Origin of the sequence: Sorangium sp. So ce363, from assembly GCF_051520435.1 — a bacterium.
Classification (GTDB): domain Bacteria; phylum Myxococcota_A; class Polyangia; order Polyangiales; family Polyangiaceae; genus Sorangium; species Sorangium cellulosum_B.
The window spans coordinates 4,413,676-4,529,018 of the sequence record NZ_CP150333.1 but is presented as its reverse complement, the minus strand read 5'-3'; the positions used below and the strand labels follow the sequence as shown (position 1 = coordinate 4,529,018).

The 115,343-nt window shown below is 70.7% G+C and carries 80 protein-coding genes (2 of these 80 only partly in view); 36 read left to right on the top strand and 44 right to left on the bottom strand.

The window, feature by feature from the left end; translation table 11 throughout:
• Window positions 1–979, bottom strand: partial view of a nitric-oxide reductase large subunit gene (locus WMF12_RS17220; RefSeq protein WP_437872620.1) — the 5' end (the start) only. 1,340 nt of this gene lie to the left of the window's left edge; only the first 979 of its 2,319 coding nucleotides appear in the window; its start codon is at window positions 977–979; its stop codon lies beyond the left edge, outside the window.
• 206 nt (window positions 980–1,185) lie between these two features.
• On the opposite strand from WMF12_RS17220, the gene norR reads away from it, so the two are divergent.
• From norR to WMF12_RS17205, 3 genes are all read left to right on the top strand, one after another.
• Window positions 1,186–2,745, top strand: coding sequence for a nitric oxide reductase transcriptional regulator NorR (norR, locus tag WMF12_RS17215; protein WP_437872619.1), 1,560 nt, complete (start codon window positions 1,186–1,188; stop codon window positions 2,743–2,745).
• A 109-nt stretch (window positions 2,746–2,854) separates the two neighbouring features.
• Entirely contained in the window at window positions 2,855–3,265 is a 411-nt protein-coding gene (locus WMF12_RS17210; protein ID WP_437872618.1) for a VOC family protein, read from the top strand.
• Between the two features lie 201 nt (window positions 3,266–3,466).
• Window positions 3,467–4,777, top strand: a complete 1,311-nt coding sequence (locus WMF12_RS17205) for a PQQ-dependent sugar dehydrogenase (protein WP_437746733.1) — start codon at window positions 3,467–3,469, stop codon at window positions 4,775–4,777.
• Between the two features lie 38 nt (window positions 4,778–4,815).
• Here WMF12_RS17205 and WMF12_RS17200 read toward each other — a convergent pair whose 3' ends face one another.
• From WMF12_RS17200 to WMF12_RS17190, 3 genes are all read right to left on the bottom strand, one after another.
• On the bottom strand, window positions 4,816–6,180 hold the full coding sequence (locus tag WMF12_RS17200) for an extracellular catalytic domain type 1 short-chain-length polyhydroxyalkanoate depolymerase (RefSeq protein WP_437872616.1): 1,365 nt from the start codon (window positions 6,178–6,180) through the stop codon (window positions 4,816–4,818).
• Between the two features lie 229 nt (window positions 6,181–6,409).
• On the bottom strand, window positions 6,410–7,474 hold the full coding sequence (locus tag WMF12_RS17195) for an alpha/beta hydrolase family esterase (protein ID WP_437872615.1): 1,065 nt from the start codon (window positions 7,472–7,474) through the stop codon (window positions 6,410–6,412).
• A gap of 569 nt (window positions 7,475–8,043) precedes the next feature.
• Entirely contained in the window at window positions 8,044–8,844 is an 801-nt protein-coding gene (locus WMF12_RS17190; RefSeq protein WP_437873863.1) for a glycoside hydrolase family protein, read from the bottom strand.
• Here WMF12_RS17190 and WMF12_RS17185 point away from each other — a divergent pair.
• On the top strand, window positions 8,828–9,133 hold the full coding sequence (locus tag WMF12_RS17185) for a hypothetical protein (RefSeq protein WP_437873991.1): 306 nt from the start codon (window positions 8,828–8,830) through the stop codon (window positions 9,131–9,133). The two genes, WMF12_RS17190 and WMF12_RS17185, sit on opposite strands and share 17 nt — an antisense overlap.
• 37 nt (window positions 9,134–9,170) lie before the next feature.
• Here the strand turns inward: WMF12_RS17185 and WMF12_RS17180 are convergent, their stop codons facing one another.
• From WMF12_RS17180 to WMF12_RS17165, 4 genes are all read right to left on the bottom strand, one after another.
• Window positions 9,171–10,505 (bottom strand): DUF2403 domain-containing lipoprotein, encoded by a 1,335-nt coding sequence (locus WMF12_RS17180; protein ID WP_437872614.1) that lies wholly within the window; start codon window positions 10,503–10,505, stop codon window positions 9,171–9,173.
• Between the two features lie 106 nt (window positions 10,506–10,611).
• Window positions 10,612–11,883, bottom strand: coding sequence for a PEGA domain-containing protein (locus tag WMF12_RS17175; RefSeq protein ID WP_437872613.1), 1,272 nt, complete (start codon window positions 11,881–11,883; stop codon window positions 10,612–10,614).
• A gap of 8 nt (window positions 11,884–11,891) precedes the next feature.
• Window positions 11,892–14,639, bottom strand: coding sequence for an FG-GAP repeat domain-containing protein (locus WMF12_RS17170; RefSeq protein WP_437872612.1), 2,748 nt, complete (start codon window positions 14,637–14,639; stop codon window positions 11,892–11,894).
• 2 nt (window positions 14,640–14,641) lie between these two features.
• Window positions 14,642–16,417, bottom strand: a complete 1,776-nt coding sequence (locus tag WMF12_RS17165) for a serine/threonine-protein kinase (protein ID WP_437872611.1) — start codon at window positions 16,415–16,417, stop codon at window positions 14,642–14,644.
• Window positions 16,418–16,604: 187 nt separating this feature from the next.
• Here WMF12_RS17165 and WMF12_RS17160 point away from each other — a divergent pair, with 187 nt between their 5' ends.
• Entirely contained in the window at window positions 16,605–17,252 is a 648-nt protein-coding gene (locus WMF12_RS17160) for a histidine phosphatase family protein (protein ID WP_437872610.1), read from the top strand.
• Here the strand turns inward: WMF12_RS17160 and WMF12_RS17155 are convergent.
• A complete protein-coding gene (locus WMF12_RS17155; RefSeq protein WP_437872609.1) occupies window positions 17,221–18,231 on the bottom strand; it encodes a phosphotransferase family protein in 1,011 nt (336 codons plus the stop codon). The two genes, WMF12_RS17160 and WMF12_RS17155, sit on opposite strands and share 32 nt — an antisense overlap.
• A gap of 276 nt (window positions 18,232–18,507) precedes the next feature.
• Between WMF12_RS17155 and nhaA the strand changes: the two genes are divergently transcribed.
• Window positions 18,508–19,917 carry a Na+/H+ antiporter NhaA gene (nhaA, locus tag WMF12_RS17150; RefSeq protein WP_437872608.1) on the top strand — a complete coding sequence of 470 codons (1,410 nt, stop codon included), beginning with the start codon at window positions 18,508–18,510 and terminating at the stop codon, window positions 19,915–19,917.
• Window positions 19,918–20,031: 114 nt separating this feature from the next.
• On the opposite strand, the gene WMF12_RS17145 is transcribed toward nhaA, so the two are convergent.
• Window positions 20,032–20,712 (bottom strand): DJ-1/PfpI family protein, encoded by a 681-nt coding sequence (locus WMF12_RS17145; protein WP_437872607.1) that lies wholly within the window; start codon window positions 20,710–20,712, stop codon window positions 20,032–20,034.
• Window positions 20,713–21,004: 292 nt separating this feature from the next.
• On the bottom strand, window positions 21,005–21,940 hold the full coding sequence (locus WMF12_RS17140) for a PAS domain S-box protein (RefSeq protein ID WP_437872606.1): 936 nt from the start codon (window positions 21,938–21,940) through the stop codon (window positions 21,005–21,007).
• A gap of 595 nt (window positions 21,941–22,535) precedes the next feature.
• Between WMF12_RS17140 and WMF12_RS17135 the strand changes: the two genes are divergently transcribed.
• The 3 genes from WMF12_RS17135 (at window position 22,536) to WMF12_RS17125 (ending at window position 26,505) form a co-directional block, all read left to right on the top strand.
• Window positions 22,536–23,396, top strand: a complete 861-nt coding sequence (locus WMF12_RS17135; protein WP_437872605.1) for an alpha/beta fold hydrolase — start codon at window positions 22,536–22,538, stop codon at window positions 23,394–23,396.
• A 566-nt stretch (window positions 23,397–23,962) separates the two neighbouring features.
• Complete coding sequence (locus WMF12_RS17130) at window positions 23,963–25,225, top strand: patatin-like phospholipase family protein (RefSeq protein ID WP_437872604.1); 1,263 nt, start codon at window positions 23,963–23,965, stop codon at window positions 25,223–25,225.
• A gap of 38 nt (window positions 25,226–25,263) precedes the next feature.
• Entirely contained in the window at window positions 25,264–26,505 is a 1,242-nt protein-coding gene (locus WMF12_RS17125) for a patatin-like phospholipase family protein (protein WP_437872603.1), read from the top strand.
• Window positions 26,506–26,557: 52 nt separating this feature from the next.
• Here WMF12_RS17125 and WMF12_RS17120 read toward each other — a convergent pair whose 3' ends face one another.
• Window positions 26,558–27,823, bottom strand: a complete 1,266-nt coding sequence (locus WMF12_RS17120) for a hypothetical protein (RefSeq protein ID WP_437872602.1) — start codon at window positions 27,821–27,823, stop codon at window positions 26,558–26,560.
• A 268-nt stretch (window positions 27,824–28,091) separates the two neighbouring features.
• On the opposite strand from WMF12_RS17120, the gene WMF12_RS17115 reads away from it, so the two are divergent.
• From WMF12_RS17115 to WMF12_RS17085, 7 genes are all read left to right on the top strand, one after another.
• On the top strand, window positions 28,092–29,639 hold the full coding sequence (locus tag WMF12_RS17115) for a CotH kinase family protein (RefSeq protein WP_437872601.1): 1,548 nt from the start codon (window positions 28,092–28,094) through the stop codon (window positions 29,637–29,639).
• Window positions 29,640–29,701: 62 nt separating this feature from the next.
• Window positions 29,702–31,648 (top strand): TrkH family potassium uptake protein, encoded by a 1,947-nt coding sequence (locus WMF12_RS17110; protein ID WP_437872600.1) that lies wholly within the window; start codon window positions 29,702–29,704, stop codon window positions 31,646–31,648.
• Between the two features lie 187 nt (window positions 31,649–31,835).
• Window positions 31,836–32,519, top strand: coding sequence for a potassium channel family protein (locus WMF12_RS17105; RefSeq protein WP_437872599.1), 684 nt, complete (start codon window positions 31,836–31,838; stop codon window positions 32,517–32,519).
• A 139-nt stretch (window positions 32,520–32,658) separates the two neighbouring features.
• A complete protein-coding gene (locus WMF12_RS17100; RefSeq protein WP_437872598.1) occupies window positions 32,659–35,403 on the top strand; it encodes a TonB-dependent receptor domain-containing protein in 2,745 nt (914 codons plus the stop codon).
• Window positions 35,403–36,755 (top strand): hypothetical protein, encoded by a 1,353-nt coding sequence (locus tag WMF12_RS17095; protein ID WP_437872597.1) that lies wholly within the window; start codon window positions 35,403–35,405, stop codon window positions 36,753–36,755. Before WMF12_RS17100 ends, WMF12_RS17095 begins: the two co-directional genes overlap by 1 nt.
• Before the next feature lie 2 nt (window positions 36,756–36,757).
• Window positions 36,758–37,846 carry a hypothetical protein gene (locus WMF12_RS17090; protein WP_437746697.1) on the top strand — a complete coding sequence of 363 codons (1,089 nt, stop codon included), beginning with the start codon at window positions 36,758–36,760 and terminating at the stop codon, window positions 37,844–37,846.
• Between the two features lie 7 nt (window positions 37,847–37,853).
• Entirely contained in the window at window positions 37,854–38,576 is a 723-nt protein-coding gene (locus WMF12_RS17085; protein ID WP_437872596.1) for a hypothetical protein, read from the top strand.
• 137 nt (window positions 38,577–38,713) lie between these two features.
• Here the strand turns inward: WMF12_RS17085 and WMF12_RS17080 are convergent, their stop codons facing one another.
• Entirely contained in the window at window positions 38,714–38,923 is a 210-nt protein-coding gene (locus tag WMF12_RS17080; protein ID WP_437300257.1) for an MbtH family protein, read from the bottom strand.
• A 182-nt stretch (window positions 38,924–39,105) separates the two neighbouring features.
• Between WMF12_RS17080 and WMF12_RS17075 the strand changes: the two genes are divergently transcribed.
• The 3 genes from WMF12_RS17075 (at window position 39,106) to WMF12_RS17065 (ending at window position 42,356) form a co-directional block, all read left to right on the top strand.
• On the top strand, window positions 39,106–39,966 hold the full coding sequence (locus WMF12_RS17075) for an SDR family NAD(P)-dependent oxidoreductase (protein WP_437872595.1): 861 nt from the start codon (window positions 39,106–39,108) through the stop codon (window positions 39,964–39,966).
• A 352-nt stretch (window positions 39,967–40,318) separates the two neighbouring features.
• The gene (locus WMF12_RS17070; RefSeq protein WP_437872594.1) at window positions 40,319–40,663 is read left to right on the top strand and encodes a hypothetical protein; all 345 of its coding nucleotides are present in this window, start codon (window positions 40,319–40,321) and stop codon (window positions 40,661–40,663) included.
• Between the two features lie 355 nt (window positions 40,664–41,018).
• Window positions 41,019–42,356 carry a hypothetical protein gene (locus tag WMF12_RS17065; RefSeq protein ID WP_437872592.1) on the top strand — a complete coding sequence of 446 codons (1,338 nt, stop codon included), beginning with the start codon at window positions 41,019–41,021 and terminating at the stop codon, window positions 42,354–42,356.
• Between the two features lie 28 nt (window positions 42,357–42,384).
• Here the strand turns inward: WMF12_RS17065 and WMF12_RS17060 are convergent, their stop codons facing one another.
• A complete protein-coding gene (locus WMF12_RS17060) occupies window positions 42,385–43,320 on the bottom strand; it encodes a LysR family transcriptional regulator (RefSeq protein ID WP_437872590.1) in 936 nt (311 codons plus the stop codon).
• A 104-nt stretch (window positions 43,321–43,424) separates the two neighbouring features.
• Between WMF12_RS17060 and WMF12_RS17055 the strand changes: the two genes are divergently transcribed.
• On the top strand, window positions 43,425–44,447 hold the full coding sequence (locus tag WMF12_RS17055; RefSeq protein ID WP_437872589.1) for a zinc-dependent alcohol dehydrogenase family protein: 1,023 nt from the start codon (window positions 43,425–43,427) through the stop codon (window positions 44,445–44,447).
• Window positions 44,448–44,625: 178 nt separating this feature from the next.
• Here the strand turns inward: WMF12_RS17055 and WMF12_RS17050 are convergent, their stop codons facing one another.
• The 14 genes from WMF12_RS17050 to brxE form a co-directional block, all read right to left on the bottom strand.
• The gene (locus WMF12_RS17050; RefSeq protein WP_437872588.1) at window positions 44,626–46,212 is read right to left on the bottom strand and encodes a DUF2357 domain-containing protein; all 1,587 of its coding nucleotides are present in this window, start codon (window positions 46,210–46,212) and stop codon (window positions 44,626–44,628) included.
• A complete protein-coding gene (locus WMF12_RS17045; protein WP_437872587.1) occupies window positions 46,209–48,512 on the bottom strand; it encodes an McrB family protein in 2,304 nt (767 codons plus the stop codon). The genes WMF12_RS17050 and WMF12_RS17045 overlap by 4 nt, the downstream gene beginning before the upstream one ends.
• Window positions 48,513–48,598: 86 nt before the next feature.
• Window positions 48,599–49,213: a hypothetical protein gene (locus WMF12_RS17040; RefSeq protein ID WP_437872586.1), complete on the bottom strand. Its 615-nt coding sequence runs from the start codon at window positions 49,211–49,213 to the stop codon at window positions 48,599–48,601.
• On the bottom strand, window positions 49,210–49,980 hold the full coding sequence (locus WMF12_RS17035) for a hypothetical protein (RefSeq protein ID WP_437872585.1): 771 nt from the start codon (window positions 49,978–49,980) through the stop codon (window positions 49,210–49,212). The genes WMF12_RS17040 and WMF12_RS17035 overlap by 4 nt, the downstream gene beginning before the upstream one ends.
• Window positions 49,981–50,373: 393 nt before the next feature.
• The gene (locus WMF12_RS17030; protein ID WP_437872584.1) at window positions 50,374–51,087 is read right to left on the bottom strand and encodes a hypothetical protein; all 714 of its coding nucleotides are present in this window, start codon (window positions 51,085–51,087) and stop codon (window positions 50,374–50,376) included.
• Complete coding sequence (locus WMF12_RS17025; RefSeq protein ID WP_437872583.1) at window positions 51,084–52,319, bottom strand: AAA family ATPase; 1,236 nt, start codon at window positions 52,317–52,319, stop codon at window positions 51,084–51,086. Before WMF12_RS17025 ends, WMF12_RS17030 begins: the two co-directional genes overlap by 4 nt.
• Window positions 52,320–52,650: 331 nt before the next feature.
• Window positions 52,651–54,753 carry a DEAD/DEAH box helicase gene (locus tag WMF12_RS17020; protein ID WP_437872582.1) on the bottom strand — a complete coding sequence of 701 codons (2,103 nt, stop codon included), beginning with the start codon at window positions 54,751–54,753 and terminating at the stop codon, window positions 52,651–52,653.
• Between the two features lie 106 nt (window positions 54,754–54,859).
• Window positions 54,860–56,170 carry a BREX system ATP-binding protein BrxD gene (gene brxD, locus WMF12_RS17015; RefSeq protein ID WP_437872581.1) on the bottom strand — a complete coding sequence of 437 codons (1,311 nt, stop codon included), beginning with the start codon at window positions 56,168–56,170 and terminating at the stop codon, window positions 54,860–54,862.
• A complete protein-coding gene (gene pglZ / locus WMF12_RS17010) occupies window positions 56,167–59,037 on the bottom strand; it encodes a BREX-6 system phosphatase PglZ (protein WP_437872580.1) in 2,871 nt (956 codons plus the stop codon). The genes brxD and pglZ overlap by 4 nt, the downstream gene beginning before the upstream one ends.
• Window positions 59,030–63,025, bottom strand: a complete 3,996-nt coding sequence (gene pglX / locus WMF12_RS17005; protein ID WP_437872579.1) for a BREX-6 system adenine-specific DNA-methyltransferase PglX — start codon at window positions 63,023–63,025, stop codon at window positions 59,030–59,032. Before pglX ends, pglZ begins: the two co-directional genes overlap by 8 nt.
• Before the next feature lie 3 nt (window positions 63,026–63,028).
• Window positions 63,029–66,658, bottom strand: coding sequence for a BREX system P-loop protein BrxC (brxC, locus tag WMF12_RS17000; protein ID WP_437872578.1), 3,630 nt, complete (start codon window positions 66,656–66,658; stop codon window positions 63,029–63,031).
• Between the two features lie 8 nt (window positions 66,659–66,666).
• A complete protein-coding gene (locus tag WMF12_RS16995; protein ID WP_437872577.1) occupies window positions 66,667–67,305 on the bottom strand; it encodes a BREX protein BrxB domain-containing protein in 639 nt (212 codons plus the stop codon).
• Window positions 67,302–68,087, bottom strand: coding sequence for a DUF1819 domain-containing protein (locus WMF12_RS16990; RefSeq protein WP_437872576.1), 786 nt, complete (start codon window positions 68,085–68,087; stop codon window positions 67,302–67,304). The genes WMF12_RS16995 and WMF12_RS16990 overlap by 4 nt, the downstream gene beginning before the upstream one ends.
• Before the next feature lie 17 nt (window positions 68,088–68,104).
• A complete protein-coding gene (brxE, locus tag WMF12_RS16985; protein WP_437872575.1) occupies window positions 68,105–68,728 on the bottom strand; it encodes a BREX-6 system BrxE protein in 624 nt (207 codons plus the stop codon).
• Between the two features lie 8 nt (window positions 68,729–68,736).
• On the opposite strand from brxE, the gene WMF12_RS16980 reads away from it, so the two are divergent.
• Together WMF12_RS16980 and WMF12_RS16975 are read left to right on the top strand one after the other, a co-directional pair.
• The gene (locus tag WMF12_RS16980) at window positions 68,737–68,952 is read left to right on the top strand and encodes a hypothetical protein (protein WP_437872574.1); all 216 of its coding nucleotides are present in this window, start codon (window positions 68,737–68,739) and stop codon (window positions 68,950–68,952) included.
• A 50-nt stretch (window positions 68,953–69,002) separates the two neighbouring features.
• Window positions 69,003–69,851, top strand: a complete 849-nt coding sequence (locus tag WMF12_RS16975; protein WP_437872573.1) for a GIY-YIG nuclease family protein — start codon at window positions 69,003–69,005, stop codon at window positions 69,849–69,851.
• 202 nt (window positions 69,852–70,053) lie between these two features.
• Here WMF12_RS16975 and WMF12_RS16970 read toward each other — a convergent pair whose 3' ends face one another.
• The 6 genes from WMF12_RS16970 to WMF12_RS16945 all read right to left on the bottom strand — a co-directional run bounded on the left by WMF12_RS16970 (window position 70,054) and on the right by WMF12_RS16945 (window position 81,705).
• Window positions 70,054–73,146 (bottom strand): DUF3427 domain-containing protein, encoded by a 3,093-nt coding sequence (locus tag WMF12_RS16970; protein ID WP_437872572.1) that lies wholly within the window; start codon window positions 73,144–73,146, stop codon window positions 70,054–70,056.
• 251 nt (window positions 73,147–73,397) lie between these two features.
• Window positions 73,398–74,267 carry a hypothetical protein gene (locus tag WMF12_RS16965; RefSeq protein WP_437872571.1) on the bottom strand — a complete coding sequence of 290 codons (870 nt, stop codon included), beginning with the start codon at window positions 74,265–74,267 and terminating at the stop codon, window positions 73,398–73,400.
• A gap of 371 nt (window positions 74,268–74,638) precedes the next feature.
• A complete protein-coding gene (locus WMF12_RS16960) occupies window positions 74,639–75,361 on the bottom strand; it encodes a hypothetical protein (protein ID WP_437872570.1) in 723 nt (240 codons plus the stop codon).
• Between the two features lie 224 nt (window positions 75,362–75,585).
• On the bottom strand, window positions 75,586–77,397 hold the full coding sequence (locus tag WMF12_RS16955) for a hypothetical protein (RefSeq protein WP_437872569.1): 1,812 nt from the start codon (window positions 77,395–77,397) through the stop codon (window positions 75,586–75,588).
• Window positions 77,397–81,368, bottom strand: coding sequence for an RHS repeat-associated core domain-containing protein (locus WMF12_RS16950; protein WP_437872568.1), 3,972 nt, complete (start codon window positions 81,366–81,368; stop codon window positions 77,397–77,399). Before WMF12_RS16950 ends, WMF12_RS16955 begins: the two co-directional genes overlap by 1 nt.
• Window positions 81,369–81,378: 10 nt before the next feature.
• Entirely contained in the window at window positions 81,379–81,705 is a 327-nt protein-coding gene (locus WMF12_RS16945; RefSeq protein ID WP_437872567.1) for a hypothetical protein, read from the bottom strand.
• Window positions 81,706–81,937: 232 nt separating this feature from the next.
• Between WMF12_RS16945 and WMF12_RS16940 the strand changes: the two genes are divergently transcribed.
• Window positions 81,938–82,831: a hypothetical protein gene (locus tag WMF12_RS16940; RefSeq protein ID WP_437872566.1), complete on the top strand. Its 894-nt coding sequence runs from the start codon at window positions 81,938–81,940 to the stop codon at window positions 82,829–82,831.
• Between the two features lie 22 nt (window positions 82,832–82,853).
• Here the strand turns inward: WMF12_RS16940 and WMF12_RS16935 are convergent, their stop codons facing one another.
• The gene (locus tag WMF12_RS16935; protein WP_437872565.1) at window positions 82,854–86,243 is read right to left on the bottom strand and encodes a protein kinase domain-containing protein; all 3,390 of its coding nucleotides are present in this window, start codon (window positions 86,241–86,243) and stop codon (window positions 82,854–82,856) included.
• Window positions 86,240–87,691 carry a sigma 54-interacting transcriptional regulator gene (locus tag WMF12_RS16930; protein WP_437872563.1) on the bottom strand — a complete coding sequence of 484 codons (1,452 nt, stop codon included), beginning with the start codon at window positions 87,689–87,691 and terminating at the stop codon, window positions 86,240–86,242. The genes WMF12_RS16935 and WMF12_RS16930 overlap by 4 nt, the downstream gene beginning before the upstream one ends.
• Window positions 87,692–87,990: 299 nt before the next feature.
• Here WMF12_RS16930 and WMF12_RS16925 point away from each other — a divergent pair, with 299 nt between their 5' ends.
• Window positions 87,991–89,898 (top strand): M6 family metalloprotease domain-containing protein, encoded by a 1,908-nt coding sequence (locus WMF12_RS16925; protein WP_437872562.1) that lies wholly within the window; start codon window positions 87,991–87,993, stop codon window positions 89,896–89,898.
• Here the strand turns inward: WMF12_RS16925 and WMF12_RS16920 are convergent.
• Window positions 89,846–90,805 carry a LysR substrate-binding domain-containing protein gene (locus WMF12_RS16920; RefSeq protein ID WP_437872561.1) on the bottom strand — a complete coding sequence of 320 codons (960 nt, stop codon included), beginning with the start codon at window positions 90,803–90,805 and terminating at the stop codon, window positions 89,846–89,848. The genes WMF12_RS16925 and WMF12_RS16920 overlap by 53 nt on opposite strands.
• 124 nt (window positions 90,806–90,929) lie before the next feature.
• Between WMF12_RS16920 and WMF12_RS16915 the strand changes: the two genes are divergently transcribed.
• The 3 genes from WMF12_RS16915 to WMF12_RS16905 all read left to right on the top strand — a co-directional run bounded on the left by WMF12_RS16915 (window position 90,930) and on the right by WMF12_RS16905 (window position 94,032).
• A complete protein-coding gene (locus WMF12_RS16915) occupies window positions 90,930–91,778 on the top strand; it encodes an oxidoreductase (protein ID WP_437872560.1) in 849 nt (282 codons plus the stop codon).
• 223 nt (window positions 91,779–92,001) lie between these two features.
• Entirely contained in the window at window positions 92,002–92,589 is a 588-nt protein-coding gene (locus WMF12_RS16910) for a LysE family translocator (RefSeq protein WP_437872559.1), read from the top strand.
• A 3-nt stretch (window positions 92,590–92,592) separates the two neighbouring features.
• Window positions 92,593–94,032 (top strand): PLP-dependent aminotransferase family protein, encoded by a 1,440-nt coding sequence (locus tag WMF12_RS16905; protein ID WP_437872557.1) that lies wholly within the window; start codon window positions 92,593–92,595, stop codon window positions 94,030–94,032.
• A 100-nt stretch (window positions 94,033–94,132) separates the two neighbouring features.
• Here the strand turns inward: WMF12_RS16905 and WMF12_RS16900 are convergent, their stop codons facing one another.
• On the bottom strand, window positions 94,133–95,161 hold the full coding sequence (locus WMF12_RS16900) for an alpha/beta hydrolase family protein (RefSeq protein ID WP_437872556.1): 1,029 nt from the start codon (window positions 95,159–95,161) through the stop codon (window positions 94,133–94,135).
• A 160-nt stretch (window positions 95,162–95,321) separates the two neighbouring features.
• The gene (locus tag WMF12_RS16895) at window positions 95,322–95,678 is read right to left on the bottom strand and encodes an antibiotic biosynthesis monooxygenase family protein (RefSeq protein WP_437872555.1); all 357 of its coding nucleotides are present in this window, start codon (window positions 95,676–95,678) and stop codon (window positions 95,322–95,324) included.
• Window positions 95,679–95,878: 200 nt separating this feature from the next.
• Here WMF12_RS16895 and WMF12_RS16890 point away from each other — a divergent pair, with 200 nt between their 5' ends.
• Window positions 95,879–97,141, top strand: coding sequence for a Kelch repeat-containing protein (locus WMF12_RS16890; RefSeq protein WP_437872554.1), 1,263 nt, complete (start codon window positions 95,879–95,881; stop codon window positions 97,139–97,141).
• Window positions 97,142–97,197: 56 nt separating this feature from the next.
• Here the strand turns inward: WMF12_RS16890 and WMF12_RS16885 are convergent, their stop codons facing one another.
• Window positions 97,198–97,890, bottom strand: coding sequence for an O-methyltransferase (locus WMF12_RS16885; protein ID WP_437872553.1), 693 nt, complete (start codon window positions 97,888–97,890; stop codon window positions 97,198–97,200).
• Window positions 97,891–98,026: 136 nt separating this feature from the next.
• On the opposite strand from WMF12_RS16885, the gene WMF12_RS16880 reads away from it, so the two are divergent.
• Entirely contained in the window at window positions 98,027–98,938 is a 912-nt protein-coding gene (locus tag WMF12_RS16880; protein ID WP_437872552.1) for a LysR family transcriptional regulator, read from the top strand.
• Between the two features lie 318 nt (window positions 98,939–99,256).
• The gene (locus WMF12_RS16875; RefSeq protein WP_437872550.1) at window positions 99,257–100,810 is read left to right on the top strand and encodes a glycosyl hydrolase family 8; all 1,554 of its coding nucleotides are present in this window, start codon (window positions 99,257–99,259) and stop codon (window positions 100,808–100,810) included.
• A 142-nt stretch (window positions 100,811–100,952) separates the two neighbouring features.
• Here WMF12_RS16875 and WMF12_RS16870 read toward each other — a convergent pair whose 3' ends face one another.
• The 3 genes from WMF12_RS16870 to WMF12_RS16860 form a co-directional block, all read right to left on the bottom strand.
• Window positions 100,953–102,233, bottom strand: coding sequence for a hypothetical protein (locus WMF12_RS16870; protein WP_437872549.1), 1,281 nt, complete (start codon window positions 102,231–102,233; stop codon window positions 100,953–100,955).
• Window positions 102,234–102,294: 61 nt separating this feature from the next.
• Window positions 102,295–107,046 carry a sigma 54-interacting transcriptional regulator gene (locus WMF12_RS16865; protein WP_437872548.1) on the bottom strand — a complete coding sequence of 1,584 codons (4,752 nt, stop codon included), beginning with the start codon at window positions 107,044–107,046 and terminating at the stop codon, window positions 102,295–102,297.
• Between the two features lie 10 nt (window positions 107,047–107,056).
• Window positions 107,057–108,514 carry a hypothetical protein gene (locus WMF12_RS16860; protein WP_437872547.1) on the bottom strand — a complete coding sequence of 486 codons (1,458 nt, stop codon included), beginning with the start codon at window positions 108,512–108,514 and terminating at the stop codon, window positions 107,057–107,059.
• A gap of 422 nt (window positions 108,515–108,936) precedes the next feature.
• Between WMF12_RS16860 and WMF12_RS16855 the strand changes: the two genes are divergently transcribed.
• The 4 genes from WMF12_RS16855 (at window position 108,937) to WMF12_RS16840 (ending at window position 112,615) form a co-directional block, all read left to right on the top strand.
• Window positions 108,937–109,710 carry an MBL fold metallo-hydrolase gene (locus tag WMF12_RS16855; RefSeq protein ID WP_437872546.1) on the top strand — a complete coding sequence of 258 codons (774 nt, stop codon included), beginning with the start codon at window positions 108,937–108,939 and terminating at the stop codon, window positions 109,708–109,710.
• 205 nt (window positions 109,711–109,915) lie between these two features.
• On the top strand, window positions 109,916–110,869 hold the full coding sequence (locus WMF12_RS16850; RefSeq protein ID WP_437872545.1) for a hypothetical protein: 954 nt from the start codon (window positions 109,916–109,918) through the stop codon (window positions 110,867–110,869).
• A gap of 113 nt (window positions 110,870–110,982) precedes the next feature.
• A complete protein-coding gene (locus tag WMF12_RS16845; protein WP_437873862.1) occupies window positions 110,983–111,591 on the top strand; it encodes a TetR family transcriptional regulator C-terminal domain-containing protein in 609 nt (202 codons plus the stop codon).
• 31 nt (window positions 111,592–111,622) lie between these two features.
• Window positions 111,623–112,615 (top strand): alpha/beta fold hydrolase, encoded by a 993-nt coding sequence (locus WMF12_RS16840; RefSeq protein ID WP_437872544.1) that lies wholly within the window; start codon window positions 111,623–111,625, stop codon window positions 112,613–112,615.
• Window positions 112,616–112,739: 124 nt separating this feature from the next.
• Here WMF12_RS16840 and WMF12_RS16835 read toward each other — a convergent pair whose 3' ends face one another.
• Window positions 112,740–114,227 (bottom strand): PLP-dependent aminotransferase family protein, encoded by a 1,488-nt coding sequence (locus WMF12_RS16835; RefSeq protein ID WP_437872543.1) that lies wholly within the window; start codon window positions 114,225–114,227, stop codon window positions 112,740–112,742.
• Between the two features lie 64 nt (window positions 114,228–114,291).
• Here WMF12_RS16835 and WMF12_RS16830 point away from each other — a divergent pair, with 64 nt between their 5' ends.
• A complete protein-coding gene (locus WMF12_RS16830; RefSeq protein ID WP_437872541.1) occupies window positions 114,292–114,786 on the top strand; it encodes a cupin domain-containing protein in 495 nt (164 codons plus the stop codon).
• On the top strand, window positions 114,786–115,343 hold the 5' portion of the coding sequence (locus WMF12_RS16825; RefSeq protein ID WP_437872540.1) for a dihydrodipicolinate synthase family protein. Its footprint extends 336 nt past the window's final position; the window shows 558 of its 894 coding nt (coding positions 1–558); its start codon is at window positions 114,786–114,788; its stop codon lies off the right edge, out of view. The genes WMF12_RS16830 and WMF12_RS16825 overlap by 1 nt, the downstream gene beginning before the upstream one ends.

The following is a 115,343-nucleotide window of genomic DNA, read 5'->3' as shown; positions in this document are numbered from 1 at the left end:
GCGTCACCGCGTACGGAAGGTAGTCCGCGACCGGCAGGCCGAAGACCTCGTGTCCTTCCACCGTGTAATGCGCGGTCAGGGCGCCGAGCGCGACCTGGAGCACGAGCAGCGCGACCACGACGACGCAGTACTTCCCGACGGCCCGCATCGACGGGGTGAGCACCCACCCCGAGAGCGGGTCGCGCGCCGGCGCAGCGACGGCCGGCTCCTCGGTGCGGCGGAACGCGTGGTACCAGACGAGCGCGCCGATCCCGGCGAGCAGCAGCACGACGCTCACGATCGACCAGATCACGTTGGCGGCCGTGGGGACGTTTCCGACGAGCGGCTCATGAGGCCAGTTGTTGGTGTAGCTGGCGCCGGTGCCAGGGCGCTCCGCGGCCGTGGCCCACGAGGTCCAGAAGAAGAACGCCGTCAGCTTGTCGCGCCGCCCGGCGTCGGGGACCGCGCCCGTGTGCAGCGCATAGCTCTCGCGCAGGCCGGTGAGGCTCGGCTCGTCGCCGAAGAGCGCGCGGTAGTGCGCCGCGGTCTGCTCGATCGCCAGCGCGCGATCCTCGGAGACCGTGAGCGCGCCGGTCGCGGCGTCGTAGCCGTTGTGGCGCATCGTCCGCTGGAGCCGCGCCCTGAGCGCGGCCTGCGCCTCGTCCGGGAGCGCCGCGAACGCCGCGCCGTGCTCTCGCTGGCTCCAGAGCGCGAGCTGCGCCTCGGCCTCGCGATGGAGCCAGTCGGCCGACCAGTCCGGCGCCTGGTAAGCGCCGTGCCCCCAGACGCTGCCGACCTGCTGTCCGCCGATGCTCTGATAGACCAGCTGCCCGTCCAGGATATCGTCCTTCGTGAGCAGCACCCGGCCGGACGGCGTCTCGACCCGCTCCGGGATCGGCGGGGCCTTGCGGTACACCTCCCGACCCATGAAGCCGAGTATCAAGAAGCCAGCGGTGATGACGGCGGCGAGCGCCAGCCAGAGTCGTCGTAGGTTATGCATAGCGACCTCGTTGTTCGCGTGAGCCCCGGCGCGCCCGCGCCTCCGCGGCGCGACCTCAAGGGCTCCGGTCGTGACGCCCGGCCATGAAGCAGCCGGCGTGCCGCTCCCGCGCGCCCCTCCGTTTCGTGCCTCCAGGCGGGTGATGTTGCGGTTTTCGCAACATCCGTGCGTTGTCAAATCAACAACCACGTTGTACAATCGACAACATGGCGAAGCCGAACCTGGAGGCGCTGCTGTCGGTCGCGCTCGATCTCACGACGTCGCTGGGCGCCGAGGATCGGTACCGGCGCCTGCTCGAGGCGGTGCGGCACGTGGTGCCGTGTGATGCGGCGTGCCTGATGCGGTATCAGGACGGCGTGCTGGTGCCGCTCGCGGCGCACGGGCTCGCGCCGGAGGCGCTGGGGCGCACGTTTTGCACGAAGGCGCACCCTCGGCTCGACATCCTCTGCCACGCCGAGGCGCCGGTGCGCTTCGCGCCGGACACCGAGCTGCCGGATCCGTTCGACGGGCTGCTCGCGTCGGACGCGACCGCGCTGGCGCACGTGCACGCGTGCCTCGGGTGTCCGCTGCGGGTCGAGGGCACGCTCATCGGGCTCCTGACGGCCGACGCGCGCGACCCGCGCGCCTTCGAGGGGGTCGACGCGGCGACGCTCTCCTGGCTGGGCGCGCTGGCCGGCGCGGCGGTGCGCACGAGCCAGCTCATCGACGCGCTCGAGCACAGCGCCGAGCGGCTCGGCCTGGTCGCCGACGATCTCCGGCGGGCGGCGGAGCGGGAGCGGGGCGCGAGCCTGCTCGGGACGAGCCCGGCGATGCAGCGGCTGCGCGACGAGATCGCGCTCGTGGGGCCGTCGGATCTCACGGTGTTGATCACGGGCGAGACGGGCGTGGGGAAAGAGCTCGTGGCGCGCGCCGTCCACGCGGCGTCGGGGCGGCGGGGCGAGCCGCTGCTCCACGTGAACTGCGCGGCGCTGCCCGAGTCGGTGGCGGAGAGCGAGCTGTTCGGGCACGTGCGCGGCGCGTTCACCGGGGCGGAGCAGAGCCGGCCGGGGAAGCTCGAGGTGGCGGACAAGGGCACGCTGCTCCTCGACGAGATCGGCGAGCTGCCGCTGTCGATCCAGCCGAAGCTGCTGCGGGCGCTGCAGGAGGGCGAGGTGCAGCGGGTCGGCGCCGATCGGTCGCTGCGCGTCGACGTGCGCGTCGTGGCGGCAACGAACCGCGATATCGAGCGGGAGGTGGCCGAGGGGCGCTTCCGGGCCGACCTGTTCCACCGGCTCAACGTCTATCGCCTCGCGGTGCCGCCGCTGCGCGAGCGGAGGAGCGATATCCCGCTGCTCGCCGGCCACTTCTGCGACGAGGCGCGCGCGCGGCTCGGCGTCGGGCCGGTGCGGCTGACGAAGGCGGCGCGCGAGCTGCTCGCGGGCGGCGCCTGGCCGGGGAACGTGCGCGAGCTGGAGAACACGGTGTTCCGGATGGTGCTGCAGGCGTCGCGGGGCGTGCCCCGCGGGGCGCCCGTGGTCGTCAAGCCAGCCCACCTCGGGGTCGACGTCGCCGCGGCGGCGGAGCCCGCGCCGCGCGAGGACGACGCGGAGAAGGCGACGCCCGCCGCGGCGGCGGCGCCGCTGAACGAGCAGGTCGACGCGTTCCAGCGCGGGCTCATCGAGCGGGCCGTGGCGCAGCACGACGGCAACTGGGCCGCCGCGGCGCGATCGCTCGGGATGCACCGCAGCAACCTGCACCACCTCGCGAAGCGGCTCGGGCTGCGCTGAGGCGAACGGGGACGGCGAAGCGCCGCCGTCGCGCCGGGGCCTCCGGGTGAGGTATCCTCGGCCGCACGCGCCGCTCCCCTACCCCGGCGCCGTCGCGGAGGCCCTCCCCATGTTCAAACGCATCGCGCACGTCTGTCTCAACGTGAGGGATCTGCAGCGCTCGGTCGACTTCTACGGCAAGCTCGGGTTCGCCACCAAGTTCAGCTTCACCCGCGAAGGCGCGCCGTTCGGCGCTTACCTCGAGATCGCCGACGGCAACTATATGGAGATGTTCGAGGACCGGAACCTCGGCGAGGTGGTCAATACCGGGATCGCCCACTTCTGCCTGGAGACCGACGACATGGACGCCGTGATGGCGACGCTGAAGAGCCGCGGCGTCCCGTTCACCGAGAAGAAGCTCGGCTGCGACAACACGTACCAGATCTGGCTGGCGGACCCCGACGGCAACAAGTTCGAGGTGCACCAGTACACGCCGGCCAGCACGCAGTACACCGGAGGGGTGATCGAGGCGGACTGGTAGGTAGCCGGCCACCGGGGCGGCAGCCGGAGTTGGATGGAGGGGCGCTCCCCCGTCTGCTCGTGGCGCGAGGCGAGGAGATCGGCGGGCTCATCGGTCCAGAGGAGCGGTGGAGCGGTGGACAGAGGAGCAGCCGAATGGCAACCCGAGTCCATGGACAACCGAATCTCAGGTCGCCCGTGGGCCCGGCGCGGGGCGGCTCAGGTGCTCTTGGTTTTCGCCGGCGCGGGCGCGCTGGCCTCCTGCTCGCCCAAGCGCGCCGAGGTCACACCGCAGCCAGCGCCCACCGACAGGATCCTCACCGGCGCCGACGCGCTGGGCGACTGGACAACGGACGCGCCGGGCGTGAAGCGCAAGATCACCGTCGCCGACCTCCCCGCGCCCAACGAGGGCGAGTCGGTGACCAACAGCCCGAGCAAGGCAGATCGTCCAGCCGGTGCGTTCCCCAAAGTCCCGTCGGGATTCACCGTCACCGAGCTCGCCACGGGTCTGGAGAAGCCGCGCGTCGTGCAGGTGGCGCCGAACGGCGACGTGTTCGTGGCCGAGAGCGCGGCGGACCGGGTGCAGGTGCTCCGGGACACGGACGGCGACGGTAAGGCCGATGTCCGCAGCGTCTACGCCGAGGACCTGAACCGCCCCTTCGGCATCGCCTTCTATCCGAGCGGGACCGAGGCGCCGACGCACGTCTACATCGCGAACACCGACAGCGTGGTGCGGTTCCCTTACAAGGCGGGCGACACCAGGGCCAGCGGCCCGGCCGAGGCGCTGGTCACCAACATCCCCTCGGGCAAGGAGGCGGTGGGCGGCGGCGGCCACTGGACCCGCGATATCGTCTTCAGCAGGGACAACCAGCGAATGTTCGTGTCCGTGGGCTCCCGCTCCAACGTCGATGACGACGACGACGAGATCCGCCGCGCGTGCATCCTGGCCTTCACGCCCGACGGCAAGAACGAGGCGCTCCATGCGTCAGGCATCCGCAACCCGGTCGGCCTGGCCATCGAGCCGGCGACGGGCGCGCTCTGGACCAGCGTGAACGAGCGCGACGAGCTGGGCGACAACCTGGTCCCCGACTACGTGACGCGCGTGCAAGAGGGCGGCTTCTACGGCTGGCCCTGGTACTACCTCGGCGGGCATCAGGATCCGCGGCACGAGGGCAAGCGCCCCGAGCTCCGGGACAAGGTCGTCGTGCCGGACGTGCTGATCCAGTCGCACTCGGCCTCCCTCGACCTCTGCTTCTACACGGGCCAGCAGTTCCCGGCCGACTACCAGGGACACATCTTCGCGGCGGAGCACGGCTCGTGGAACCGCTCGCGGCGCACCGGATACAAGGTGATCCGCATCCCGGTCAAGGACGGCAAGGCGGCGGGATATTACGAAGACTTCATGACCGGCTTCGTCACGAGCACCGGCGACGTGTGGGGTCGTCCGGTCGGCGTCGCGGTGGCCAAGGACGGCGCGCTGCTGGTGACCGACGACCAGAGCAACACCGTGTGGCGGGTGGCCTACCGCAAGTGAGACCACGATGCGGCGCGGCCGGGGGTCTTCCAGCGCGCTCAGCGCGGGCGGCGCTTCGGGCGACCGAGCAGCAACCCCAGCGCCGCGAGGAGGAAGCCCGCCTGGGCGCCAGAGTCGCTCGTGTCGTTGCCCACGGCGCAGCTGCAGCCGGAGCTGGAGCTTTCTCCTCCTGTCGAGTCGCCGGTTCCCGAGCTGGCGTCCTGTCCGTTCGCCCCCCCGGACGCGGTGTCCATCGCGCCGCCGCTGCCTGCGCTGCCGCCTGAGCCACTTACCATGACCCCGCCCGCGCCTCCGGTTCCGGGCTCGCCCCCCGCGCCTCCGGCTCCGGGCTCGCCCCCCGCGCCTCCGGCTCCGGGCTCGCCACCCGCGCCTCCGGCTCCGGCCGCGCCACCTGCGCCTCCGGTGTCGCTGCCGCCGGGGACAGCGCCGGGACAAGCTGCCGTCTCTGGATCCTGACCACCGGCCGTATCGAGGCCGAAATAAGCGGCGACGGCGGGTCCGTCGAACGGCACAGCGTGCCCGACGCCGTCCATCGAAAAGGCCTCATAGACCGTGTAGCCGCAAGAGCTCTTCCAGGACTGGCGCGTGGTTCCGCGCTTTGGCGTGTCGGTCCCATCCGGGGTTTCGCTCAACCCCAGGAGGTTCGTCCACTCTTTGACGTCTTCAGCCATGTTCTTGTAGCTGAGGATCGTGTCGGCGGTGCCATGCCAATGCTGCAGGCGCGGGCGATGGCCGGTGTAGCCGGGATAGTACGAACGAACGAGGTCTCCCCACTGCTGCCCGGTCTTCGTGACGTTGCCGCCCCCGCAGGGCCCGCTCCACTGGGCCGAGCTCCCCGTCCCGGTGACGTCGTTGTAGCCCTCGGCCCAGCAGCCACACGGAACGCCCATGAGCGACACGCCGGCCATGAACACGTCGGGGTACACGCCGAGCAGCGCCTCGGTCATGATGCCGCCCGATGACCCGCCGACCGAGTACACGCGGCCCGCATCGCCGCTGTACTTCGCCAGCGTGTATTTCACCATCTGGACGATGGCCCCCGTGTCGCCGCCGCCGCCGTGGGCGAGCGATCTCGTCGATCCCGCGTCCCAGCAGTTCTGCCCGGTGGCCTCCGGGAAGATCATGATGAAGCCGCTGGTGTTCGCTATGGAAACCAGGCTCGACATCTCGCTGAACGTCCCCTGGCCATTTCCCTGACAATGATGGGGAGCGACGACGATGGGCGGTTTGGTCGCCAGCTTGTCAGGCACGTAAATGTACATGTTGACATAGCTGGGCAGGCCGTCCGCCCCCCATTCGCTCTGGTTGACTTTTTGTAGCGATGCCCCGCGCGCAGGCAGCGCAACGAGCAGCGCCAACGAGAGCGACGCGAGCCCGAGGACGTGACTTTTGAATTGGTCCATCGAACAGAGACTCCATGTCAACGACAACCTGGCACGCGAGCCAGTACCGCTTTGTTTCGCGCACTCTGGAGCGACAAAGTGGTTGAAACCCTGAGAAAAAGCAGAAATTTCACAGGGAGGCGAGGAGGCGGGGAGCGAGAGACGGCGAGAAGGAGAGATTCTTTTTGTCTTCCTCCCCGCCTCCTCGCCTCCCTGTGAAATCTCTCCGGGTTTCAACACGATTGGTGTTCTAGAACTGACTCAGGAACGTCCATACTTCCTGGGGCATCCACGACATCTGCTGCCCGCCGTCGTTCGGCGACGGAGTATGACCGCCGTCGTAGTCACACCAGCGGGTGGGGTGCCCCGCGGAGCAGCCCTTGTAGTCCGAGCAGGCGTGGCCACCTCTGGGCGCCTTGGCCAGGGCCTCCACCATGCATCCATTTTGCTTGGCGAAGAAATCGCTGTTGGAGGTTTGTCCGGCTCCGCCGCTCTCCTGCTGACCCAGCGAAGACATGAAGGCGACCGGCTGACAGCTCGCCGGCCGGGGGAGACCGCCGCCGGAGTGGACCACCGCGGCGCGGTAAACGTCCGGACGCGCGCAGGCCAGCGTCCACGCCATGGCACCCCCCTGGCTGAAGCCTTCGAGCTCGATGCGCGAGGTGTCGATGCAGAGATCACCCGTGACCTGCTCGAGGATGTCGTCGACGAAGGTCACATCGTCGTCGGCTGACCAGAACCCGCCGACAGCGTCGGGCGCGATGAAGATGGTGCTCCCTTCGGAGAGCGACCAGAGCCCGAAATACGAGGGCGCGACTTGGCCGCTGTTGCCCGTGGCCCCGTGGAAGGAGAGAATGAGCCGGTACGGGTGGCCGTTGTCGTAATCGTCGGGGACGTGCAGGGTGTACTTGCGGCTCTTCCCGCCGCTCTGCACGGTGCCGGCGCCGTTCTGAAGCGTGCGCATCTTGCCGCAGCCCGCGGACTTCACCGCATCACCGCCACCTCCGCCCCCGCCCCCGCCGGCCTCACCTGTCCCGGCGCCGCCCGCGCCGCCCGTTCCACCCGAGCCCGCTCCACCGGCGCCGGCGGTCGCTCCGCCGCTACTGGCTGCTTCGCCGCTGCTCGTGCCGCCGGAAGCGCTGCCCGACCCAGCGGTTACGCCGGTCGACGCCCCGCTGGCGGCCGACACGCTCGAGCTGCTCGCGCCCGCAGCTTGTGCCGCGTCGCCGCTCTCTTCGCTGCACGCCAGCATCGCGACGCTCGAGAGCAAACAGAAGACATGGAAGCGACTGACGGCTTTCTTTTCGTAGTGCACGATGCCCCTCTGGTTGCGTTACGTCTGCGCGAAGCGCTCACTCGATGCCGACGACGGCGAACGGCGAGATTGGCGGACAGGTGGTTGCCAGATGTTCCGCGCCTGGAGTGCGCCCTGATGTCACCCCAGCCGAGCCCAACTGCTGCTCCTCCTTTCCCCCGGCATGCGCCTCGTCCGGAGCCACGGCGCGACCGTCAAGGTGAACGCGCAGAAGGACGCAAGACCCGGTGCGCATGGCGGCCCATCCAGGGGAAGGCAAAAGAAGCTTCGGAGCGCCGAATGTGAACGCTCACATGTTCGGCGTCAATCACAAACTGGCGCGGCGAGCGTCGACGATCGTCGGCGAGCGCGAGGCCCGCGCCCGGCGGGGACCGGAGCTGGTGGCGCGGCATGACCGCGCCTTCGAGCCTCACGCTCGCGTCTCCGCCCCCATTCGCACCGACGCGTTGCGGCGCGGGCCTGCCGCGCCGACGCCGCCCGAGGGGCGAGCGGCGGCGGATCCCGGACGCCGCGGCGCGGTGGCCACGGCGGGAGAGCGCGCAGGCGACCGGCCGCCCGCCGCGTCACGCTCACTCCGTCGAGGCTCCGCACGCGTGCTGCGGCGCGCTGACGTAGGCCTGACCGAGCTCGTTGAGCTCGCCGTCGTCGCCGAGCAAGCTCGCGTGCCGGACGTTGTCGGCGCGGCCCGAGAACCACGCGTACTTCGCGATCCGGGGCTCGTTCTCGAGGTACGCCAGCGCGTCGACCAGGAACTCCTTCTGCTCGGCGAGGGAGCCCGCGCTGTCGCAGGCGAACTCCGTGAGCCAGAGGGGCTTGTCGAACCGTGACTTGTACGTCTCGACGTGGTTGATGAGCCACTGGGCCTGGTTGTCGCCTTCTCCCTTGCAGCCGGTGTAGATGTGGATGCCGATGTAATCGACCCGGCACCCGCTGCACGCGGCGAAGAAGTCGTCCAGGTACTTGAAGGGATCGGTCTCCTGGCAATCGCCGCCGCAGAAGTTCACGGCCGGCGACACGAGCGCGAGGCCGCGCGCGTCGGCCACCGCCTCGACGTGCGGCCAGAGCGCCGCGGCTTCGGCCGCGGAAAGGTCAGCCTGCGCCCCGAAGTTCGGCTCGTTGAACCCCAGCAGGAACCTCGCCCCCTCGGGGATCTCGGAGGCGATTCGGCCGGCGGCGGCGCTGTCGAGGTTGCCCCCGCCCCACACCATCGGTACGTACTCGACGCCGAGCGTCCTGTAATGGTCGGGCCGGACCCCCTCGTCCGGCACATGAGTCCAGTTGTACCACCAGGACACAGCCGGGGAGAGGACATCCATGTCCGCCTTCGAGTGATAGCCATACGCGAGGCCGCGCTTGCAGCCCTCCGGCACAGGGCCGCCGCTGCCGCTCGAGCTTGCTGCGCCGCCGCCGCTCGAGCTTGCTGCGCCGCTGCTGCTCGCGCTGCCCGCGCCGGCGCCGCTCGAGCTTGCTGCGCCGCTGCTGCTCCCGCTACCTGCGCCGGCGCCGCTCGAGCTTGCTGCGCCGCTGCTGCTCGCGCTACCTGCGCCGGCGCCGCTCGACCCCGACGACGCCTGTGACTCGTCGTCGCTGCCAGAGCACGCCGGCACGCCGGCGAAGGACGCGATCGCGGCGATGAAGACCCACCGCACCGGAAGCTGACGGAGATTGTGCATCGTGTTCCTCGGTTTCATGGGGCTCATTCGGGCAGGCGCATCGAGAGCATGGCGTCGATCGAGCCGCGCGAGAGCCCGCCCGGCAGATCGGGGAGCATCTCGGCCGCGGCGGAGGGGATCCTCTCGGGGTGGATGACCGCGACCTGGATCGTGCGCTGCGCCTCATCGAGCAGGATCATGAAGTAGCGATCGCCGCTGGGCCGGCGCCACGTGGGGCAGCCGTCCGAGGGCCCGCCGGCCTCGATGACGGGCCCCTTGTCGTAGGCCTTTTGCGCGCACGCATCCACCACCTCGACATCCTCGGCGAACTCGTCACGATCACAGCCGGTCCCGCAGACGCTGCCGCCGATGTGCCCCTCCTGGTACGAGCGGACACCGGTGCTCATGAACTCGCGGTTGCTGTACTCGTTGTTGTCCATCACGACCTCGAACACGTTGATCTCGCCGCAGCCGTCGCCGACGGTGCCCGTCTTCGAGTAGCAGTTGCAGAGCCCGTTCCACTTGCGGCCGCCGTCGCGAATGAGCTCGGACGCGACGAACGCGACCCACGGGCCGGGGTGGCCCTGCCCATCACCGTCGCATTTCTCGACGCCCGCGTCGTCGAACGTCATCGACGCCAGGAAGACAACGAGCTTCGAGCCCGCCCAGCCGAGGTGCATGATGCCCGGATCGTCGGGACAGTAATAATCCTTGCCGTCACCGCACGCGAAGGGCTTGTTCTGCGTGAAGTACGTGACGCAGTCCTTCTTCGTGAGGTCGCCCGTGAAGTCGGCGGAGGTGTTCTGCCCTTCCGTGACGAGCAGATTGGAGCCCGCGCCGACCTTCGCGTCCCACGACGAGACCATCTGCCATGCGGCAGGGTCGCTGCCAGGCTGATAGACGGCGAGCTGCTTCACGCGGATCGCCTTCATGATGAGGGTCATCTCTTCATCGAACGGGGCGAGCTCGTCGCTCGTCGTGTGATGCTCCGTCATGCAGCAGTGCCCGCCCCAGGTGTCGTCGCCGTCCTTGTAGTCGCACGCCGGGTCGCCCGGCTCGCGGTCGATGCGGCGGGGCCACCAGCCGGTCGCGCCGATGTTCGTGAACGTCATCGTCCCGCCGCGCGTCGGCGTGCTCGTCTCAGGGACGTGGGGGCCGAGACCTCCGCCCGCGCCCGCGCCCGTGGTGCTGGCGGACGAGCCTGCGCCGGCGCCCGCCGTGCTGGCGGACGAGCCTGCGCCGGCGCCTGTCGTGCCGGTGGACGGACCTCCGCTCGCCTGGCCCCCCTGGCCGCCCTGGCCGCCGACATCACCTCCGTCACCGCAGGCGCACGCGAGGAGGACGAGAGCAGCCTGCACGATCAACGAGGAGCGCTTCATGCCCGTGACTGTCTCCGGGGCGCGCGCGTTCCGTGATGGAAAACAGAGGGTCAGAGTCGATAGGTCATCGCGAGGCCCACATGCGCGCCGTCGGGCTCCGACTCGACTAGAAGCGCGCTCGCACGCCGGCGGACAGCCACCCCACCGTGAACTCCGCGTCCACCCCGGGATCCCTCGGCGGCGGGGCAGCGGGAGCGGCGGCGCCAAGGCCCTTCGGCTCGTCGAACGCGAAGAGCCCGAACCCCACGGCGGCGGCCAGGAGCGACACCCCGCCGGCGACGGCCGCCGCCGCGCCGAGACTGCCGCGCGCGTCGACCGCGGCGTTGTAGCGATCCCGCTCCGACGGCGTGAGCGAGCCCGCGTCCTTCCTGTCCCGCAGCTCGACCGCCTCGCTCTGGCTCGCGAGAGCGAGGCCCCCGAGCACGCCGGTCGCGACGGCGCCCGCCGCGCCGACGCCGAGCACCGTCCACGCGGCGACGCGGCGGGACGTCATGCGCAGGTTGGCGTCGAGCCCCACGGCCTGCTCGCGCGTCACGCGGAGCTCCCGCCGGAAGAGCTCGTAGCCAGGCAGCGAGACCTCGACCCCATGAACCCCCGGCTCGATCGCGATCGCGCCCGCCGTCGGCACCGTCCCCCTCACCTGCCCGTCCACCGCGATGCGCGCGCCGCCCGTGCCCGTCACCCGCAGCTGCGCCGGCTTCACGCGCAGCACGACGTGCCGCGGCATCAGCTCACCGGCGACCGCGACGACCGTGAGCTCTTCCTCGTCGTGCCCCGCCGCCTGCACCCGCACGCGGTGCGGGCCAGGAGCGACCGGCGCCACGAGCGGCGCCGCGACGAACGGCTGGCCATCCACCGACACCCGGGCCCCCTCGGCCGGCGACGACAGCAGGAGCCGCGTCCCGCCCGCCGCCGGCCTCGCGGCCGCCGCGGCGCCGCCGCCCGGCGCCGTCGCGCCCTCGCCGCCCGCCGCCTCCGCGCCCTCGCCGGGGAGCCGCGCCTCCAGCGGCACGAGCGACCCAAGGGCCGTCACCGCCTCCTCGCGGCGCGTCGCCTTCGGATCCTGGCGCAGGTACTCGCGGTAGAGGGCGATCGCGCGGCGCAGCGCATCCGGCGACGGCTCCGTGAGGTGCTGCCGCCGGAACGCTTGCGCCGCCGAGAACAGGAGCGACGGGCTCGGCACGCGCTCGTGCGCCTCCAGGAACGCCTCCGCGGCGACCTGGTACTGGCCCGCCTCGTAGGCCTGCGCGCCGGCGTTGAAGTAGCTCTCCGCCTGCGCCACCTGCTCGGGCGTCGGGCGCGCGCCCGCCTGGGCCGCGGCGGGCGCCGCGGCGAGGCTCAGCGAGGCCCAGGCGAGCAACGGACCGAAGAAACGCACCGCCGCCCTCATTGCAGCACCGGCTTGCCGCGGAACACCTTCAGGAAGGCGGAGCTCATCCCCACCGCGAGATCGTCGACGCCATCCCCATCGACGTCGCCCGCGACCAGCGCGACGAAATCGCTGCCGGCCTCCGGCGGAGGCCCGGGGAACGCGGTCTCGATGCGGCGCAGCGCCCGCGCGCCGGCGTCGAGATCGTAGAGCTCGAGCCGCCCGGGCCCGGCCACGGCGACCTCGAGCGCGACGTCGGCGTCGGCGTCGAGCAGCGCCACGGCGAGGCCCGCGCAGACCTGGTCGCCCTCGCAAGGCTCCGGCGCGATGAGCGCCGTCTCGTCGAAGCCCCCGCCAGCGCGGCCCCAGAGCGCGACGATCTCGCCGCTCTCCGCGCGGGCGAGGAGATCCTGCCGCCCGTCGCCGTCCAGATCCGCGACGAGCGGGCGCGGCGCGTACTTCGGTGGGTTCACGTCCTCCACGATGGCCTTGAACACGTGCGCCGTCTCCTGCCGGGCCGCCTCGACCAGCTTCTCGCCGTCAGCCGCGTACAGCGCGAGCTCGCCGTCGTTCAGCCACACGAGCTCGTCCCGGCGGTCGCCGTCGGTGTCGATCGGCGCGAGCACGCACGCCTCGCACGGCGGCGCCCCCTCGCCGGGCCGGCCGGACGCCTCGGCGCGCAGGTTGTCCCCCTCCGGTGAGACGGAGATCAGCCAGATCTGCGTGCCTTCGGGCACGGGACCGGGCGCGCCCTCGACGGCGAGCTCCGTGATCGCGGCGAGGCGCTGCTGGGGTTCGCCGTCGGCCCCGACCGCGAACATGCCGCCCGCGACGCCGAGGAGCCGCACGGGCAGGATGGAGCTCGGCGCGCCAGGACCAGGCGGCATGCCCTCCGGCGCTCCGGGAGGCGCGGCGAAGTAGAACGGCGCGCGGATGAGGCGATCGCGGCCCCCCTCGATGAGCGCCAGCCCGGAGCCGGAGCCCACCGGCGCGTCGGGCGGCCGCGGGAGACCGCGCAACGCGAAGAGCTGGGCTCCCGTGGCCTCCTGGAGCACGCGGCCCGCGACGAGGCCGCTGGCGAGATCGAGGCGGCCGTGCCCGGCCGGCGCGGAGGGCGCGGCGAAGGCGTTGCCGTACGCGATGTCGAGCCGGGTCGAGGGCTGCGGCGACGACGGCCGCGCCTGCTGATCGAAGTAGGCGATGTCGTTCACCCGGTCGCCGTCGAAGTCGCCGACGGCGAGGTAGTGGGGCGGGCACTGCGTCGCGACGCGCTGCGTGTAGAACGTGCCGTCCGAGGCGCCGGTGTAGACCGTGATGTCGGGCAGCTGCGTCTCGGTGGCGACGACATCGAGGTGGCCGTCGGCGTTCACGTCGGCGGCGATCGCCTCGCACCCTCCGCCGATCGAGCCGCAGACCGGAGACTGGAACGGCGCGCTGGGGCGGCAGTCGAGCGGCACGAGCTCTGGCCCGGGGCGGTTTGCGTCGAAGTCGCCGGCGACGAAGATCCGGTCCGGATCGGCGAGCGCGGCCTCGAGCTCCACGTCGTCGAGCGAGAGCGCGCCCGTGCGCTGGTCGGGCGAGCCGCTCGACGGAAGGCTCGGCGTCGAGTGGAAGCGCCCGTCGCCGAGGCCGTACGCGACGTGGAGCTCGCCGCGGTCGTCGCGGATGGCGTTCACGACGATGTCGAGGAAGCCGTCGCCGTTCTGATCGTGCACGGCGAGCGACGCGTTGACGTCGCGGATCCTCGCGCCGCCGCCGAGCTGCACCTCGGGCAGCGCCGCGAGCGCGCTCGCGCCCGCGGGGCCGCAGACGGCGTAGATGCGGATCCGATCGTCGCCCCGCTTCGCCACGATCGCCTCGTCGCAGGGCTCCGGGTCCGCGGCGGTGTCTCCGTCCAGATCGGCGGCGACCGCGGCCGCGATGTCGCCGGGGGCCACGACGTCGCCGTCGAGCGTCTGCGGCGTCATGGCCGGGTCCGACATCACCGCGATACGGCCGGGGCCGCCGCTCGCCGGCGGCTCGCCGCCCGTACCGCCGCCGTTCGGGCCCCCCGTCGCGGCGGCTGCTCCGAGGAAGATCAGCGCGGCGTCGCGGCCGCGCAGCCGCGCCGACAGGAGGCGCGCGGCCTCGCTGTCGAGGCGCGTGGTCGCGTAGAGCGTGGGCGCCATGGCCGCGCTCTCCGAGGCGGAGAACACGAAGAGGCCGTTCGCGGCGCCCCCCGGCGCGGAGACCACGTCCCCGCGGCCGGCGACGATGAGCTCGAGCTGGCCGTCGCTCGTGAGGTCGCGCAGGATCGGAGCGGGCGACGTCTCCTCGCTCGACGGCGCCCGGGCGATCGGGAGCGCCTGCTCCGCCTGCGCGCACAGCCCAGGCGCCTGGCTGGGGAGCGCCGTGATCGTGGTGCTCTCGAGCGTCGTGTGCACGAGCTCGTCGCAGCCGTCGGCGTTGATGTCGCCGGCCGAGAGCTCCATCGCCGTGACCATGGTGCGCGCCGAGAGCTCCTCGAACACGCCCGTGGGCCGCCGGCAGACGCCGTCCGCGCCGCACCCGTAGCCGCCGGGGCACACGAACCCTTCGGCGCCCCCGCAGAGGTAGCGGCACTGGTGCGCGCTCCCGGGCGCGCCGCAGCCTTCCTGCCCGTCGCAGGCCTCGTCCGGCGCCTCGACGACGCGGTTGCCGCAGACGTCCTCCTCGAGCAGCGAGAGGTTCGCGCAGCCAGCCGCCGCGATCGCCAGGACGATCGACGCTCCGTGAGATGCCTTCATGGTCAGGGTGCTCCGCGGAGGCTGTCGAACGCCGGCTTCTCCAGATCGGTGTGGTGCTTGCGCGGTCGGGTCGCCCGGACGCCCGACGGCGCCGTGGTGGACGCAGTGCTGGCCGCCCCGGCGACCGGCGCGGTCGGCGCCGGTCCACCCGCGGCTGCTCCCGGAGCCGCCTGGGGACCGAGGGGCGCGGCGCCCGCGACGGGCGGCGCGCCGGAAGGATCCGCGGCGCCGGACGGCACGCCGGTGGCGCCCGCGCCGGCCAGCGGCGCGCCGAGGGGGCCCTGGGTGCTGGACGGCCCGCCGGTGGCGTCTGCAGCGCCGAGCGGCGCGCCCGTGGCCGCTGTCGGGGCGGCATCGCGGGTCGAGGCAGCGTCGCCGCCAGGGCGGAGCCACGCGATCGCCCCGGCCATGGTGCCGCCGAGGAGCAGCACCGCGAGCACCCCGGCGCGGCGGGCGCTGGTCCTCGGCGCCCGAACAGGCTCGGCGAGCGGGGCGAACGCCGCCGTCCGGGCGGGCTCGGCGGGCGGGGCGAACGCCGCCGTCTGGCCGATCTCGGCGGGCGCCACCGGGCCCGGCGGCATGGGCTGCGTGCGCCCCGCCGCGACGGCCCCGCTCCCGCCAGGGCTGCGCAGCGTGCCGGAGGAGCCGCCGTTCCCGGAGGCGCCGCTCCGGGACGCGCCGCCCCCGTCAGCGCCGCTGCCCTCCTCCGGATCGAGCGCCTCGACCACGTCGGTCGCCGCCTCGGAGCTGACGTCCTGCGACCCGACGGACACCACGCGCGCGCTGCCCCTGGGCCGCGAGGCGCCCGCGCTGTCGAGCCCATTGAGGCCGAGCTTGCGCACCTGCTCGACGAACGCCTGGACCGCTTGGCCCGCCGACCGCGGGCGATCCTCGGCGCGCTTCGCCAGCATCGCCGTCACCGGGGCGTCGAGCTCGGGCGGGAGGTCCGCGCAGACCTCCGACGCCCGCGGCGGCGGGTGGAGGAGGTGCATCATCATCACGTCCATCATCGACTCGCCCTGGAAAACGAGCGTTCCCGTGAGCACCTCGTGGGCGATCACGCCGAGGGCGTAGATGTCCGAGCGATGGTCGACGCCCTTGCCGCGGACCTGCTCGGGCGACATGTACGCGGGCGTCCCGACGGCGACCCCCGTGGCCGTCTTGTGGGCGAGCGCCTCGTCGGCGAGCTTCGCCACGCCGAAATCGAGCAGCTTGGGGAAGTAGCGGCCGCCCTTCTCGATCGCCACGAAGATGTTCTCGGGCTTCAGATCGCGGTGCGTGATCCCCGCCGCGTGCGCGGCGTCGAGCGCGTCGGCGATGCCCTCGAGGATGGGGACGGCGCGGCCCGGCGAGAGGCGCCCCTCGCGCCGGATCAGCGCGCCGAGCGTGAGCCCGTCGAGCAGCTCCATGACGAAGTAGTGCCGCCCGTCGACGACGCCGAAGGAGAAGATGTCGATGATGTTGCGGTGCCGGATGCGGTTCACCGCGCGCGCCTCGCCGACGAAGCGCGAGACGACGGTCGGATCGGACGCGAACCGCCGGTTCAGCACCTTGATCGCGACCCGCTTGCCGATGAGGGGGTGCTCTCCCGCGTAGACGTCGCCGAACGTCCCCGCGCCGAGCAGCCGCTCGACGCGGTACTCGCCGAGCATCGTGCCCGGCGCCAGCTGCGCGTCGTCCTCGAAGAACGCCTCGTCCGGCAGCAGCGCGTCCCCGTGCTCCGGACAGGTCGCCACATCCTCCGGATAGACCGAGCGACACGCGGGGCAGGTGGCCATCGACCGTCACGCCAGTCTAGGGGCCATCGCCAATGATGAACAGCGCGGCGAAGCGCGCCCGCGCCGACCCTGCTCGCTCGCACCGCCGGGCGACCACGGCGCTAGGGTGAGCCGTCGCGCGCGGCGCTCGATCCGGCCGCGGCTCACGCTAGCTTCCGGGCCGAGCGCCCCTGCTCCGGTCCGACCCATGCGCCCCTCTCTCCTGGTCCTCGTGCGCCACGGCCACACCGCCGGTAACGGCGCCGGCCCCACGACGCCGATGAGCGGGTGGACCGACACGCCGCTCGACGCGCGAGGGCGTGAGGAGGCCGAGGCGCTGCGCCGCCGCCTCGCCGGAGGCCCGGCGTTCGACGCCGTGTATTCCAGCCCGCTGCGCCGCGCGCTCGAGACGGCGCGGATCGCGGCCGGCGCGTGGGGCCCGGTCCGCCCCCACGACGGGCTGCGCGAGATCGGCTGCGGCGACGTGGACGGCCTCCCGATCGAGGAGGTCAAGGCGCGCCACGCCCCGCTCTGGGAGGCGCACCTGCGCCAGGCCGACGACGATTTCCGCTGGCCAGGCGGGGAGAGCTACCGGGAGCTCCGCGCGCGCTGCCTCGCGACGATCGCGGCGATCGCCGCGGCGCACCCGGGGCAGCGCGTGCTCGTGGTCACGCACGCGGGCGTCATCGGCCAGATCCTCGGGGCGCTGCACGGCGTCCCGCCCGCGCGCTGGGAGCCGTTCCGACCGGGCAACGGCAGCCTCACGTCGCTCTCGTGGCAGGGCGAGCGCGGCGTCCTCTTGCGCTTCGACGACCGCGAGCACCTCAGCTCCAGCACGCGTCGGCCCGGCGGATGACGCGCAGCCAGTCCGCCGCGTTCCGTGCCGCGGCCTCGAGCGCGCCGGGCGCGCTCTCGCGGCAGGCCATCGCGAGGTGGTGCCCGAGCGCGCCCGCGAGCGCGTTGGACGCGGCCGCGAACCAGTACGCGTCGCGCAGCGGCCGGGTCAGCGCGGGGGCGAGCCCGCGCGCCGAGAGGTAGCCGGCGAGCAACGTATCGTGGCGGCGCCGCGCCTCCGGCTCCCAGTAACCGAGGGCCTGGAGCCACGAGCTCACGTCCTCCAGCGGCGAGCCGATCCGCGCGCGCGCCCAGTCGAGCAGCACCGGCTCCACGACGCCGTCGCGCCGGCGGACCATGACGTTGCCTGGGTGCACGTCGCCGTGGATCACCGCGCGGCCGAGCGGCTGGAACGCGAGGAGCTGGCGGCGCATCGCGGGCAGCGCCGAAACGACCCGCCGCAGCGCGGGCAGCGCCCGGGCGAGCGCCGGGACCTCGCCGCGGGGCAGGCGCTCGGCCAACGAGAGGGTATCCCGCGCCATGGCCAGGTTCTCGGCCTCGTAGTCCCAGGCCGGCAGCGCGGCGCCCTGCGCCGTCTCCTCGTGGAGGCGCGCCAACCGCTCGAGCACCCGGGCCGTGTGCCCGCTGTCGGCCCAGGGCCAGGCGTGCGCCGGCTCGATCCGCTCGAGGTAGAGCAGCCAGCGCTCACGCCCGAGCCGTTCCGCGCCGAGCAGCTCGGGCGAGAAGCGCCGGCCGACGGACGTCGAGAGCCGCCGGTAGACGGCCGCCTCGCGCGCGGCCTTGCCGTGCACGAGCTTGGCCACGAGCGTGACCCGGCGCGCCCCCGCGCCGCCGCGCAGCCGCGCGGTGACGAGCGCGACCTCCGAGCAGAGCCCGCCGGGGAGCGGGCGTATCTCGATGGCCGAGTCGCAGACAGCATCGCCGTGGCGGGCGACCAGAAAGGCCGTCACCGCGACGCGATCCAGGGCATCTCGCGTCATCCGTCGCCTCCGGGCCCCACGATGCGCCGAGGCCAGCTCACGATCCACCCTGCGCCTCGAATCCGCTCCATGCGCCTGGCCATGCCGGAGCGGCGGCGCCCGACCGCGCCAGAGCGACGCCCCCGGCCTGGCGCGCCCGTTCGCGCTGGATCCGGTCGCCTGAACGAGTATTCTCCCGTGCGGGTGTCGCGGCGGCAGAGCGCCGCGACAGGTCTTCCTGGGACGGTCGGGCCGCCTTCCCCCCTCGCGCGACGTCGCTCGCGCCTCGGTGGTCCATTGCGTCGATCCCCCTCTCAGGAGCTTGCCCCCGGAACCTGGGCCCCCGCGCGCCGCATCGCCGAGCGCGTCCTCGGCCCGATCGAGCGCTTCTTGCACGTCGAGGCCGCCAGCGGGATCGTCCTGCTGATCGCGTCCGCCGTCGCCCTCGCGTGGGCGAACTCGCCGTGGGGCGACGCCTACGAGCACCTCTGGCACGTCCCGATCACGCTCAGCGCGGGCTCGCTGGCGTTCACGCAGCCGCTCCACTTCTGGATCAACGAAGGGCTGATGACGATCTTCTTCTTCGTCGTCGGCCTGGAGATCCGGCGGGAGATCCACGAGGGGGAGCTCTCGGATCTCAAGCGCGCGGCGCTGCCGGTCGCCGCGGCGGTGGGCGGCATGATCGCGCCCGCGCTCCTCTACCTGTCGCTCAACGCGTCGCCGGCCTCGCGGAACGGCTGGGGCGTCCCCACGGCGACCGACATCGCGTTCGCCGTGGGCGTCCTGGCGTTGCTCGGCAAGCGCGTGCCCCCTGCCCTGCGCGTGCTCCTGCTCGCGCTCGCCATCATCGACGACATCGGCGCCATCATCGTCATCGCGCTGTTCTACTCCTCGGGCGTCGCGTGGAGCGGCCTGCTCGTCGCGGGCGGCGGGGTCCTCGCGGTGCTGGTGCTCCAGCGCTTCGGCGTGCGTTCGCCCGCCGCCTACGTGGCCCCCGGCGCTGTCGTCTGGTGGGGCATGCTCCGCGCCGGCGTCCACCCCACGATCGCCGGCGTCGTCATCGGGCTCCTGACGCCGGTGCGCTCCTGGTTCGGCAGCCACGGGTTCGTCGCCGCGGCGCGCGACGCGGTGGACAGGGTCGCCGCGCTCACCAAGCGCGACGGCTACCGCACGGACGAGCTGATCAAGCCCCTCGGGCGAATCCGGCAGGCCCAGCGCGAGGCGCTGCCGCCCGTGGTCCGGCTCCAGGCGGCGCTCCACCCGTGGGTCGCTTACGGCATCATGCCGCTGTTCGCCTTCGCCAACGCCGGCGTCCGCGTCGACGGCGCCTCGCTCGGCCACGCGGCCTCGGGGACGATCCTGCTCGGGGTCATGCTCGGCCTGGTCGCCGGCAAGCCGCTCGGCGTCTTCCTCGCGAGCTTCGCGATGGTCCGGCTCGGCGTCTGCGCCCTGCCGCGCGGCGTCGGCTGGCGCGGGATCGCGGTCGTGGGCTGCGTCGCGGGCATCGGCTTCACGATGGCGATCTTCATCGCGGGCCTCGCGTTCGGCGACGCCGCGATGCTGGCCGCGGCGAAGCTGGGCGTCCTGCTCGCCTCGGCCGTGGCGGCCGTGGTGGGGCTCCTCGTCGGCAAGCTCGCGCTGTCCGGGGCCCCGACGCCCGGCGCGGCGCTGACGCTCGAGGAGGCCGAGAGGTCGACGGAGCAATAGCCGCCGCGGGAGACCGACCGCGCGACCAGCTCTACCGCGCCTTCCGGACGAGCTGACGTGCCCTGTCCGGCCAGCGGCGGTTCGGCGGCCCCTCGGGGACGGGCGCGCCGCGCTTCACCAGCGCGCCGCGGCCTGCTCCGCCGCCTGTCTGGCCTGCGCGACCGCCGGCGCGGAGATGCCGCGAAACCGCTCGACCACCGCCGCGGGCGCGGACTCGGGCGTACCCGCCTGGAACGGCGGGTCGGGGGCGTACTCGATGGCGAGCTGCGCCAGCTGTGCGGCCTCCTCACCCTGAAGCTTGGCGGCGATCCGGAGGCCGAAATCGATGCCTGACGTCACGCCGCCTCCCGTGATGCGGTTGCGGTCCTCGACATACCGCGCGTCGACGGGCTCGGCCGCCAGGAGGGGCAGCACCTCGCGCATGGCCCAGTGCGTGGTCGCGCGGTAGCCGCGGAGCAGCCCCGCCGAGCCGAGCACGAGCGACCCCGTGCAAACGCTCGTCACGTAGCTCGCCTGCTCCGCGCGCGCCGCGAGGAAATCGAGGACCTCGCCGTCCTTCATCACGGCGATCGTGCCCTCGACGCCGCCCGGCACGAAGAGGATCTCGAGCTCCTCGGGGCACGTGTCGAAGGTCGCCGTGGGAAGGAGGGTGATCCCCGTATCCGTCGTCACGGGGTCGAGCGTCTTCCACACGAGGTGAATCCGCGCATTGTCAAACGTACTGAACACGGCCTGAGGACCGATGAGGTCAAGCGCGGTGAAGGCCGGGTAAATCAGCATGGCGATGTGCTTCATCGGGGAGCCCTCTCCTCCAGGTGTCGTGGGCGATCGTCCGGGAACGGCGTCGTCTTGCGCGCACCCGCCGAGCGTTTGCAGGGTGGCGAGCGCGGCGCTCACGGCGGCGAGATCCAAGATTTGTCGGCGTCTCATGCGGCCTGTGTACGCGCTGCCATGCGGCGCGACCATGCGACACGTTGTCCTGCGGCGCGATGTCGCATGGGCGGGAGCGCCCGGGGGGAGCAGGCGCGCTCGATGGTCGTGCAGTACGTTGGACGGTGCACGAGCGCGCCGGAGCGCTGGGACGAGCCTATCGGACGGGAGTCGTTCGCGGCCGGCGAGGCTCACGCATCGCATGCGCGATCGCTGCTTTCAGCGTGCCGAAGGTCGTGATCCCCTGAAGATCGACGTCGATCTCCAGGAGCGCGCGGGCCGTGTCGGCGCGCATTCCGGTGAGCAGCACCCTTGCCCCGAGCATGCCGGCGGCGTGCGCGCATCGGACGAGCGCGCCGGCGGCCTCGGCCGTCACGGCGGACATACCTGTGATATCGAGGATAACCATCTCGGCCCCGCTCGTGGCGACGCCGTCGAGGAGCCGCGCCATCATCCGAGCCGCGCGCCGATCATCCATCGCACCGATGATGGGCATGACCACGATCTCGTCGCTGATGGGGATGAGAGGCGTGGAGAGCTCCTCCACGAGCTTCTCTTGCATCCGGATCATCTCGTCCTGGAGGAGCCGCTGGGCCCTCTGCGCGTTGTACCGGCTGGTCACGTCGAGGATCACGCAAAGGATCGCGGGCGCGCCCTTGAAGAGGGTTCGCGCGACGAACACGTCGATATAGAGCTCGGCGCCGTCCTTGCGCCGAGCCCGGAAGGCGCGCTGATTCTCGGGGGAGAGCGCGCCCCGATCCACGCTCGCCGCGCCCTCGTGCAGCGAAAGGAGGAGCGGCCGCTGCTCCTCGTCGATCAGCGCGAAGGGCAAATTCATCGCGATGAGCTCATCAACGGTATAACCGAACGTCGCGCTCAGCGCGGGGCTGACGTAGACGGGGCTGCCGTGCTGGACCATGACCATCCCGAACCAAGATTGCTCCTCGAGGCTCCGAAAACGCGCCTCGGCGTCGCGGAGCGCCTGCGCGAGGAGCTTCTGGTTCGTGATCTCATGGATGAGCACGAGGACCTCATCCGGACCGCTCGGCATGACGTGCGCCTCGTAGGACGCGCCTTCTCCGCCGGTGAACATCTGGAATTCGACTGTCTGAACCTCACCCGTCAGGAGCGCCGGCTCGATACAGCGGAAGATGAGCGGACCAAATTCTGGATTGACGTCCTGTATCGGCTTGCCTGGCGGAAGGGGCGACGACGCGCGACCTCTGCTGCCAGCCGCGGCAGAGTTCAAATGAACGCCGTCGCGACGAAGGCGAACGCACATGTCGGGGACGACGGTCGGGCTCGTTACGATTTTGCCGAACATGAAAATGAATTTCATATTCTATACGGACCACGCCACCCGTCAAGCTCACAAATTGTAATACATATAACAATGACCAGCCGGCTGCTGCCATCGCGTGGTCGACATCCTCGCTCAGCGCTGGCGAGCGGCTCCGAAGCCAGCCGCGGACGCGTGGGCGACCGGGAAGCTCACAAGCCGTGCTGCCTCTGCCTCGCTCACCCGGGCAAGCGACGCCGCACGTGCCGATTGGGAGCAGACGGCTACGCGCGAGGAGGCGTGGCGCGGCGATCCGAAGATTGACGCGATCCGCGACGTCACGTAGATTCATGAAAATGACTATTCATTTCAATTCGGCGCAGGGACGATCCGCGCGCGCAGGGGCACCATGAAGACACGGGATGGCGTGCTCCCGGGCGGGATCCCCTACGTAGCCGCCGGCGAGGGGCCGCCGCTCGTGGTGTTTCCGGGGTTTGCTCCCAGGAACGAGAACCCCCAGGGGCTCGAGCGCGCGCTCGCGTTCGGGGCGTTCGGCGAGCTGCGGTCTCGGTACACGATCTACCAGCTCGCGCGACGGCCCGGAGTCGCCGAGGGCGCCACCGTGGAGGACTTTGCCAACGACTATGCCACGGCGATTCGGGCGACGTTCGGCGGTCCCGTGATGGTCGTCGGCGTGTCGACGGGCGGGGCTGCGGCGCTGCGCCTCGCCGCTGATCATCCGGATCTCGTCGAGCGCCTTGTCGTGGCAGGGGCCGCCCACACATTCACACCCGAGAGCCGTGCAGCGATGCAAGGCTGGCTCGACCGCGCCAGACAAAGGCGCTTCCCGATGCAGGCGATGACGATCGTGCTCACCACGTCTCCATGGTGGCGGCCGCTCGCGCGCGTCGCCCTGTTCCTGCTCAACGACCTCCCCGATCGCGGCAAGGACCTCTCCGATGGCATCGCCACGTGCCAGGCCTTGATGCGCTTCGACTGCGCCGATCGTCTGCGCGACATCCGCGCTCCGATGCTGCTCATCCTTGGCGAGCGCGATGGCTTCGTCTCACCCGCGATCCGCGAGGCCACGATCCGCGGCGTCGCAGGCTCACGACTGGCCGTCTACGAGCGACGCGGGCACGCGGGCATCCTGCGCGACAAGCGATTTGCACGCGATGTCGGCGCGTTCTTCGGTCGCGACGCCGAAGGCACGAAGGGCGACTCCACAACGGAGGCCGATCGCGTCGTGACCTCGGACGAGCGCACGTGACCGCAGCTCGGTGTCATCGGAGCCCGTCGATGTACGTCCCTCCGTCGTCGAGATCCAATCAGGCAGTTGCAGGGCGGCGACACGCACGCCGTGGACGTCGGGCTCACCTCGCCGTCAGCGAGGCAGCGCTACGCGCCGAACGCACCTCGATCTCGGCTGCGGCTCGGTTTTGCTCCTGGCCGGATATGCCTCTCCGGAGTTGCCTCTATGTATGGATGGCCCGATTCCCCTCCTGGAGATCCGTGCCTGCCTCGGCTTGACGCTGCGCGTGTCCGACATTCATACTGTGGCAACAAGGGGCCGCTGACGGCCCGCCCTCGCCGTACAGCAAGAGCGGGTTCCCCGGGCTGGCCGCCGAGGCGCAAACAGGGCGTTCTTTCACGGCGCCGCGCTGCGACGATCACGAAAAATTGACTGTCGGTGGCGGATACCCTGTGGGGCCAGCGGTCCCGCGCAGCGCCGCTGCATGCTCTCCTTGACCGGAGGGATCGCACAGGCGCGCCCCCGCGGAGCCCGAGCAGCGCGCCGGATTCGCACGTATCCCAGAGCACCACGGAGGCATGGCGATGAACGAGCGTCGGGGACAACACGGCAAGCGCAGCGGTGGCTCGGATCCGCCTGCCGGGCAAGGGATCGCTCCGGCACCGGAGCCCATCTCCAAGACGGGTGGACCGGAGGCGCGCACGCGCCGAGGCGAGCCGGCGGAGCGCAGGAGCGAACGGGACCTCCTGTCCCGCTCCGAGGTGTGCGCACCACCGCCGTGCCCGGTCCGCGAAGAGCGGCGGATACCGAAAAAATTGAACCTGGTCTTCGAGACGGCTGGCGTCCTGGGCATCGCGGAGGTCGGGGCCCTCGCTGCGCTCTTGGAGGCGCTCGTCAAGGAGGAGAAGTACAAGGACACGTACATCTCCTATCTCGCAGGGACGTCCGCTGGCGCCATCATCGCCGCTCTCCTGGGCGCCCGTTATACGCACACGGAGATCGCCGATCTGTTCAACATCGACGTCGCGAAGCTCACGAGAGCCTCCGGGCTCGGCCGCTTGCCGATCGTGGGCGCGTACGCGGGCATGGCATGGGGGCTCCTCACCCGGCTCGGATTCTTCCAGAGCGACTATTTCCTGCAGCTCCTTCGGGACGCGCTGCGAGCCAAAGGCGTCAGGACCTTCGGCGACCTGGTCATGCCCGGATGTGAGAGGGAGAGAGATCCGGCGCGCAGGTACAGGGTCCACGTGGTCGCCTCTGACATCACACGCGGGCGCATGCTCGTCCTACCCGACGACGTCAACACCGATCTATACGGGGTCGAGCCGGACGACATGGACGTGGCTCAGGCCGTGCTGATGAGCTCGAGCATGCCGCTCTGGTCCCCCCCGGTCCGGGTCACGGGCGCGAACGGGGTCGAGAGCTACATCGTAGACGGCGCGCTGACGAGCGGCTTTCCCATCCACCTGTTCGACGTCGCGGCGCCGGAGACGGCGGACACGTTGACCCTCGGAATACGGGTGAGCTCCGAGAGGTATAACACGGTCAAATTTCCCGCTTTCTACCACGTGTTCCGCGCCGCGATCGCCACGGCGTTCATGGCGCGCGACGAGAGCGAGATCTCGAAGCGCGTCGACAAGCTGAAGTGGGCGAGGACGATCCAGATCAACGCAGGCACCGCCACCCCCTTCGAGCGCCTGTCGCCGCTGAGGAGGGAGAGCCTGTACAACGCCGGCTACCTCACCATGAAGCGAGCCGTTGACGGGAACATCCTGGAGCGGGGCACGCCGGTCCACGTTGCCGCAGGGAGCGCGGAGCGGCGCGAATCGGGCCCGACGCAGACATGATCACCACGCAGCCCGGAGAGAGACCCATGGATCAGCACATGGATAGGGAAGAGCCGCTCGCGCTCGCATGCGCGCCAGGGCCGGAGAGGAGCGAGCGGGATCTCTTGTCCCGTCACGAGCCGTGCGAGCCCGAAGAGCCGGCGGGGGACACCGCCAAAGAGCGGTATCCTCCCAAGAAGTTGAACCTGGTCCTCGAAGGCGGCGGCCTCAGGGGGGTCGCGCTGGTCGGCGCGGTCGCTGCGCTCGCAGAGGCGCTCACCCAGAAGTACAAGGACACGTACATCTCGTACCTGGCTGGGACCTCGGCAGGCGCGATCGTAGCTACCCTCCTGGGAGCCGGCTATACGCCCGCGGAGATCGCCGGCATCATCGGTGGCCCTGAGTTCGCGAGGGTCGCGGACCCCGCCGGCCCGAGCTTCATCCCGGTCGTGGGCAGTCCCATCGCGATGGCCTGGGGGGCCATCACGCGGCTCGGGATGCTCAAGGGCGACGCCCTCCTCTCGCTGTTCCAGGAGAAGCTCGACAAAAAGGGCATCAGGACCTTCCGCGACCTCGTCATGCCCGGCTGCGAGAACGAACGAAACCCGGCCCGCAGGTACCGGGTACACCTGATCGCCTCCGACATCACGAGGGGCCGCATGCTCGTCCTCCCCGACGACATCAGCGCCGAGTTCTACGGGGTCGAACCCGACGATCTGGAGGTGGCCCTCGCCATGCGGATGAGCATGAGCTTCCCCTTCGTGTTCAGGCCGGTGCAGGTCACGGGGCGCAACAAGGTGACGAGCTACATCGTGGACGGCGGCCTCTTGAGCAATTTCCCCGTACACCTGTTCGACACCGGCGCGCCGGCGCCGGAGGATACGCTGACGCTCGGGATTCGCGTCCTCCGTGCTCGGTATCACTCGATTCGCGCTCCTTTCATCGCTGCCCGCGCGCTCTGGGCCATCGGCTCCACGGTGCAAGAGGCGCGCGACGTCGGCGACACATCCAAGCTGGTCGATAGGCTGAAGTGGGCGCGGGTGATCGAGGTCAACGCGGAAGCGGTGCCGATCTTCAAATTCAGCACGAACCCACTCGCCCTGTCGCCCGTCGAGCGAGAGCTCCTGTACAACGGGGGTTACTACGTCACGAAGCGAGCCCTCGGCGCCGACTTTCTTGAGCGAGCGCGGGCGGTGCACGCCGCCGCAGCCAGGGCCGAACGAGGAGCGCGAGGCACGCCGGGGGCGGCGGTGGTCCGTCCGCGGCACGCGGGAGGGACCGAGGAGCCAGGCGGCCAATGAGCCTGCGGAACACCGCCCATCCTCCCGCCGCATGACCGACCGCCGCCGGAGCTCACTCCTTCGACAGATAGGCGATCACGAAGCACATCTCCTGATTCGTCCCTTCCCCCCAGGGCACGTCCTGCGGCGGGAGGGAGAACTGCCCCTCGCTGTCCACCGTGTTGTCCCATGTGCACTCGGTGACGAAGCGATCCCCGGTCCCCCAGCGAATCGGCTCATCGAACATGTAGAGCGCCTGGTGGTGGAACTCGAACTCGCCGCGCGCGGCGCACTCGCTCGCTCCGCCGTCGCGCTCGATCCAGGCCCGGTACGAGCGGCCGAGCACGTGCATGTGCGGCATGACGCCGTACACGAGCAGCGGCGGGCCCTCGTTCGGCGCGGAGCTCTGCTCGGTATGCGCCTCGGCGCCCGCGGGGATCGTGAAGGGGACCGGGCCGAACACATCCATGTAGACCTCGGCGCGAGGCGCCTCGCGCGAGAGCTCCAGGCGGTAGCCGGACCGGTCGCGCGCGTCCGAGTTTCTGCGCCCGAAATAGTGCATCTGCATCACGAGCTGCTCGCCGGGCTCGACCCGGACCCCGGCGCCCTCCGGCAGCCGCGTCACCCCGACGCCGGGCGCCCAGCTGTGGAGCAGCTGCCAGTCGAGCTCGATGACCGGATCGCGGCACGGGAATGCGCGCGTCCCCGGCGCGACGCCATAACCGATGCCCGCGTCGCCGCCGAGATCCCGGTACACGGCCATGTGGTGCACCACGGCCGGATTGCCGACCTCCGCCTCGAACGCCGTGATCCAGGCCGGCTCGGAGAAGGGGTTGTCGACGATCGTGCAGAAGTACTCGTTGCCGTCGTCGTCGAGGGAGACCTCGTGCTCCTCGGGCATCTCGAGCGTGGCGTCGGGCGCCTCGATGGTGTCCGCCCGGCCCCGCGGCGGCGGCGAATCGACCGGATCGCCGAGCGGAGCGCCGTCGCGCGCCCATGCCTCGAAGAGGAGGCGCTCCGCTTGACTGAGGCTCATCCTCTCCGCGCCTTCGTAGCTGCGGCAGCTCGGGTCCAGCACCGGCGGCGGCATGTCCCCCGCGCTCACCCGCAGCGACATGAGCGCGGCCAGCCGCCGCGCCGTCGCCGCGTCCGTCAGCGCCACCCCGCCGACGCCCGCGCCGTCGTGGCAGGAGGCGCACGAACGCTCCACGAGCGGCTGGATGTCCCGGTACCACGTCACCTCCGGCCCCGGCGACGCGGGCGCCTCCCCGTCGCCCCCACACCCCATCGTCCCCACCGCCCCGAGCACGAACACCACCGCGCTCCGTGCCCTGCGCATAGCTTCGCCCCTCGTCATCCCACGCCTCCTGTCGTCTTGGCCGGCTCAGGAGCCGCATCTCCGCGAGAGCTCCTGTCAATCGACCGTTTCAAACGATTGTTTAATAGCCAGTCGGCGGTGTGTCAAGGGCCGAGCTCGACGAGGGCGGCGGCGATCCTCGAGCGGCGGCGACGTGAGAACGGAGAGGCGCGTGTCGGCGCGCGTGCGGATGCCAGCGCACATCCGGCACGGGGGGCCGAGCCGTGCGCGCTCGGCTAGGATCGCCAGCATGCGCAACCCCCGCCTTCTCCTGCCGCTGGCGACGGCCCTGGTCCTGGGATCCTTGCAAGGTGCCGGCTGCTCCGGCGAGTCGCCCGGCCCCGAGGGGTCGCGCTGCGAGCCGTCGGGCGGCGGGCCGCACTGGCTCCTCGAGGGCGAGACCGTGACGTTCCCCGTGACGTGCGCGACCGGCCTCGCGCTCCCCGACGGCGCGATCGAGGTCGGCCCGCTCCCCGACGGCGCCACCTACGACCCGGTCGCGCGCGAGGTGACGTTCTCACCCGGGCTCGACCAGGCCGCCGTCTACGAGATCGAGATCCGCGTCGCGCAGACGTCCGAGGTCGGGCGCGTCAAGATCGGCGTCGCCGACGACTGGGCCGATCCGTCGAACGTGCCTGTCGTCGATCCGGCCCGCTATCCCGAGGAGTACGGCCTGCCGGTGCTCTTCCTCTCGCCGACCCCCGAGGCGAAGGAGTACGCGCCGGCCACGGTGGTCTACCGCGGCCGCTCGTACACCGCCGAGGCGGAGCTCCGCGGCGAGAGCTCGCTCGGGTATCCGAAGAACAGCTTCACCCTCAAGTTCCCCAAGGAAGACAAGTTCAACGAGCCCGACGAGGCAGGCGGGTTCACCGATCGCCGCAAGGTCGTGCTCATCACGACGTTCGACGACAACTCCTATGTCCGGCAGCGCCTTGCGTACGACCTCTGGAACCGCCTGGATCCGGAGCACATCCAGATCAAGACGTACAGCGCTGTGGTGTACCTCGACGGGCAGTACGCGGGGCTCTACACCGTGGCCGATCACGTCAACGGCTACCTGATGGAGGACCACGGGTACTCGCAGGACGGCAACCTCTACAAGGCGGTCAGCCACGACGCGAACTTCGCGCTGACCGCGCACGGCGACGAGCCAAAGGAGACGCTGCACGACGGCTTCGAGAAGAAAGAAGGGACGCCGCCGGAGGGCGAGCCGGAGGCGTTCGCGGACCTGGAGGATCTCGTGAGCTTCGTCGCCACGTCCGAAAAGGCCGCGTTCGCCGCCGAGATCGGGTCGAGGATCGATCTGCGCGATTACGAGGACTGGTGGATCTTCGTCACGTTCATCATGGCCGACGACTCGGCCGGAAAGAACAGCTACCACTACCGCGATCCAGTCGCAGGCACCGTGTTCCGCTATGCGCCGTGGGACTTCAACGCGAGCTTCGGCCAGACGTGGCAGACGGAGCGCCAGTCGGCCTCGACGCGCGTCGAGTACCTCGACGTGAACCTCCTCTTCCAGCGCCTCCTGGAGGCGCCCTCGATCGGCGATCCGCTGCGCGCCCGCTACGGAGAGGTCCTGCGCGGCGCGCTCGGCGACGCCGAGATCCAGGCGATCGTGGACGGCTACCTGGCGCGCATCGACGCGAGCGCGCGCCGGGACGAGGCGAGGTGGGGCGAGGCGTACCGGAGCTACGAGGGCTGGAGCGGGCGCGGCGACTTCACGACGTACGAGGAGGAGATCGCGTACCTGAAGGCGTGGATCTCGGAGCGGTGGCAGCACCAGGACGCGCTCTACTGAGCGGCTGGCCGCTCGTCGCGCGGCCGGAGCGGACGTTGACATCCCCCAGCGCGGCGGCGTGAATGCTGCGCGTGGATCCATCACCTCCCCCCTCGTCCCGGCCGCGCGCGCCGCGCGCCGATCTGCCCGGCAATCGCGGCGATCGCGCGGAGCCCTCGCTGACGGTCGCCTCGCTGGTCGCGCAGTCCGTGCCGCCGCCCTCCGCGGCCGCCAGCGCGGCCGCGGTCGCGCCCCGGCCGCGCGCCGCGTGGATGCGGCCGGCGCCGCTGCTGGTCGGCTGCGCCGGCCTCCTCGGGATCGACCTGGCGCTCGCGATCACCCCGCGCGCCTCGATGGCGCTGACCGCGCTGGAGACGCTGCTCGTCCCCGCGTGGGTCGCGGCCGTGATCGCGCTGGAGCGCCGGCGCAAGGCGCTCCCGGGCGCGAGGATCGAGGCCAGGCGGCCTCGGCTCGCGCTGTTCCTGCTCGCGTTCAGCCTGCTGCTCGTGTGCATCGGCGAGAAGTGGCTCCTCGTCTGGCAGCCGGCCGACGACCCGGGGAACCGCGGCGTCGCGCTCTACCGCGCGTACACCGCGCTCGCGTTCTTCCTGGCCATCGGCGGGCTGCTCGGGCGCCGGCCGCTCGAGCGGCTCCTCGCCACCGCCGCGGAGCACCCGGCGCGGCTCATGGCCGTGTCGTTCGGGGTCGCCACGCTGATCGGCAGCTTCCTGCTCACCCTGCCGCAGTCGCTCCGGGACATCGGCGACGCCTCGTTCATCGACGGCCTGTTCATGTCCGCGAGCGCGGTGTGCGTGACCGGGCTCGCCGTGCACAACGTCGCCGAGACGTACACGCCGTTCGGCCAGGCGGTCCTGCTCCTCCTGATCCAGATCGGCGGGCTCGGGATCATGGTGCTCTCGACGTTCTTCGCCATCCTCGCCGGCAGGAGGCTCAGGCTCCGCGACGCGGCCGTGATGGCCGAGATGATCGACGCCGAGTCGTTCGCCCGCCTCCGCCGCAGCATCGCCGCGATCGTCCTGTTCACGCTCGGCATCGAGGCGGTGGGCGCGCTCGCCCTGCTGTTCTGCTTCCTGCCCCACCACGAGATCGTCTCCGGGCCCGTCGCCGGGGAGCCCCTCTCCGGCGCCGGCGATCACCTCTGGGCGGCCGTCTTCCACGCGGTCAGCGCGTTCTGCAACGCGGGCTTCTCGCTGTTCAGCGGGGGGCTCGTCCCGCTGGTCGGCTCGCCCGCGGTCTGCGGCGTGGTGATGGCGCTCGTGATCCTGGGGGGCCTCGGCTTCCCGGTGCACGACGAGCTCCTGCGGCGGCTCCGGCTCCGGCTCCGCGACGAGCGGCCGCCGCGGCTGTCGCTGCACAGCCGGGTCGTCCTGATCACCACGGCGGTGCTGCTCGTGGCCGGGGCCGCGGGCGTCTTGCTGCTCGAGCGGCGCCGATCGATGGGGGATCTCTCGTGGCCCGTGACGGTGCTCGCGAGCTTCTTCCAGTCGGCCATGACGCGGACGGCGGGCTTCAACACGATCGATCTGGGCCTCATGGGCCCGGCGACGTGGATGCTCACCTGCATGCTGATGTTCGTCGGCGGCGCGCCGGGCTCGACCGCGGGCGGGGTCAAGGTCACGACCGTCGCCGCGCTGTTCGCGATGCTGCGCGCCGAGCTGCGCGGCGAGGAGACGCCGCGCCTGCTCGGCCGGACCCTCCCGGCGGCCACGGCGCGCCGCGCCCTGGGGGTCGCGTTCCTCAGCGTGGTGCTCGTCTCGGGGTTCTTGCTGATCATGCTCGCCCTGGAGCCGCACGATCCGATGGGCCTCGCGCTGGAGACGGTCAGCGCGTTCGCCACGGTCGGGCTGTCGGCGAACCTCACGCCGTCGCTGAGCGCGCCGGGGAAGGTGGTCATCACGCTGGCGATGTTCATCGGCCGCATCGGGCCGCTGACGCTGGCGCTGGCGCTCGCCAACCAGGCGAGGGCGCGGAGCTACCGACTGCCGGAGGAGCGCGTCGGCATCGGATGAGCGCCGCGCTGGTCGCCTCCGCCCCGGCCAGGGACGCCCGCTCGACGCCGAGGGTGGTCGCCCGCTCCTCGGAGATGGGAGCGCTCCGGGCCTCCCCCGCCCGGTCCTCCGATCTGTGGCGCTGGCCGCGGATCCGTGAGACGTTCGCGGCGCCGCGCCGCCAGGAGGCGGCGCGCGATACCGGACCATGAGATCGAAGAGCGTCCTCGTCATCGGGCTCGGCCGGTTCGGTACGTCGATCGTCGAGACCCTGTGGAAGGCCGGGGCGGAGGTCATCGCGGTCGACAACAACCCCGAGGCGGTCGACGCGGTCAAGGACAAGACCTCGGCCGCCTTCGTCGGCGACGCCACGGTGCACAAGGTGCTCGAGGGGATCGGCGCGCAGTACGCCGAGACCGCGATCGTGACGTTCGGCGAGCACTTCGAGCCGTCGGTGCTCTGCGTGGCCTCCCTGGTCCGGATGCGCGTGCGCGAGGTGATCGCCCGCGCCGCCACCGATCGCCAGGCCGACATCCTGCGCGCCGTGGGCGCCACCCGCGTGATCCAGCTCGAGACCGAGATGGGCCGCCGCGTCGGCGCCGACATCACCATGCCGCTCGCCCAGGATCTGCTCGACCTGGCCAGCCACTACCGCGTGGTGCCCTGGAACGCGCACGGGCCGCTCGTCGGGCAGACGCTCGCCAGCTCGAAGATCCGGCAGCGGTACCGGATCAACGTGCTCGGCGTGCGGCCGCACATGAGCAAGCAGCCCGGCGACAAGCCGCGCCTCGAGGCGCCCACGCCGGACTACATGATCCGGGACGGAGACACGCTGCTGCTCGTGGGCGACGGCGACGACGTGAGCCGGTTCGTGGCCGAGGTCGGGGGCTGATCGGCCTCCGTGCCTCCGGCGTCGAGGCGCCCCGAACAGGCCACCCGAGCACAATCCTGGCCACCCATTCCCGCTTCTCCCCTCGTCCTCGATGTGCGAGAGCGCCAGGCACATGCGTTCTTCCACAGCGCCCTCTGCGATGCGCCTCGCTGTTTCGGAAGCGCTGCTGCTCGCGGTCGCGATGACCGCCAGCGCAGCGCGCGCGCAACCCGCCGACGCGCCGCCGCCCGAGCCTCCGCCCGCCGAGGGGGACGTGGGCGGGGCCTCCGTTCCTCGCGGCGGAGCCGGCGCGGTCGTCGTCCCCCAGCCGGGCACGGCCCAGCCGGCGCAGCCCACCGCCGTCAACCCGCCGAAGCTGATCACGTACGCCCCGCCCGTGTATCCGGTCGAAGCCCAGCGCGCCGGCGTCGAGGGGAGCGTCATCCTCAAGCTCGACATCGACAAGACCGGGCGCGTCACCAAGGCCGAGGTCGCGACGCCGGGCGGACACGGCTTCGACGAGGCCGCGCTCGCGGCCGCGCCCGGCCTCGTGTTCGAGCCGGCGCGGCGCCCGGACGGCACGCCGGCGCCGGCGCGCATCCTCTACCGGTACGGGTTCACGCTCACCCCCAAGCCCGCCGACACGGCGGCGCCGGCCCCGCCCGCCGACGTCGAGACGGTCGTCGGGACCGTCCTGTCCGCGAGCACCGGCGAGGGGCTCCCGGACATCTCGGTCAGCCTCCTCCGGCCCGACGGCGGCCGCGAGGACGTGAAGACCGACCAGCGCGGCAAGTTCCGCTTCAAGAACCTCCCTCCCGGCAAGTACCGCGTCGAGGTCGCCGCCGCGGGGTTCGAGCCGTTCACGGCCGAGGAGGACATCGCGGAGGGCGAGGCGATCGAGGTGCGCTACCGCATCTCGCTCGCGGCGCCCAAGGACGGCCAGGCGCAGGGCATCGAGGTGACCGTGCAGGGCGAGCGCCCGCCGCGCGAGGTGACCCGGAGGACGCTCGAGCGCCGCGAGATCGACCGCATCCCGGGGACCGGCGGCGACGCGCTGCGCTCGCTGCAGAGCCTGCCCGGCGTCGCGCGCAGCGGGTTCGGGCTGCTCATCGTGCGCGGGTCCGCGCCGCAGGACACGCTCACGTTCATCGATCGCACCCCGGTGCCGATCATCTACCACTTCGGCGGCCTCTCCTCGGTCGTGCCGACCGAGATGCTCGAGAAGATCGACTTCTACCCGGGCAATTTCAGCGCCGTGTACGGCCGCGCCATGGGCGGCATCGTCGACGTCGGGCTCCGCTCGCCGAAGCAGGACGGCAAGTACCACGGCGTCGTCCAGCTCGATCTCATCGACGGGCGCGTGCTCCTCGAGGGGCCCGTCCCGTACCTCAAGGACTGGAAGTTCATCGCGGCGGGCCGGCGGAGCTGGGTCGACGCGTGGCTCGGGCCCGTGCTCAAGGAGGCGGGCTCCAGCGTGACGCAGGCGCCCGTCTACTACGACTACCAGTTCGTCCTCGAGGGCCGCCCCTCCGCCAGCGAGCGCGTGCGCGCGAGCTTCTACGGATCGGACGACGCCTTCAAGATCACCCTGGACAAGCCGCCGGAGGACGAGCCGGCGCTGACGGGCGACTTCGGGCTGCACACCGCCTTCCAGCGCCTCCAGCTCAGCTACGAGAACCGCCTGGGGAACCGGGACAGGATCCTCTGGTCGCTGGCCCTCGGCAGGGACGTCTTCGATTTCGGGGTCGCGCCCTTCGCCTTCAACGTCACCACGGCCTCGCTCGACCTGCGGCTGGAGTACTCGCACCGGTTCGCCAGGTTCCTCACGATGAACGTCGGGACCGACCTCTCGAGCGGCATCGCGACGGTCAACCTCCACGCGCCGACGAGGCAGCCGGCAGGCCACCCGTCGAACCAGCCGTTCTCGACGCTCCCCGCGCAGGACCAGTCGTTCGACGGCCCGTACTCCCGGCCGGCCGCCTACGCCGAGTTCGAGGTGGTCCCCTCGCCGCGCGCGCGGATCGTCCCCGGGGTGCGCGTCGACTACGCGCTCGACACGCACACGCTCGACGTGAGCCCGAGGGTCAACGCGCGCTACGACATCCGGAGCGGCTTCCCGCGGACGACGGCGAAGGGCGGCGTGGGCCTCTACTACCAGGCGCCCCAGTTCCAGGAGAGCGTCGAGCCGTTCGGAACGGCGGATATCAAGTCGAACCGATCCATCCACTACGGCCTCGGGGTGGAGCAGGAGATCACGCCGCAGATCGACGTGACGGTGGACGGGTTCTACAAGCAGCTCGATCGGCAGGTCGTCTTCTCAGCCGAGAAGGACGGATATGCCAACGACGGCACCGGGTACGCGGTGGGCGGCGAGGTGCTCTTGAAGTACAAGCCAGACGACCGCTTCTTCGGCTGGGCGGCGTACACCCTCTCGCGGTCGGTGCGCACGGACGCCCCCGGCGAGGAGGAGCACCCCACGCCATGGGACCAGACGCACGTGCTGACCGTGCTCGGGAACATGCAGCTCGGCCGGGGCTGGGAGGTCGGCGCGCGCTTCCGCCTCGTGTCGGGCAACCTGCAGACCCCCTATGTCTGCGATCCGGAGCAGAAGGGGTGTGATCCGAACCGGGTGAACGCGATCTACCATGCTTCCTCGGGCAAGTACTCGCCCTTCCCGCTCGGGGGCGACTACAGCGAGAGGATGCCGCTGTTCCATCAGCTCGACGTCCGCGTCGACAAGACGTGGCGATTCAAGAGGTGGCAGCTCGGGCTCTACCTGGACGTGCAAAACGTTTACAACTACCAGGCTGCGGAGGGCATCAGCTACAACTTCAACTACACCAAGCGGGAGTACGTGACGGGGCTCCCCTTCCTGCCCACGCTCGGGCTGCGAGGAGACTTCTGATGAAACGGACCCGACTGCCCTCTCGCCGCGCGCTGCTCGCCGCGCTCTCGACCCTGGCCCTCGGCATTCCCTGCTGCTCGGGGAGCGACCTGGCTCCGTCGTCCGAGGTGGAGGGGCTCCGCGTCCTCGCCGTGACGGCGGACGAGCCGTACCCGGCGCGGGGCACGCCCGTGACGTTCCAGATGACGTACGCCGACGCGCTGGGCGACGCCGACGGCAACCCGCGGAACGTCGAGGTCACGTGGATCGGGGGCTGCGTGAACCCGCCTGTCGGCGTGGACGCGCAGATCGGGTGCCTCGGGCAGTGGCTGGGCACTTACATGACGGCAATGGCCCCGCCGCAGGGAGGAGAAGGTGGCGGCGGCGAAGGCGGCGGCGCCAACGACGGCGGCGGCGGTGCCAACGACGACGGCGGCGGCGGCAACGCCAACGGCGGCGGTGGCAACGGCGGCAGCGCCGGCGGCGGCGGCAACGCCAACGGCGGCGGTGGCACCAACGGCGACAGCGGCAATGACGGCCAGGAGGAGCAGACCGCTCTCTTCAAGCGACAGGGGCTCGAGTCGGGGCTGAGCGGCAAGCCCAACGCAGCGTCGTTTACGTGGACGCTGTCCAGCGACATCCTCAGGCGCGAGGACGCAGCATACACCGCGATCGGAACGAAGTACTCGTCGGCCTACGTGTTGTTCGCCGTGTGCGCCGGCAAGACGCGGCCGTCTCCGGCGCTGTCCGCAGCGCTGGCGGCGGTTCTGACAGGCGCTGACCCGTCCGCGGCGCTGGCAGACGGCCTGGGGATTCCACTGGAGTGCGTCGACGAAGACGGGAGGGTGCTCGGTCCGGACAGCTTCGTCGTGGGCTACACGCAGGTGTTTGTCTTCCAGGATTCGGATCAACGAGCCAACACGAACCCGCCCATCGACGACTTCACGCTGAAGCTGGACGACAAGGAGGTCGCGCTCGGCGAGAGCGGCCTGCCCGTCGTGGAGCCGTGCATCCGGCCGGAAACGAAGGCCCAGGGATGCGGCCCGGCAGAGCCGGACGCCGACGACTGCACGACCTACGACATCGACGTGATCGTGCCGTCCGACGCTGCCGACGTGGACGTGGAGGCCACGGGGCTCGGGGGGCCGCCCGCGCACGAGGCGATCTGGGTCGACTACTACACGGACGGGGGCGGATTCGACGGGGCGAGGCGCCTCGTGAGCGACGCGGTGACGGGCCCCGGCGAGCGCCACGGGACCACCTGGACGCCGCCTTCGAAGCCGGGGCGCGTGTCGCTGTGGGCGGTCGTCCACGACACGCGGGGCGGATCGAGCGTGAAGCAGATAGAGGTCGAGGTGCGGGAGAAGGAGTAGTCATGCCGCCGCTCGATCTGCACGTCGCCCTGTTCGGCGCCTCCGGCGCAGGCAAGACGGTCCTCCTGGCGGCCTTCTACCGGGCGCAGACGCAGCCCTCGTTTCAGATCGAGCACGCGTACAAGATCCAGGCGGTCAACAAGGCGCAGGGCAACCAGCTCCTCGGGCGCTTCTACCGCCTCGAAGAGGGCAGGTTCCCGGACGGCAGCACGCGCTTCGACGCGTACGAGTTCGACTTCTTCCCGAGGGACCTGCCGGAGGCGGCGGTCCGCATCCACTGGTACGACTACCCCGGGCGCTGGTGGGAGGACGAGCCGATCGACGCGGAAGAGCGGGAGGCGATGCGCCAGGGCCTGCTCAAGCTCGGCATGAGCCACGTCGGGATCCTCCTGGCCGACGGCGCGAAGTACCGGAGCGAGGGGACCGGCTACATCCGGTGGCTCTTCGAGCACTTCGCCGACGAGTGCGACCGGCTGCGCCGGACCAGCGCCGCAACGGGCGACGAGGTGAGCTTCCCGCGCGAGTGGATCCTCGCCCTCAGCAAGGCCGACCTGTTCCCGCCGGAGTACAGCGCGAGCGACTTCGAGCGCGAGGTCTGCCGGGACGCCGACGATCAGCTCGCCAAGCTCTGCGCCGTGCTCCGCGCCGAGCGCGCGTTCGGCCACCGCTTCATGCTGCTCTCGTCGGTCGCCGCGCCGGTCGACGCCGACGCGCAGGTCGACCCGGGCACCTCGCTCGGCGTGCGCACGCTCGCGCCCGCGGTCCTTGTGAGCACCGTCGAGGGCGCGGTCCGCGAGGCGCAGGCCACGAGGAAGGAGAGATCGGCCGGAGAGACGTTCTTCCAGGGCCTGCGCGATCTGGTCACGTTCGTCGACTCCCTCGACGATTTCCTCCCGAAGCGATACCAGATCGTGAGCAAGATCCTGCGGTTCGTCTCGATCAAGGACTTCGCGACCACGCGGCTCGACAGGCTCCAGAAGACCCGCGAGGGCGCGATCCGGAGGGGCGACGCGTTCACGGCGGTCCTGAGCGCGATGGCCGCGGCCCTGCGCAACGACGAGGGAGCGCGGGCCTACCACCAGAACCAGTAGGACAGCCATGCTCGCGCCCGCGCCAGCGTCCGTCGTCGAGACCTCGCGCCTCCTCTGGAGGACGCGCGGCGAGCACTGGGACTACGAGTTCATCTGCGTGCCCGAGATCCCGGCCCTCCCCGCCTGGCTCACGGCGCTCGAGGCCATGATCGGCGACGCCGACGCGAGCGCCGGAGAGCTCCGTTATGGCCTGCTCGAGATCGACGAGCCCGGGCCGAGAGGCCCTCTCGTGTTTCCCTACGTGGCGACGCGGTTCCTCGATCCGGCGCGGAAGGACTGGACCGGAAGGCAGATCCAGCACTTCGCTGTGTGGTTCCCGCCGATCCCGGAGGAGGCGATCGAGGCGCTGCCCGGGGCGATCCCCGCCGACTGGCACCTTCGCGTGCTCGAGTGCCTCGCGGGAACGTACGGCTCCGGCGAGGTGTTCGGGCTGCCCGAGGCGGCGATCCGCGCGTCGAGGCGGGGTGTTCCTGAGAGCCGGGCGGCGCGCGCGATGGCGATCGTGAAGCGCACGCCCCCGGTGGCGCTGCTCGAAGGCGAAGCCGCGCCCGCGCGGTGGAAGCGAGTGCCCACCGTAAAAAAAAAGTGCCTGGATCCTCCGGACGCGGTGAGCCTGCAGGTGGCAGGAGCAGGCGATAACGGCAAGCGCCCGGGACTCGGCTGCTTCGCGGTCAGTCTGCTGGTGATCCTCGCCGTCAGTCGACTGATGATCGGATGGGTGGCGGGCTGAGGCGGCCGCGCGGCGCGCGCGCGCCCTGGAGCTGGAGCACGCACGCGGGGAGCGGCCGCCGGGCGCGAGCTCCAGCCGGCGCGACTCGCCCCGTCAAGGGCCGAGAGGGCGGCCGGAGCGCGCGCGCGGGACGGCGGTCATTGACCGTCCATGGCCTGGCGCAGGCTCAGCGGCCGCATGTCGGTCCAGACCTTCTCGATGTGCTGGAGGCACGCCGCGCGCGTCCCCTCGGTGCCCTCGGCACGCCAGCCGAGCGGCAGATCACGGGTCGCCGGCCAGATCGAGTACTGTTCTTCGTGATTGACGACCACCCGGAAGATGGTCTCGCTGTCCTCGGAGTCGCTCATCGTGCACCTGCGCGGCTGTCGGCCAGCGCGCATGGTAGGAGCGGCCGCGGTGACATGCAAGCCATTCCTGGAGGTGGCCACTCACGCCGGAGGATCGTGGCCCGACCCGCCGGCGCCCACTATGCTCGCCCCGATCGCCGCGCCAGAGGCGGCGCGCCATCAACGCATGACGGAGATCTGCTGTGAATGACCATCCCGCATTGACACCTGGCCGCGCCGCCGTGGTGACCGGCGCCGCCAGCGGCATCGGCCTCGCGGCCGCCGAGCGCTTCGCGCGCATGGGCATGAAGGTCTGTCTCGCCGACCTGGACGGACCGGCGCTGCACGAGGCCGCTGTGCGCGTCGCCGCCGCCGCGCCCGGCGGCCAGGCCGACGTGCGCGCGGTGCCGACCGACGTCGCCAGGCTCGAGGACGTGCATCGGTTGAAGCAGGCCGCCTACGACGCGTTCGGCGAGGTGGCGGTCCTGATGAACAACGCCGGAGTCGGCGGCGGCGGCAAGCCGTGGAAGGACATCGAGCGCTGGCGGCGGCTCATCGAGGTCAATCTGTGGGGCGTGATCCACGGCGTGCAGGCGTTCACCGAGGCGATGATCGCGCAGGGCACCGCCTGCGCCATCGTCAACACGGGCTCGAAGCAGGGCATCACCACCCCGCCCGGCGACGCCGCCTACAACGTCTCGAAGGCCGGCGTGAAGGTGCTGACAGAGCAGCTCGCCCACGAGCTGCGCAACGTGGCGGGTTGCAAGATCACCGCCCACCTGCTGATCCCGGGCTACACGTTCACCGGGATGACCGCGCGAGGCCCGGAGAAGCCCGCGGAGGCATGGACCGCCGATCAGGTGGTGGATCTGATGCTCGAAGGCATGGCCCGTGGCGACTTCTACCTGCTCTGTCCCGACAACGCGGTCACGCGCGAGATGGACGAGCGCCGCGTGCAGTGGGCGGCCGACGACCTGATCCGGAACCGACCTGCGCTGTCGCGGTGGCATCCAGAGTACGCCGAGGCGTTCGCCGCGTTCATGGCGGGCGCTGCGAAGCCCTGACGGGGCAGGCTGCCCGGAGCGCACGCCGCTCGCAGGCGAGGCGGGCCCGGCCCCGGGCAGCATAAAGATCCGTCGCTGTAACAGGAGAACTGCACAGGTTGTTTTCAGCCGCCCGAATTGAATGTTTCACTTCGCGTGATGGTCGGGCCCCTCACAACACAACAGCGCAGAGATCCTGGCCCGTCGCGCTGCTCCTCCTCTGGATGCAGATCGTGCGACGAGGTCCTCGACGAACGGTCGCCCGCGGCCCAGTCTACCCGCCAGCTGTATGGTCCCGCTCCCTGCCCGTCCGCTTCAGACCCACTGGTGTAGCGAGGGCACGGTAAAGATCTGGTGCCCCGCGCCGGCGCTGATGGTCACGTGTGTCACCGGGGTGCTGGTGGAGGCGGGCGCCGCGGCGATCGAGGAGGTGCTGTTGCGGCGGGTCGCCGCGGAGGGCCGAGTGCTGGTCTTCAATGACTGGGAGGCGATGACCGATTACGAGCACGTGACGCGCACCCGGCTGACCGCGGCGACGATTTCCGTCCTCCATGCGGTCGAGGGAGGTCACTTCCTGCTCCAATCCAGGGTGGTCATCTTCGGGGTTCAGATCGCGAATACCGCCATCCGGAAGCTGACCGTCCATCCGTCGCGCGCGGTGTTCGAGCGCGCGCTGGAGGACGCGCTCCGCCAGCGTGCGCCGGAGAGCGCGGGGTAGTCCTCGGGGCGGCCCGCACAGCTGGCGCGAAGCTACGATCCGGATTGATCTTTATCTGTCGGCGTCCACGCGCTCCAGCTCGCGCCACCGCGTCGAGCGCTCGCCGCGGGGATCCCCGTTGATTTGGGGCATATTTTTTGGCGGCCCGACGGATCGGTAGTAGGGTGTCCCGCCATTCACAGCCCACGATAAGATTGTCGGCGTATTGAAATCGCTTTGCGCGGACCATGCTCTCGGGAGACCCACGTGAACACCAACATGACAAGTGGCGTGGTCGACGGCGGCGCCGATGCAGCCCTCGTGGATGTCGGAACGTGAACCCGCGTGTCCGATTCACCGCCGGAGGAGATTGTTCATGAGCACCTGGAAGACGCCCAGCGCAACCCTTGTCGTCTCTCTCTCGCTGGCCGGGGTCGCTGCGCCGGCCACGAGCAACGCGCAGCCGGCGGAGCCGGCTCAGCAGGCTGCGCCGGGCGCGGCCGCGCCGCTGCCCGTGGAGGAGCCCCGTCCTGCGCCTCCTCCGCCTCCGGTCGAGCAGAAGAAGGCCGACGACAAGCCTCTCGTGCGTGTCTACGGCATCGTCAAGCCCACGGTCGTCGTGGGGAACGGCCTCGAGTCCTTCGGCAACCCGAACTACTCCGCCCCGACGGCCGCGGTGAATCCGCTGTTCCTCGCCGATCCGGATGCCGTCGGCCTCACCTTTCAGGCGCAGCAGACGCGCTTTGGCGTGGCCGTCGGGGAGGGCACGCCCGTGAAGGGGCAGATCGAGGTCGATTTCGTCGATTTCGGCAAGTCCTCGCCGGCTCAGGGGATGAGCCTCCGCGTGCGTCAGGCGTTCCTGGATTGGTCTCCTGCCGACGGGCACAAGCTCACGCTCGGCCAGACATGGGATCTGTTCTCGCCGCTGAACACGCACACGTACAATCTCGTGGGTGGCCTGTTTCAGTCCGGAAATTCGGGCTTCATGCGCCACCAGCTCGCCTACGTCGGGAACATCGGCAGCGTCGAGGTGGGCGCCGCGCTCGGTCTGGTCAGCCAGAACGTCACGGCCATCCTCAACAACGTCGAGTACTCGCGCACGCCGACCGTCTCGCTGCGCGCGAGCTATCGCGCCGAGAAGACCGCATGGGTGGGCGCCTCGGTGATCGGCACGCGGCTCGCCTTCGACGCGAACCTGCCGACCGAAGAGGGGCGGCTGGCGCTCGGCGGCAACCTGTTCGGCGAGGTCACGAGCGGTTCGCTGAACGTGCGGGCCGAAGCGTACGGCGGGAAGAACCTCGCCAACCTGGGTCTCCTGACGCTCGGCCAGGGCTATCGCACGGACGACGTCGCCGAGGTAGGCGGCTGGGTGTCGGGGAAGGTCACGTTCGACAAGCACTCTTTGCACCTCGTGGCCGGGACCGCGATGGTGCTCAGCACCGACGAGATGCAGCTCGGCTACACGCCCGGAACACCCGCGGCGGGCGGCACGCCGGCCACTGCTCCCGCGCGCGTGGGCGCCAATGGTCCCGGCATCGAGCGCAACGTGACCCTGCGCGCGGGTTATGCCTTCGCGCCCCTGAAGGGGCTCTCGATCGTGCTCGAGCCTTCCCTGTTGCTCACGCGCCACAAGCTCGATCCGGCGGCGGCAGCGCAGCATGACGCCAGCCGCACGGGCTGGGGCGTCGAGGCGGGCGGGCTCTACCAGTTCTGACAGCGCTGACGGTCCCCGCGAGGAGCGCTCAACGTCGCCCGCTCCGCCGGCGCTCTCCCCGGCGCTCGGGCAAAGGTGGAGCGAAGATCTCTGCGAGAAAATCGACGAACACGCGCACCTTCGGCAAGAGGTGCCGGTTCTTCGGGTACAGCGCGTGAATCGGCCAGGTCGTCGTCGGGAACTCGTCGAGCACGGTCACGAGCGTTCCGGCGGCCAGCGCGTCCTTCGCGAGGAAGTCGAACATCGCGATGATCCCGCTCCCGGCGATCGCGAGGTGCCTCAGGACATCCACGTCGTTCGCGTGGAACGGCCCGGAGATGGGCACCTCGAGCACGGCGTCGCCGTCTCCGGTCAGGAAGCGGAACCCTGAGGGCCGCCCGTCGCGCAGGTACCCGACGCAGTCGTGATGCGCGAGATCGGCCGGCGTCGCGGGCGCGCCGCGCCGCGCGACGTACGACGGCGCCGCGCAGTGGACGAGGCGGCTCGCGCCGAGCCGGCGCGCGACCAGGCTCGAGTCGCCGAGCGGGCCGATGCGCACGAGCAGGTCGAGCCCCTCGGCCACGGGGTCGACGTGCTGATCGCGCAGCGTCAGGTTGATCCGGACGTCGGGGTAGCGCGCCGCGAAGCGCGGCAGGCTCGGCGCGATCACGTCCCGTCCGAGCGCCACCGGCGCGTCGACGCGCAGGAGCCCCACCGGCTGCTTGCTCGCGCGCGCGATCGCCTCGGTCGCCTCCCCGAGCTCCTCGACGATGCGGACGCAGCGCGCGTAGAAGGCCTGCCCGTCGTCCGTCAGGCGGAGCGACCGCGTCGTGCGCGCCAGCAGCGCCACGCCGAGCTCCTGCTCGAGGCGCATCACGCGCCGGCTCACCGCGGACGGCGTGACGCCGAGCCGGCGCGCGGCGCGCGAGAAGCTACCGGTCTCGACGGTGGCGACGAGCAGCTCGATCGCGGCGAGCGAGATCATGATCTGTGCTGAAATAGCACAGGTGACGTTCCCTCGCGCGGACTACCGCGCCCGGAGGAACGGATCTACGGATCGGGTGTCCAGGGAAGATTGGAGGACACGCCATGAAGACTGTCATCATTCGGAAGAACGCCTCGGAGTCGGACGCGTGGACGCTCGCCGAGCGCCCCGCACCCACGCCCGGTCCGGGGCAGGTGGTCGTGCGCGTCCGCGCCGCGTCGATCAACTACCGTGACCTCATGGTCGTGCGCGGGCTGTACGGCGGGGAGCGCAAGGACGGGCTCGTCCCGCTCAGCGACGCGGCGGGCGAGGTGGTGGCGATCGGAGCGGGCGTGCGGCGCTGGAAGGAGGGAGATCGCGTGATCTCGACGTTCTTCCCGACGTGGGATTCGGGGCCGTTCCGCAGGGAGTACCGCGCCACGACGCTCGGTGCGGGCGGGAACGACGGGGTGCTCGCGGAGCTGGTGGTGTTCGGGGAGGACGCGATCGTCCGCGCGCCGGCGCACCTCGGGTTCAACGAGGCGGCGACGCTGACGTGCGCCGGGGTGACGGCGTGGACGGCGCTGTTCGAGTCGGGGCCGCGGCCGGCGCCGGGGGCGACGGTGCTTGTCCAGGGGACCGGCGGAGTGTCGCTGTTCGCCGCGCAGCTGGCGCGCGCGGCGGGGCTGCGCGTGATCGCCACATCGTCCAGCGCGGCGAAGATCGAGCGGCTGCGCGCGCTCGGCGTGACCGACGCGATCGACTACCGGAAGCAGCCGGAGTGGCACGAGGAGGTGCTGCGGCTGACGGGCGGCGAAGGGGTGGACCGGGTGATCGAGGTGGGCGGCGCGGGGACGCTGCCGCGATCGATGCAGGCGGTGAAGACGGGGGGCGTGGTGAGCCTGATCGGGCTGCTCAGCGGGGTTGGGAGCCAGATCGATCCGATGCCGATCCTGTTCCGCGCGATCCGCGTCGAGGGGAGCGTGGTCGGGTCGCGGCAGGCGACCGTGGAGCTCGGGGCGGCGCTCGAGCTGCACGGGATCCGGCCGGTGGTTGATGAGGTCTTTCCGATCGAGCGGGCGAACGAGGCGCTCGCGAAGCTCGCTGCGGGGAAGCACTTCGGGAAGGTGGTGATCGGGATCGACTGAGCGAAGCGGCGGTGAGGGGCCTGTCATCGAGCCCAAGCGCGGCACGGCGCCGCGCTCGATCAGGCGCCGGAGACGACGGGCTGACAGCGACGCGTCCGGAGCTGCGCGATGTGGCGTGCTCGACGGCGTTCCCCGCGAGAGCGGTTGTGGCGGCCAGGCCCGCCACCGCCGCTGGCGCCTACGCTCGGACGGCTCGACCTCCCATAGCGAGAATGAGCTTCGCCAGATCGAGGTCCGGTGGCTCCCCGGGCGTCAGCCGCCAGGCCCCGATGCCGAACCGCTCGCGGAACTCGCTCGCGAACCAAGGCTGACATTCGGGATCGATGGCTGGGACGAGGAGCAGCCCGCCGCGGCATCGACCGCCAAACGTCTCCCACCTCAGCGCGTCACGATAAATGTGGAGCGAGGCGAAGGAATCCGCGAGCGCCTGACGACGTACCCGGTACTTGGCGTCCAAACAAATCCACGAATGCGGCTCATCTGGTGACTCGAACGAGAGCACGATGTCGGGTCGGCGCTCGCCGGAGATGCTATATCGGTCCGAGGTCCCCCGGGCGAGGTATCCGGGGAAGGTCATATTGTACCGGAGTTCGAGCCGCGCCCCGTCGTTCGGACGCCTCGCGGTGAACGCGGCCCCCGTCCCGAAGCCGGCGAGCAGATCGTTCTCCCGCCGCTGCTTCCAGGTCCACGTCCACCCGTCGAGGATCCCGGCGAGCGCCCGCTGGACGGCGAGCAGTGTCCACAGCTCGTAAAGCTCGAAGCTCGGGCGCACCGGGGCTTCACCGCCGGCCAGCGACTCGCGCAGGCGGAATCGCGGCGACAGGAAGGGCCGAGCCAGCGCGTGGGCGCGGGCGTAGACAGGATCGTCCTGCACCGCAAGGAGCGCGGCCTCGGTGGCGGGCATGGGCGTCAGAGACCCGAGAAACGTCCGTCGCAGCGTGGTTGACAGCTCGTCCGCCGCGCCTGCGGCCGCGCGAGCTCGTGCACGGCACCATTGCGCGGTGTCCGGCTGCAGGCGTCGTTTCACCGCGGCGTCGCCGAGCACGACGCTGAGATCGCCGAGCACGCGAGCGACCCGCCCGACGAGCCAGGCAACGTAGCGGTTCACCGGGTGATCGACGGTCTCGTGCGTTATGTCCTGCGGCACGTACGGGTCCTGCTCGCCGGCGCGAGCAGCCAACCAGGGATCCACCGCACGTGCAGCCGCCGGATGCTTCGCCAACCAGTGGAGCGTCTCCCGATCCGCGCGACGCACGCCTCGCAACGGGACGTCCTCGCGCGTGGATGCCGCGAGCTCCCGCGGCGCCGCGGCGATGGCCTGAACGGCCCGGACGAGCGCCGGCACCAGTGGCAGCAGCGCTGTGGCTAATACAGTCGCCGTGGTGCCCTCCGACTGGACGGCGCCGACGCCGCCACCCTCGAGGCCGATGGCCAGGCCCGGCGACCACGCCTCCAGGTCCGCGAGGAGCGCGAGCCATGCCCCGTCGGAGAGCTTCTCATCGCGCGGGGCCACCTGGACGGCGACCTCCGTCTCCTGGGCGTCGTGCGCCACCTTGAGCACCGCCGAGCCGACCCAGTGGCCCACCTCGAGCGTGAACGACCCGCGCTCCTGGCTCCATGGCAGCTCCAGCGGTCCGAGCCACGCCCGCGGCGCGCCGGCACCAGGAGGCGCGTCGACGTGGTAGGTCCTCGCCTCTTCGAGGTGCAGGACGCCGTCGACGATGTGCTGGTCCAGGCCGTCTGCGTCGCGGACTTGAAGGCTCATGCCCAGAACCGGGTCACGCCCGTGCGCTTGAGCAGATCCATCATCGTCGCGAGCTTGGCCTCGCACATGGTGAGGCCGCGGCGCTTGCAGATCCCCTGGAGGGTCTCGAGCGCGCCCTTGAACGCCGGCGTGTCCTCGCCGCGCAGGCGCGGCAGCACCTTCGAGAACACGGCCTGGTCGAGGAACGTCTCCTGCGCCGCGCCGCCCAGCTCCGGGACGGCGCGCATGAACGCGAGCACCTCGCCGGCCGTGCGGTAGCCGAAGTGACGACGGACCGCGCGCATGGCGCCGTGCAGCTCGAGCAGCGCCGCCTCCACGTCCTGGAGCCGCTTGCCCGGGCTCCTGGCCGCGGCGCGCTCGAAGAAGCGCTCGAGATCCACGTCCCAGAACTCGAGCGTGAAGGCCCGGTCCAGCACCTTGTCGCTGAACGGATGGGTCGTCTCGTCCATGTTGACGGTGCCCGCGATGTAGAGGTTCGCCGGCCAGGGGACGCGCGGCGGAACGTCGTTGACCTCGGCGCCATTGGCGTGGAGCACGAGATCCTTGCCCGTCTCCATGGCCGAGAGGAACGGCGCGAAATAGCGCTCGACGCGGGCGAGGTTCATCTCGTCGAGGACGAGGAAATAGGGGCGCCCCGGGTCGGCGGCGGCGCGCAGGACGAGGCGGAGCGCCGGCTCGGCCTGGAAGGTCGGATTGGCGTGCAGTGCGTTGAAGTAGCCGAGCAGCCCCGAGGGATCCCGCCAGTCGGGCGAGACGGGCACGATCTCCCGGTGCTCGGAGACGGAGAGCCTCATCAGCTCGCAGACTGCGCGCGAATAACACAGGGTGACGGCGGTCTTGCCGGTGCCCGAGAGGCCGGAGAGGAGCACGAAGCGCTTGCGTGGATTGCTGCGCCAGGCGGCGTGGAGGCTGGCGAGCTGGCGGTCTTCGAAGACGAAGTCGGCGATCTCCGGATCGGACTTGAAGTGCGTGAGGATCGCGTCAAAGGCGGGATACGGGATCTCCTTCGCCACGACGGCAGTCGTGCCCCCGGGGGGGTTGGTATCGATGATCTCCCCGGCCGGAGGCTTCGGGAGCTCCTTCGGAAGCCGGGCGGCCCGGGCAGCGCCATACTCCGTCAGCTGGAGGCCGCCGTCTTGGTCGCGCTTGAGCAGGCCGAGATAGAGGCTCCAGTTCCGGAGATCGTTGGGAACCCCCGCGGTGGTCCAGGCGGGATAGATCTTCTGCAGAGCGTCGACAACGGCCGCGTCGGTCGCCCCTCGATGCTCGTCGACGTACCGGAGGAGATGGGCGAAGCCGAAGACGCGCTCGATGAGGCGGTCGATGAGGATGTCCGGCTGCTCGCTGCCCAACAGCTCGTCGCCCTCCTTCGTGGCGTAGAGCAGACCGTCGCGCTGCTCGATGAACCCGAGCCCCTTGGCGCGGATGATGAGCTGGCGCAGCGTCGGCGCCGGGACTTTGTCGAAGCTTCCGCTCGCCTGGAGCACCCCCACGAGGTCGTCTTGCGAGAGCCCCGGGAGCGCCGCTTGCACCACGGCGCGGTACGCGCCGGCGAAGTTGCGCACCGCGAGATAGCCCACGTACTGCTTGGCGAAGGGCCAGACCAGGAGCGGAGGCAGCTTGTCGTCGGGCGGGGGCATCGCTCCTCCGCCGTCGGCAGGCTCGTCGCTTTTCCACGGCGGCATCCGCCCAGCCGAGAGCCGCTCGTAGTTCTCGTGGAGCCACCAGCAGAAGGTCGAGCGCTGCACGTGCTCGGCCAGGGTCTTCTCCTCCCCGAGCACGGCCCGGAGCCGCGCGCGCATCTTCACCTGGGCAACGATCGGGGGATCGTTCGCGTCCCCCAGGAGGAGCTTCGCTATATTCCGGACGGCATCGTAGCTGAGCACGCAGCTCAGCTCGGCTGGCACGAGCGCTCCGACCAGCCGCTGGAGCTTGGCGTGCGGCCTGGGCTTGACCTCGCGCGCCACGGCCATGCCGAGGATGCGCTCGTACTCGCCCTGGATCTCCGCGGCTCGGACGGCGACGTCGGACGAAAAGGCGCGCCTACGCAGGCCGACGATGGCGTCCACAAACTCGGGGTCGGCGAGGAGCGCGTCGATGTTGATGGCGTCGCCGTAGCCGGCGGGGGTGATCGCGCGGGCGTTCCAGAGCTTCTTTTGCGCGGCTTCGGTCCGCAGCTCCGACTCAGGGAGGTCGCGCGCCCAGCGCAGGACGTCGAGGTAGTCTCTTTGCCACTTCGCCCACCCGGCAGGTGGGGTGAAGCCCTTCCAGACGGCGGTGAGCTGTTCGTCGGTCAGCATGATGATGCGCGGCGATGGTAGCGGACCGTGGAAAGGTCACGCAAGATCCCGGACGTGTCCGAGACGCTGGCGCTTGCCGAGATGGATCACGCCCCCAGCCGCCACCTGTCGAGCGGAAGGAGCAGCTTCTCCTTGATGGCACCCTCGTCCCCGAGCGCGGCGAGATTCAGATCGAAGTAACGATACGCGTATTCATCTCCGCCGACCCTGACCTTGTGCTCGGCCCCATTCTTCCTGTTGGCAGAGCGCGAGAGCTGGCTCCAGGCGGAGCTCCAATCGGGCTTCTTGGCTCGTGTGCGGTGCAAGCCGATCCGGAGCTCGGAGGCCGCCATCTCGGCGGGCTTGAGGCTGGCAGGGTCAGGTTCGCCGTCGCGGGAGTCATCGTATCCCGTATCCGCGATGGCATGGATGTGGACCTTGCAATGAGCTCCGTTGCCAGATGCCTGCCAGACGCACTCGACCTGGTAGGCCGGCGTCAGGTCCCATGCCCAGTGTTCAGGCCGGAAGAACGGCTTCGTCGACTGGGGGAGCCTCGCGACGTTGATGGGAGCCCATCGTTCGAATTCGAAGCCCCGCTCGGCTAGAAATTCGTCTGTCAGTTGCAGCAGATCGCACAGCCGCCGATGGTAGGCGTGCAGGAGCCTGTACGCGCGACGCACATCGGCGAGCGCCCCAGCCAGATCGACGTTCTTCTCGCTCACCGGATCCTCCACCGCTGGATCATGCACACCGAGCCTTCGCTCCCGAGTCGCTCTGTGACCGTTGGCAACGACGAGAACCAGGTTTTCCTACGGTACCCCCACGCTTCGAGCGCCGCAGCCATGTCGCGCAGGATCGCCGCTTGCGGTGATGCGCGCGTCGAGGCCTCGATCGGATAGAGCGCCTCGCGCAGATCCTCCCATCGGATGGTGAGCACCCCGGCGACATCGCTCGCGACCTCGCGCCGGACACGAGCAAGGTAGGCATGCCCCTCCTGCATCACGAGCCCTCCCACCGCGATGAGCCATAGCTGCTTGTTTGAGTGCGCGGGAGTCGCCCGCGCCGCGCGAATCTGCTCCACCCACTGTGCCGGGTCCTGGAATCCTCGATGCTTGGCCTCGATCAGGAGCAGCGTGTCGCCCCACGAGACGAGCACATCGGGCTCGACCCGCACCTTGTTCCGCCCTCCATCGCCTGGCCGAAGGCTGGGCCAGAACGACCACGAGGGCACCCCCACGGGAGGGATCGCGGGCATCGCCGCACCATCGCCCAGGGGCTCGCTCGCGCCACGCAGGATGGCCCACGCGAGCTCGGCCGGCAGGTACTCCAGCCGCTCGAACACCATCGACGTGAGCGGATCCTCGAGCTCCGTCGGCCCGTCCGCGGCCGTCTCCTGGGTGCTTCCCTCCTCCAGCGAGCCTCCGTCGCTTTCCTCGTCGACGCCGACCGCCACCCGGCCGAGCTTCCCGTGCAGGAGCGCCTTCAGCATGAACGACGAGGCTACAGTCGTGCTGCGCCGGCTGTCATCCGTGACAGCGTGCTCGCCACCTACGCCGTGCCGTCGCACGTGCCTCGTGGTCGTCGCCGAGCACGCGCTCCTCCGGCGCGCTTAGGCTAGAGCGGACGAGCTACGACGCCGAGACCCCCGTCCGTCCCGCCAGCGCGGCGCTACCTCGTCGAGCTCCTCACCGCGGCGGTCGCGCACACCGACGAGGGCGAGCAGCGGATCATGCAGTTCCACGGCGGCATGGGCGACGACGCCCGCGACGAGGTGCAGCGGGCGTTCAACAGGGCGCCCGACGAGCCCCCCGTGCGCATCTTGGTCGACATGAAGGGTCGCGACGCTTCCATCCAACCGCGCGAGCTCCCTCCTCGGCCCCACCTAAGGCCCGAGCACGTCGAGGAGGCGACCGAGATCCGGACAGCGGCTCAGAACCTCGGCGCGTCGAGCCGGGCCTGGCCTGATCCGAACGCGCAGGAGATCCTCGTCGTCGCGCCCCTTCTTGTAGCGCCGCTCGGAGATGATCTGGAATACCCGGTCCAGACACTCCGCCGGCTTGCGGTACTGGACTGCGAACTCCTCGGCGCCGAGCGTCGCCGGAGGAGGGACACACCTGTCCAGCAGCTCTTGAACCTGTTCGCGGCGACCTTCGGCGTGCTCGAGGAGGGCGTCGGGGCACGCGACGAGCAGACTCTCCTTGTTCCAGCGGATACAGCGCACGTACAACCTCGACGACTTCTCCTCCGAGAGCGCAGATTCTCGCACGAGGTGGTCTTTCCATGACGCCTCGATGGCGATCACCCATTGGTGCAGCGCCGCGCCGTCCCCTCCGGCGGGCGCTGGCCGCGCGCCCGGAACGAGGTTTTGCGGCCTGTCGGCGTCCGCGAGGCAAACGACGCGATCGGGCGGGAGCTTCGTCTGCTTGAGCGGCGTCCGCAGGAGCCTGGGCGCCTCGTTCACGAAGTTGCCGGTGCCGCGGACGGGTCTCCCCTCCACGATCATCTCGGGAAGACCACGGTCTCTGCGCATGGCCTTGACGAGCAGGTGCAGCTCTTCGTGGTAGTCGTCCTCGTAGGCGATGACGATCGATCTCACGACACGGACGTCCCGTCTTGAGGAGGCGACTCCAGCATGCCTCGGGCACGCAGCTCCGACAGCGAATATTCCTTGAGCCAGGCGTCGAGCAGCTCGCCGTCGAGCGTCTCCACGGTGACGCCGGCGTCGCTCGAAAAGCGCGTGATGCCGAGCGACGCGGCGGGGTCCTCCAGGTGATCGAGCAGGCGGTCGGCGTGCGTGGCCGCCAGGATCGGGGTCTTCTCCGCGCGCGACTCCATCACCTTCACGAGCCGCCGCATCGCCCTGGGATGGAGGCTCCGCTCCGGCTCATCGAACGCGATCAGCGCGGGGCTGTCCGGCGCGTGCAGCGCGGCGAGCGTCGCCAGGTAGACGCGCATGCCTTCGCTCATGTCGTCGAGGTAGAGGGTCGCCCCCGAGCGCTTGTCACGCCACGTCAGGGTGATCACGCCTCGGCCGGGCCCGGGAGGGAATCGCATCTCCTCGCACCAGGGAAAGACGGCCTGCAGGTCGGCGAGCAGCGCGCTCCACGTGTCAGGGTATTCCTGCGAGAGGGTGTGGAGCGCGTTGAGGAGATCGCGCCCAGACCGCTTGATGCGGCGCGTCCGCTCCACGGGCCGCGCGTTGATGGGCTCGTGCGCGCCCTCCGAGCCGTCGGGGGCGGCGCCGAGGGCGAACGACGGATAGAAGGCGATGCTTTGCAGTGCCTCCTTGACGTGCATCGGCGTCGGGTAACGCACCTCGTCCGAGATAGCCGCGAGGCTGGAGTTCGTGAGCATCGCGCTGTCCGACTCCACCGGGGCCACGACATCATTCTTTCTTGTCTGGACGTTGGCCGCCCAGGACGCGGCGCCGCCCTTCAGCGCGATGAACGGACGCTGGTCGAAGCCGCTCTTGTAAACCCGGACTTCTTCGTCGAGGACGGTAGGGCTCGCCCGGACGCTCCCGAAGCGGATCATGTATTCGACCGGCGCCCTCTCCCGCTGAAAGACGGGCGAGCGCTCCGAGAAGCGGGCGAGCAGCTCGATCTCGGTGCTCGTCCCGGCCCACGCGACAGCGGCCCATCCGCCCCGATCGAGGATCGCCCGCCCGGCCCGCCCGCCCGCGGCCGCGCAGATCATCGCGACTCCATCCAGGATGGAGCTCTTGCCGCTGGCGTTCTCGCCGATGAGCACCAGCGGTTTGCCTGGAGGCAGCGAGATCTCCACGTCCTTGAGCGCACGGAAGCCTTGGATGCGGATCTTCTCGAGCATGGCGGCGCTCGCCGTCTATCGCGCGGATACGGTTCGTCGTCCAGCTCTCATGCACGCCGAAGCCACCGGGACGGGCCCAAGACTCCCACACGCTGCGCAGCGGCCGATCGCTCGGAGCGCCGCCGGACGATCCGTTCGCCGCGTTCGACGAGGCGCCGAGCGCCTCGCAGGACGGGGCGGCGAGCGACCGCAGGTCGCGGGCCTCCTCGGAGACCCCCCCGCGCAGGCGGCTGCCTCCGGCGCGAAGAAGCCGTGGTTCGCGCTCCTGTGGGACCTCACGGAGACCGGCGCCAGCATCGACCTCGAAACGCGACAAACGTGTGGACGCTGACTACGCCGCCAGCCACCGCACCGTCCCCGCGACGTCGAGCAGAAAGTTCTCGACGACCTCCAACGCGAATCTCTCGGGGAGGCAGTCCTGGAACTTCGATAGCCGGTAGCCCGGCAACCTGGCGAGCACGGCCTGGCGCAACTCGGGTGCGTCCCAGAAGGCCGATGACGACATCCTGCCGATCGTCCCACGAACGCTCTCGTGACCGATCCCGTCACCCTCGATGCGAAGCTGAAAGTTGTCGGCAACGACCTTCCAACCTTCCGCGACCTCGAACCCGTACTTGAGCGTGTGATTCACACGGCCTCCCGCGAAGGTCCACCAGCGGGCGACGCTGCCGTCGATCTGCACCGCGTGGCCCGCTCGCCGGAGCAGATCGCCCAGATCTCCTCGCTTCTCCTCGATGTGCTTCATCCCGCGCTCGTCGACGTACGGGTAGCGAACGGCCTCCGTGAGCACCCGCTTCATCCTCTGGCACAGCTCGAACCCGAGGAGCTGCGGGATGAACCCGCCCCAGCTCGGCTTCACGCCGGCCGGAGCTTCGCGAACGACGACGACGCGATCGCCGTGGCTCACGCGCTCGACGGTCCACGCACGGCCGCCGAGCAGGAACGAGCTCATCTGTTCCACGAGCCGATCCACGAAGTCCTGTTCGAGCGATCCGAGGTCACGCCCCGCACCCGTCACGACACGGTAGAGCACCGGCGACGAGAACACGGCGTACAGCTCCATGAAGTTCTTCTTGCCGTACGCCCGTTCGGCCTTCTGTCCCATGGACAGCAGGCCTCCCGCCTCGAAGAGGAAATCCTGCTCCTTCATGTGCCCGACGATCTCGTCGAACTCGGTCCGCGTGATCGACCGGAAATCGGGGGTCTTCTCGAGCTGCTCCCAGCAGCGCTCGGCGCTGATTGCGCCATATTGGAGCGTCATGGCGAGGAGTTGGTGAACCAGCACCGGCCAGCACCGCTCGTGCTTGGCTACCCGTTCGACCCAGCCTTCCCGGGCCAGCTCGATCAGCGCGACCGCCTGGAGCACGGCCTCGGGATCCTCGCAGAGGAACGTCGTGTTCGCGACGGTGCCCGCCCGGCGGCCCGTTCGCCCCATGCGCTGCATGAACGATGAGACAGAGCTCGGGGCGTTGGCCTGGAACACGAGGTCGAGGTCGCCGACGTCGATGCCCAGCTCGAGGGTGGACGTGCAGACGATGCAGGCGTTCGTCCCGTGCGCGAACCGCTCCTCTGCGGCCCTGCGTTCCTCCAGCGACACGGAGCTGTGGTGAACGAACACATCGATGGACCGCCCGCGCATCCGCTCGGCGACGCTCTCCGTGAGCGACCTCGACGGGCAGAAGAAGAGGCTCTTCTTCCCGGAAGCGCGAGCCGCAGCCTCCACGGCCAGGCCCGCAACGCTGTCGTGCAGGCCGACGAAGAGGTCCCGCTTGGCCGGGATCTTCGGCGGATCGACGACGACGCCATCGCGCTTGGACGAGCCCGCAAGCCACGCGAGGATCTCCGTGGGGTTACCCACCGTCGCAGACAGCCCTACGCGCTGGACGTCGTTCTGGCTCGACGGAGCGAGCCTCTCGATGACAGAAATCAGGTGGGCGCCTCGATCGGTCCCTGCGAGCGCGTGGATCTCATCGATGATCACGAGGCGGAGCTCTTTGAACAGCCGCTGCACCGGCGACTTCGGCGAGACGAGCATCACCTCCAAAGACTCCGGCGTCGTCATGAGGATCTCCGCCGGCTCCTTGATGAACCGCCGCTTCGCCTGATCGGTGACGTCGCCATGCCAGACGAAGCGTCGGAGCCCGACCATCTCGGCGTACGTGCCCAGGCGCTCCTCCTGGTTGTTGAGGAGCGCCTTGATCGGAGCGATGTAGATGACACCCACGCCCTCGGGCTCGCGCTCGACGAGGCTCGCGAGCGCCGGGAATATCGCGGCCTCCGTCTTTCCACCGGCCGTCGGCGCGAGCACCACGGCGTTCTTCCCGTCGAGGATCGCCTCGCCCGCCATTTCCTGGACGGGCCGCAGGCTGGTCCAGCCCAGGCGGGACACGATGGCCTGCTGGAGGCGGGCCGGGAAGCGCGCGAAGGCCGTCATGTGCGCCCGCGGTCCGCGCGCCGCCCTCCCGGCGCGTGCCGCGTGCAGGACAGTTGAACCGCGTCGCGAACCTCCTGGCTCCGCATCGCGTCCTCTCCCCCTCCGATCAGAACTCCACCGATGCCACCGGATAGCCCTTCTCGTCGTCGGGCTCCGGCTGGTATTCGTAAGGTCTCTTTCCCTCCGACGCGCGCTGCTCCTCGACGGTGGGCTGCGGCTCGGGGAGCGATGCGTCGGGGTTCTCCGCCACGGTGTCGAAAAGGTTCACGAGCCGGCGGAGGAACTGACGCGGAACGACGCCGACGTCTCCGCCGAAGCCCCGGCTCACCTCGTCGACAAGCGACTCGATCCGCTCCGGCGTCACTTTCTGAGCGACGATGTTCGGGTCGCTCATCGTGTAGAGCTGCTGGAGCCGGAGGCCGACGTCCTTCAGGCGGCCCTTGTCGAAGGGCTTCAGCTCCAGCTGCGGCTGCCGCATCGTGACGAGCCCGCCCTCGTTCAGGAACTGGATGCGATCGTGGAGCGGTTGCAGCCCCGCGACGCCCCGGCGCGCGTCGAAGAACTCGGGCGTGCCGGTGAAGATCCAGAGCAGCCCCTTGAAGCGGTCGGCCGCGTCAATGATTTGGCGAATGCCGTTCAGTGACTTGCCGCGCACGTCCTGGCGCATCCGCAGGATCGTCTCCGCCTCGTCGATGACGATGACCAGGCCGTTGTACCCGGCCGCTTTGACCATCTCCAGGACCCCCTGGAGGTACGCCATCGCGTCCTTGCTCGAGATGTCGCCCTTGATGCCGGCCGCCTTCTTCTCGGACGCGCTGACATTCTCGCTCCCGGAAAGCCACGACAGGAGCGCCCCTGCCTCGCGCACCTTACCCGCCTGCTTCAGCTTGAAGACCTCGCGCAGCACGCGCCCGAAATCCTCGGGGGCCTTGCCGCCGGTCATCGAGGTGATGTCCTCCTCGATCCGCTTCTGGACCTTCTGATCGAAGTCGGGGGCGTTCTCGTCGGCCCCCCCGCTGATGAGCGCAGCTTCGACCGTGGCGATCCAGCGGTCGATGATGTCGCCCAGGGCGCCCCGCGGGCACGAGCTGGTCCCGAGCTCCTGGACGACCTTCCGGTACACGTCGTCAAACTTGTGAAAGTGCAGGTCGTTGTCCGAGACCACGACGAAGCTCGTGGCGAATCCCCTCGCCTGCGCGTCGAGCAACGCAAGCCGGGCCATGAAGGTCTTGCCGCAGCCGTAGCCGCCGCGCAGGAACTTGAAGACGCCCTCGCGCGCCTTGGCCAGGTCGAGCAGCCGGACGATCTCCGCCCGCTGCTTCTCGATGCCGACGGCGAACGCCTCCAGGCCGCGCTCCGGGACGACGCCGGAGCGGAGGCGCTCGAAGATGTGCTCGCGGTCTCGTTGGCTCGTCATCGGTCACCCTCTCGCACGTAGCGCTTGCCGCCCTCCCCGGGCTCGATCCGCACCTTGAAGGGGAGCTTAGGCAAGTGGGTCTCGAACTCCAGCGAGAACCTCCGGAAGGCGCGTGCCGATCCGAGGAGAGTCGTCACCTCCGGCTCCGTTATCACGCCGTGCTTCTCGATGTGCACGAAGACCTTGCGGATGCCCTCGTCGGCGATCGTGCTGGCCCACCCCTCCGGCGCGGGCGGCGGGATCGTGGGCGGCTTCGTCCCGCGGGAGGTGCCGCTCACCGCGTACCACCGGTCGGGCGTTGCGCCGTGGACCTTCTCGGTGCTGTCCGGGTGGTAAACCTCGACGCGGACGCGCTCGTCGGCGGGGCCTTCGAGGCCGAAGAACACCTCCGTCCAGGCCTCGCCGACGGTCACCTGCAAGCGCCCGGGCCTGAGCGACGACGGCCCTGCCACGTCCTTGATGATCACGCGGATTTGAGGGCGGTCGGGGACCCGGAGCGCCAGATCGACAGCGCGCGCCGCGGCGAACCCGAGGCTCGTCGTCGTCTGCCGGGCGAAGCCGATCCGCAGGCGCAGCCGGTGGAGCCCCACCACGTCGTCCTGGGGCTCGACCTCGACCGCGTACTCCGCGTAGCCGCCCTGCTCGGCGCGCTTCCTCGTCACCGTGAGCACCGGGATCACCCGCTCCTGCGGGCTGTTCCCGCCGTGGACGAACGAGGCGCCCGCGTTGCCCGTCGCGAAGACGGCCGTGTCGTCCCGGAAGAGCAGGTAGCCCGAGAGCCCCTCGTACCCGAGCGACGACACGGACACGTTGACCATTCCGGCCTCGGCGCGCGGGTGCTCGTCGAGCACGTGCCTCCGCTGCGGATCGCTCTTCTTGCCGAACGGTCGGACCTCCGTCGTCTCGTCCTGGAGGAGAAAGCCGTGATCCGCCGTGAAGACGCAGCTCTTCACGCCCGCCAGCTGAAGATGGTGCCAGGCAGCCTTGATCTGCCGGAGCGTCGACTCGAACGTGGGGAGCCCGACGTTTGCTTCGCCCGCGTCGTCGATCTCCTGGGAGTGGACCACGATGAGCTGGTGCGCCTTCACGAGCTTCGTGAGGTCCGCCGTGCTGTCCTCGCAGACCTTGGCGAGCGTCCGGCGGAGGGCGGGCTTCCCCGCGCTCCGCATCCCCATCGCGCGCGCGCGATCCTCCGGATTGCGCACCGTGAACTCGCCCGTCTTGAAGCCCTCGAAGCGTCCGGCGACGGTGAGCCGGTCGCCTTGTGCTACCGGCGCGAGGACGTTCATCCCCACGGCGGTGATCGTCGGCAGCTCGGCCAGCCGGGGTTTCAGGTCCACGACGGTGCCGGCGCCCATCAGCTCCTCGACCAGCTCGGTCGCCATCTCGTAGCGGAAGGCGTCGATGACGAAGACCGCGACCTTCTCGCTCGCGAGCGTCAGAGGGTGGACGACCTGCTCGAAGAGGCTCCGCTGCCGCAGGTCGGCGGACGGCAGGAAGCCGTGCTCCTTGCAGAGGGCGGCGAAGTCCTTCGCGAGCTGGTCGGCCCAGGCGCGGTGGGCTCGCCGGAGCTCGGTGGCCACCTCGCGGAGGGCGCCGTAGTGAGGCAGGCGCGAGTCCAGCAGAGCGAGCCGACGCTGCTCGAACCGCCGGTGGGCTCGGTCGACCTCGAAGGCGGACGCGGCGTACCGCTCGACGGCCTCATCGAGGCTGCGGGCGCCCTCGAACGGCCTCGGGTGGCGCGCGAGCGTCTCCCCGAACTCGGCGGCCTCGGCCACGAGGCTCCACGCCCACCGCCGGAGCTGGTCGCGCTGGAGCCAGAACGACCGCTCCCCCTGGCGCACCTCGCACCAGGCCTTCGCCTTCGACCACGCGCCGGCGCGGAGCGCGTCGACAGCGCCCGTGAGGACGCGGTTCTCCTCCTCCTGGAACGTGTCGATCTGCCCGAGGTCGTCCGGGGTCATCGCCGCGAGCTCCTCGGCGAGGAAGCCTTCGACCTCATCGGCCATCCGGGCGTAGGCATCCGCGCTGTCCTTGCGGAGCTGCGCCGCGAGGTCGCCGCACGCCTTCACGAGCGGGGCCGACAGGCTCCGGAGGCGTCGCAGGTGCTCGTCGTGGGCGGGGCGCCGGAGGTCGTTGACGTACTCGACCGTGAGCACCCAGCCGACGAGCTGGTGGAGCAGCCGGTCGAGCTCCCTGGCCTCTCGCTCGCCCGCGTAGAAGGCCTCCCAGGCCTCGTCCATCCCGGTGAGCTTGTGGATGTAGCTCCGGAGGATCGCCATCTCCTCGGGGCCCGACACGCGGGGCGCGAGCGCGCCGGGCTGCGCGAGGGCTTCCGCGAGCATCCGGGGGCCGAACTCGTCGAGAGCGGCGGCCAGACCGAAGGTGCTCTGCGAGACGGCAGAGGTGAGCCAGGCGTCGGCCTCCTCGAGCGTGGGCTGCTTCGCGACGAGCTTCTCGACCTCGGCGGGGGCGAGGCGCGCGGCGGCGGCCTCGCGGATCAAGGTGTCGAGCGCCTTCCGGAACCGGACGCCCGGCTCGTACAGCTCCAGGACGGGCGTCTTGCGGATCGTGTCCTCGTTGAAGCCCGGCATGTGGATGAGGAGCGGCTGCTTGTCGAGCCCGCTCCCGAAGTGCTCCAGGTGGAAGAGCAGGTCGAGGAAGCTGCCGCGGAAGCCGACCACGGGGAACGGGAACTCGCCCCTGGCTTGCTTCGCCGCGAGGTCGTCCACGAGGCGCGTGTAGTGGGCGTCCTTGTCGAGCCACACGACGATGCCCTGGCGGCGGAGCTCGCCGAGGACCTCTTGCTCGATGGCGGCGGAGACCGGGCCACGCCCGGTCGTGGAGGGGTCGCGTGGCTCAGTCATCGGGCTCCTCCGGGGCGTTCTCGTCCTGCTCGAACAGCGGACCGGCGCCGCCGTCGTCGTCTGCTGCGGCCGCGTTCTTCCTTTCGCGGCGCTTCAGCTCCTTGGCCAGGATTTCGCGCGCCTCGCGGTCGTGCTCAGCGAGGAATTTGGCACGCGCCTTGTTGGATCCGGGCTCGTCGATGGTCAATTCGGGGCGGATCTCGTCCTGGAGGCGGAGCTCCCAGGCGAAGGCCTTCGCAGGGTGCAGCTCCCAGAAGCACTTGTGGGCGACGGCGAGGGAGGGGTCGTCGTGGCACTTCTTGCGCACGCGCGCCGGGAAGTAGCGGGCCGCGAGGTGGGACCAGTCGTAGTCCTTCTTCCCCTGGGCGGTCGCCAGCTCCTTCCACCACTTCTTCGGGTCCTTCCACTGCGGCTCCAGGAGCGGCCACAGGGCGGCGCTGTTCACCATCACGCCGTCGTCGAGATCCATGACGTGGCGGGCGTCGACCTCGCGCTTCGGTGTCTTGTCGTCCGGGGGCGGCGGGCCTTTCTCCGCGATCTCGGTGACCTTGGCGATGAAGTCGTTCAGCTCTTCGAGGAGCTTCTGCACCTCGGTGAAACGCCGCTCGGCCTTGGCCTTGTTGGTTCCGGAGGCACGGGCGGTGCGGAGGTCGTCTAGCTCGCCTTCGAGGCGACGCTTCGTCGACACCAGGTGATCGGCGAGGAGGATGTTGAGGGTGTCATCGGCCCAGCGGTGGATCGAGATGAAGGCGACGAAGCTCTTCTTCGACGAGGAGAGCGGGAAGTAGATCGGGCGGTTTTCGTAGGTTTTTCGGTGGTATTCGAAAAACGACTTGCGGAAGTAGGTCCGGAGGTCGTCACCGTCGCCCACCGCAGCTCCGTGATCCTTCCAGACCGGGCCGATTGGCCCGCAGAGGGCTTGGTCGATGCTGTCGCCTCCCTCAGATGAGACGAAGAGGATTCCACTCGGGAGCGAACCTGCAAGGCCTACGTCGAGGATGCCTTCGCCATTCGCTCCAAAGCGACCGAGGGCAACGCCGACCGCGAATGAGACGAAGCTCTCCGGTGTCGGAGCATCGTACATTGGCTCGTATGGTGGAAGCGGCGACCCCTCGGCTCGATCGACAGCGTTCTGAGCCCACGCCTGCGCGTACCTCCAAGGGCTGCGACCAGGGCGGCGGAACTCAACGGAAGGTTCGCGATGCGACTCGTGCTCGGAAAAGGCCAAGTCCATCTGTTCAAGAATTCCTTGCGAAGCCTCCACGGAGCGAACGGGCACCCGCTTAACATCCTCAAGCTGAAAATCGATCCCAGGCGCCAGAGCTCGAAGCAACTCCCGTGTACTAGAAGAATTAAGCAAACAGAGAACATCCGAAACATTATCAGGAAACGCCGATGTACCCTTATCACCAAACACGCTTCTAAACCGATGCACACGAGCCGCAAATACTGCACCAGTATCCGTAAACGCAATACCCGGCCGAAAGTAAAAGGCCGCTCCGCGACCAAATCGACTTCTCGCAAAAGTACCAATCTCAATACCTTCGCCGTACCAATTAACCACAAATTCAAGCGGCTCGAACCAAGCGCGACCTGCTGCCCCCTTGATAAACGGCACCCACCGACGCTGCATCCCCCGGGCGATTGGTGGCGCATTGACACGAATCAACCATAGCGTCGCAAACGCTGTCTCCCAGGGCCGTCTCAAGAAGCGAGGATCGTTACGCGTGCCAACGCCTTCTCTCGTTGGGGATCTGTCGCGCAGCTTCGGCAGGTCAGCATATTCGCCTATTTCCGCCTCGCTCCACCAGTAAACGATCGGCTCGCCCTCGATAACGTCGAAGCTTCGCGGATTGAACTCATAGCGCCCAACATGAACCAGAACAGCCGCCCGCTTGCGGTTCGTTCGCTGACGATCGTAGGAGATGTCGTCGAGTGGGGTCGGCTGCATCGCGACGCTTGGGATCCCTGGATGGGGCGCCCGGCGGAATACGGGGACGCAGACGGCCAGCACTTCGTTTGGCACCTCGTCGAAAGCACCTCGATCGAAATCGCCGATGGCTCTGAGATCGTTCGTCTTCAGGAGATGCTTGCGAAGCTCGCCAAACTGCCCAAGGAACATCCATCCCCGCATGGAAAGGAGTGCCGACGCTCCCCCTGGCCGTGTGAGCTCCAACCCTCGCTCCAGAAACGCAGCGTAGAGGTCCGCCTTGCTCTTCGGGTACGTCGCCACGACATACCCGAACGAGTTGGTCTTCGAGAGCCCCTGGTACGGCGGATTTCCCGCCACGATATCGTAGGTGCTCTCCTTGGCCATCCTTACAAACCGAACCCCGGCCGCGAGCTGCTCACCGTCGAGGCGAAGCCCGAGATCCCCCGACTTCGAGTGCTTCGCGAGGAATTGTTCCAGCTTCTCGAGGATTGTCGCCTTCGCTGCCCCGACGGACAGCTTCACTTGCTGCGCCGGGAACCCGCGGAACAAGTCGCCCTGGCCGTGGGTACGCTCGAACTCCAGTTCGACGTTCTTGATGGCCTCCTCGACGGCGGTGTCGACCTTGAGCAGCGAGCCGAGGTAGTCGACCCCCGCGAGCGATGTGAGAAGCCTTGTGGTCAGCTCCTCGGGGATCCCCACCTCGCGCTTCAAATCCCTCCGCAGCGCCACGATCGCGGGATCGTCGGCCGGCAGATTTGCCAGCTGAAGGACCGGTGCGACAAGGTTGACCCTCGTCGGCCTGGCCGTCTTCGCCAGCGACCTCGCCTTGAGGTACAGCCCCGCCGCCGCGATCTGGACCGCCCGGGGATCGATGTCGATGCCATGAAGGTTCTTCTCCAGGATCGACTCCGCGATCTCGCGGTCCGTCACCGTCGTCCCGAGATGCCGTGCCTCCTCGCGGTAGAGCGCAGCGAGCAGGTCGAACGCGATCACGAGGAAGTGCCCGCTTCCGCAGGCGGGGTCGAGGATCTTGATCGCCCGGACCGACTCCGGCGCTTTCTCGACCGCATCGTCGGGGATCGGCTGCCGCACGTAGTATTTCCAGTGCTCCTCCAGCTCCCCCTCGATGGGCATCAGCGCATCCAGCGCCACCTCCCCGGCCTCGCGCTTCTTCCGCCACTCGGCCCTGCGGTCGTCGAGCACCGGCAGGACGCGCTCGGCATCCGCCGTCCACCCGTGCTTCTTGCACATCGCCAGCCACGTCAGTCCGAGGCTGTTCTGCAGCAGCCACTCGACCATGTAGCGCTCGGTGAACATCTGCGTCTTCGACGCGATCTCGTGCGGCTCGATCTTCCCCCCGCCGTTGATCTTCGCGTCGAGCGCCTCCCGGTCCGGGTCGTTCCAGTACTGGTAGACCCACCCGAGCGTCGTGTCGTCGGTCCACGCCGAGACGAGCCCCGGCGCGTCGAGCCGCTCGATCACGTCCCGCAGCGTCGCCGCCGGGATCGGGAACAGCCGCGTCAACCCCACATCGCCGAACACGCCGGGCAGGTCGACCGCCAGCTCATCGAACACGAGCTCCAGCAGCGTCCCATACCCCTCCGTCGCGTCCGTCGTCCCGTCGGCGCAGAGCGTGGGCGCGAACTCGCGGAACTCGCGGTATCCCTTGCTGTTCCACCCCCCGGTAACGACACCTGGCCTGGAGAGCCCGAGGGCCTCCAGATGGCGCAGCAGGACGAGCCGGTTGACGACGGTCGCCGCCGCCTCCTTCTCGGCCTGGGCGAGCAGGCGCTCCTTCGTCGCCTTCAGCTCGGCCTTGTTCTTCGGCTTCGTGGCCCGCGCGCGCTCGTCGATCCACGCCTCGATGCGCTCCCGGCGCTTCCGGTGGACCTCGTCGAGGCCGGCGTCGCCGAGGGGCACCGACAGCCGGTAGCGCCGGTCGGCCTCGTCGTGGATGGCGCGGAGGAGCCGCGCGCGGATGCCCTTCTCGGGGTCCTGCGCCGTCCCTCGGATCGTCTCTGCGAGGAGCTTCTTGGCTTCGGGGGTGAGCGGCATGGTTCAAACGATCCGTACGCGAGCGCCCTGGTCGAGGAGCGGGCCGATGCGGTCTTCCAGCTCGCTGAAGACCGCGCGCAGCTGCTCGCGGCTGGCCACCTCGCGGCCTCGGAGGTGGGTCTCGACCTTGACCACCTGCCGATCGGTCTCCTTGCTCAGCTCCTCGTCGAGCCGGTCGTTCGCCAGCTCCTCGGCGGGCTGGATGCGGCTCGCGAAGCGGTCCCGCACCTCGACCAGCGTGGGTGAGATGGCCTCCGCCGTCGTGTCCACAAGGACCTCGGCGACCGGCCGGAGCACGCGGTGGGCCTGGTCGGCATTGAGCTGCGCGAAGCCCGGCCGCGTCTTCACACGGCCCCTCACCGCCTCGGCCTGCGCGTTCTGCTTGTTCAGGAGGCCCCGGCGGACCTCGATGTAGCGGGCGCGGACGCGCTCGATGGCCGGCTTGAGCTGGCTCGCCTCACGCCACGGCCGCGCGGCCGACAGGTGGTTCGCCACGACCGAGGCGTCGTCCTCGATCCCCGAGAGCTCCTCCATCTGGCGGAGCTGCGACAGCTCGTGATCCCGAATGCGCGCGGCATGATTCACGGTCTCGATCGCACCGGGCGTCAGCTCCGCGCTGCACACCCCGACCTGCTCCAGGCCGTCGCGGAGGGCATCGAGGTTCCGCTTCACCTCGAGGACCGTCTGCTGGACGAACCGCGAGCGGCAGCAGTCCTCGAGGGCGCGCCCGAACTTCTGGAGCGCCTGCGGGGCCGTCGGGCGCCCCGGGAGCGCGTCGAAGCGCCGCTCCAGCTCCCTCAGCCGCTCGCGGTACGCCGGGAAGTGGAGGAACACGGTGTCGGCGATCGGCTCGTCCTCGGGGTCCTGGTCGACCTGGAGGTACTTCTCGAACAGCTTCCGGATGGCGATGCGGTCCTTCTGCGTGACCTCCCCCTCCGTGGCCGGGAAGAACTCGGCCCGCCGGAACTCCCGATCGCCTTTGAAGAGGTCGCGAACGCCCGGATCCTGATGCGACTTGATCTCGGTGCCCTGCTCCGTGCGAATGCGGATCTTCTTGCCGCGCAAGAGGCCGGCGCAGCAGGCCTTCACGAGATCGGGCGCGTACCCGTAGGGCGGGCTCACGAACGTAGCCACGAGCGTCTGGCCGGAGAGCCCGCCGTGCTGCGCGATCTCCTGAGCGATCCGCGTCGGGTAGAGCCCAGCGCACGAAGGGACGTACTTGCCGGCGTCGAGGGAGAGGATGCCGAGCCCGCCGTCCATGAACTTCGTCGACGGCCCCGTCAGCTCCTTCTCCAGGAGCTGGTTCAGCTCCGCGGGGGAGATCGCGATCTCCGAGAAGTGCGGGTACAGGTCAGGGAGGAGCCGCGTGGCCATGCCGGCGAGGGCCGGGCCGAACGCGCTCCCGGCGTCCCGGGGACGAAGCGGCTGCCCGCGGAAGTAGGCGGTGCCTTCGAGGAAGGCCTCGGCCACGGCGGCCCGGACGCGCGCCTCCAGCTCGTCGAATCGCGTCTCCTCCTCGGCGAGGAGGCGCTGCTTCTCCGGCCTGAGGGACTCACGGCGGGGCCGGTTGCGCTCCAGCATCCGGTCCGAGCGGGCGAGCTGCCGCGCTTGCTCTTCGATCGTCGCCGACTCGCCAACGACCCAGACGAGGCGGTTCCGAAGCTGCTCCTGGTCGCTCTTCGGCACCCAGACCGCGGAGGCCCGCTCCTCCTTCTTGCCGAGGAAGCGGAAGTCGACAGCCACGGTCGAGTCCTCGCGGGCGTCCTGGAGCTTCACGTCGTGGGCGTGTCGCTGATCGGAGAACCAGAGCGTCCACGGGAAGGGGCGACCCTTCCATCGAACGCGCTCCTGCATCGAGCCCACGAGGTTCTTCAGCGCCTCCTGGGCGATCTTGCTGATCTGCTCCTGCGTGACGCCGATGTCGTCGCGCTCCCGCTGCCACTCCTGGCCGGCGGAGCTCTGGATCTTGAACCCATGCTTCTCGGAGTAGGAGAGCAGGCTCAGCGAGCGGAGCTTCTCCAGCGCCTCCGTGACCGCCTGGACGCGGTTGCCCTCGCCGAGCCGGCTGTAAAGGCAGGCGGCCACGAGCGGCGGCATTGTTGGCGTCTGCTCCTGGATCAGCTCCAGGAGGGCGACCGCCTTCGCGACGCGCTGGGCGAGCGCGTCGTCGCGGACCTGCGGGTCGTTGAAGAGGCGCGCGAGCGTCGTCTGCACGTCGGCGTCGAGGGCCGAGTGCTGGACCTCGAAGATGGCGTCGAGCGTGACGAGCGAGCCCACCTCGCCGTCCGCGAGCTTCTGCTCCCGGAACAGCTCGCCGAGGAGCTGCAGGAGGCCACGGACGGCGTGGTCGTCGCCCTGGATGCGGCTCGAGCGCGTGCGGAGGTTCGTGGTGATCTGCATGAAGAGGTCGATGTGCCCGGGGAGCATCGGGTAGACCTCGACGAAATCCTCCTCGGTGATCTCCTCGCAACCGTAGCCGTAGAGCTTCAGATCCCCGCGGTGCTTCTGGAACAGGTCCCGGAGCGTGCCCTCCAGCTCGGGCTTCTTCTTGAGGAGCCGCTTGTGGACGACATCGCGGATGTTCGTATTGCTGAGGTGAACCCGCAGGTGCGTCGGGAAGCGATCCTTGAGCTTGCCGAGGTTGTTGCTCTCCGCCTGGTCTTCGAGCTTCTGCTGGCCGGTCGCGAGCAGCCACACGCGCCCCTTGAGCCGCTGGCCCAGCTCCGACACGAACGACTGGAGCTTGAGCATCCGGTTCTCGTCCTGGTGGACGTACTGGCTCACCTCGTCCACGACGATGAACAGCGTCTTGTTCTTCTCGCGGTCGCGGACGTGGATCATCGCGTCGATGGCCTCGACGACCTCGCGGACGCTCGTGCCCGCGCCCGTCCGCACGCCCGCCCGGCTGTCGATCCAGCTCGTCGGATCGGGGTAGCGGTCCGGCTTCATGACGTGGAGGACGTGCGAGAAGTGGTCGTCGGCCTGCTCCTCCTCCTTCGCGACCTCCCAGTCCTTGCCGAGCGTCTTCCGCGCGACCTGCAAGAAGGTCTCCCACTCGCCGTCCCGCTCCAGGCGCAGCTCGAAGTCCGCGACGAGGTTGCTCTTGGAGCAGTACCCGAGCCGCGCCTGAACGACGCGGAGCACGGCCGAGTGGACGTGCTCGCCGTCGCGGGCGACGCCGCCGATATCGAAGACGACCGCCATCGGGTTCACGCGCTTCGCGAGCGCATGCCACGCCTCCACGAGCTCCTCCCTCCGAGGGGAGTCGTCCCGCTGGAGAAGGGCGGACCCGAGGGGCGTCCCGTCGGGGAGCACCACGCCGTCGAGGGAGAGCCCGAGGAGCTTCGCGAAGCTCGACTTACCGGAGCCGTAGAAGCCCGAGATCCAGGACGCCGGTAGCTCGGGACCGCTCTTCTTCACCAGCTCGTGGGCGATCCCCCGGAGCAGGTGGACGAACTGCTCGTGGATGCCCGACTTCACCCGCCGCGCGCGCGGGTCGTTCTCGTGGTAGCCGCCCGTGATGATGTACTCGCGGACCTCGTCCTGGAGCTTCGCGGGGGACTGCTCGTGAAAGTACACGACCGGCGGGATGTCCCGGGTCACGTTGGCGACGAAGAGGTCTCGGATCTTCATGGCAGCCTTCACGGGTAGATACGGGGGCGGTAGTCGCGATCGGCGTCCAGCTCGCCCATGAACGAGAGCGCGGTCGTGTCCTTGCGCTCGCCCGGGTACAGCAGCACGACGGGGATGTTCTTCGTCCTGCCGTCAATGTGCTTGAGCAGCGCGGACGACCGAAAGAAGGGATAGAGCGCGCCGGCGCGGCCGATGAGGACGAGGGTGCGATCGGCGCGATCCGGGTTCTGCTGCGCGAAGTCGGCGATGAGCTTTGCCACGTCGGCGGCGATCCCGTTCGGCCCCTCGATGTGGGGAGCGATCTTGTCGCGCAGGTACTCCAACGCTCGCTCGGGGCTCTTCTCGTGGAGCCGCTTTTCCCGGCTCATGAGCGCCGCCACGTTCGCCTCCCCTGTCGCCCGGATCCGATCGAGCAGAAGCTTCTGGAGCGAGATGGGCAGGACCCCCCAGCCCTCCGCGCGCAGCTCGTCGGTCAGGCGGCGCATGAGCTGCCGGAGCTTGAACTCGTCCTTGGGGCGATACGGAAGGATCGCGAAGCGGTAATTCCGCATCGTGCTGATCTGGGGACCATCGGCGGCGAGCAGATCGTGCTTGAGCGCCGCGACGGCCTCGTCGAGCGAATCCCGCTGGAAGAGGGGTTCTGTCATAGCGTCGCCTCCGCCCAGGCGCCGAGCGTCGGCGCCTCCCATTCGAACTCGGTGAGGTGCGCCATCCGGCGAAACTGGATCCCCGGAAGAGCGCGGAGCCTTTGATCGAGGAAGCCGTCCACGAGGCCCACAGATGCAAGATAGGGGTTCTCGGTCAGGGTCCCGGCGAAGCGGACACCTCGCAGGAGGTGCAGCAGATAAGCGAGCGCGAGCTCGGGCACCTTGGGCAGGAGGAGCGCCCGAGGATCGCGCTTCGGCGAGAGGAGGCCGGCCTCGGACGCGGCCGAAAGCAGCTTGCTCGCGAACTGCACGCAGGTCGCCGCGGACCACCGTTCGGGGAACTCGTTCTTCACCCACCGGAGCACGATGTCCCGGTCCACCTTCGGATCCCGCAGGGCCCGGCGCTCGACGAGAAACATCCCCGTGAATCGCCGGTACAGCGGGTCGGAGAGCTGGAGGTGCCAGTGGCAGATTACCTGTCTCGTCGAGGCGTCCATCGAGCTCCACCGCCGGAGCACCCCGAGCGCCTCCGGGAAGGTGTCGTAGCGGTGCACGAAGCTCGAGAGGAGGAAGCGGACGCGCTCGAGGCTCTTGCTCCCGAACCACCGCTGCTCGAAGGCGAGGAGGGCGCGCTCGACGGCGGGCACCGCGGGGTCGATGTGCTCCCAGTACGCGCGCGAGTCCTCGATCCCCAGGGCGAGGCGCAGGATGCGCGTGTGGACCTCCATCGCCTCGGCAGGGCGCTCGGCCGGCGCGCCCGTGGGGTCTGTCGCGATCGTCACGGCCTCCACCCTAGCGGTCACCCCTCCAGCTTGTAAAAAGGCAGCGGGTAGTGCTCGGCGAGCGGCACGAGCGCGGCGCCGAGGCGCCTCACGAGCACGTCGGCCGCGTCCGGCCGCTTGCCCTTGATCTGCCGGCCTCCCGGGACCGTGGTGAACGCCGCGTCGCCTCCCTGGAGCGCCGAGGCGAGCTTCTCCTTGGCGAAGTCGGCGGTGAGGGGCAGCGGGAGCGGCAGGACCTCGGCGGGCAGGCGCCCCGAGCGCTTGTGGGCGGCGAAGCGATCTCCGAGCTGCTCGTCCAGCTCGAAGCCGAGGAAGTAGAGCGTCCGCAGCTTGTCGGGATCGGCCATCTTGGCGCGCGCCTTCGCGTCGGTCCGCCGGGCCGCTTCGCGCACCGCTTCGAGGGACGCCCAGACATGCGTCTGCGGGAGGAGCCGCGCGAAGAGGTCGCCGCCGCCCGCGTCGTCGATCAGATCCGTGTCCCACCAGCCGAGGCGGCGCGGCGAGCAACGACCTTCACCCGCCCACGCGATCGTCACCTGCATCGCCAGGATCGCGTCGAGCGTCTCATCGGGGACCAGGGTTGCCATGCGGACGGTCGACGTTACGCGCAGGTTGCCGATCTGATCAAGGTTCCTTAGCATCACCCCTCATGCCCCGTCGTCGCCACCGACCAGAGCCGGCCGAGCTGTTCGCGGCTGCCGAGGCCGCGAAGCTGCTCGGCATCGGTCTGCCGACCGTGCACCGGTGGGACGAGAGCGGGAAGCTTCCCACCTGCTTCCACCCCATGAGCTCGTATCTCATGGACCTGCGCGATGACATGATGAAGCTGCGGCAGAAAATCTTCGACAGGGAGAGGTCAGCGTAATGCCGGGTCGCTCCGTACGGCTGTTTCTGATCGACGGCAGTCCCCAGGGCATGCGCACGGCCGAAGTTGGCAACTGGACCGGGCTGGCCCTCGTCTGCCCTCGCACGGATCTCGCTCGCCTCGCGCTACGCCCCGAGGTGAGGAAGACCGGCATCTACATCCTCGTCGGCCCGTCGGAGACCGCAACATCCGGGATGAGCGTGTACGTTGGCGAGGGCGACGAAGTATGGAGCCGGCTCACGAGCCATGACAGCAACAAGGACTTCTGGACGCATGTGGTCATGTTCGTCTCGAAGGACGAGAACCTCACGAAGGCTCACGTGCGCTGGCTGGAGGCCGCGCTCGTCCGGGAGATCAGGAAGGCCAAGCGCGCCGAAGTCTACAACGGGAACGAGCCGACCGGCGGAAAGCTGCCCGAGGCCGACACCGCCGACATGGAGACGTATTTCGATAACGTCCGTCTGCTCCTCCCGACGCTCGGCGTGAGCGTGTTTACCGCGGACGTCGCCCCCAAGCCGGACCCGACGGGCGACACGAACGAGATAGTTCTCGAGCTTCGATGGGAGGACGCGAGGGCCGAGTGCGTCGTGCGCGATGGCCAGTTCGTCATCCGTCAGGGCTCCTCGGCGCGAGTGAGGGAGGTCGAGTCCCTCGGCGATGGAGCACGCGCGCTTCGCAAGAACCTTCGAGACGCCGGGGTACTCGTGCCGGCCAACGGGAACCCGAACCTGTTCCGGTTCACTCAGGAGTACGCCTTCGATTCACCTTCTGGAGCAGCGTCCGTCGTGTCTGGCACCGGGCTCAACGGGCGTGTTGCTTGGAAGGTAAAGAACGAGGGGATCTCGTACAAGGAATGGCAGGAGAAGCTCGTCGCTTCGGAAGCAAGCGACGCCTCTTAAGGCGGCGCTTGCGGATGCACGCGGGCGCAGCTTCATGACCGGTCCCGTCGTCTCACCGATGGCGGCGCGAAACGACCGGCTTGTGGTTCAGACTCCCGCGGCAGTTCGAGCTCCGAGCAATGCCGAGACGAGAGCCGGCGGGTGGTTCGCTTAGGTGCACCGCAGGCGCGCACTTTGTCCGCGGGATCGGGCGAGGTTCGCTTCACGCCACCGCCGCCGCGAACGACGCGAACAGGTCCCCCGGCAGCGCATGCTTCAGCCGCCACGTGATCGCCATCGGCAACTCGGACTCATGCCGCACATAGCTCGCCGGCCCCAGGAACCAGAAGGCCCGCTCGTCGCTGCGCAGCCGCGCGAAAAGCATGACCGCCGTGCCGAGCTCCTCGTGCCGCTGGTAGCGCTGCCCCGTCTCGCTCTCGGCGCGGGTGGTCGACTGGCTCTCCCAGTGGATCAGCTGCCGGCTGATGGCATGGTCGCGGTAGCGCGTCGTCGGCGAGAACTGCCCGTTCGTCTTGTCGAGCGTGAACGCGAGCAGGTCGGCGCGGGCGTCCTTCGCCCAGTACACGCCTGTCTGCCAGGGCGCGACCTTCGCGCTGCCCCCAACGCCGAACGCCGCCAGGATCTCGATGCGCGAATAGCGCGCGTGCACCTGGAGCGGCACGTCCGGATGGGTCGCGAGCTCCCGGTGAACGTGGTCCACGCGGGCAGCGAGCACGTCCATCACCTCGACGAGCTCCGCGCGCACCTGGGGGTGCGCCCAGACGAGAGCGCACGCCTGCGCAAGGGTGGTCGCCTTGTCGATGGCGCGATCGGCCACGGTGGCGACGAGCATGCGCAGGAGGCGGCGCTCCCGCAGGCTCATCGCCCCCGGATCGGGGCACGCGTCGGACGCGAGCAGCCGGCGAACCACCTCGATCCGCACGAAGTCGTCGACGTGGAGCAGCCGCCCGCACGCGCGCCGCAGCGCCTGTTCGTGCGGTCCCACGCCCAGCGACGGGAGCCCGGCGTCACCACGGAGGTCTGACCAAGACTTCTGCCCGGCATAGACGTCCTCGAGCTCAAGCCCGGTCTCTTCGAGGAACTGCGCAAGGCTCACGTCGCCGCTGCGGGCGAGCCGCCGCAGCTCGTCGACCTTGGCCGTCCATCCCGACGGCACCGCTTGCCGGATGTTGTCGAGCACGAGCTCCGATGCCTTCTGGTCGAGCTCCATGTGGCAGCCCGCGGGCAGAAACGGGAACCCACTTTCGATCTGCTGAACGAGCTCCTTTCGGCTCCCGCCGAGCAGGGCTCCGAAGCGGCGATCGAAGCGGAACTCGCGTCGATGGTGCCCGACGAAGTCGAGCACCGTGCAAACGGTCTTGCCGGCGCTGCGCCGCAGGCCACGCCCGAGCTGCTGCAAGAAGAGCGTGGGGCTGTCGGTCGGGCGCAGGAGGATCAGCGTGTCGACCGCAGGGACGTCGATGCCTTCGTTGAACAGATCCACGGAGAAGACAACGTTGACCCGCCGCGCCCCGAGATCCGCGAGGGCCGCGCGCCGCTCGTCATCGGCGCTGTCCCCCCACACCGCGGTCGCCGCGACACCGGCCTCGCGAAAGACGCGCGTCATGAACCGCGCGTGCTCGATGCTGACGCAGAAGCCGAGCGCCCGCATCGCTCGCGTGTCATCGACATGCGCGGCGAGCTGGGCGACCACCTGCCGGGCCCAGACGTCGTTGGCCGTGAGCAGCTTGGAGAGCCCCTCCACGTCGTAGCCGCGCCCGCGACGCCAGGGCACATCGCGCAGGTCCAGCCCGTCGTGGATGCCGTAGTAGACGAACGGAACGAGCCGGTGCTGATCGATCGCGTCCCAGAGCCGCAGCTCTGCGGCGATCCGGTCATCGAACCAGCCGAGGAGCGGGAGCCCATCGCTCCTCTCGGGCGTGGCCGTGAGGCCGAGGAGCTCGACGGGACGCACGCGCTCCAGCAGCGCGCGGTACGAAGGCGCGGCGGCGTGGTGAAACTCATCGATGATCACCACGTCGAAATGGGACGGATCCAACTCATCGAGCCCTGCTGCCGAGAGGCTCTGGATCGACGCAAAGACATGCTCGAAGCGCCGCGGGTGACGGCCGCCGACCCACAGCTCGCCAAAGGCATGATCGCGCAGGCCGTGACGAAACGTCGCGAGGCTCTGCTCCAGGATCTCCCCGCGGTGCGCGACGAAGAGCAGACGTGCGCGGGGGAGCGCCTCCCGGAGCCGGGCGTAGTCGATGGCGGCCATGACGGTCTTGCCGGTGCCGGTCGCCGATACCAGCAGGTTGCGGTGATGCCCGCGCTCGCGGGAGAGCGCGATCTGCTCGAGCAGACGCTCCTGGAACGGCTCGGCGCGGAGCTCGATCGGGCTGAGCATCACCAATGGCGTCGCGTTCGTTGCGTGCTCGACGCGCTCAAGGAACTCCGCGCGGTCGTACGGCACGAAGTCGCCGCTGTTCCAGTAGCTCTCGAAGACGGCGGCGACCTTGGCGATGACATCCGGGTTGCGCGCGCCGGACACGCGAACGTTCCACTCGAGCCCGCTCGTTTGCGCGGTGTGCGTCAGGTTGGAGGAGCCGATATAGGCGGTCGAGAAGCCCGACGCGCGATGAAACAGCCAGGCCTTCGCGTGCAGGCGCGTCGTCCCCGTGTCGTACGAGACGCACACCTCGGCGCCGATCTTGCGGAGCGCCTCGAGCGCCGTCGCTTCGGTCGATCCCGTGTACGTGGTCGTCAGCACACGCAGCGCGCGGCCCGCCTGACAGTGCACGCGGAGCGCCTCGAGCAGCGAGGCGATGCCGCTCCGGCGGACGAACGCCATGACGACGTCGATGCGGTCCGCCGAGCGAACCTCGGTCAGGAGCTGGTGGCCCACCCTCGGCTCGCCAGGCGCGTTGGTGAGCAGCGCCGTGTCGAGGAGCGGGATGAGCGGCTCGGGGATCGTCTCCGGCCTGCCGTCTGGCTGGCGCCCGACGATGGCGTGGAGCACCGTCGCCGGCTCGACGGGCGCCTCGGGCTGAAGCTCCGCGCCGGCGATCACCTGGTCGATCTGCTCGACGAGCCTCCGCGCCAGACCCACGCCGACGGCCACACGCTCTGCATCGGGCACGCCGGAGATGGCGCGCTGCACGAGGCGACCCAGGTGCAGTGCGATACGGTCGGCGGCCTCAGCGGCCCGGAGCGCCGCAGTGCGGACCTCCAGGCTGGCGTCGAGCTCGCGCAGGCCGGAAGCCAACGCCTCGGTGATCAAATCCTGGTAGAGACCGCGCCGGCTCGCCGTCATGGCCAGCGAGTCTACGGCAGGCGAGCGCACATCCAAGAGGCATCACGAGGCAGGGGCTCGTCCACCGCCGAGACGGGTGCCACTCGTCTTTTGCTGGAGGCACGTCCACCGGGAGACGAGTGCTACTCGTCTTTTCTTGGAGCCACGTCCACCGGGAGACGAGTGCTACTCGTCTTTTCTTGGAGCCACGTCCACCGGGAGACGAGTGCTACTCGTCTCCCGCGTGGAGGAGCCGGCTCACCCGGATGGGTTCACGGCGTCCCGCCCGCCCCGAGCGGTGGCGCCGGGACGGCTTCGGGCTTTGTCGCGGATGCTCTTCGACGGGGCTTCGCGAGGTCGTCGACCATCTCGACGTAGGGCGCCAGCAGGAACGCGGCCAGCGCCTCGCTCCCCGGGATCTCCGGGTCGGCGTGGCTCTCGATCTTCTGGATCAGGCTCCGCAGCGCATCCCGGGCGGCGCTCCACTGGGGCCGGCCATCGGTCGGCCCGCCGTCCTTGGCGAGCACCACGGTCGTGAAGCCGTACGCCTCGCCGAAGCGCGCGTGGGCGGCGACGAGCTGCCGGTAGTGCCGGGTCCCGCCGAACTGCTCGATCACCGCCTGGGCGCGCTCCTCCTCCAGCGTCTTCATCCGCTGCACCATCGCGGCCCACTGGACCCGGGGCCGGCGCGTGATGAAGCGAAGCCCCTCGGGCGCCGGAAAGAGCTGCCCGTACAGCCAGCGCGCGTCGGACGGCGACGGCGTCTGCCCTTCCTCGGAGAGCCCGGCGGCTCCCGCGTTCCACTGCTCGAGCGCGCGCCATCGGTCGTCGCTGTCGGTGTTCGCCGCGCTCCGCTCGGCCTCGCTCGCCCCGGAATGGCGCTGGTCGGCCTGCGCGCTCGCCCGCAGGCCGCGGAACCCCTGAAGCTCCGTCGCGGCCGCCTCGAACCGCTTCCACGGTCTGTCGATGTGCGGCGGCAGCGCCGCGACGGGCTCGACCCCCTTGGGCAGCGGCGCGTCGCCCTCTTTGCGCTTACCGCCCTTCGGCCGGAGCACCGCCGCGATCCGCGCGCTCATCTGATCTCGGAGACCGATCACGTCGTCCGCGACGAGCTCCTGGGGGAGGACCATGGTCGAAAACATCGGTGTTTCACTCACGGGGGAAACCTCCTGTGATGTCTGATGGGTTCTGGCCTGCCGCCGTGGCGACACGCCGTGGTTTCGTTGCGGCGTGGCGGCCTGGCAACCCACGTGCCGGCGCGAGATGCGTGAATGTCTCGGCGAAACGTCTCAGACAGCGAGGAGCTGAGCGCAATGCCCCGTCATGATCCGCAACGGATTGCGCCGTTGCGCAACACTCCCGCCGGCACGTCGCGACCGCTTGTCGAGCACGATCCTATCACCGCGCACGCCTGTCGATGCCACGGACCCTCGCATCGAGCACGCCGCGTGATGGCGAGGAGTGCTACCCGACGAAGCGCGGGCCGCGCTGGCCGTCGAGAAGCTGCCGCTCGCTATTGCTGCGAGCGCTGGTAGGTATTCCCGAAGTCGTCCTGCACCACGACGGCGCGCCCGTCCACCGCCTCCACCTCGAGCCTTTCCTCGATCACCCGCCCTCGAAACGCCCAGCCGTCGGGAAGCGTCAATGTCTCGCCGAGCTTCGCGAGCGACGCCTCGTCCTGCTGCACCTCCTGCACGCTGTACGACTGCATATCGTAGATCGCGCCCTCCGGATCGACGAGCTCGTGGACGGTTTTGCCCGCGTCGTAGCCCCACGTCGTGTCGCGCCGCACGGTGCGTGTCTCGTAGGGCTTCGCCTTGCCCGAGGCCTCGGCGAGCGCGACGGTGAGCGTGCCCGTCTTGCGCATCTCGATGCCGCCGAGCGTGCGCACCTCCGGATCGAGCACCTTCGAGCCCTCGAAGCTGTCGATCATCCAGTGGCGCGGGCCGTTCATGACCACCACGTCCGCCCTCGTCTCGGCCTTCACCTCGGCCTCGTCGACCGCGACCCACGCCGCCTCGGGGCACTCGTTCAGGCCCTGCGTGTTGTACACGTCGATCGTCACCGATCCCGCGCCGAGATCCGCGTCGCCGAGCAGGATCTCGCAGTAGCGGCTCCCCCGCAGGGCCGCCTGCGCGGGCCCCGTCGTCTCGGTTTCGACGGGCTCCGTGCTGCCGCAGCCAGCCGCGGCGAGGACGAGCGAGAGGAAAACGGAGAGCGACGACGGCTTGTTCATGGCGTGTACCTCGGGCAGAAGGCGATCGTGGAGCGCGCGGATCGCGCCCTCTTTCCCCTACTCCCGCAAAAGGCCCCGCCGACCCGACACGGCCTCGGTCGATTTTTCTCCGCGCTCCCTCCCGTTCAACGGCGCCATCAACCCGGCGCTCATCGTCACCGGCGTCTTCGCCCCGGCGGAACCGATACCCGCACGGAGGCGTCGGGGCACGAGAACCTCGGACATCATTTGCCGCGCCCGGGGTCACCGATCCAGAGGCTGGGGGCGCCGGGTCGGCCGTAGACGCGGAGCTCACGCCGCGAGCGCCTTCGCGCGTCTTCGTGGAGCGGGGCGCAGAGAGCAGGCGGTTCACTCGGCAAGGGGCGGTCCTCGATAGGCCTGGGAGTCCGAAGGGAGAACGTCGCGCCCGGCGCGGCGTCGAGGACGACATGGAGCGCCTGCACAAGCTCGGTGAGCTGCGCCGTGACGACGACCGTGCGCGGCCGCCCTGCCGCATAGAAGATGTCGCTCACCTGCTCGTAGATCTCGAACTCCTCGCGTAGCCAGACGGAGGCATAACGGTCCGTACCGGACCCGAGCACGGGCACATGGAACGCCTCCGCCAAGGCTCCGCCGACACGCTCGAACGTCTCGAGGGAGAACGGGCGGGACGGAGAGACCCGCCCAGCGGTGAACACTCGTTCGAAGTACCTGGACCAGGATGCAGCGACGGGCGAGGGCGGCAGCCCGATCTCTCTCGCGTCCACGTACAACGTGCCTTCTCGATCCAGGTAATAGTTGCTGTCGGTGTCCGTCGCATGGCCGACGTGCACGAGCCGCGTAGCCATCGACCCCTCGATGGCTCGCAAGGCGAAACCGCGCTTGACGTGGGAATAGATCCCCCAGGAGAGCCCAGCGAAGGTCAATCCACCGCACGTCTTCTCGAACGCCGCGATCGGCTCGGACAGCTCCATCCCCGCGGCATGGAACAGCGCGGCGAGCTCTCCGGGCGAGCAGGTGTCGCCCGCGTTCCACCGGAGATCGATGGTCGCGTAATAGGCCAGCGTGCGGTCGGAGAGGTACGGGCGCAGCGCCTCGAGCGGGTTGGCATAGTCGAGCACCATGCGGCCGTCGTGGTAGAGTTGCTCCGCCTTGAGGACGCGCCCTGCGTGCTCGCGCAACACCTCGATCTCGACGTCACGGCCCGATCGCTTGGCGGAGACGTATCCGGCCTGCCCCGGCTCCTCCGATAGGGTCCGAATGGCACCGCGCGCCCGCCGCTCCGCGGGAGAGAGCGGACGGGGGGCCTCCTCCGGCGGACGAGCATCCTCCAGCATTTCGAGCCCCGCCACGTCGACGCCGGCCTCCTCGGAGGCGGCGCCGCGAGCTGTCTCGATGCAACGGGCCACGTCCGCGAGCGAGCTCGTCCAGACGAAGGTCTCGCCTGCCAGATCGTCACGGAAAGGGTGACCATCGGCGATCACGCCCCCCGGATAGACCCAGAAGGTGTGGGAGGTGTCGCTCGCTTCCACGGCCGGCAGCGCGGCCAGCGCCCCCGCGAGCTGTGCGCCGAGGCGCGGGAGAAAGGCGGCACGGATGCGGTGCGCCTCGAGCGGCTCGCGAGCGGCGAGCAACGCGAGCACCTCGATCAAGCCGCGGGCTGACCCGGCCGCAGGCGCGCCGCTCGCGTGCAGCAAGGCGCCTCGCTCATCGGCGAGCAACGGGAAGGTCCGGCCGCCAAGGATCGCCAGGCCGACGGGGACGGCGAGGATCGCGCCGGATCGGGCACGAAGCGGCGGAGCGAGCATCGCCGGATCGTCGGCCCCCGGGAAGAGCCACAGATCCGCCTGTCCGGGCGCGCGCCGGGGACCGATGCCAGCGAGCTGCGCGTGGAGCTCGAAGAGGACGTCCCACGCCGGCAGCCTCGCTCCAGTGAGATGGCGGCGGAGCTCGTCTACGCTCATCGATGCGGGCGCGTCGCGGGGACCGAGATCGAGCGTGGCGAGAGCGCGCGCTGACAGGCTCTTCAGGAACTCGTGCTGTTTGGGCTGGACCATCATGCGGTATCGTAGCCAGTCTTCAACGTATAGCCCTCGGGAGGCTTGTAGTTCGGGCTGGCCTGAGTGAAATTCGTCGGCTCGCTCCCTCGGTTCTGCTCCGGCCCGAAACCCTTGCGGATGACCTTGGGGTCCGGCGCACCCCACCGTTCGTGGAGGTTGGCGAGGAGCTGACTGCAGTTCGGGCACGGCGCGCGCTTGACCCCGCCCTCTTCCTCCGAGCGAATGGCCGTGATCGAGCCGAGGCACTTCTTGATCTCGTCATGGTCGTCGGGGTTATCGGGGTCAAGCCTGCGGCCGATCTTGCTCTCCCAGTTGCGAATGTGCTGGGAGAGAGCGCGCGGCTCTCCGCAGCTCGACGGATCATAGCGCCCCGGGTAGGGCCCCCCGCCGGCGTCGTTCCTGGGCGGAAACGACTGCTTCACGATGTCATGGATGTCTCCGTTCGACTCTGTACCGGCGCTCCCCACGCTCACGCTCTTCGAACGCCGCCTGCCCCGCTTGTCCGTCTGATCCGAGGTGACTGTCGTGATCACCGACGCGAGCCCGTCCGGGTCCATCACGCCGAGCGGCTGGTTGTCTGCGTACGCGAACGCGCGCACGCCGCCTTGCAAGCCGATGGGGTCCGCGCTGATGAATCTTCCTGCCTCCGGGTCGTAATAACGAAACCGGTTATAGATGACGTCTGTCTCCGGGTCTGCGTACTGGCCGGGGAAGCGCAGCGGCGTGTCCGCCTTTGCTGCCGCGTCCGGCGCCGCGCTCCCCCACACGGAGACGCCTATACGTCCAAGGAGATCGCCGCTTCCGGAGACCAGGAGATCCGGCCGCTGGCTCAGGTCATTGATGTAGTGCACCCATTCGCCCGTGGACCGCTCCTCCCCACGGACGACGGCGTCGCGATGCGCGAGTGGGACATGTGTCTCCGGTAGGAAGCTATAGGTCCGCTCCTCGACGGTCGCTATCCCGCCGACGTTCCGCAGCTCATGCAGGAGCTGATCGCCATCCCACACGAACCGCGTCGTCGTGTTCGTGCCATCCTGCGAGGAGACACGCTTCTGGACCCGCCTCGCGAAGGAGTCGTACAGGAACTCGATCCGGCGCCCGTCGGGCGTGGCGATCGACTCGAGCAACCCGCGACCGTCCCAGCGATAGGACCATGCGCGGACAGCTTCAGGGGAGTCTACCGTCTTCTCTTTTCTGACGAGGCGCCCCTCCTCATCGTAGTAGTACGCGGTCGTCCCGCGCTTCAACAGCTTGCCACCGGGCCCGTAAACGCGCGGCTCCGCTCCGGGCCCAGATTCGTAGAGCTCGCCTGACTCATCGTAGCGGAACAGCTCTGCCCTCGAATGCTCCGGGATCCTGGCGATGACCTGCCCCAGGGGATCGTACGAGAACGTGGTCCTGCCCTGCTGCATATCCCACGCTTGGATGACGTCCCCGGCCAGCGAATACTGAAATGCTCGATCGCTCGTCGTGCCCCACGGCAGCTCCCCCACCCAGGCAGGGTGCCCCGGGGCGATGACGGGCTGGCGCGCAGGCATCAGGACGCGCTGCCGCGTCACACAGCCCATCGCGTCCACCACGCGCTGCATCACGCCTCCGCCGGGGAGGATGCGCTCGAGCTCGTGGCCGACCGCATCTCGACGGAACTCCACCGGTGCGGTTCCACCCAAGCTCACCTGCACCGGAAGGCCCATCACATCGTACGTCACACCCTCGACATACCCGAGAGACGAACGCTTCTCCCGGCGCCGGTCCATCGCATCATAGACGTTGACAACGGCATGCGAGACCCCGGCGACCTCCTGCTCCTCGCGCGTCATGCGACCACGCCCGTCGTATGTGAACGAGCAGCGCACGCCGCCGTTGTCCGCCTCGACGAGCCTTCCCAGAGGATCGTACATGAAAACGTCTTTCGATCCGTCGTGGTAGGAGCGCTCGACGATCCGCCCCGCGGCGTCGTATGTGGTCTCGGTCGGCTCGCGCGCATCGCCCTCCATGCGAACGATGCGACCGAGCCAGTCCAGTCGATACCGCACTCGCCGCCCGTCGAACGTCTCCTCCTCCACGATCCTGCCGGCAGGGTCTCGCTTGATCCGGTGGACCTCGCTGCGCTCGTTGATCACCTGCACGAGCGCTCCCTCGCGATCGTAGCGGTAGCGCATCCGCTGCCCATCGGGTTTCCGCAGCTCATGGATCACATCGAGCCCGCTCCAGCGGAGCTCGTAGCGGCGGCCGTCGGCGCCGGTGACGGCTCTCAACCTGCCGTTGCGATCGTACTCGTACGAGAGCTGCCCGCCGTTCGGCAGGTGGACCGCGCGCAGCTCGAGACGATCGCCATACGTGAACCGCGTCTCGAACCCGCGCTCGTCGGTGAAGCCGAGCACGCGCCCGAGGTAATCATAGCGGATCTTCCGGACACCTCCGTTCGGCTCTCGCACGAGCACGCGGTTTCCGGCGTCATCATAGCCGAGGAGCGTGGTGCCGCCGTCGGGCAGCGTGGCCTTGACGAGCTGGCCCCGCCGGTCGAACTCGTAGCTGGCCGCGTTTCCCAGCTCGTCGTCCACGGAGACGAGATTGCCGCGCAGATCGTAGGCATATCGCGTCGCTTGCCCGAGCGCGTCGACGACCTTGGCAAGGAGGCCGAGATCGTTGTAGCCATACGAGGTCATCGCGCCGAAGGGATCGACGGCGCGCACGACACGACCGGAGGGGTCCCGCTCCCAGCGCCAGGTGGCCTGGTACGGGTCGGTATAGGCCGTCATCCTGCCGGCAGGGTCGTAAGAGTTCAAGTGGACACCGCCACCGATCACCGCCCGATCGGCCCGCCCGTGCTCGTTGCCGAAATATCGGCGTACTCCGCGCGAGTCGGCGACCTCCACGTAGCCGTGAGGCCCGAACTCAAGCCTGCAGTGGTGCACGCCTTTGGCGCGCGTCACACCGTCGGCGAGGAGCGGCGATGCGTCATCACAGAGGCTCTCGTCCACCTTTCCCGGATACTCCGCCCATGTCTCGATGCACCGACCCACGCGGTCATAGCGGTACTGGACGCAGAGCCCCTCAGGATACGTGTACGACGTGAGGAGGTGGTCGTCGTACGAGAACCGCGTCGCGTGACCCGCGCGATCGACCGCGGCCACGAGATCTCCGTTCGCATCATACTCATAGGTACGGAAGGCCGTCCATCGGCCTTGGTGCTCGCTGTTCTTCACCTCGAACGCGGCGATGCGTCCGCCTCGGTGGCGCCTCACGCGGATGAGCCGTCTCGCGCTGTCCAGAATAGCGTCGAGCGCTCCGTCTCGATATCGCAGCTCGATCGTGTTGTCGTTCCGGTCGACCATCATCGAGAGGCGAAACCGCGAGCGGTCGAGGTTGTGCTCCGAGAACACACGGACGATGCGTTCGTCCGACGCGAGCGTGTATCCCCACTCATGCCGGGTCAGCGTGCCTCTGGGGGTCGGGAGGCTCTCGCCGACCGCGGGCAGCGCTCCCTCCGAGAAGATGCCTTCCGGGTTCCAGAGACGCACCGTCCGTCGCCGCTGCTCGATCTCCCAGGCGAGGCTGTGGGACCAGCCGAAGCCGAGGCCCACGTCGCGCTCTCGGGCGGCGCTCGAGTAGTGCCGTTCGATGACGAGCGGCAGCGGCCCCGGCAACCCGAGATCGAGCGCTGGAACCGTGTACACCCGCCCGGTGAACACGTCGACCGGATCGCCCGCCGACACTGAGCCACCATTGCCATGCGCCGGATTTGGGCACCCGGCGCCGGAGCCCTGGCCACAGCCCTTCGCGCTCTTCCCTCCGCCCTTGGCGTCCTTCCCGCCATTCTTACCGTCGCCCCCTTGGTCGCCACCATCGCCGTTCCCCCCGGGCCCTCTCCCTCCGCCGCCTGAGCCCCCGCCGCCCAGGATCCAGACGCCAGGGTTCATGCCGGGGATGGCGGGGATGTTCGGAATGGGAGCCGTCCGTGCCACGAGCCGGATGCTAACTCGGTCTGCGGAGGTGCACGAGCCCTATCACGTCGGCCACGAGGGCTGCTCCGGAAGCGCGTTGACCGCTGGGTGGCGAGGCGGGAGACGACCAGCGGCCGTGGACCATCTGCGTGCTCCTGCGGCAGCGCGGGACCGGCACCGTGCACGCTGCGTCGATGGTCGTCGTGGCGACGATCTGGAGGTCCTTGAACTCCTCGAGCAGGCACTTGACCAGCCGCACGAGCTCCATCTGGGCTTGCGGGTGCTGCGACTCGGCGAAGTCGTCGGGGAGCCGGAGGTTCGGGAGGTTCGGGAGGTTCGGGCCACGGGCGCCTGTCATGGCGGCGCAACACCCGCTGTCCCGCGCGACGGCCACCTGTAACGCCGCCGTACCACCTCGCCGGGAGACGCGCCGGCGATCCGCCGCCGCCGCGCCGCTCGCAAACATGGCACGGCGCATGCTCCTTGTCCCCGGCACGCAGCGCGGCGATCATGGCCGCTTGTGTCCACGCTCGGCGAGCTCGCCGTTGCCGTGAACGAAGGCTCGAAACTCTCTGGACGAGGAGATCGCGATGAAGCGCTCAGTCGGTGCGCACGGGATGGTGATGGGCGTCGGGCTCCTCGTGGCGGCTTGCGGGCCGGCGTCGGAGTCGGAGATCGAAGTCGAACTCGCCGGGCCGGGGCTCGAGGCGACGGTGATGAAGCCCGGTATCCCGGACACCAACGGGACCCCGAAGCTCGCGTGGCACACCTGGAAGTACGCGGTGGTCGCGGCGCTGCGGAGCCCGCTGCTCCAGGGCGACCAGATCCACCCGGACATCCTCGACACCAAGATCCTCGACGAGGCCGCCCCCGGGGGCGTGGACGGCAAGGAGGTCTTCGATCACACCGTCCGCTGCGCCGCCGCCGACGGCACCGTCGTGCACCACGGCGAGGAGGTCTACCTGGGGCGGGGGATGGTGAGCAGCGCGTCGGCCTGGACGGAGGAGGGGCTCTCCGATGCCGTGATCGGCAACGTGCTGGAGTGCGTGATCGCCTACGTCAACGACGTGACCGACGGCCTCAGCGTCCTGCTCACGGGCACCCAGGTGACCGACGACGGGGCGCCTCACACCGAGTACATTCACCGCGAGGCGCTCTGGTGCGCGGTCCCCTCGACCGCGTTCGGCGCCATGGTGTTCGTCTATGCGACGGCCCCGTTCATCGCCCAGTGCGATGTCGACCCTGAGTCGGCGCTGAAGCAGCGGTACTGCTACAAGGAGGGGGCCTGCGGCCTCAACTACATGGGGCCCCTGGCGGACAGCATCGATGACGGCACCTGCCAGCCCGTCGGGCTCCCGGGGCACGGCCAGTTCATCTGCAACGAAAAGCCGTGCACGATGACGTGGCTGACGGACATCGAGCCCGACTGGTGCCGTGAGCCCAGGCGCGTGCGCACGATCGATCCCGCGCTGTTCCCCCGGTGAGCGCCGCGGGCCGCGGGGGCGGTCAGGGCGCGGCCGGGTCGGGCGCCTGGCCCGCGAGCCGCCGCGCCTCCGCGAGGCGCGCGCCCTCGGTCCGGGCGCGCAGCGGGTTCGCCCGGAGGGCCGCCTCCAGGGCCTCGGCCCCGCGCCGGGCGGCCTCCCGCCGGGCCGCCGCGCCGGGCGCGGCCGCGGCGCGCAGCAGCCAGAGCCCGCCCTGGGCCACGAGCGCCCGGTCGAACTGCGGGTGGAGCCCGAGCGCCGCGTCCGCATGCCGGAGCCCCTCCGCGATGTCGGCGGCGGCGTCCCCCCCGCGGTCCGCCCGGTGGGCGGCGCGGGCCTCGTGGATCTCGGCCAGCAGCGCGGGGAGCCGGGGATCGGCGCGCTGCCCGCCGAGCAGGGGGTCGAGCACGGCGAGCGCCGCGCCGAGCCGCGCCGCGTCCGGCCGGCCACGCTGCGCGCTCCACCGGTAGGCGAGCAGCTCCACCTCGGCGCGCTGCAGCCGGTCCGACACGTCCCAGGGCGCCACCGCGATCTGGCGATCGAGCGCCTCGCGCGCGATCCGGATCGAGGGCGACGGGTCCTCACCCCGCGCGACCCCGACGCGCGCCTCGAGCACCGCCAGCATCGCCCGCAGCGACTCCGGGAAGGCGGTCGCGTCCGGCGCCACCTCCAGCGCGCTCGCCCGGACGCGCGCGAGCGCCGGGCCGGGATCCGCGCCCGCGTCGAGCGCGTGCAGCGCGAGCGCATGATCCAGCCAGACCCGCCAGTAGGGCGCCCAGCCCCAGGAAGGGTCCTTTTGATGCATCGCTTCAATCACCCGGTGCGTCCGCTGGACCGCCTCCTCGGGGGAGCGGCCGGCGCGGACGAGGTGCTCTGCCTCGTAGACGCCGGTGACGAGCCGCGAGGTGCGCGCGCCGTCGAGGCCCGGGTCGAGCGCGAGGACCTGGTCGCAGCGGGCCCCCGCGCGCTCGAAGGAGCGGCTCGGGTCGCGGCCGTGCAGGGAGTCGTGGCGGCCGAGCTCGGCGTGGACGGAGCAGAGCTCGGCGAGGGCCCAGGCGAAGTCGGGCTCGCGCTGGAGCGCGGCCTCGTAGCCCTGGATGGCGCGCTCCAGGTCCGCGCGCTGGTCGCGGCCGAGCATGTCGGCGTGGTACGCCCGCGCGCGGGCGACCGCGGCGGCGACGTACCGGGCGAAGGCGTCGTCCGGGCTCGTGTCGAGCGCCGCCTCGGCGCGCGCGGTCGCGGCGCGCAGGGCGGCCTCGGCGTCCTCGCCCGGCTGCATGCCGCTCGCGGCCCACCAGGCGAAGCAGTTGTGGACCCAGGCGAGCTTGACCAGCGCCTCGGGGCTCCGCGGGCTCGCCTCGAGCGCCCGCTCGCAGGCCGCCCGCGCGCGCTCGAAGCTCGGGCGCATCGAGTCTCCGCGCTTGCCGGCGGCGTTCATGGTCTGGGTCCAGAGCTCGCACGCGGCGGCGTGGACCGAGGGGTCGGACCGGCCGTGCTCGGCGGCGATCCGGTACGCCTCGGCGGCGCGGTCGAAGTGGCCCTTCATCCGGTCGAAGTCGAAGGCGGCGGCGTCGTGGCGGTGGCGGCTCCCGAGGGCGAAGAGCACGTCGCCCTCCAGCTTCTTCGCCTCGTGGAGCCACGGCGCCGCCGCGAACGCCTCCCGGGCCCTCTCCAGCGCCTCGTCGTGCCTGCCCTCGGCGAACGCGAGCAGCCCTTCCACATAGGCGGGCGCCTCGATGGCGCCGTGCGCCGGCGCCTCGCCGGCGCCGCCCAGCGCCGCGCGGAGGTGCCGGACCGCCGGGGCCTTGTACTCGACCTCGAGCGCCGCGATCCGGGCCTCGCGCTGCGCCGGGTCGCGGATGCGGCGGGTCTCCTCCAGGGCGCGGCGGTAGAGCTCGGAGAGCGCCACGCCGGCGGCGTGGTCGAGCCCCGGCGATCGGTACCCGGCCCGCTCGGCCGCGCGGAGGTGGTCGAGCGCGGCGCGCGGCTCCTGGAGCACGAGCAGGCCGCGGCCGAGCGCGTACTCGCCGGGGCCGCGGCCGACCTCGCCCGCTGTCGCCATCCGGGCCTCGACGGCCGCGAGCCGGGTGCGGACCACGTCGCGCTCCCGCTCGACGTCGTGGAGCGGCATCGCGTGCGCGGCGCGCAGGAAGAGCTCCATCTCCTTCACGGTCTCGCCGAGCTCGCGGGCGAGGTTGGCCTGCTCCGCGGCGGCGCGCCGGCCGCGGACGAGGAGGCCGGCGACGACCAGCGCCGCGAGCAGCAGCGCGGTCACGCCCGCGACGGCCGCCCGGTGCCGCCGCGCAGCCCGGGCCAGGCGGCGGCCGAGGGAGGCGCGGCGCGCGAGCACGGGATCGCCGTCCAGGAAGCGCTGCAGATCCTCGCCGAGCGCGCGCGCCGACTCGTAGCGGGCGCCGGGCTGCTTCTCTAGGCAGCGCATCACCACCGCCTCGAGATCCTGGGGGATGTCGCGGTCCAGGGTCCGGAGCGGCGGCGCGTCCGCCTCCAGCACCTGGCGGAGCACGTCCATCACGGTGCCCCCGGTGAACGGCGGGCGGCCGGCGAGCAGCGCGTAGAGCGTCGCGCCCAGGCCGTAGACGTCGGTCCGCCGATCGAGGGCGTGCACCCGCCCCGCGGCCTGCTCGGGCGCCATGTACGCGGGGGTTCCGAGCAGGGCGCCGGTCAGGGTGGGCCCGCTCTCCCCCGCCTCGCGCGCGATGCCGAAGTCCATGAGGTAGGGGCGGTAGGCGCCGTCCGTGCCCCGCTCCAGCATGACGTTGCTCGGCTTGACGTCGCGGTGCACGAGCCCGAGCCGGTGCGCCTCGTGGAGCGCGGCGGCGATGGCCCGGGCCACGCGCACCTTCTCCTCGAGGGTCAGGTCGCCGCGAGCGTCCTGGAGGGAGAGGCCGTCGATGCAGCGCATGACGAGAAAGGGCACGTGATCGGCGACGCCTGCCTCGTAAACCTCGCAGACGTTCTCGTGGCGGAGCCGCGCCTGGGAGCGCGCCTCGCGCAGGAAGCTCCCGTCGATCTGCGCGCCCGCCGAGAGGAGCTTGATGGCGACGCGCCGGCCGAGCCGGAGATCCCGGGCCCGGTAGACGACGCCCATGCCGCCGCGGCCGAGGAGGTGGAAGTCCTCGAAGCGGGCGTGGAGCGAGGGCGGTATCGGCGAGGGTGGGATCGACGAGGGCACCTCGGGCGCGTCGGCGGAGCGCCGGCTCTCCTCGCCGAGGCCAAGATCGGACGTGGCCTCGAACGCAGCGGGCGTGGCCTCGAACGCGGCGGGCGAAGCCCCGGGCGCGTCGGGTGGAGCCCCGGGCGTGGCCGGGCCGGTGACGGTCGCGTCGTCGCGCCCGCGCCGCGGCCACGACGGGGCGTCGACGTGGGGCTCGTCGCCGTCCACGGGCACGATCATCGGGCGCGGAGGCCGTGGCGCTGGAGCAGCCGGTGGACGAGCTGGCGGGACACGCCCATCGAGTCGGCCGCCTGCGAGATGTTGCCCCCGTGCTGGCGGAGCTTCTCGGTGACGTAGGCGCGCTCCAGCTCCTCCAGCACGACCTCCCGCGCTTCGGGCAGCGGCAGCTCGAGGAGCCTGCGGAGGCGGGCGTCCCCGGGCCCTGCCGGCGACGCGCCGGAGGGCGCCGCGTCCGACGGAGCCGCTCCGGAGGGCGCCGCGCCCGAGGGATCGGGCCGCGCTGCTTCCGCGCTCAGGCTCCCCTGCGGCGCCGGCGGCGCGGCGCCGATGACCTCGTGGAGCAGCTCGGGGAAGAGGACGAGCCGCGCGACGGTGTTCCGGAGCTCGCGCACGTTCCCCGGCCAGTCGTACGCCTCCAGCAGCGGGAGCGCGCCCGGCGGCAGGTCCGCGAGCGCGCGCGGCGGATCCCGCGCGACGAGGAAGCGCTCGACGAGGAGCGGGATGTCGTCCTTGCGCTCCCGGAGCGCGGGGACGTGGACCTCCACCACCGAGAGCCGGAAGTAGAGATCGGCCCGGAACGAGCCGTCCTGGGCCTTCGCGCGCAGGTTCCGGTGCGTGGCCGCCACGATCCGCGCGTCGAAGGGGAGCCACTCGTTCGAGCCGAGCCGCCGGATCTGCCGCCCCTCGATGGCGCGGAGGAGCTTCGGCTGGAGCTCGAGCGGGAGCTCGCCGATCTCGTCGATGAAGAGCGTGCCGCGGCTCGCTTGCTCGAGCAGGCCCGGCCGCGCCGCCGCGGCGCCCGTGAACGCGCCCCGGGCGTGGCCGAACAGCTCGCTCTCCACGAGGTTCGGGGCGATGGCGCCGCAGTCCACGACCACGAAGGGGCCGTCCTTGCGGCGGCTTTGCGCGTGGATCGCCCGCGCCAGCACCTCCTTGCCGGTGCCGGACTCGCCCAGCAGGAGCAGCGTCTCGTCGGTCGGCGCCGCGCGCTCCAGCCGGGCGAACAGCGCGCGCATGGGGAGGCTCCGCCCCGCCGCCTCGCCGAACGCGTCCGCGCCGGAGAGCGGCAGGACGGCCGCGGGCCCCGCAGGGCCGACGACGATCTCGGAGCCGCCGACCGTGGCGGGGACGCGCGGCGGGAGGAAGGCCTCGCGGATCCGGACGTCGCGGATCAGCGTGCCGTTCTTGCTGCCCAGGTCGCGCAGGAGCACGCCCTGCTCGGTCAACCGGATCTCGCAATGCCGGCGCGAGGCGCGTGGATCGGCGAGGACCAGATCGCAGTCGGCGCCCGCGCCCACGAGGAGGGGGCGCAGATCGAGCGGCGCGGTGAGCGTGCGCCGGTCCGGGAGGGTGACGGTCACCGAGACGGCCGGGAGCCGGAGAGCTCGCCCCTCATCGAAGCTCGTGAGCGTGCAGGCCTCCCCGGGATCGTCGCCCATGATCGCCATGGTGCCCCTGGAGGGGGCCGCGTCAACCCGGAACCGGCGCGCCCGCGAGCCGCGCCCGCGCCTGCACCGCACGCGCACCGGTGGAGCGCCTGCAGGACCGCTGTCACGCCGCCGCGACAGCGCCCGTCGCGCGCGCGTGACAGCTGTCCCGGCGGCGTGTCGGCGCGGGGCGAAGCGCTCGCCGGAGACGCGCGGATCAGCCTGGAAACGCGGCGATTCGCGCTGCAGACCGATTCCGGCACATGCGTTGCGATGCGCCCCTCGAACGCGGCGAAACGCGGATTGAGGAGGATGCGGACATGACGTCTCGAAACAGCGGCGCGGGCAACGTGGATCACCAGGGGATCGCCGGCGCGCGCCGATCGGAGCGGCTCGGGCTCGTCGCGCTCGCCGTGCTGGCGAGCGCCGTCTCGGCGAGCCGCCCCGCGGCCGCGGTGAGCGCCGAGCCCGGGCTGCGCGAGATCCCGCTCGACACGACCGGCGCGACCTTCCGCGCCGAGGTGATCGGCGACGAGCACTTCGATTACCTCCGGATGGCGGACGGCACCGCCGTCGTGCTCAACGACCTCTCGGGCGACTACGAGGTCGCCGAGCTCGGCTCGGACGCGCGCGGCGCCCTCAGGCTCGTCCCCTCCGGGGTGCTGGTCCGCGATCTCCGCGGGCAGGGCGGCCCCGTGGATCCGGCGTTGCTCCAGCGCATCGACGACGAGGCGCTCGATACCCTCTGGGAGGCGGAGATCGCACATTCTCGAGGCGCGCTCTCGTTCGCGGCGAATCCGACCGTGATCTCCGGGATCCGGCGCCCCCTGCTGACCATCCTGCTGGAGTTCACCCAGGGGGGCGGGCTCGCCACGCCAGGCGCGTTCACCGGCAACTTCAACACCGACCTCGCGTACTGGAAGCAGACGATGTACGGGAGCCTCCCGGGCTCGGTGAACCATTACTACGCCGACATGTCGCGCGGGAAGTTCTCCTTCACCCGCGCGAAGGAGACCCAGGGCACCGCCAACGACGGCATCGTCCGGATCAAGCTCCCGTTCGCGCACCCCAACAGCAAGAAGGATTTCTCCCTCCTCCAGCTCTACCTGAAGGAGGCGCTGGTGCTGGCGGATCCCTTCGTCAACTTCGCCTCCTACGACACCAACGCAGACGGCAAGGTCCGCGGCGACGAGCTCAACACGGTCTTCATCGTGGCCGGCTACGAGACCGCGAACACGAGCAAGACGCCCTCCATCTGGGCCCATGCGAAGGGCTTCGAGGACCCGATCACCCTCGACGGGAAGGTCCTCACCGGCTACGCCGCGCTCGGCGAACGGCAGGTCCACTCGGTCGGCGGCGTGCCCACCACGATGCCGGCCACCGTGGGTGTCATCGTGCACGAGCTCGGGCACTCGGCGGTCGGCCTCCCGGATCTCTACAAGGGCCCTACCCCGCTCGGGTCATGGTGCGTGATGGCGTCCGGGAGCTGGGGGAGCACGAGCGGCTCGCCCGCGGGCTCGGTGCCCGTGGCGATGGGCGCCTGGAGCCGGATCAAGGCCGGATTCCTGGCGCCGACGGTGATCGAGCCCGGGTCCCCGCCGCAGGACATTGCCATCGTCCGGACGGCCGGCGCGGAGTTCCTCGGGCAGGGCGTCGCGCCGACGATCTACAAGATCGAGACCTCGGATCCGGACCAGTACTTCCTGATCGACAACCGCCAGAACGAGGGATACGACCGCGGCCTGCAGCGCTGGCTCGACTTCGATGACGTCTCCGGCGGCGTGGCGATCTACCGCGTCGACGAGGCGAAGAAGGCGGGCGCCGGGAAGATCGCGTTCATGGCGAGCAACCCGAGCTCGCCGAGCTCCATCGCCAACCTCTACAACGAGCAGGGGGGCCGGACCTTCACGCCGTTCACCGACCCGAGCAGCGACGACGCGGACGGGCAGTTCACCGGGCTCTCGGTCACGGACTTCAACGTTTCCGGGCCGATCATGCTCGCGCACGTGAGCTATGTCCCCTTCGCCTGCAACGCGATCACCGCGTCCGTGGCCGAGCACGAGATCCACGGCCGCGCCCACAAGCAGATCGTGGACCTCGGGGACGACCAGATCTTCCTTGGATACCGCACCACGGGCGTGCATCAGGCGCTCGGGTTCGACGAGGACGAGATCGTCACGCTCCACGTGGAGGCGCCCGGGATGTGGAGCGTCGGGGAGTGCGACTGAGCGGCTTGGCCTCCCGCCCGCGGAAGCTCGTGACCGTCTCGATCAGCGCGCGGAGCTTCGGCTGCTCCTGCGTGCGCGCGGGGAAATAGAGGCAGAAGCCAGGCCCCTTCGTGATGAACGCCTCGAGCACGCGCTCCAGCCGTCCCTCCGAGAGGTCGCGCTCGATGGCCTGGTCCGGCACGTAGGCGAGGCCCGCCCCCGCGCACGCGAGCGCGACCATGAGCCCGATATCGTCGGTGACGACGCCGCCGGGGACGTCGACCGTGATCGTCTTGCCCCGGCGTTCCAGCTCCCAGCGATAGACGACGCCGCTCGCGAGGAGGCGCTGGCGGATCGCGCGATGGCGGACGAGGTCCTCCGGCGCGCGCGGTCGCCCCGCCTTCGCGAGGTAGGCCGGTGAGCCGACGATCGACCACGACGAGTGGCTCGAGATCGGAACCCGCACCATGTCCTTCTCCACCGCGTCGCCGAGCCGGATGCCCGCGTCGAAGCCGGACGCCACGAGGTCGACGAAGGCGTCGTCGAGCGATACCTCGATCGACAGCTCCGGGTACGCCTCCCGCATCTGCGCCACGAGCGGGGCAACGAGCCACGCGCCGCTCACGCGCGGCGCGGTGAGGCGGAGGTTCCCGGAGGGGCGCCCGCGGTAGTCGCCGAGCGCGGCGAGCGCATCCTCGACGTCGGCGATCGCGGGCCGCAGGCGCTGAAAGAGGCTCTCGCCCGGCTCCGTGAGCGCGACGCGCCTCGTGGTCCGCTGAAACAGCACCACCCCGCACCGCCGCTCGAGGAGCTTGATCTTCTGGCTCACGGCGGTGGGGGTGACACCGAGCGCGGCGGCCGCGGCGGTGAAGCTCTTGTGGCGGCCCACGGCGAGGAACGTCGTGAGCCCGTCGAGCGCGTCGGTCATGCTCGATTATGAACTGGTAGTTCATAAAGCATCAACGTTTTAGCGCATTTTCTTCATGCTCGGGATGTTGCATCTTCCGTCGTGTGAGGGGCGCAGCGCCCCGGGCAACGAAGAGGAGATCCCCATGGAAACGAGCAAGAACGAGCGGGTGTGGTTCATCACGGGCGCGTCGCGCGGCATCGGCGCGGAGATCGCGAAGGCGGCGCTGGCCGCCGGCGATCGGGTGGTCGCCACCGCGCGTGATCCGAAGAGCATCACGGACCGCTTCGGGCGGCCCGAGGCGCTCCTCCCCGTCGCGCTCGACGTGACGGACGAGGCGTCGGTCGCCGCCGCGGTCGAGGCGGCCGTCGCTCGGTTCGGCCGGATTGACGTCCTCGTGAACAACGCCGGCTACGGCGTCGTCGGCGCGATCGAGGAGACCTCGGGCGACGAGGTCCGGCGCGTCTTCGAGACGAACGTGTTCGGCCTCCTCGCGGTGACGCGCGCCGTGCTCCCGCAGCTCCGGAAGCAGCGCGCCGGCCAGATCCTGAACATCTCGTCGCTCGGCGGCTACCGGTCGGGCGCCGGGTTCGGCGTGTACTGCTCGACGAAGTTCGCCGTCGAGGGGATCTCGGAGGCGCTCCACGCCGAGCTCGCGCCGCTCGGCATCGCGGTGACGATCATCGAGCCGGGCTACTTCCGGACGGAGTTCCTGGAGGCGAAGTCCGTCGTCGAGACGGGCAAGGTCATCGCCGATTATGCGGAGACCGCGGGCAAGGTCCGGAGCCACGCGAAGACGGTCAGCCTCCAGCAGCCTGGCGACCCGGAGCGGCTCGCGCGCGTGGTCGTCGAGCTCGCCCGCGCGAAGAATCCCCCGCTCCGCCTCCCGCTCGGCAGCGACGCCGTGGCTGCGATCGAGGCGAAGAACGCGCTCGTGGCGCAGGAGCTCGCCGCGTGGCGCGCCGTCGCGGAGTCGACGGACTTTCCGAAGTGAAGCGAGGTTGACACCCCGGAGGCGCGAGCGCGCAGGGAAAGACGGGGGTCACGCGCCCGCCGCCTCCGGGTAGTTCACCATGGGCGCCACCCCGGGCGCCGGGCCCTTCGCTGTACCGGTCGCGCGACTGACACAGTGCTTTCGTGCGGCGCGTCCCCTGTGCCTTCACCGGCGAACACCGCCTCCTTACGCTCCGGTCCATCCCCGACCGGAGCGACCTGCGATGACCGAGCTGCTGCCCCTTCTGACCTATTGCTTCGTGATGTCGAGCACCCCTGGGCCGAACAACATGATGCTCACCGCCTCGGGCGCCAACTTCGGCTACCGCGGCTCGCTGCCGCATCTCCTGGGCATCGGCGTGGGCGGCGCGGTCCAGACCTTCTTCGCCTGCCTGGGCCTGGGCGCGCTCTTCGCCGCCTACCCGGCGCTGCACGCCGTGCTGCGTGTGACCGGCGCGCTGTACCTGCTGGTGCTGGCGTGGAAGCTGACCGGCGGCGCCGCGGTCAAGGGCGCCGAGGTGCCGCGGCCGCTGTCGTTCGCGCAGGGGGCGCTGTTCCAGGCCGTCAACCCGAAGAGCTGGGTCAAGGCGATCACGGTGGCCTCGGTGTTCATGCCGGCGGGCATGGGCGTGGCGAGCGGCGCCCTGCTCGTGTCCGTCGTGAGCCTCGCCATCACCTTTCCGTGCACCTCGGCGTGGGCGCTGTTCGGCGTGGCGATCCGGCGATTTCTGACCGATCCGCGACGGCACCGGCTGTTCAATGGCATCATGGCCGGCGCGCTGGCGGTGCTGGCGCTCCTGCTCCTGCGTTGACCCATGTTCTCGCTCGACCGCGACTCCGCCGTTCCCCTGGCCGACCAGATCGAGGCGCGGCTGCGCGCGCTGATCGAGGGCGCGCAGCTGCCGCCCGGCGCGCGGCTGACGTCGATCCGCCAGCTGGCGGGTCAGCTCGGCGTGAGCCCCAACACCGTGGTGACGGCCTACGATCGGCTGGTGGCGGCCGGGCTGCTCGAGTCGCGCGGCACGGCCGGGTTCTTCGTGTGCGAGGCGGCCTCGGCCATGCCGAGCGAGGCGTGGCTCGAGGCCGGCGAGGAGCAGGAGCCGGTGTGGCTGGCGCAGCAGTCCAACGACCAGCGCGCCGGCGTGTTGCTGGCCAGCAGCGGCGCGTTGCCGGCGAGCTGGCTGAGCGACGCCATCCCTGCGACGGTGCTCCAGCGCGCGCTCGCCCGCAACGACGCCGGCATGGCGGCGCGCTGTCCGCCGCAGGGGCTGCCCGAGCTACGGGAGCGCATCGCGATGCTGATGCGCTCCCAGGGCATCGCGGCCGACGCGGGGCGCGTGCTCACGACCTGGGGCGGCACGCATGCGATCGACCTGATCTGCCGGGGCTACCTCCAGCCAGGCGACGCGGTGCTGGTGGAAGACCCGGGTTATTTCCTGCTGTTCGGCCGCCTGCGGCAGGCGGGTTACCGCCTCGTCCCGGTGGCGCGAAGGCCGGACGGCGTGGATCTGGGGGCGCTGGAAGCTGCGTGCCGCGAGCACCGGCCCAGGCTGATGTTCCTCCAGAGCGTGCTGCACAACCCGACCGGCTGGGGATCGAGCGCCGCCAACCTGCACCGCGTGCTGACGATCGCGCACCAGCACGGTGTCCTCATCGCCGAGGACGACGTGCACGGCCACTTCCACCCCGGGCATCCCACGCGGCTGGCGCAGCTCTCGGGGCTGGATGGGGTCATCTATTACTCCAGCTTCTGCAAGGCGCTGAGCCCGGCGCTGCGCCTCGGCTACATCGCGGCCGAGCCAGGGCGGCTGAAGCCGCTCTTGCGCGAGAAGATCTATTCGGTGCTGACGAGCGGCGCGCTGAACGAGCTCGTGCTCCTGGAGGTGCTGTCGGCCGGCAGGTGGCGCAAGCACATCGATCGGCTGCAGCAGAAGCTCGGCGCGGCCCGGAACGCAGCGGCGCGCCGGCTGCGCGACGCCGGCGTGCTGCTGGACCACCCGGGTGAAGGCGGGCTGTTCCTCTGGGGCGCGGCGCCGCGCGGGGTGGACGTCGACGAGCTGGTGCAGGACGCGTACCTCAGCAAGATCCTGCTGGCCCGCGGGGCGACGTTCATGGCGGATGGGGCGGGAGATCCGCATATCCGGTTCAATGTGGTGTTCAGCCAGAATGTGCGGGTGGCGGAGTACCTGGCGCAGCGGTTTGCGGCCGTGGCGAGCGCGCGGGGGGCGATGGAGAGGGCGGTCGTGGGGGTGTAGCGGGTGGGGAGGGTCCCCGCCTGCGCACCGCGGCGAGCCCTGTCGAGGCGCGGTAGCGGAGCGGCGCGCCTGACCAGGAGGCTTCCCCGGCCCAGCGACGTCAGGAGCGCTCGGCTCGCCGTCTCAGGTGCTTCGCCAGGAACGCGTAGATCTCCTTGCGTGACGCGACAGCGGCGGGCGTGTCGATCCGGTTGAACGCGTGCCCGCCCGGGGCGTCGACGTAGATCCTGTGCTCGAAGCGCTTGCCCGCTGCCTTGAGCGCCTGGATCAGGTGCTCGACTTCGAGCACATGGACGTCCCGATCGTTGGTCGTGCTGTGGATGAGCAGCGGCGCCGAGATCTTGTCGACATGGTAGATGGGCGACCGCCGCTGGTACTCCGCCACGTCCGCGTGGGGTGTCTTGCCGATGTGATAGGGCGCAGAGAACAGATCCCGATAATCCTGAGTCGAGTAGCCAAGCCGCGCAATGAGATTGGTCACCGGAACGCCGGCATAGACCGCCTTGAACATCTCCGGAAAGCGCTCGGCGGCGAGCAGGGCAATGAGCCCTCCGTGGCTCCAGCCGATGATTCCCACCCGGTCCGGGTCGACGAAGGGCAGCGCGGCGACGGCCCAGTTCCTCCCCTCGACGATGTCGTCCACTTCGAGCCCGCCGTAGTCGATGGCCTTGTGATACGCCTCGCCATATCCTGTGGAACCCCGGTACTCGGGGGCGATGACCACGTATCCCTGCAGCATCAGCTCGCGGACGATGTGCGCGCTCTGCGTGTCGAAGCTTGCGTGCACGCCGCCGTGCGGGAACAGGAGGACCGGGTGCCTCAAGGACCTGTCGAGCCCTCGCGGCACGAATACATAAGCCCAGACCACGAATGGGTGTCGAGCGTTGGCGATTCCGTAGGTCTCTTCGCCCCTCGGGTCGGGCGGACCGGTGTACCTGACCTTGTCGATGACGGCGATGTCCCCCACCTTGTGGAACCAGAGCACGTCATCGGTCTTCTTCTGCTCCACGTCACGCTCGAAGGCGGCGTTCTCCAGCTTGCCGGCGATGGCGTCGATCTTCCTCGAGAGGCACTCCTCGCCCGCGGCAGCGTCGGCGGCCCTGGTCACGGGGGAAACGGAGGAGATCACGGCGAGTGCAACCAGTCGGGCGATCGTGTGGCGAGTCATGACGAGCCTCCGTGGACGTGCAGTGGCGCAGCGGGGTCCTCGGGAAGGGATATAGAGCGCAGGGCGCCTTTTGGGGACTGCGCCGTCGCTCGAGAGCTCCCGGCACGCCTGCCGGGAGATGTCACGTATCGCCAGTGCTGTTTGCGCCGGCGCGCTGGTCCTCGCTCTCTCGCGCCTCACGGAGCTCGTAGTGCTGCGCTCGGGCATCGAAACGCGCGAGGATCTGGCGCGCCTTCGCTGGCACGTACGCGGTCTCATGGTCCTCGCCGGCGAACGCCTTGACGGCCTCGATCGAGTCGAACGACATGATCGTGACGAACTCGACCTCGTCCCCGAGCGGGCGCCGGAGCAGCTCGATGCGGCGGAAGCCTCGCACCTGCTTCGCCAGGATTCCCGGGAAGATCTCTGTCTTCAACAGGGCCTCGTACGTGTCGGCGTTCTCCGGGGTTGTCCAGCCGTGCCAGATCCGTCGGATCATGTGACCTCCTGTGGCAGCGCGAGCGGGGTACAGAGTCCACGCTCGGCATCGCGGAGCATACGAAACGTCAAAGCGCCCGCCCGGTCAAGCGCGCCCCGTTCCAGCTTACACGACCATCTGATATGGTCTTCTGTTGCGCTCCATGGCGCGTCCCCAGCGCGGGACGGCCGCCCCTCCCCCAGCTCCTGACGAGGTCCTACATGCTTACCATCGGTCGTCGCCATCGTGGTCTGGTCCCCTTCCTTTCCCTCGCCGCGCTCGCGGTCGCCGGCTGCGGTGCCGGGGCGGAGCCTGAACCCCTAGCCGCGGATGTGCTCGACGAGGCGGCGATCGAGGTGAGCTCGGCGCCGCTGGCCAACCACCACGCGAAGAAGCACAAGAAGTGCCGCCGCCACGTCGGCGTCCACGCGGAGTGGTCGCCTGTGGCGCCGCTGCCAGCGGCGCGAGAGCGGCACATCGCCCTGCTCATGCCGGACGGCCAGGTGTTGGTCGCCGGCGGCAGCGGCGATTACCCCTACCCCACGACGGTCGATTTCTACAATCCCGCCGCTGACACGTGGACGACCCGTCACACGCTGCCCTACCCCATGTCCCCCGTGGGCGCGGCGCTCCTTCAGGACGGCAGGGTGCTCTTCAGCCCAGGCGGGCTTGTCTATGATCCGATCACGGGCGCGACGGCGAGCGTCCCGCTCACGCCCGGCGAGGCGGCCCGTGGTTGGGCGTTCGCGTATACCGCGCTCACCCTCCTGCCGGACGGGCGGGTATTACGCACGGGCGGCAGCGACGACGACAGCACCCTCAAGGAGGCCGTGCTCTACGATCCTGCCACGAACACGTGGTCCAGCGCAGGGTCGATGTCGGTGACCCGCTACCTGCATACAGCGACGCTGCTCCAGGACGGGCGCGTGCTCGTCGTCGGCGGCTACACGTTGAACGGCAACGAGATGCCCCAGGGCCGCACCAGCGTGGAGATCTACGATCCGGCCACGGGCGCCTGGACGGCGGCGGCGCCGACGAACCTGCCCCGCATGCAGCACACGGCCACGCTGCTGCCGAGCGGGCGCGTGCTGGTGGTCGGCGGCGGCGGCAGGATCTACGGCGGCACCGAGGAGGAGATCGAGATCCTCGTCGATGCCGGCGAGACCGCCGAGATCTACGATCCCGCGAGCGACACGTGGACGTTGACCGCGCCGCCGAACTTCCTCCACACGTGGGCGTCCGCCGTCGCGCCCATGTCCCACGGCCGCGTGATGGCCGTCGGCAGCGACGGCGCGGAGATCTACAAGGAGGCGAACGGCAGCTGGACCCCGATCGACGAGCCGACCCAGAGGGGCTTCCCCACCGCGACGACGCTGCAAGACGGCTCGGTCCTCATCACGGGCGGGTATGACGCGACGTACTTCAGCAATCCGCCAACCCTCGCGAGCGTGGAACGCTACGGGGGCTGCAAGAAGAAGCATTGATGCGCACACGCCGCCGCGCGCTGCTCGCCCTCGCGCGAGGAACGAGGCGGCCTATCTCACGCCTCGCGCTCGCGCCCGTCGCGGCCGTACCAGCAGGAGACCTCCAGCCTGTCCCCTAGCGGGATCTCCACCGACCCGTAGCCGCTGTCCGCGCCGCGCACGTACTCCAGGTACGGCCGCAGGTCATCCGGCGCGATGTCGAGATCGTCCGCGACGATGAGCGCGCCCCTCCGCAACCGGGGCTCGAGCATCCGGAGCACGGGCAAATAAAGGTTCTTCCATCCGTCCAGCAGGACCAGATCGATCGGCCCCTCCACGTCCCGCAGCGTCACCAGCGCGTCTCCCTCGCGGATCTCGACGAGATCGCCGAGCCCGCTCTCATCGAGGTTCTGCCGCGCCCGCCGCACCTTCTCCGGGTGCAGCTCGCTGCCGACCACCCGCCCGCCGCCGCCATCGCGGATCGCCGCAGCCAGGAACACCGTCGAGATCCCGAACGACGTGCCGAACTCCACCACCGTGCGCGCCCGCGCCGCGAAGGCGAGCAGATGGAGCAGCCGCCCGACCTCGCGGGAGACCGGCAGATACGCGTCGGCAAGCATGTGGGCGAGCGTCTCGGGGTCGGGGCTCGGGCCGCGGCGCTCCCAGTCGCCGCGGACGCGGGCGATGATGCGCGGATCGCCGCTGTCGGCGTCCTGGAAGAGGCGGTCGAGGGTGCTTTGAACGCGCGGCGAATCGAGCGTGGTGCTCATGATGGCATGTCTCCTCCGGGCAGGCTCGCGGTGACGGCGCTGCTGCACGCCCTCGCGGCTGCCCTGTCCGACACCGAACCTGCGCCCGAGAAGACATGACTTCCAGTGCATGTACGGTAAGTTATTGCTGCGTCCCATGCACTCCATCGATCTGAACCTGCTCCTCGCGCTCGACGTGCTGCTCGAGGAGGAGAGCGTCCTCCTGGCCGCGAAGCGGATGCACCTCAGCCCCTCGGCGATGAGCCGCACGCTCGCGCGCGTCCGCGAGGCCGTGGGCGACCCGATCCTCGTGCGCGCTGGCCGGCGGCTCGTGCCGACGCCGCGCGCCGCGGAGCTGCGCCCGCGCGTGCGCGCGGTGGTCGCCTCGGCCAGCGCGGTCCTCCGCGAGCGGGGCGCGCTCGACGTCGCCGCGCTCACCCGCAGCTTCGCCGTCCGGACCAGCGACGGCATGCTCGGGCTCGTCGGCGCCCCGCTCCTCGACGCGCTGAGGGCCGAGGCCCCGGGCGTCACCGTCCGCTTCCTGCCCGAGGGCGACGAGGACGTCGCCGCGCTCCGGGAGGGCCGGATCGATCTCGACCTCGGCATCATCGGCGACATGGGCCCGGAGATCCGCGTGCAGGCGCTCGTCAAGGACCGCTTCGTGGGCGTGGTGCGCCGCGGCGGCCCGCTCGCGTCCGGCAAGGTGACGCTGGAGCGATTCGTCGAGCACGCCCACCTCGGCGTCTCCAGGCTGGGCAAGACCTGGGGCCCCATCGACGAGGCCCTCAAGAAGAAAGGGCTCGCCAGGACCACCGCGGCCGTGGCGTCAGGCCATTACGCGGCGCTGTGCCTCCTCGCCAGCTCCGACCTCGTCGGCGCGTTCCCGTCGAAATGGCTCGCGCACGCCGCCCCGCGCTTCGATCTCGTCACGTTCCCCCTGCCCGTGACCACGCCCGCCATCACCATCTCGCAGGCGTGGCACCCCCGCTTCGACGCCGACCCGGCGCACCGGTGGCTGCGCGACCGGCTCCGCCGCGTCTGCCGGTCGCTCGCGGAGCTCGGGGCGTAGCCGCGCCCGGTCCAGCGGCGCCGCTTCGGGGCGTGTGAACGTCGATCACGGCGACCCGTGAGCGAGCAGCGCTGTGGCGTGAAGACGGCTCCCTTCGACACATGAAAAGATGCTGGGATCACGCGACTTTTCCAGAAGAGCCGGATCGCGGTTGTCACGGTGTCCTCTCACCCCGAGGCAGGCCCGGCAGTTGGGACTTGACGCCTCCGAGCGGTTGGATTTCCTTCTCGCCCACCAGCGTCATTACGTGGACATCGCCCAACGATGTCCACGCCGAGCGCGTCCTCAGAGGATGCGAGCTCGAACACGAGGACAGCGATGAACTTGCGAATGCTAACGTCTCCCGTCGCATCGGCATGGTTTGCGGTCACGGTGATCGCCTGCGCGCCCAGCAACCAAGGCACCCAGGTCGGCTCGCCCGATCCGGCGAGCTCCACGAACCCGGCCGGCAGCGCCGCTCCGGCCAGCACCGCGAGCCCGAGCGCCGCGGCCCAGACGCCCGCCCCGGCGGAGCCCGCGCCCCTCGGTCCGCCGCTCAAGCCCGCTGCCAAGGGAGCGTTCGCCACGGGGGAGTATCGCAACCTGTTCGCCGAGCTGGGACACAAGCCCGCCGAGATCGACGCAAAGATCGCGAAGGCCTACGAGCAGCTGTTCCACGGCGATCCCAAGGAGCAGGCCGTCCTGTTCCCGGCGGGAAAGAACGCGAACGGCCCCAAGGCGTACATCATGGACATCGGCAACAACGACGTCCGCTCCGAGGGGATGTCGTACGGCATGATGATCGCCGTGCAGGTCGATCGCAAAGACGACTTCGACGCCCTGTGGAACTGGGCCAAGTCCCACATGTACCACGCGGATCCGAAGCACCCCGGCTTCGGCTACTTCTCGTGGCAGATGCGCCCGGACGGCACGGCCATGGATGAGAATCCCGCCCCCGACGCGGAGGAGTATTTCGCCACGGCGCTCTTGTTCGCGTCGAACCGCTGGGGGAACGGCAAGGGGATCTACGACTACAAGAAGGAAGCCTTCAGCATCCTCGACGCGATGAAGAACCGGAAGCCGATCACCGGGCCGGTCAACAAGGACAAGCGCAAGACGACGCTGCACTCGCTCTTCAACACCGAGCACAAGATGGTGCGGTTCACGCCCGACGCGGACAACTTCGCGAAGAACGGCGATCACACCGATCCGTCGTATCACCTGCCGGCGTTCTACGACCTCTGGGCGGCCTGGGGCCCCGAGGCCGACCGCGCGTTCTGGGCCGAGGCGGCCAAGGTGAGCCGCGATTACTTCGTCAAGACGACCCATCCGAAGACCGGGCTCGCTCCGGATTACGCCAACTTCGATGGCACCCCCAAGGGCGCCTCGTGGGACGCGGGGACCGCCAACTTCCGTCAGGACGCGTTCCGCACCGCGATGAACTGGTCGGTGGACGCGGCGTGGTGGGCGAAGGATCCGCGGCAGACCGAGCTGAGCGATCGCCTCCTCGCGTTCTTCGAGGCGCAGGGCCCCAAGTACAAGGGCAACTTCACCCTCGAGGGCAAGCCCATCGTCGACTACGACTCGCTCGGGCTCGTGGCGGCGAACGCCGTCGCGGCGCTGGCCGCTACCCATCCGCGGGCCTGGCGCTTCGTCGAAGAGCTGTATCAGCGCGAGGCGCCTACCGGCAAGTGGCGGTACTACGACGGCATGCTGTACACGATGTCGCTGCTGCACCTGAGCGGGAAATTCCGCATCATCACGCCGCAGGCGCAGGCCGCGGCGCCGGCTGCCGCTCCTGCTGCTGGGAAGACGGCCGCGGCGCCGGCTGCCGCTCCTGCTGCTGGGAAGGCGCCGGCCGCGGCGCCTGCTGCCGCTGCTGCGAAGAAGTAGCTCGGCAGGCGTGGGGGCGCTCGGATCACTTCGGTGATCGCGGGCGCCCGACGCCGACTCCCCTCGCAAGGCCCGTCCCGCCCGGAGGTAGCGTTCCCGGACCTGCACCGCGTCGCAGCGGGGCTGGCCTGCGCCCCCCGGATCACCGCGCGACGCCGCGGAGCTCCAGCTCGCCTCCCGGCGAGCGCGCCGCGACCACGGTGATCGTCGCAGAAGCCGACGGCCCGAACAGCTCGAACGCCGAGAGCCCGGGGACCTCGGCCGCCGGCGCCGAGAGATCGGCCGGCCTCCGCCGCAAGGACGCATTGCCGTCCGCAGGCCGCTCCACCCACTCGATGAGCTCGCCGCGGACCTCGGGAAGCACGTACGGCCGGCCCGACTGCTCGATGCTCGCGGCCAGGGCGTCGCCGTCCGCAGGAGCGGTGATGTCCCCGATCCGCAGATCGAACTGCTCGTACTTGGGCTCCGGATGAAACGGCGCCCATTCGAGATAAGCCACCACCCTCTCTCCGGCGCCGAGCATCGGGAAGGACTGTTTGCCTTCCCGGGAGCGCGGGATAGCGCGCCTCGTGCGCCGGTCATAGACCACGATGTCCGCGAGATCGCGCGCGTCCTCGTCGAAGCGGCCGTCGGGATCCTCGGAGAAATCAGCGAAGGCGACGTGCGTCGCCGAGATGTCCGGGAAACGCTGCTGCCCCGGGCCGGACGCGATCTGGACCGCCTCCGCCTGGCCGATCTCGTACAGGAACACGTCCGTGTCGCCGCTCTCGTCCGCGGTCAGCCAGCCCGTCAGCACCACGGCGTCTCCCTCCACGCGCGGCTCGCCCGCGTGATCGAACGGGCCGCGGATCGTCTGCGTCTGGCCACCCCGGCGCACGCGCACCACGCGTGCTCCCTGGTCCGTCGCCTCCCAGACCACGACGTCGCCGGCGAGCGCAGGCCGGCGCGGCGTCTCGGCGGCCGGCGCGAGGAGGAGCTCTTCGCCCGTACCGAGATCACGCAGCCTCAGGGCGCCGCTCGCGTCGCCGGCCTCGCGCGGCGCGACGTAGGCCAGCAAGCAGCCGTCGATCGCGTAGGGGGGAGCTCCGGGCGCCTGCGGGGCGCCTGTGTCGACGCTCGAGGCGAAGACGGCGACGCCGTCGGCCGCGGAGGCATCACACGCGGCGGGCGAGGGCGGCGCGGCGGGGGCGCCGCCTCCGCCGTCGTCCGGCAGGAGCGCCGGCGATCCGTCGACGGCCGCAGGCGAGCAGCCCGCGACGAGCAGCGCGAGCGCGAACCGCCCGCTCCATCCACGGCGCGAGCTCGGTCCTCGATGGCAGGGGCGCGGGGAGATCGGAAAGACCGCTTCTCCTGCCGCGCGGCCCTGTCGGTGCTCCTCCTCGAGCCTCGATGTGTTCAGTGCTCCGGAACCGCTGCCCTTCATAAAGAGTCCTCCACTGCTGCGTTTGCTTGCCTCTCTGTCAGCGGCACCTTCACGAGGGGATTCACTCCGTTTTCCTCTGCGATCCGGAGGGAGCGCGCATGCCTAGGCGCGCCATGCGCTTCTTCAGACCGTGGCGCGTGATGCCGAGACGCTCGGCCGCGCGGCTGATGTTCCCGCCGGTCTCCGCGAGCGCGCGCCGGATCGGCTCGCGCTCGTCGTCCTCGGCCAGCGCGTGGCGCGCCTCGCCCGAGTTTCCCCGCCCCGCGGCCGGCGGCGGGACGGGTCCGGCCATCGGCGGCCGGGCCGGTGACGCGGGGCGCTCGGCGGCGTCGGGCGTCCGGCGCGCGCTCGCCCGCAGCGCGCTCGCCCGCATCCCCCGCGGGAGGTGCTCCAGCTCGACGCGGCGCACGCCCAGCGCGGCCAGGCGCTGGACCAGGTGCGCGAGCTCCCGCACGTTGCCGGGCCACGCGTAGGCATCGAGCGCCGCGAGCGCGCGCGGCGCGATCTCGATGGGGGCGCCCGTCCGACCCAGATACCCGGCGAGCAGCAGCGGCACGTCGCCCTCCCGGTCGCGGAGCGGCGGCAGGTGGATCTCGATGGCGTTCACCCGGAAGAGCAGGTCCTGCCGGAACGCCCGCTCGGCGACCGCCTGCGCGAGATCCCGGTTCGTGGCCGCGACGATCCGCACGTCGAACGGCCGCTCGTCGTCGCTGCCCACCGGGCGATAGCGCCGTGACTCCAGCGCCCGCAGCAGCACCGCCTGCCGCGCGAGCGGCAGCTCCCCCAGCTCGTCGAGGAAGAGCGTGCCGCCCTCGGCCCGGGCGAGCAGGCCGGGGCGCGCGCGCTCGGCCCCCGTGAACGAGGCCCGCGCGTGGCCGAAGAGCTCCGCCTCGAAGAGCGCGTCGGGTACGGCGCCGCAGTTGATCGCGACGAGCTCGCGCGAACGGCGCGGTCCGAGATCGTGGAGCGCGCGGGCGAAGAGCTCCTTGCCCGTGCCGGTCTCGCCCGCGAGGAGCACGGGCAGATCGCTGTCGATGGCCGCGTCGAGGCGCGCGAGCGCCCGGCCCAGCGCGGCGCTCTGGCCCAGGATGTCGGGGAAGCTCCTCCGCGGCTGGGCCGCGGGCACGACGGTCGTGTCGGCGCGCCGCAGATCGGGCGCGGGCTCCGCGAGCGAGGCGAGGCAGGGAGGCGCCGGGCCTTCGCGGCGGGGCTCTTCCGGCGCGCCGGGGCGGGCGAAGAGCCGCAGGAAGAGCCCCGCGAGCGACGCCCAGCGAGCGGCCCGCGCCTCCGTGACGGCGTCGAAGCACGCCGGGCGGAACCGGTGCTCGACCACGATGAGCGCGCGCGGAGGCCCGGGGAGCGCCGGACCTGGCGAGGCCGCGCTCGCCGCCAGGGCGCGCCCGCCCATCGAGGCGTGGTCTGCGCCGACGCGCAGCACGAGCCGCGAGCCGCGGCCGCCCGGCGTCTCCACGTCGCGCTGGTAGTGGACGGGCGCGGCCTGGCTCAGCGCGAGCTGCGCCAGGTCGGGCGGGATGCGCCGCGCCGCCTCGGCGATCTCCAGCCCGTCGAGGTCGGCGCCCCAGGCCGCGACCACCCGCCCCTGCTCGTCGACCACGGCGAGCAGCGCGCGCTCGGCCCCCGACTGCTGCACGAGGGCGCGAGCGAGCCCGACCGCGGCCTCCGCGGCGCCGTCCGCGGTCGCCACCGACGCGAGCCACGCCCAGAGCGCGCCGTCCTCTCCGCTCGCCGCCGCCGTCATGCCTGGGCCAGCATACGCGCCGCCCGCCGCCGGTGCGCCCTGCCCCGCCGCCGGTGCCCCCTGCCCCGCCGCCGGTGCCCCCTGCGCCCCATGCGCGCCGCCACGCGCCGTCGCCGCGGCCGGCGCCCGCCGTGCGCCGGGCCGCGCCGAGCGCAGCACGTCGAGCGCCTGCGCCTCCACCTCCGCGAGCATCGCCGCGCGCGCCCGCCGCGCGGCCCGGATCGCCCCCCGCGCCGCCCGCCGGGGCTCCGCCGGCAGCTTGGTGAGGTACGCCTGCGCCTCCGCCACCTGGGCCCGCGCGTCCACCAGCGGGTCGCTCGCCCGCACGCCCGGGTCCAGCGCCGCGAGCGCCGCGAGCGCCCGCCGCCCGTCGCCGTCGAGCAACGCCACGTTCGCCCGCGCGATCACCAGATCGGCCTGGATCGCCGCAGGGAGCGACGCCGCGAGCGCCCACGCCTCCTCGATGCAGCGCTCCGCCGCGCGCGCGTCGCCGCGGCGCACCTCGATGTCCGCGCGCGCCGACAGGCACCAGCCGCGCCCCGCCACCTGCCCCAGCGACCGCGCGAGGCGCATCGCCTCGTCGAGCGCGCCGAAGGCCTCCTCGTAGCGCGACGCCTTCCCGAGCGCGATCCCGAGGTTCATCAGGCACGAGCGCATGCCGGCGCGGTCCCCGAGGGTCCGCTTGACCGCGAGCGACGCCTCGAACGTCCGCACCGCGCCGTCCACCTGGCCGCGGTACAGGGCGACGATGCCCGCGTTGTGGTGGAGCCGCGCCACCTCTTCCACGTCGTCCACGCGCTCGCCTTCCACGTCGTCCACGCGCTCGCCCGCCGAGGGCAGCTTCGCCTGCGCCCCCGCGAGCCACGCCTCCGCCTCGCCCCAGTCGGCGCGCATCAGCGCCACGAGCCCCAGCGTCGACAGCGCGAACGCCTCGGCCGCCCCGCCGCCGAGCCTCCGCGCCGCCGCGAGCGCCGCGAGCGCCTGCTCCTTCGCCGCCGTCGCGTCCCCATCCCGCGCGCGCTTCTCCGCGCGCCGCCGCAGCGCGAGCACGAGCACCCGCTCGTCGCGCTGCGCCGCCTCGTCGAGCCACGCCACGACCTGCGGGTGCGCCGCGCCCACGCCCGCGTCGCGCGTCAGCCGCTCGAGCCTGCAGAGGAGCGCCGGGGTCCTCCGGTCCGCGTCCTCGCCGAGCGCGAGCAGCGCCTCGATCTCCTCCGACCGCAGCCCGGCCTCGCGCGCCTGCGCCGCGGCCCGCTCGTGGAGCTGCGCGCGCCGGGCCTTCGTGCACGGCGCCGCCGCCGCCGAGAGGAGCGCCGACGCAGGCGCGCCGGGATCCGCGAGCAGCGCCGCGGCGACCTCCTCGGCGACCTCCGGCGTGGCGAGCGCCGCGGCGAGATCCCTCGCCAGGGCGGGAGCGGACAGCGTGGTGAGCGCGCCGGCCGCCGCCTCCCGCCTCGCGATCAGCGCGCCCGCGAGCAGCTCGCCGAGGGCTCGCTCGCCGGAGGCGCGCGGCCGCCCGCCGCCCCGCGCGTCCGCCCGGCCGCCGCGCCCGAACCCGAGAGAGCAGCGCGCCTCGGGCAGGGCGCCGCCCGCGATCGCGATCGCGGCGAGCGTCGCGCAGGCGTCGGCCGACAGCCCGCGCACGCGCTCGATCGCCGTGTCCTTCGTGAGCGGCACGCGGCCGAGCGACGCGAAGAGCCACCCCGGGTTCTTCCCCGACGCCACGGCGGCCGCTCGCACGCTCGCCTCGTCGTCCACGCCGAGCGCGCGGCACAGCGCGCCGAAGCTCGCGTCGCTGAGCGGCCCGAGCGCCACGCACGCCGCGCCCTCGGGCGCGCTCCGGGCCGTCGCGACCACCTCGATCGCCGCGCCGCCGGGCGCCGCCGGCCGGCACCGGTACGCGTCGAGCGCGGCGCGGAGCTCGGCCGGGGCCTGGTCCAGGTCGTCCAGCAAGAGCAGGAGCGGGGGCCCGCCGCCGGGCGGCGTCACGAACGGCGGCGCCCGCTCGGCGCCCCGGAAGAACGCGATGAGCCGCAGCAGGAGCGGGTCGGCCTCGCGCGGGAACGCCACGTACCGGGCGCTCCGCCCGGCGAGCAGCGCCCGCGTCACGAGCTCGCGCCCGAGGTGGCTCTTGCCGGCGCCGCTCGGCCCCGTGACGTAGCGCACGCGGCCTGACGGTGACGGCGCCTGCTGCAGCGCCTCGAGCTCGCGCTCCCGACCGATGGGCGCGGGCGGCGCCCCCACGGCGATGCCCGCCTCCACGGCCGCGACGCCGAGCTGCCGGAGCACCTCGCGGGCCTCGGCAGGGCGGTCTCGCGGGTGCAGCGCGAGCAGCGCCTCGACCACCTCGGCCACGCTCGGCTGGACCCACGACGCGGCGTCGCGCAGCGGGCGCCGCGCGCGAAAGGGCCCGGGCGGGCGGCCCGCGGCCGAGCACCACGCGAGCGCCCCCAGGCTGTAGAGGTCGGACGCGGCCGACGGCGCGCCCCCGGCGAGCAGCTCGGGCGCGGCGAAAGCCGAGGTGAACGCGACGGCGCCGCCCGGCGCGCGCGCCCTCGACACCGCCGCCCCGAGGTCGAGGAGCACGGCCTCGGCGCCGCCCCCGCCGAGGGGCCGCATCCGGACGTGCGCCGGCTTGAGATCGCTGTGCACGAACCCCGCGTCGTGCAGGGCGGCGAGCGTCCTCGCGACGCCGGCGAGCACGCCCGCGAGCCGCGCCGGGCGCTCGCCGGCCGGGGCCCCCTGCACCCACGCCGCGGCGTCGTCGCCGGCCACGTACTCCTCGACGAGGAAGGGCGCTCCCGTCCGCTCGTCCCGCCCGAGATCGTGCGCCCGCACCACGCCGGGGACGCGCAGGCGCGCGAGCAGCGCGAACTCGCCGAGCAGGGTGTCCTCGCGGAAGGCGCCCTGACGGAACACCTTCGCGACGAGCTCGCGCCCCCGCGCCTCGCGGTCGATCACGCGCCCCACGACGCCCTGCGCCCCCTGCCCGAGGATCTCGCCGGGCTCGTACCGAGCATGGGCCACGAAGGGCTCGCGCCGCGGGGCGTGCATGGCGGAGAGGTTACTCGCGCGCGGCGCTCGCCGTCGCTCCGGCGGCGATGCGGGCGAGCAGGGGCTCGCCGTACGCAGGCTCGCCGAGGAGCGAGAGCGCGCGGCGGAGGCGCGGCTCGGCGAAGCGCCCGAGATCGTCGAAGTGGCGCGCGGCGTCGCCGGCGAGGGACGGGTCTGCGAGCCGCCTCGCCGCGCCGACGTCCGCTGCCTCCATCTCGGGCGAGAGCACCTCGACGCGAAGCATCATGACGCGCACGACATCGGCAGGCGTGGGAGCGATGGTGATCGGGATCGAGGCGTCGGTCCACGCCTCCGGAGCGAGGTAGAGCACCCGGACGCCGGGCGTCCGGAACCACTGGCGCTTCCAGGTGTTCACCATGGCGACGGCCTCGTCGTGGTACAGGCCGGTCGCGTCGAGGGCGTCGATCATGCTCGCGCCGAGCGACTCGACGAACTCGTCGAGGGGCGGCGCTCCGTCGAGCGAGGGGGCGCGCTCGACGAGCGTGCCGCCCGTGGCGATGCCCTGGGGGTGCGCGACGAACGCCCCCGTCGAGGCGCCGACGTTGAGGACGAAGACGGCGCCGATCGCCTCGTCGAGGGTGTTCTCGGCGGAGATCGCCCCGCCGGTGCCGGCCGTCACGCGGACGGGCAGGTCGAAGTTGCCGAGCCCTCGATAGAACAGGAAGCGCTCGTGCTGGGGCGCCTCCGTCGCGCCGGGCACGCCTGCGACGCGGAGCGGGTTGGCGCCGACCTGGCGCGCGTGAGCCCACGTGAACCGATCGAGCGGCGCCTCGGGCAGCGGGACGTCGCTGTCGCGCCCGAGGATCTCGAACGTACTCCACTGGAGGAGGCCGTTCGCGTTCAGGCCGTACATCTCCGAGCACATCGGCGAGCCAAAGGGGAACTCGGGGTCGAACGCCGGGTCCGCGTACGTCGTCACGCCAGCAACGGTGTTGGGCGCGATGATGGGCGGGTAAAACTCGCGGACCGCGGGGTACCACTGCGTGAAGATCCCTTTGCGGAACGCTATCTGGACGTGCGCGGTGAGCGGCTCCTCGGCGTAGAAGTAAGTTACCGGCGTCTCCATCTTCACGTTGACGCTCGTCGAGATCGAGCCATCGAGCGAGCCGGCTTCGAGCCGGTCATAGACGAAGGCGGGGAGGTCCTCCTCCTCGTGGTGCAACCCCGGTTGAAGCGAGCCGTCGGAGCCGACGACCACGGTGTCGGTGCCCCATTCGTGGACGATGAAGCCCTTGCCGGGGTACGCGAGATCCGGCGCCGAAGGCACAGCGGGCGCGGCCTGCTGGCCGGGGCGGGCGCCCTCGTGAGGCGCTGGATCCAGCGGATCGGCCGGGGCGTCGCCGGTCGAGGTCGAGCTGCCGCCGTCGGACGTTCCGGCGCACGCGGCGATCAGGGTGGCGAGGAGAATGGGAAGCGCGAGGCGGTGGGATGTCGGTTCGGTTACCATCGTAAGGTCTCCTGCCAGCCCCTGAAGCAGCTCTCGGGCCATCGCGCCAAGTCATTGAATTTCAATGGATTGCGCGCGTCGCAACGGGGCGGTTACCAGGGGACGTGGTAACCGGAACGGCGGGGTGACCAGGAGCTGGTAACCGTGGACGACCGGCCGAGCGAGGAGCGCTCCAACGAGGTCCCCGAGCTCTCCCCGCTCGAAGCGTGCATGCAACTGTCGCTCTTCGGCGGCACCTCTGTGCGCCTCGACGAGGACGGCGTCCCCCTCGCAGAGGCGGACGACGAGGAACGCTCCCGCCCCCGGTGGTGGCCTAATTTGCCCCGGAGTGATTCACACAAAGGTGGTAAAGCGGGAAGATCATCGATCTTTTCTTCCCGCCTTACCGCCTTCATGTTCAGATTAGGCCACCACCGAAACGCATGGCCACTTTGCCGATCGCCGACCGCTGGTTCGAGATCACGCGCGTCAGCGATGACATCACGCTGCTGATCGAGCCGCACGTGGTGCCGCTGATGCGCTGCAACATCTGGCATGTGCGCGGTCGCGATCGCGACCTGATGATCGACACGGGTATGGGCATCGTCAGCCTGCGGGAGGCCATAAAGCACCTGATCGACAAGCCGGTGACGGCGGTCGCGACCCACACCCACACCGATCATGTGGGCAGCCACCATGACTTCGAGCACACCTTGGTGCACGATCTCGAGGCGGAGAACCTGCGCTCACCGACCGACCGCGGCACCTTGCTGGCCTCGGTGATGGGCGCCGAGGAGATCCGCAAGCTGGGCGACGCTGGCTATCCGATCGAGGGCGATTTGATCACCGCCCTGCCCCACGCGGAGTACGACATGGCAAGCTACGCCCTGCATGACGCGCCGGTCACGGAGGTCGTCGCCGAAGGCGACGTCGTGGATCTCGGCGACCGTCACTTCGAGGTGCTGCACCTGCCCGGTCACTCGCCGGGCAGCATCGGTCTGTGGGAGGCGGCGACCGGAACCTTGTTCTCGGGCGATGCGATCTATGACGGGCCGCTGCTGGATGAGATCGAGGGCGCAGACATTCCCGCCTACGTCCGCACCATGAAGCGGTTGCGGGAGCTCCCAGTGCAGATCGTGCATGCAGGCCACGACCCCAGCTTCGGCCGGGCACGGCTGATCGAGCTGGTCGATGCCTACCTGGCGAAGCGCGCGTAGCGTGCGCCGGCAATGCAGGCGATCGTCGAGGAGACCGGCTCGCCGCCAGCCGAGGCGGTGATCGGCGCCGCGGCCCGCGCCCGCTCATGGTATGCTCGCGTCGAACGCGACGAACCGAGCGGCGGGCAGCCTCAATCGGGCCTGCCGGCGGCGGCCGCACGGGCGCGCGCGGCGGTCCGCTTGCCGGCCGGGCGAAGAGGCGCTGATGCTTATCAATCAATCGACTCGTCGTATCCTCTCGCTGCTCATCCTCTCCTCGGCCTTGGGGTGTGTTCAAGAACGCCCGCCGGGCCGCGTGGTTTATATGGGCGGCCCCCATGCGGGCGGCCCCAACGCCGGTGGGAGCGCCGAGACGTCTGCGCCGAAGGAGGTGCCGGAGCCCTACGCGCCTCCGGCCCTGCCGGTCATCCCGGTCATGATCGATCCGGGCGGCGCGCACGGGTTTCGATGCGCGGTGAGGCTCCGCCTGGACGTCTCGCCGGTCGCCGGCGAGCGACGGCTGCTCCGCGTGGTGGCCGAGAACGCGACCGGGCAGCCGCTCGCGCTCGAGCTGCCCGACCGATGCCCGAACGGGCTCGTCGAGCTCGAGGGGCTCGGGCCGGGCTACGACTATTATGGGACGTGCAACGCGGGGCCGTGCCTGGGCGTGAGCTCGGCGCGTCGTATCGAGCTTGGCCCCGGCGAGGCGCGGCCGATCGCGGAAGCGACGATCGCGCTCCGAGGCGCGCCTCCGTGCACCTCGGCGCTGCCGCCAGGCCAGCACGTGGTGCGCGCCGGCGTGCGCACCGCGAACGTGCCCGTCTGCACCGCGGAGGCCGTCCTCGATGTGCCTGGGGCTGCGCGCCCTCAGTCGCCGCCGAGCCCCCCGCCGCCCTCCGTCCCCTCGCGGAGCACGCCCGCGTCGAGCGACCCTTATGCTTGCCAGAGCCCCACCGACTGCGTGCTGTCGTGCCCGGAGCCTGCGGGTTGTTGCGGGTGGCCGTGCGGGTGCCAGCACGCGATCCACCGCGACCATCGCGCCGCGTTCGAGGCGAATTTCGAGAAGACCTGCACGCGCCCGCCGCGCTGCCCGGCCGTCGGCTGCGCCTTCGAGCGCGCCGTGGGCGCGACGTGCAGGAACGGTCGGTGCGTGGCGACGACCACGCTCGGAGGGCTCTGATCGGGCGGGCGCCCCTCGCGGGGCTCAAGCGCTGCATGAACGGCCGTCGGCCCCAACCTGGGTCGGCTGCCCCGTCGCTTGACAAAATAGAACGGTCGTTCTATCCAGTCGAGGTGGCGAAAGGTGAAGATACCCGGCAGGCCATCCTGGCCGAGGCGCTGGCGCTGGCGAGCGAGGTCGGGCTCTCGGGCGTGACCGTCGGCGCCCTGGCCGAGCGCGTGAAGATGTCGAAGAGCGGCCTCTTCGCGCACTTCAGCTCCAAGGAGAACCTGGACGTCGCCATCCTCGAAGAGGCCAGGCGCCGCTTCGTCGACCTCGTGGTCGCGCCCGCGCTGCGCGAGCCGCGCGGTGAGCCGCGCGTGCGCGCGCTCATCGATCGGTGGTTCGTCTGGACAGAGCAGGACTTCATGCCAGGCGGCTGCGTCTTCCATGCCGCCGCGGCCGAGCTGGACGACAAGCCCGGTCCGGCGCGCGACGCGCTCGTCGCGTCGCAGAAAGACTGGCTGGCCACGCTCGCCACCGCCGCGCGCATCGCCGTCGAAGAGGGCCACTTCCGCTCGGACCTCGACCTTTCGCAGTTCGCCTTCGAGGCCTATGCCATCGCGTCCGGCTCCCACGCGCTCAGCCGCTTGATGCGCGACAAGGCGTCGGAGCGCCGGGCCCGCACCGCCTTCGAGAGGCTCGTGACCGACGCCCGGCGTGCGCCCCGCCGCTCTGCCTGATCCGTCTCGCAATCCCCCGAGGAGGTCCCCCATGCAGGAAGCCAATCAGGTCCATTCGTCGCCCAATAATAGAACGATCGTTCGTACTGATCCGCGGCAGGTCCTCCTGCGCGGTGGGATCCGGTTCGGGTTCAAGCTCCTCAACAAGGCCGCGCCGGATCTGGCCTCCCTGGCGGCCGAACGGCTGTTCCGCTCTCCGCGCCGGCACGCGCGCCCGGCCTGGGAGGAGGAGATCCTCGCCGGCGCTGCGCGCTTCTCGCTGCCGTGGGGCGCGGAGGCGCTGCCCGCGTGGTCGTGGGGGCACGGGCCGACCGTGCTGCTCGTGCACGGCTGGGAGGGGCGGGGGAGCCAGCTCGGCGCGTTCGTGAGGCCGCTCGTGGAGCTGGGCTTTCGCGTGGTGACGTTCGACGCGCCGGGGCACGGCGATGGGCCGAGCCGGTCGGCCACGCTCGTGGAGCTGGCCCGCGCGGTCACCGTCGCGATGGACGAGGTCGGGCCCATCCACGCCATCGTCGCGCACTCGATCGGGGGCGCCGCAACGACGTATGCACTGTCCCGCGCGGCGTCCGTCCGGCGCTCGGGCGCTCCGGCGCCGAGGCTCGTGTTCATCGCGCCGCCGATCAGCGCGGTCCGCTACACCCAGCATTTCGCGGAGCTCCTCGGCATCGACGAGGCCGTCCGGCGCCGCATGGTCGCCCGCCTCGAGGCGCGCTACGGCGTGCCGCTCGCGGACCTCGACGCGCTCTCTGCGGCCCCGCGGATGAACGCGCCGCTGTTCGTCGTGCACGACCGCGACGATCGCGAGGTGTCGTTCGAGGCAGGCGCGGCGCTCGCCGATCGCTGGCCGGGCGCGCGGCTCATGTCGACCCGCGGCCTCGGCCACAGGCGCGTCCTGCGCGCGCCGGAGGTGATCGCCGAGGTGGTCGAGGTCGTGACCGGCACCCCGTGGCCGGTCCGGACAGGGCTCGAGACGTTCGAGCTGGAGCGCGAGCTGTTCGAGCGCGACCGCCGGCGCGCGGTGTGACGCGGTCGCTGACCACGAGCGGGTGGGAATGATCCGGCCGGCTCGTCCTGGCCTCCCGAGCCCTCGATAGAACAGGAAGCGCTCGTGCTGGGGCGAACACGACGGACGGCGTGGAGAACGCTGTTCATCGACGCCTCGATCTGGCGTCCGACATCAGGCACGCCTCCAGCGTATCGCAGATCCTCGATAGCTCCTCGCTCGTGTGCGCCGCGAAGCCGAAGCGAAATGCGGGCACGGCCCCGGCCGCGACATGGACGGACCCCGGGGTGAGGGCCAGGCCGCGTGCGTGCGCGCGCTGGACGAGCTCTTCCGAGGTCAAGCCGCGCAGGCGCATCCAGAGCGCCAATCCCCCGCCGGGCGGGTCGCACGCGATCGCGGAACGCAAGGGCGCCCTCGACGCGAGCTGCTCCAGCAGGTGGTCACGACGCTGCCGGTAGAGCTGCCGGGCGCGCCGCGCGTGGCGCTGGATCTCGCCGTCCTCGATGAGCTCGGCCACGGCGCGCTCGAGGGCGACATCTCCCTGACGATCGAGCAGCTCACGGACCGCCCTCAAGCGCGCGACCACGGACCTGTCCGCGATGATGTACCCGAGCCGCAGGGCCGGAGCGATGAGCTTCGAGAGCGAGGCCACGTAGATGCAGCGCGACGAGAGATCCTTGGTCGCGGCGAGGGGGAGCAGCGGCGCGCCCTCGAAGTGGTACTCGTAGTCGTAGTCGTCCTCGACGATGTAGAGGCGAGACGACTCGCAGATTCGTCGCAGGTGCATTCGACGCTCGGCCGACATGGCGACGGTCGTCGGGTATTGATGGTGAGGCGTCACGTACACCGCCTTGAGGCGCCCCTTGAGCTTCCTGGCGTGGGCTTCCAGCTCCTCCGTTCGAAGGCCGTCAGCATCGACCGGCACATGAACCACGTCGGCCCGGGCGAGCTGGAACGCGCGCCAGGCTGGCGTGTATCCAGGGTGCTCGACGGCGACGACATCCCCGGGCTCCAGCATCGCCAGCGCGAAAAGGCTCAGCGCGCCCTGGCTGCCGCGCGTCAGGACGACCTCCTCCGAGGAGCACGACAACCCGCGAGCGTGATTGACGAAGCCCGCGAGAACCTCCCTGAGCACGGGATCGCCCGCGGCATCTCCGTAGCCGAGGCCCGTCCGCGCCAGCGCTCGGAGAGCGCGCCGCTGCGCGCGCGCGAGCTCGTCCACGGGCGCGATCCGGGCGTCCGGGATCCCGTCGTTCACCGCGATCATGGCGCCGCGACGCTGGGCGAGGACCGGTTCGACCGAGCGGCGGCCCTCGGCATCCGCGACGGCGAGCGTCGGAAGGTTGAGCGCGACGCGGGTGCCGCGCGCTGGCAGCGCCTCGAGCCACCCCTGGGCCACCAGATCGTCGACGGCAGCGACGACGACCTTCCGGTTCACGTTGAGCTGGGCCGCGAGCGTCCGGCTGCCCGGGAGCGTTGAACCCGGCAGCAGCCGCCCGCGCTGGATCTCTTGGACGATCGCCCTGCTCAGCTGGGTCTGCCGCGGCACGGACGCGCCGTCGTCGAGCACCAGGTCGAAGCGCCAGGGTCGACCAGCTGGACCCGTCGACATGTTCATTCTGGAGCCTGTCATGGGTCCAGCTTCGCGCTATCCACTCTCCTGCGCAAGACGCCTTTTGCGCCCACAGGGAGCCGACATGAGCGAACGATTCCATTCAGCAGACTTCGACAAGACGCCGCCGCGGCCTCGCGTGGTGATGCCAGAGAGGCTGGCGCACCCCGCGGTCGAGTCCGCCGGGCTTCACGGCGAGTACTCGAGAGCAAGGAAGCACCCGGTCTTCTTCGTGGACCTCCCGTCCCACGCGATCAGCATGACCCTGGGATGGCTCGATCCGGGGCAATCCTCGAACCGGCATCGGCACACGTACGAGACCATTCTCTACGTCCTGGAGGGAGAGGGTTACTCGTACGTGGGCGGGAGGCGTGTCGACTGGAAGCAGGGGGACGCGATCTACGTCCCTGTCTGGGCCTGGCACAACCACGTCAACACCGGAAAGGGTCGGGCCCGCTACCTCGCCTGCGAGAACGCGCCGATGCTGCAGAACATGGGAGGGGTCGCGCTGCGCGAAGAGGTGCCCGACCGGGGTGATCAGCTCTTCGACTGGGACCACGAGGCGGAAGGAGGCGTGTGATGACATCGTCTCTCCGTGGAATCATCGCCTACCCCATCACGCCGTTCACGGAGGCCGGACGCGTCGACGAACAGCTCCTCGGGCGCATCGTCGACGACATGCTCGCCGCGGGGGTCCATGCGATCGCCCCGCTGGGCAGCACCGGGGTGTTGCCGTACCTCTCGGACGAGGAGCGCGAGGCCGTCACCGACATCGTCGTGAGGCGCGTGGCGGGCCGGGTCCCGACCCTGGTCGGCGTCTCGAGCCTCACCACGGAGCGGACGGTGCACCACGCGAGGTACGCGGAGAGGGCCGGCGCCGCCGCGGTGATGATCATTCCGATGAGCTACTGGAAGCTCTCGGACAGGGAGATCGTGGCGCACTTCGAGGCCGTCGCGAAGGCCATCTCCATCCCCATCGCCGTGTACAACAACCCGGCAACGGGCGGCCTCGATCTGAGCCCGGACGCGATCGCCCGGTTGCTGCAGATCCCGAACGTCACGATGGTGAAGGAGAGCACCGGGGACGTGAACCGGATGCACCGGCTCGTGCAGCTCTGCGGCGACCAGGTTGCCTTC

Coding starts and splice junctions, on each gene's coding strand:
- norR (WP_437872619.1), top strand. CDS start 1,186: ATGGCGAAGCCGAACCTGGAGGCGCTGCTGTCGGTCGCGCTCGATCTC.
- WMF12_RS17210 (WP_437872618.1), top strand. CDS start 2,855: ATGTTCAAACGCATCGCGCACGTCTGTCTCAACGTGAGGGATCTGCAG.
- WMF12_RS17200 (WP_437872616.1), bottom strand. CDS start 6,180: ATGGACCAATTCAAAAGTCACGTCCTCGGGCTCGCGTCGCTCTCGTTG.
- WMF12_RS17180 (WP_437872614.1), bottom strand. CDS start 10,505: ATGAAGCGCTCCTCGTTGATCGTGCAGGCTGCTCTCGTCCTCCTCGCG.
- WMF12_RS17170 (WP_437872612.1), bottom strand. CDS start 14,639: ATGAAGGCATCTCACGGAGCGTCGATCGTCCTGGCGATCGCGGCGGCT.
- WMF12_RS17165 (WP_437872611.1), bottom strand. CDS start 16,417: ATGGCCACCTGCCCCGCGTGTCGCTCGGTCTATCCGGAGGATGTGGCG.
- WMF12_RS17160 (WP_437872610.1), top strand. CDS start 16,605: ATGCGCCCCTCTCTCCTGGTCCTCGTGCGCCACGGCCACACCGCCGGT.
- WMF12_RS17155 (WP_437872609.1), bottom strand. CDS start 18,231: ATGACGCGAGATGCCCTGGATCGCGTCGCGGTGACGGCCTTTCTGGTC.
- WMF12_RS17145 (WP_437872607.1), bottom strand. CDS start 20,712: ATGAAGCACATCGCCATGCTGATTTACCCGGCCTTCACCGCGCTTGAC.
- WMF12_RS17140 (WP_437872606.1), bottom strand. CDS start 21,940: ATGTTCACCGGCGGAGAAGGCGCGTCCTACGAGGCGCACGTCATGCCG.
- WMF12_RS17135 (WP_437872605.1), top strand. CDS start 22,536: ATGAAGACACGGGATGGCGTGCTCCCGGGCGGGATCCCCTACGTAGCC.
- WMF12_RS17130 (WP_437872604.1), top strand. CDS start 23,963: ATGAACGAGCGTCGGGGACAACACGGCAAGCGCAGCGGTGGCTCGGAT.
- WMF12_RS17125 (WP_437872603.1), top strand. CDS start 25,264: ATGGATAGGGAAGAGCCGCTCGCGCTCGCATGCGCGCCAGGGCCGGAG.
- WMF12_RS17120 (WP_437872602.1), bottom strand. CDS start 27,823: ATGCGCAGGGCACGGAGCGCGGTGGTGTTCGTGCTCGGGGCGGTGGGG.
- WMF12_RS17115 (WP_437872601.1), top strand. CDS start 28,092: ATGCGCAACCCCCGCCTTCTCCTGCCGCTGGCGACGGCCCTGGTCCTG.
- WMF12_RS17110 (WP_437872600.1), top strand. CDS start 29,702: ATGCTGCGCGTGGATCCATCACCTCCCCCCTCGTCCCGGCCGCGCGCG.
- WMF12_RS17105 (WP_437872599.1), top strand. CDS start 31,836: ATGAGATCGAAGAGCGTCCTCGTCATCGGGCTCGGCCGGTTCGGTACG.
- WMF12_RS17100 (WP_437872598.1), top strand. CDS start 32,659: ATGCGCCTCGCTGTTTCGGAAGCGCTGCTGCTCGCGGTCGCGATGACC.
- WMF12_RS17095 (WP_437872597.1), top strand. CDS start 35,403: ATGAAACGGACCCGACTGCCCTCTCGCCGCGCGCTGCTCGCCGCGCTC.
- WMF12_RS17090 (WP_437746697.1), top strand. CDS start 36,758: ATGCCGCCGCTCGATCTGCACGTCGCCCTGTTCGGCGCCTCCGGCGCA.
- WMF12_RS17085 (WP_437872596.1), top strand. CDS start 37,854: ATGCTCGCGCCCGCGCCAGCGTCCGTCGTCGAGACCTCGCGCCTCCTC.
- WMF12_RS17080 (WP_437300257.1), bottom strand. CDS start 38,923: ATGAGCGACTCCGAGGACAGCGAGACCATCTTCCGGGTGGTCGTCAAT.
- WMF12_RS17070 (WP_437872594.1), top strand. CDS start 40,319: ATGGTCACGTGTGTCACCGGGGTGCTGGTGGAGGCGGGCGCCGCGGCG.
- WMF12_RS17065 (WP_437872592.1), top strand. CDS start 41,019: ATGAGCACCTGGAAGACGCCCAGCGCAACCCTTGTCGTCTCTCTCTCG.
- WMF12_RS17060 (WP_437872590.1), bottom strand. CDS start 43,320: ATGATCTCGCTCGCCGCGATCGAGCTGCTCGTCGCCACCGTCGAGACC.
- WMF12_RS17055 (WP_437872589.1), top strand. CDS start 43,425: ATGAAGACTGTCATCATTCGGAAGAACGCCTCGGAGTCGGACGCGTGG.
- WMF12_RS17050 (WP_437872588.1), bottom strand. CDS start 46,212: ATGAGCCTTCAAGTCCGCGACGCAGACGGCCTGGACCAGCACATCGTC.
- WMF12_RS17045 (WP_437872587.1), bottom strand. CDS start 48,512: ATGCTGACCGACGAACAGCTCACCGCCGTCTGGAAGGGCTTCACCCCA.
- WMF12_RS17035 (WP_437872585.1), bottom strand. CDS start 49,980: ATGCTGAAGGCGCTCCTGCACGGGAAGCTCGGCCGGGTGGCGGTCGGC.
- WMF12_RS17025 (WP_437872583.1), bottom strand. CDS start 52,319: ATGCTCGAGAAGATCCGCATCCAAGGCTTCCGTGCGCTCAAGGACGTG.
- WMF12_RS17020 (WP_437872582.1), bottom strand. CDS start 54,753: ATGACGGCCTTCGCGCGCTTCCCGGCCCGCCTCCAGCAGGCCATCGTG.
- brxD (WP_437872581.1), bottom strand. CDS start 56,170: ATGACGAGCCAACGAGACCGCGAGCACATCTTCGAGCGCCTCCGCTCC.
- pglZ (WP_437872580.1), bottom strand. CDS start 59,037: ATGACTGAGCCACGCGACCCCTCCACGACCGGGCGTGGCCCGGTCTCC.
- pglX (WP_437872579.1), bottom strand. CDS start 63,025: ATGCCGCTCACCCCCGAAGCCAAGAAGCTCCTCGCAGAGACGATCCGA.
- brxC (WP_437872578.1), bottom strand. CDS start 66,658: ATGAAGATCCGAGACCTCTTCGTCGCCAACGTGACCCGGGACATCCCG.
- WMF12_RS16995 (WP_437872577.1), bottom strand. CDS start 67,305: ATGACAGAACCCCTCTTCCAGCGGGATTCGCTCGACGAGGCCGTCGCG.
- brxE (WP_437872575.1), bottom strand. CDS start 68,728: ATGCTAAGGAACCTTGATCAGATCGGCAACCTGCGCGTAACGTCGACC.
- WMF12_RS16980 (WP_437872574.1), top strand. CDS start 68,737: ATGCCCCGTCGTCGCCACCGACCAGAGCCGGCCGAGCTGTTCGCGGCT.
- WMF12_RS16975 (WP_437872573.1), top strand. CDS start 69,003: ATGCGCACGGCCGAAGTTGGCAACTGGACCGGGCTGGCCCTCGTCTGC.
- WMF12_RS16970 (WP_437872572.1), bottom strand. CDS start 73,146: ATGACGGCGAGCCGGCGCGGTCTCTACCAGGATTTGATCACCGAGGCG.
- WMF12_RS16965 (WP_437872571.1), bottom strand. CDS start 74,267: ATGTTTTCGACCATGGTCCTCCCCCAGGAGCTCGTCGCGGACGACGTG.
- WMF12_RS16960 (WP_437872570.1), bottom strand. CDS start 75,361: ATGAACAAGCCGTCGTCGCTCTCCGTTTTCCTCTCGCTCGTCCTCGCC.
- WMF12_RS16955 (WP_437872569.1), bottom strand. CDS start 77,397: ATGGTCCAGCCCAAACAGCACGAGTTCCTGAAGAGCCTGTCAGCGCGC.
- WMF12_RS16945 (WP_437872567.1), bottom strand. CDS start 81,705: ATGACAGGCGCCCGTGGCCCGAACCTCCCGAACCTCCCGAACCTCCGG.
- WMF12_RS16940 (WP_437872566.1), top strand. CDS start 81,938: ATGAAGCGCTCAGTCGGTGCGCACGGGATGGTGATGGGCGTCGGGCTC.
- WMF12_RS16935 (WP_437872565.1), bottom strand. CDS start 86,243: ATGATCGTGCCCGTGGACGGCGACGAGCCCCACGTCGACGCCCCGTCG.
- WMF12_RS16930 (WP_437872563.1), bottom strand. CDS start 87,691: ATGGCGATCATGGGCGACGATCCCGGGGAGGCCTGCACGCTCACGAGC.
- WMF12_RS16925 (WP_437872562.1), top strand. CDS start 87,991: ATGACGTCTCGAAACAGCGGCGCGGGCAACGTGGATCACCAGGGGATC.
- WMF12_RS16920 (WP_437872561.1), bottom strand. CDS start 90,805: ATGACCGACGCGCTCGACGGGCTCACGACGTTCCTCGCCGTGGGCCGC.
- WMF12_RS16915 (WP_437872560.1), top strand. CDS start 90,930: ATGGAAACGAGCAAGAACGAGCGGGTGTGGTTCATCACGGGCGCGTCG.
- WMF12_RS16910 (WP_437872559.1), top strand. CDS start 92,002: ATGACCGAGCTGCTGCCCCTTCTGACCTATTGCTTCGTGATGTCGAGC.
- WMF12_RS16905 (WP_437872557.1), top strand. CDS start 92,593: ATGTTCTCGCTCGACCGCGACTCCGCCGTTCCCCTGGCCGACCAGATC.
- WMF12_RS16895 (WP_437872555.1), bottom strand. CDS start 95,678: ATGATCCGACGGATCTGGCACGGCTGGACAACCCCGGAGAACGCCGAC.
- WMF12_RS16890 (WP_437872554.1), top strand. CDS start 95,879: ATGCTTACCATCGGTCGTCGCCATCGTGGTCTGGTCCCCTTCCTTTCC.
- WMF12_RS16885 (WP_437872553.1), bottom strand. CDS start 97,890: ATGAGCACCACGCTCGATTCGCCGCGCGTTCAAAGCACCCTCGACCGC.
- WMF12_RS16880 (WP_437872552.1), top strand. CDS start 98,027: ATGCACTCCATCGATCTGAACCTGCTCCTCGCGCTCGACGTGCTGCTC.
- WMF12_RS16875 (WP_437872550.1), top strand. CDS start 99,257: ATGAACTTGCGAATGCTAACGTCTCCCGTCGCATCGGCATGGTTTGCG.
- WMF12_RS16870 (WP_437872549.1), bottom strand. CDS start 102,233: ATGAAGGGCAGCGGTTCCGGAGCACTGAACACATCGAGGCTCGAGGAG.
- WMF12_RS16865 (WP_437872548.1), bottom strand. CDS start 107,046: ATGCACGCCCCGCGGCGCGAGCCCTTCGTGGCCCATGCTCGGTACGAG.
- WMF12_RS16860 (WP_437872547.1), bottom strand. CDS start 108,514: ATGGTAACCGAACCGACATCCCACCGCCTCGCGCTTCCCATTCTCCTC.
- WMF12_RS16855 (WP_437872546.1), top strand. CDS start 108,937: ATGGCCACTTTGCCGATCGCCGACCGCTGGTTCGAGATCACGCGCGTC.
- WMF12_RS16850 (WP_437872545.1), top strand. CDS start 109,916: ATGCTTATCAATCAATCGACTCGTCGTATCCTCTCGCTGCTCATCCTC.
- WMF12_RS16840 (WP_437872544.1), top strand. CDS start 111,623: ATGCAGGAAGCCAATCAGGTCCATTCGTCGCCCAATAATAGAACGATC.
- WMF12_RS16835 (WP_437872543.1), bottom strand. CDS start 114,227: ATGACAGGCTCCAGAATGAACATGTCGACGGGTCCAGCTGGTCGACCC.
- WMF12_RS16830 (WP_437872541.1), top strand. CDS start 114,292: ATGAGCGAACGATTCCATTCAGCAGACTTCGACAAGACGCCGCCGCGG.